General features: G+C 66.8%; 115 protein-coding genes (2 of these 115 cut by a window edge). 44 read left to right on the top strand and 71 right to left on the bottom strand.

Annotated features, from left to right (window positions below; translation table 11 throughout):
* Nucleotides 1-75 carry the 5' portion of a hypothetical protein gene (locus AX767_RS20075; protein WP_068632942.1) on the bottom strand. Its footprint begins 753 nt before the window's first position, so the window shows 75 of its 828 coding nt (coding positions 1-75); the start codon lies at nt 73-75; the stop codon falls past the left edge of the window.
* Nucleotides 76-111: 36 nt separating this feature from the next.
* Between AX767_RS20075 and AX767_RS20070 the strand changes: the two genes are divergently transcribed.
* The 5 genes from AX767_RS20070 (at nt 112) to AX767_RS20050 (ending at nt 4,711) form a co-directional block, all read left to right on the top strand.
* Nucleotides 112-1,752 carry an isovaleryl-CoA dehydrogenase gene (locus AX767_RS20070; protein WP_068632940.1) on the top strand — a complete coding sequence of 547 codons (1,641 nt, stop codon included), beginning with the start codon at nt 112-114 and terminating at the stop codon, nt 1,750-1,752.
* Nucleotides 1,753-1,790: 38 nt separating this feature from the next.
* The gene (locus tag AX767_RS20065; protein ID WP_068632938.1) at nt 1,791-2,732 is read left to right on the top strand and encodes a glutathione S-transferase family protein; all 942 of its coding nucleotides are present in this window, start codon (nt 1,791-1,793) and stop codon (nt 2,730-2,732) included.
* A gap of 67 nt (nt 2,733-2,799) precedes the next feature.
* Nucleotides 2,800-3,711, top strand: coding sequence for an SDR family oxidoreductase (locus AX767_RS20060; RefSeq protein ID WP_068632936.1), 912 nt, complete (start codon nt 2,800-2,802; stop codon nt 3,709-3,711).
* A gap of 23 nt (nt 3,712-3,734) precedes the next feature.
* Nucleotides 3,735-4,367 carry an ABC transporter ATP-binding protein gene (locus tag AX767_RS20055; RefSeq protein WP_068632934.1) on the top strand — a complete coding sequence of 211 codons (633 nt, stop codon included), beginning with the start codon at nt 3,735-3,737 and terminating at the stop codon, nt 4,365-4,367.
* A gap of 71 nt (nt 4,368-4,438) precedes the next feature.
* Nucleotides 4,439-4,711 carry a hypothetical protein gene (locus AX767_RS20050; protein WP_237288506.1) on the top strand — a complete coding sequence of 91 codons (273 nt, stop codon included), beginning with the start codon at nt 4,439-4,441 and terminating at the stop codon, nt 4,709-4,711.
* 13 nt (nt 4,712-4,724) lie between these two features.
* Here AX767_RS20050 and AX767_RS20045 read toward each other — a convergent pair whose 3' ends face one another.
* The 6 genes from AX767_RS20045 to AX767_RS20025 all read right to left on the bottom strand — a co-directional run bounded on the left by AX767_RS20045 (nt 4,725) and on the right by AX767_RS20025 (nt 10,460).
* On the bottom strand, nt 4,725-5,102 hold the full coding sequence (locus AX767_RS20045; RefSeq protein WP_068632931.1) for a hypothetical protein: 378 nt from the start codon (nt 5,100-5,102) through the stop codon (nt 4,725-4,727).
* Nucleotides 5,103-5,163: 61 nt separating this feature from the next.
* Nucleotides 5,164-5,295 (bottom strand): hypothetical protein, encoded by a 132-nt coding sequence (locus AX767_RS22085; protein WP_257721702.1) that lies wholly within the window; start codon nt 5,293-5,295, stop codon nt 5,164-5,166.
* Nucleotides 5,296-5,476: 181 nt separating this feature from the next.
* On the bottom strand, nt 5,477-7,132 hold the full coding sequence (locus AX767_RS20040) for a long-chain-fatty-acid--CoA ligase (RefSeq protein ID WP_068633950.1): 1,656 nt from the start codon (nt 7,130-7,132) through the stop codon (nt 5,477-5,479).
* A gap of 4 nt (nt 7,133-7,136) precedes the next feature.
* The gene (locus AX767_RS20035; protein WP_068632929.1) at nt 7,137-8,366 is read right to left on the bottom strand and encodes a branched-chain amino acid ABC transporter substrate-binding protein; all 1,230 of its coding nucleotides are present in this window, start codon (nt 8,364-8,366) and stop codon (nt 7,137-7,139) included.
* Between the two features lie 70 nt (nt 8,367-8,436).
* Nucleotides 8,437-10,011: an MFS transporter gene (locus AX767_RS20030; RefSeq protein ID WP_068632928.1), complete on the bottom strand. Its 1,575-nt coding sequence runs from the start codon at nt 10,009-10,011 to the stop codon at nt 8,437-8,439.
* Nucleotides 10,012-10,019: 8 nt separating this feature from the next.
* Nucleotides 10,020-10,460 (bottom strand): carboxymuconolactone decarboxylase family protein, encoded by a 441-nt coding sequence (locus tag AX767_RS20025; RefSeq protein WP_068632926.1) that lies wholly within the window; start codon nt 10,458-10,460, stop codon nt 10,020-10,022.
* A gap of 101 nt (nt 10,461-10,561) precedes the next feature.
* On the opposite strand from AX767_RS20025, the gene pdxR reads away from it, so the two are divergent.
* On the top strand, nt 10,562-11,995 hold the full coding sequence (pdxR, locus tag AX767_RS20020) for a MocR-like pyridoxine biosynthesis transcription factor PdxR (protein ID WP_068632924.1): 1,434 nt from the start codon (nt 10,562-10,564) through the stop codon (nt 11,993-11,995).
* 18 nt (nt 11,996-12,013) lie between these two features.
* On the opposite strand, the gene AX767_RS20015 is transcribed toward pdxR, so the two are convergent.
* Together AX767_RS20015 and AX767_RS20010 are read right to left on the bottom strand one after the other, a co-directional pair.
* Nucleotides 12,014-14,383, bottom strand: a complete 2,370-nt coding sequence (locus tag AX767_RS20015) for a phosphoketolase family protein (protein ID WP_068632921.1) — start codon at nt 14,381-14,383, stop codon at nt 12,014-12,016.
* On the bottom strand, nt 14,380-15,486 hold the full coding sequence (locus tag AX767_RS20010; RefSeq protein WP_068633949.1) for an acetate kinase: 1,107 nt from the start codon (nt 15,484-15,486) through the stop codon (nt 14,380-14,382). Before AX767_RS20010 ends, AX767_RS20015 begins: the two co-directional genes overlap by 4 nt.
* A 153-nt stretch (nt 15,487-15,639) precedes the next feature.
* Between AX767_RS20010 and AX767_RS20005 the strand changes: the two genes are divergently transcribed.
* The 7 genes from AX767_RS20005 to AX767_RS19975 all read left to right on the top strand — a co-directional run bounded on the left by AX767_RS20005 (nt 15,640) and on the right by AX767_RS19975 (nt 22,346).
* Nucleotides 15,640-16,056: an SRPBCC family protein gene (locus AX767_RS20005; protein ID WP_068632919.1), complete on the top strand. Its 417-nt coding sequence runs from the start codon at nt 15,640-15,642 to the stop codon at nt 16,054-16,056.
* 115 nt (nt 16,057-16,171) lie between these two features.
* Nucleotides 16,172-17,359 carry a multidrug effflux MFS transporter gene (locus AX767_RS20000; RefSeq protein ID WP_068633947.1) on the top strand — a complete coding sequence of 396 codons (1,188 nt, stop codon included), beginning with the start codon at nt 16,172-16,174 and terminating at the stop codon, nt 17,357-17,359.
* 12 nt (nt 17,360-17,371) lie between these two features.
* Nucleotides 17,372-18,811 (top strand): MFS transporter, encoded by a 1,440-nt coding sequence (locus tag AX767_RS19995; protein ID WP_068632918.1) that lies wholly within the window; start codon nt 17,372-17,374, stop codon nt 18,809-18,811.
* Between the two features lies 1 nt (nt 18,812).
* Nucleotides 18,813-19,436 carry a paraquat-inducible protein A gene (locus AX767_RS19990; protein ID WP_068632916.1) on the top strand — a complete coding sequence of 208 codons (624 nt, stop codon included), beginning with the start codon at nt 18,813-18,815 and terminating at the stop codon, nt 19,434-19,436.
* Complete coding sequence (locus tag AX767_RS19985) at nt 19,433-20,083, top strand: paraquat-inducible protein A (protein WP_068632914.1); 651 nt, start codon at nt 19,433-19,435, stop codon at nt 20,081-20,083. The genes AX767_RS19990 and AX767_RS19985 overlap by 4 nt, the downstream gene beginning before the upstream one ends.
* Nucleotides 20,080-21,732, top strand: coding sequence for a PqiB family protein (locus tag AX767_RS19980; RefSeq protein ID WP_068632913.1), 1,653 nt, complete (start codon nt 20,080-20,082; stop codon nt 21,730-21,732). The genes AX767_RS19985 and AX767_RS19980 overlap by 4 nt, the downstream gene beginning before the upstream one ends.
* Nucleotides 21,729-22,346, top strand: a complete 618-nt coding sequence (locus AX767_RS19975) for a PqiC family protein (protein ID WP_068632911.1) — start codon at nt 21,729-21,731, stop codon at nt 22,344-22,346. Before AX767_RS19980 ends, AX767_RS19975 begins: the two co-directional genes overlap by 4 nt.
* Nucleotides 22,347-22,350: 4 nt before the next feature.
* Here AX767_RS19975 and AX767_RS19970 read toward each other — a convergent pair whose 3' ends face one another.
* A complete protein-coding gene (locus tag AX767_RS19970; protein WP_068632910.1) occupies nt 22,351-23,733 on the bottom strand; it encodes an MATE family efflux transporter in 1,383 nt (460 codons plus the stop codon).
* 37 nt (nt 23,734-23,770) lie between these two features.
* A complete protein-coding gene (locus tag AX767_RS19965; RefSeq protein ID WP_068632909.1) occupies nt 23,771-24,289 on the bottom strand; it encodes a hypothetical protein in 519 nt (172 codons plus the stop codon).
* Between the two features lie 105 nt (nt 24,290-24,394).
* Here AX767_RS19965 and AX767_RS19960 point away from each other — a divergent pair, with 105 nt between their 5' ends.
* The 4 genes from AX767_RS19960 to AX767_RS19945 all read left to right on the top strand — a co-directional run bounded on the left by AX767_RS19960 (nt 24,395) and on the right by AX767_RS19945 (nt 31,217).
* The gene (locus AX767_RS19960) at nt 24,395-26,221 is read left to right on the top strand and encodes a galactose oxidase early set domain-containing protein (RefSeq protein WP_082755097.1); all 1,827 of its coding nucleotides are present in this window, start codon (nt 24,395-24,397) and stop codon (nt 26,219-26,221) included.
* Between the two features lie 72 nt (nt 26,222-26,293).
* Nucleotides 26,294-28,669, top strand: coding sequence for a Tex family protein (locus tag AX767_RS19955; protein ID WP_068632907.1), 2,376 nt, complete (start codon nt 26,294-26,296; stop codon nt 28,667-28,669).
* Between the two features lie 98 nt (nt 28,670-28,767).
* The gene (gene yjjJ / locus AX767_RS19950) at nt 28,768-30,147 is read left to right on the top strand and encodes a type II toxin-antitoxin system HipA family toxin YjjJ (protein WP_068632906.1); all 1,380 of its coding nucleotides are present in this window, start codon (nt 28,768-28,770) and stop codon (nt 30,145-30,147) included.
* Entirely contained in the window at nt 30,144-31,217 is a 1,074-nt protein-coding gene (locus tag AX767_RS19945) for a patatin-like phospholipase family protein (RefSeq protein ID WP_068632905.1), read from the top strand. Before yjjJ ends, AX767_RS19945 begins: the two co-directional genes overlap by 4 nt.
* Here the strand turns inward: AX767_RS19945 and AX767_RS19940 are convergent.
* The 12 genes from AX767_RS19940 to AX767_RS19885 all read right to left on the bottom strand — a co-directional run bounded on the left by AX767_RS19940 (nt 31,181) and on the right by AX767_RS19885 (nt 43,693).
* Nucleotides 31,181-32,149, bottom strand: coding sequence for an alpha/beta hydrolase (locus AX767_RS19940; protein WP_168164844.1), 969 nt, complete (start codon nt 32,147-32,149; stop codon nt 31,181-31,183). The two genes, AX767_RS19945 and AX767_RS19940, sit on opposite strands and share 37 nt — an antisense overlap.
* A gap of 22 nt (nt 32,150-32,171) precedes the next feature.
* Nucleotides 32,172-33,116, bottom strand: a complete 945-nt coding sequence (locus AX767_RS19935) for a Bug family tripartite tricarboxylate transporter substrate binding protein (protein WP_237288504.1) — start codon at nt 33,114-33,116, stop codon at nt 32,172-32,174.
* Nucleotides 33,117-33,136: 20 nt separating this feature from the next.
* Entirely contained in the window at nt 33,137-34,081 is a 945-nt protein-coding gene (locus tag AX767_RS19930) for an EamA family transporter (protein WP_068633945.1), read from the bottom strand.
* Between the two features lie 20 nt (nt 34,082-34,101).
* Complete coding sequence (locus AX767_RS19925; protein WP_068632902.1) at nt 34,102-35,031, bottom strand: alpha/beta hydrolase; 930 nt, start codon at nt 35,029-35,031, stop codon at nt 34,102-34,104.
* A complete protein-coding gene (locus AX767_RS19920; RefSeq protein WP_068632901.1) occupies nt 35,028-36,107 on the bottom strand; it encodes a LacI family DNA-binding transcriptional regulator in 1,080 nt (359 codons plus the stop codon). Before AX767_RS19920 ends, AX767_RS19925 begins: the two co-directional genes overlap by 4 nt.
* Nucleotides 36,108-36,121: 14 nt before the next feature.
* Nucleotides 36,122-36,511 (bottom strand): nuclear transport factor 2 family protein, encoded by a 390-nt coding sequence (locus AX767_RS19915; protein ID WP_082755094.1) that lies wholly within the window; start codon nt 36,509-36,511, stop codon nt 36,122-36,124.
* Nucleotides 36,493-37,548 carry an ABC transporter ATP-binding protein gene (locus tag AX767_RS19910; protein WP_068632900.1) on the bottom strand — a complete coding sequence of 352 codons (1,056 nt, stop codon included), beginning with the start codon at nt 37,546-37,548 and terminating at the stop codon, nt 36,493-36,495. The genes AX767_RS19915 and AX767_RS19910 overlap by 19 nt, the downstream gene beginning before the upstream one ends.
* Nucleotides 37,545-38,540 (bottom strand): ABC transporter ATP-binding protein, encoded by a 996-nt coding sequence (locus AX767_RS19905; protein WP_068632899.1) that lies wholly within the window; start codon nt 38,538-38,540, stop codon nt 37,545-37,547. Before AX767_RS19905 ends, AX767_RS19910 begins: the two co-directional genes overlap by 4 nt.
* Nucleotides 38,537-39,454 carry an ABC transporter permease gene (locus AX767_RS19900; RefSeq protein ID WP_237288503.1) on the bottom strand — a complete coding sequence of 306 codons (918 nt, stop codon included), beginning with the start codon at nt 39,452-39,454 and terminating at the stop codon, nt 38,537-38,539. Before AX767_RS19900 ends, AX767_RS19905 begins: the two co-directional genes overlap by 4 nt.
* Nucleotides 39,451-40,440, bottom strand: a complete 990-nt coding sequence (locus AX767_RS19895) for an ABC transporter permease (protein WP_068633940.1) — start codon at nt 40,438-40,440, stop codon at nt 39,451-39,453. Before AX767_RS19895 ends, AX767_RS19900 begins: the two co-directional genes overlap by 4 nt.
* 11 nt (nt 40,441-40,451) lie before the next feature.
* A complete protein-coding gene (locus AX767_RS19890; RefSeq protein ID WP_068632898.1) occupies nt 40,452-42,029 on the bottom strand; it encodes an ABC transporter substrate-binding protein in 1,578 nt (525 codons plus the stop codon).
* A 140-nt stretch (nt 42,030-42,169) separates the two neighbouring features.
* On the bottom strand, nt 42,170-43,693 hold the full coding sequence (locus tag AX767_RS19885; protein WP_068632897.1) for an FAD-dependent monooxygenase: 1,524 nt from the start codon (nt 43,691-43,693) through the stop codon (nt 42,170-42,172).
* Between the two features lie 56 nt (nt 43,694-43,749).
* On the opposite strand from AX767_RS19885, the gene AX767_RS19880 reads away from it, so the two are divergent.
* The gene (locus AX767_RS19880; protein WP_068633938.1) at nt 43,750-44,085 is read left to right on the top strand and encodes a YnfA family protein; all 336 of its coding nucleotides are present in this window, start codon (nt 43,750-43,752) and stop codon (nt 44,083-44,085) included.
* A 12-nt stretch (nt 44,086-44,097) separates the two neighbouring features.
* Here AX767_RS19880 and AX767_RS19875 read toward each other — a convergent pair whose 3' ends face one another.
* Nucleotides 44,098-45,234: an iron-containing alcohol dehydrogenase gene (locus AX767_RS19875; protein WP_068632896.1), complete on the bottom strand. Its 1,137-nt coding sequence runs from the start codon at nt 45,232-45,234 to the stop codon at nt 44,098-44,100.
* A 140-nt stretch (nt 45,235-45,374) separates the two neighbouring features.
* On the opposite strand from AX767_RS19875, the gene AX767_RS19870 reads away from it, so the two are divergent.
* Nucleotides 45,375-46,310: an alpha/beta hydrolase gene (locus AX767_RS19870; RefSeq protein ID WP_068632895.1), complete on the top strand. Its 936-nt coding sequence runs from the start codon at nt 45,375-45,377 to the stop codon at nt 46,308-46,310.
* Nucleotides 46,307-47,209: a YbgC/FadM family acyl-CoA thioesterase gene (locus AX767_RS19865; RefSeq protein ID WP_068632894.1), complete on the top strand. Its 903-nt coding sequence runs from the start codon at nt 46,307-46,309 to the stop codon at nt 47,207-47,209. Before AX767_RS19870 ends, AX767_RS19865 begins: the two co-directional genes overlap by 4 nt.
* On the opposite strand, the gene ygfZ is transcribed toward AX767_RS19865, so the two are convergent.
* Nucleotides 47,185-48,108, bottom strand: a complete 924-nt coding sequence (ygfZ, locus tag AX767_RS19860) for a CAF17-like 4Fe-4S cluster assembly/insertion protein YgfZ (RefSeq protein ID WP_210392522.1) — start codon at nt 48,106-48,108, stop codon at nt 47,185-47,187. The two genes, AX767_RS19865 and ygfZ, sit on opposite strands and share 25 nt — an antisense overlap.
* 62 nt (nt 48,109-48,170) lie before the next feature.
* Between ygfZ and mltG the strand changes: the two genes are divergently transcribed.
* Genes mltG through AX767_RS19830 form a run of 6 tightly spaced genes read left to right on the top strand, consistent with a single transcriptional unit; the run spans nt 48,171 to nt 52,773 of the window.
* On the top strand, nt 48,171-49,169 hold the full coding sequence (gene mltG, locus AX767_RS19855; RefSeq protein WP_068632893.1) for an endolytic transglycosylase MltG: 999 nt from the start codon (nt 48,171-48,173) through the stop codon (nt 49,167-49,169).
* Entirely contained in the window at nt 49,166-49,810 is a 645-nt protein-coding gene (gene tmk / locus AX767_RS19850; RefSeq protein WP_082755092.1) for a dTMP kinase, read from the top strand. Before mltG ends, tmk begins: the two co-directional genes overlap by 4 nt.
* Nucleotides 49,807-50,820 (top strand): DNA polymerase III subunit delta', encoded by a 1,014-nt coding sequence (locus tag AX767_RS19845; RefSeq protein WP_068632891.1) that lies wholly within the window; start codon nt 49,807-49,809, stop codon nt 50,818-50,820. The genes tmk and AX767_RS19845 overlap by 4 nt, the downstream gene beginning before the upstream one ends.
* Nucleotides 50,817-51,203, top strand: a complete 387-nt coding sequence (locus tag AX767_RS19840) for a PilZ domain-containing protein (RefSeq protein ID WP_068632890.1) — start codon at nt 50,817-50,819, stop codon at nt 51,201-51,203. Before AX767_RS19845 ends, AX767_RS19840 begins: the two co-directional genes overlap by 4 nt.
* Nucleotides 51,204-51,238: 35 nt before the next feature.
* Nucleotides 51,239-52,045, top strand: coding sequence for a TatD family hydrolase (locus AX767_RS19835; RefSeq protein WP_068632889.1), 807 nt, complete (start codon nt 51,239-51,241; stop codon nt 52,043-52,045).
* Nucleotides 52,042-52,773, top strand: a complete 732-nt coding sequence (locus tag AX767_RS19830) for an ankyrin repeat domain-containing protein (protein ID WP_082755091.1) — start codon at nt 52,042-52,044, stop codon at nt 52,771-52,773. The genes AX767_RS19835 and AX767_RS19830 overlap by 4 nt, the downstream gene beginning before the upstream one ends.
* Before the next feature lie 10 nt (nt 52,774-52,783).
* Here the strand turns inward: AX767_RS19830 and AX767_RS19825 are convergent, their stop codons facing one another.
* From AX767_RS19825 to AX767_RS19820, 3 genes are all read right to left on the bottom strand, one after another.
* Nucleotides 52,784-53,002 carry a hypothetical protein gene (locus tag AX767_RS19825; protein WP_068632888.1) on the bottom strand — a complete coding sequence of 73 codons (219 nt, stop codon included), beginning with the start codon at nt 53,000-53,002 and terminating at the stop codon, nt 52,784-52,786.
* A gap of 381 nt (nt 53,003-53,383) precedes the next feature.
* Nucleotides 53,384-53,563 carry a hypothetical protein gene (locus tag AX767_RS21460; protein ID WP_156481093.1) on the bottom strand — a complete coding sequence of 60 codons (180 nt, stop codon included), beginning with the start codon at nt 53,561-53,563 and terminating at the stop codon, nt 53,384-53,386.
* Nucleotides 53,564-53,584: 21 nt separating this feature from the next.
* Nucleotides 53,585-53,797 carry a YegP family protein gene (locus tag AX767_RS19820; RefSeq protein ID WP_068632887.1) on the bottom strand — a complete coding sequence of 71 codons (213 nt, stop codon included), beginning with the start codon at nt 53,795-53,797 and terminating at the stop codon, nt 53,585-53,587.
* Nucleotides 53,798-54,312: 515 nt separating this feature from the next.
* Between AX767_RS19820 and AX767_RS19815 the strand changes: the two genes are divergently transcribed.
* Entirely contained in the window at nt 54,313-54,858 is a 546-nt protein-coding gene (locus AX767_RS19815; RefSeq protein ID WP_068633933.1) for an ankyrin repeat domain-containing protein, read from the top strand.
* Between the two features lie 122 nt (nt 54,859-54,980).
* Here AX767_RS19815 and AX767_RS19810 read toward each other — a convergent pair whose 3' ends face one another.
* Together AX767_RS19810 and AX767_RS19805 are read right to left on the bottom strand one after the other, a co-directional pair.
* On the bottom strand, nt 54,981-55,679 hold the full coding sequence (locus AX767_RS19810) for a DUF3750 domain-containing protein (protein ID WP_068632886.1): 699 nt from the start codon (nt 55,677-55,679) through the stop codon (nt 54,981-54,983).
* Between the two features lie 104 nt (nt 55,680-55,783).
* Complete coding sequence (locus tag AX767_RS19805; protein WP_068632885.1) at nt 55,784-56,728, bottom strand: adenylate/guanylate cyclase domain-containing protein; 945 nt, start codon at nt 56,726-56,728, stop codon at nt 55,784-55,786.
* Between the two features lie 22 nt (nt 56,729-56,750).
* Here AX767_RS19805 and AX767_RS21455 point away from each other — a divergent pair, with 22 nt between their 5' ends.
* Together AX767_RS21455 and AX767_RS19800 are read left to right on the top strand one after the other, a co-directional pair.
* Nucleotides 56,751-56,951 (top strand): hypothetical protein, encoded by a 201-nt coding sequence (locus AX767_RS21455; RefSeq protein ID WP_156481091.1) that lies wholly within the window; start codon nt 56,751-56,753, stop codon nt 56,949-56,951.
* An 89-nt stretch (nt 56,952-57,040) separates the two neighbouring features.
* On the top strand, nt 57,041-57,373 hold the full coding sequence (locus AX767_RS19800; RefSeq protein WP_068632884.1) for a hypothetical protein: 333 nt from the start codon (nt 57,041-57,043) through the stop codon (nt 57,371-57,373).
* Nucleotides 57,374-57,401: 28 nt separating this feature from the next.
* Here AX767_RS19800 and AX767_RS19795 read toward each other — a convergent pair whose 3' ends face one another.
* The 8 genes from AX767_RS19795 to AX767_RS19760 form a co-directional block, all read right to left on the bottom strand.
* Nucleotides 57,402-58,364: an LD-carboxypeptidase gene (locus AX767_RS19795; protein ID WP_068632883.1), complete on the bottom strand. Its 963-nt coding sequence runs from the start codon at nt 58,362-58,364 to the stop codon at nt 57,402-57,404.
* Nucleotides 58,361-59,437 (bottom strand): tRNA adenosine(34) deaminase TadA, encoded by a 1,077-nt coding sequence (tadA, locus tag AX767_RS19790; protein WP_068632882.1) that lies wholly within the window; start codon nt 59,435-59,437, stop codon nt 58,361-58,363. The genes AX767_RS19795 and tadA overlap by 4 nt, the downstream gene beginning before the upstream one ends.
* Entirely contained in the window at nt 59,434-59,655 is a 222-nt protein-coding gene (locus AX767_RS19785) for a hypothetical protein (RefSeq protein ID WP_068632881.1), read from the bottom strand. The genes tadA and AX767_RS19785 overlap by 4 nt, the downstream gene beginning before the upstream one ends.
* 1 nt (nt 59,656) lies before the next feature.
* Entirely contained in the window at nt 59,657-60,298 is a 642-nt protein-coding gene (locus AX767_RS19780) for an FMN-binding negative transcriptional regulator (protein ID WP_068632880.1), read from the bottom strand.
* Nucleotides 60,299-60,342: 44 nt separating this feature from the next.
* Nucleotides 60,343-61,041, bottom strand: a complete 699-nt coding sequence (locus tag AX767_RS19775; protein ID WP_068632879.1) for an ankyrin repeat domain-containing protein — start codon at nt 61,039-61,041, stop codon at nt 60,343-60,345.
* Entirely contained in the window at nt 61,038-61,541 is a 504-nt protein-coding gene (locus AX767_RS19770; RefSeq protein ID WP_068632878.1) for a GlcG/HbpS family heme-binding protein, read from the bottom strand. The genes AX767_RS19775 and AX767_RS19770 overlap by 4 nt, the downstream gene beginning before the upstream one ends.
* A gap of 114 nt (nt 61,542-61,655) precedes the next feature.
* Nucleotides 61,656-62,294 (bottom strand): response regulator transcription factor, encoded by a 639-nt coding sequence (locus AX767_RS19765; protein WP_068632877.1) that lies wholly within the window; start codon nt 62,292-62,294, stop codon nt 61,656-61,658.
* Nucleotides 62,291-63,781, bottom strand: coding sequence for a sensor histidine kinase (locus AX767_RS19760; RefSeq protein WP_068632876.1), 1,491 nt, complete (start codon nt 63,779-63,781; stop codon nt 62,291-62,293). Before AX767_RS19760 ends, AX767_RS19765 begins: the two co-directional genes overlap by 4 nt.
* Before the next feature lie 50 nt (nt 63,782-63,831).
* Between AX767_RS19760 and AX767_RS19755 the strand changes: the two genes are divergently transcribed.
* Nucleotides 63,832-64,896, top strand: a complete 1,065-nt coding sequence (locus AX767_RS19755; RefSeq protein ID WP_068632875.1) for a DUF72 domain-containing protein — start codon at nt 63,832-63,834, stop codon at nt 64,894-64,896.
* A gap of 14 nt (nt 64,897-64,910) precedes the next feature.
* Here the strand turns inward: AX767_RS19755 and AX767_RS19750 are convergent, their stop codons facing one another.
* From AX767_RS19750 to AX767_RS19735, 4 genes are read right to left on the bottom strand one after another with little or no spacing between them, the layout of a single operon-like run.
* Nucleotides 64,911-65,987, bottom strand: coding sequence for a hypothetical protein (locus tag AX767_RS19750; RefSeq protein WP_068632874.1), 1,077 nt, complete (start codon nt 65,985-65,987; stop codon nt 64,911-64,913).
* The gene (locus AX767_RS19745) at nt 65,984-66,634 is read right to left on the bottom strand and encodes an ATP-binding cassette domain-containing protein (protein WP_068632873.1); all 651 of its coding nucleotides are present in this window, start codon (nt 66,632-66,634) and stop codon (nt 65,984-65,986) included. Before AX767_RS19745 ends, AX767_RS19750 begins: the two co-directional genes overlap by 4 nt.
* Entirely contained in the window at nt 66,631-68,403 is a 1,773-nt protein-coding gene (locus AX767_RS19740; RefSeq protein ID WP_082755090.1) for an ABC transporter permease, read from the bottom strand. Before AX767_RS19740 ends, AX767_RS19745 begins: the two co-directional genes overlap by 4 nt.
* Nucleotides 68,379-69,593 (bottom strand): ABC transporter substrate-binding protein, encoded by a 1,215-nt coding sequence (locus AX767_RS19735; protein ID WP_068632872.1) that lies wholly within the window; start codon nt 69,591-69,593, stop codon nt 68,379-68,381. Before AX767_RS19735 ends, AX767_RS19740 begins: the two co-directional genes overlap by 25 nt.
* 256 nt (nt 69,594-69,849) lie before the next feature.
* Between AX767_RS19735 and AX767_RS19730 the strand changes: the two genes are divergently transcribed.
* From AX767_RS19730 to AX767_RS19705, 6 genes are read left to right on the top strand one after another with little or no spacing between them, the layout of a single operon-like run.
* The gene (locus tag AX767_RS19730; protein WP_443082757.1) at nt 69,850-72,003 is read left to right on the top strand and encodes an FAD-dependent oxidoreductase; all 2,154 of its coding nucleotides are present in this window, start codon (nt 69,850-69,852) and stop codon (nt 72,001-72,003) included.
* Complete coding sequence (locus AX767_RS19725; RefSeq protein ID WP_068633929.1) at nt 72,000-72,695, top strand: TIGR04283 family arsenosugar biosynthesis glycosyltransferase; 696 nt, start codon at nt 72,000-72,002, stop codon at nt 72,693-72,695. The genes AX767_RS19730 and AX767_RS19725 overlap by 4 nt, the downstream gene beginning before the upstream one ends.
* A gap of 4 nt (nt 72,696-72,699) precedes the next feature.
* Nucleotides 72,700-73,350, top strand: a complete 651-nt coding sequence (locus AX767_RS19720) for a TIGR04282 family arsenosugar biosynthesis glycosyltransferase (RefSeq protein ID WP_068632871.1) — start codon at nt 72,700-72,702, stop codon at nt 73,348-73,350.
* The gene (locus AX767_RS19715) at nt 73,343-74,077 is read left to right on the top strand and encodes a DUF3047 domain-containing protein (RefSeq protein WP_068632870.1); all 735 of its coding nucleotides are present in this window, start codon (nt 73,343-73,345) and stop codon (nt 74,075-74,077) included. The genes AX767_RS19720 and AX767_RS19715 overlap by 8 nt, the downstream gene beginning before the upstream one ends.
* Nucleotides 74,074-75,201 (top strand): FAD-dependent oxidoreductase, encoded by a 1,128-nt coding sequence (locus tag AX767_RS19710; RefSeq protein ID WP_068632869.1) that lies wholly within the window; start codon nt 74,074-74,076, stop codon nt 75,199-75,201. The genes AX767_RS19715 and AX767_RS19710 overlap by 4 nt, the downstream gene beginning before the upstream one ends.
* Before the next feature lie 12 nt (nt 75,202-75,213).
* A complete protein-coding gene (locus AX767_RS19705) occupies nt 75,214-76,224 on the top strand; it encodes a nucleoside hydrolase (RefSeq protein WP_068632868.1) in 1,011 nt (336 codons plus the stop codon).
* On the opposite strand, the gene AX767_RS19700 is transcribed toward AX767_RS19705, so the two are convergent.
* The 4 genes from AX767_RS19700 to AX767_RS19685 are packed head-to-tail and all read right to left on the bottom strand — an operon-like array spanning nt 76,197 to nt 78,958.
* Complete coding sequence (locus AX767_RS19700; protein ID WP_068632867.1) at nt 76,197-76,802, bottom strand: CDP-alcohol phosphatidyltransferase family protein; 606 nt, start codon at nt 76,800-76,802, stop codon at nt 76,197-76,199. The two genes, AX767_RS19705 and AX767_RS19700, sit on opposite strands and share 28 nt — an antisense overlap.
* Complete coding sequence (locus AX767_RS19695; RefSeq protein WP_237288502.1) at nt 76,795-78,021, bottom strand: hypothetical protein; 1,227 nt, start codon at nt 78,019-78,021, stop codon at nt 76,795-76,797. Before AX767_RS19695 ends, AX767_RS19700 begins: the two co-directional genes overlap by 8 nt.
* Nucleotides 78,018-78,230, bottom strand: a complete 213-nt coding sequence (locus AX767_RS19690) for a zf-HC2 domain-containing protein (protein ID WP_068632865.1) — start codon at nt 78,228-78,230, stop codon at nt 78,018-78,020. The genes AX767_RS19695 and AX767_RS19690 overlap by 4 nt, the downstream gene beginning before the upstream one ends.
* Entirely contained in the window at nt 78,224-78,958 is a 735-nt protein-coding gene (locus tag AX767_RS19685; RefSeq protein ID WP_237288501.1) for a sigma-70 family RNA polymerase sigma factor, read from the bottom strand. Before AX767_RS19685 ends, AX767_RS19690 begins: the two co-directional genes overlap by 7 nt.
* A 133-nt stretch (nt 78,959-79,091) precedes the next feature.
* Here AX767_RS19685 and AX767_RS19680 point away from each other — a divergent pair, with 133 nt between their 5' ends.
* Together AX767_RS19680 and AX767_RS19675 are read left to right on the top strand one after the other, a co-directional pair.
* Nucleotides 79,092-79,544 carry a DUF302 domain-containing protein gene (locus AX767_RS19680; protein ID WP_068632863.1) on the top strand — a complete coding sequence of 151 codons (453 nt, stop codon included), beginning with the start codon at nt 79,092-79,094 and terminating at the stop codon, nt 79,542-79,544.
* Nucleotides 79,541-79,948 (top strand): rhodanese-like domain-containing protein, encoded by a 408-nt coding sequence (locus tag AX767_RS19675; protein ID WP_068632862.1) that lies wholly within the window; start codon nt 79,541-79,543, stop codon nt 79,946-79,948. Before AX767_RS19680 ends, AX767_RS19675 begins: the two co-directional genes overlap by 4 nt.
* A 58-nt stretch (nt 79,949-80,006) precedes the next feature.
* On the opposite strand, the gene AX767_RS19670 is transcribed toward AX767_RS19675, so the two are convergent.
* From AX767_RS19670 to AX767_RS19625, 10 genes are all read right to left on the bottom strand, one after another.
* The gene (locus AX767_RS19670; protein ID WP_082755089.1) at nt 80,007-80,450 is read right to left on the bottom strand and encodes a DUF1499 domain-containing protein; all 444 of its coding nucleotides are present in this window, start codon (nt 80,448-80,450) and stop codon (nt 80,007-80,009) included.
* Between the two features lie 77 nt (nt 80,451-80,527).
* Complete coding sequence (locus AX767_RS19665; RefSeq protein WP_068632860.1) at nt 80,528-81,769, bottom strand: cation:proton antiporter; 1,242 nt, start codon at nt 81,767-81,769, stop codon at nt 80,528-80,530.
* A 19-nt stretch (nt 81,770-81,788) separates the two neighbouring features.
* On the bottom strand, nt 81,789-83,108 hold the full coding sequence (locus AX767_RS19660) for a DUF2254 domain-containing protein (RefSeq protein WP_068632859.1): 1,320 nt from the start codon (nt 83,106-83,108) through the stop codon (nt 81,789-81,791).
* A complete protein-coding gene (locus AX767_RS19655; RefSeq protein ID WP_082755088.1) occupies nt 83,068-83,502 on the bottom strand; it encodes a DUF1850 domain-containing protein in 435 nt (144 codons plus the stop codon). The genes AX767_RS19660 and AX767_RS19655 overlap by 41 nt, the downstream gene beginning before the upstream one ends.
* 3 nt (nt 83,503-83,505) lie before the next feature.
* On the bottom strand, nt 83,506-85,563 hold the full coding sequence (locus AX767_RS19650) for a TRAP transporter permease (protein WP_210392520.1): 2,058 nt from the start codon (nt 85,561-85,563) through the stop codon (nt 83,506-83,508).
* On the bottom strand, nt 85,560-86,537 hold the full coding sequence (locus tag AX767_RS19645) for a TAXI family TRAP transporter solute-binding subunit (protein ID WP_068632858.1): 978 nt from the start codon (nt 86,535-86,537) through the stop codon (nt 85,560-85,562). The genes AX767_RS19650 and AX767_RS19645 overlap by 4 nt, the downstream gene beginning before the upstream one ends.
* 34 nt (nt 86,538-86,571) lie before the next feature.
* Nucleotides 86,572-87,498: a mechanosensitive ion channel family protein gene (locus AX767_RS19640; protein ID WP_068632857.1), complete on the bottom strand. Its 927-nt coding sequence runs from the start codon at nt 87,496-87,498 to the stop codon at nt 86,572-86,574.
* Between the two features lie 2 nt (nt 87,499-87,500).
* A complete protein-coding gene (locus AX767_RS19635; protein ID WP_068632856.1) occupies nt 87,501-87,956 on the bottom strand; it encodes an SH3 domain-containing protein in 456 nt (151 codons plus the stop codon).
* A gap of 40 nt (nt 87,957-87,996) precedes the next feature.
* Nucleotides 87,997-88,293, bottom strand: a complete 297-nt coding sequence (locus tag AX767_RS21995) for a murein hydrolase activator EnvC family protein (protein WP_237288500.1) — start codon at nt 88,291-88,293, stop codon at nt 87,997-87,999.
* Between the two features lie 286 nt (nt 88,294-88,579).
* Entirely contained in the window at nt 88,580-88,804 is a 225-nt protein-coding gene (locus tag AX767_RS19625) for a hypothetical protein (protein WP_068632854.1), read from the bottom strand.
* A 228-nt stretch (nt 88,805-89,032) separates the two neighbouring features.
* On the opposite strand from AX767_RS19625, the gene AX767_RS19620 reads away from it, so the two are divergent.
* A complete protein-coding gene (locus AX767_RS19620) occupies nt 89,033-89,512 on the top strand; it encodes a MarR family winged helix-turn-helix transcriptional regulator (RefSeq protein WP_068633923.1) in 480 nt (159 codons plus the stop codon).
* Here the strand turns inward: AX767_RS19620 and AX767_RS19615 are convergent.
* From AX767_RS19615 to AX767_RS19595, 5 genes are read right to left on the bottom strand one after another with little or no spacing between them, the layout of a single operon-like run.
* Nucleotides 89,484-89,804, bottom strand: coding sequence for a cytochrome o ubiquinol oxidase subunit IV (locus AX767_RS19615; protein WP_210392518.1), 321 nt, complete (start codon nt 89,802-89,804; stop codon nt 89,484-89,486). The two genes, AX767_RS19620 and AX767_RS19615, sit on opposite strands and share 29 nt — an antisense overlap.
* Nucleotides 89,805-89,830: 26 nt before the next feature.
* A complete protein-coding gene (locus tag AX767_RS19610) occupies nt 89,831-90,466 on the bottom strand; it encodes a cytochrome c oxidase subunit 3 (protein WP_068632852.1) in 636 nt (211 codons plus the stop codon).
* Nucleotides 90,463-92,454: a cytochrome o ubiquinol oxidase subunit I gene (cyoB, locus tag AX767_RS19605; protein ID WP_068632851.1), complete on the bottom strand. Its 1,992-nt coding sequence runs from the start codon at nt 92,452-92,454 to the stop codon at nt 90,463-90,465. Before cyoB ends, AX767_RS19610 begins: the two co-directional genes overlap by 4 nt.
* Before the next feature lie 10 nt (nt 92,455-92,464).
* Nucleotides 92,465-93,265 (bottom strand): ubiquinol oxidase subunit II, encoded by an 801-nt coding sequence (gene cyoA / locus AX767_RS19600; protein ID WP_068632850.1) that lies wholly within the window; start codon nt 93,263-93,265, stop codon nt 92,465-92,467.
* On the bottom strand, nt 93,262-95,691 hold the full coding sequence (locus AX767_RS19595) for a membrane-bound PQQ-dependent dehydrogenase, glucose/quinate/shikimate family (RefSeq protein WP_068632849.1): 2,430 nt from the start codon (nt 95,689-95,691) through the stop codon (nt 93,262-93,264). The genes cyoA and AX767_RS19595 overlap by 4 nt, the downstream gene beginning before the upstream one ends.
* 185 nt (nt 95,692-95,876) lie before the next feature.
* Here AX767_RS19595 and AX767_RS19590 point away from each other — a divergent pair, with 185 nt between their 5' ends.
* Both AX767_RS19590 and AX767_RS19585 read left to right on the top strand, forming a co-directional pair.
* Nucleotides 95,877-96,488, top strand: coding sequence for a type IV toxin-antitoxin system AbiEi family antitoxin domain-containing protein (locus AX767_RS19590; RefSeq protein ID WP_068632848.1), 612 nt, complete (start codon nt 95,877-95,879; stop codon nt 96,486-96,488).
* Nucleotides 96,485-97,063 (top strand): nucleotidyl transferase AbiEii/AbiGii toxin family protein, encoded by a 579-nt coding sequence (locus AX767_RS19585; protein WP_237288499.1) that lies wholly within the window; start codon nt 96,485-96,487, stop codon nt 97,061-97,063. Before AX767_RS19590 ends, AX767_RS19585 begins: the two co-directional genes overlap by 4 nt.
* Before the next feature lie 156 nt (nt 97,064-97,219).
* Here the strand turns inward: AX767_RS19585 and guaA are convergent, their stop codons facing one another.
* Both guaA and guaB read right to left on the bottom strand, forming a co-directional pair.
* Complete coding sequence (gene guaA / locus AX767_RS19580) at nt 97,220-98,833, bottom strand: glutamine-hydrolyzing GMP synthase (RefSeq protein ID WP_068633920.1); 1,614 nt, start codon at nt 98,831-98,833, stop codon at nt 97,220-97,222.
* Between the two features lie 154 nt (nt 98,834-98,987).
* On the bottom strand, nt 98,988-100,457 hold the full coding sequence (gene guaB / locus AX767_RS19575) for an IMP dehydrogenase (RefSeq protein ID WP_068632847.1): 1,470 nt from the start codon (nt 100,455-100,457) through the stop codon (nt 98,988-98,990).
* A gap of 139 nt (nt 100,458-100,596) precedes the next feature.
* Between guaB and AX767_RS19570 the strand changes: the two genes are divergently transcribed.
* Nucleotides 100,597-101,130: a DUF4124 domain-containing protein gene (locus tag AX767_RS19570; protein WP_068632846.1), complete on the top strand. Its 534-nt coding sequence runs from the start codon at nt 100,597-100,599 to the stop codon at nt 101,128-101,130.
* A gap of 15 nt (nt 101,131-101,145) precedes the next feature.
* Here AX767_RS19570 and AX767_RS19565 read toward each other — a convergent pair whose 3' ends face one another.
* Complete coding sequence (locus AX767_RS19565; protein WP_082755087.1) at nt 101,146-101,475, bottom strand: RnfH family protein; 330 nt, start codon at nt 101,473-101,475, stop codon at nt 101,146-101,148.
* A gap of 8 nt (nt 101,476-101,483) precedes the next feature.
* Nucleotides 101,484-101,936, bottom strand: coding sequence for a type II toxin-antitoxin system RatA family toxin (locus AX767_RS19560; RefSeq protein WP_068632845.1), 453 nt, complete (start codon nt 101,934-101,936; stop codon nt 101,484-101,486).
* A 62-nt stretch (nt 101,937-101,998) separates the two neighbouring features.
* Between AX767_RS19560 and smpB the strand changes: the two genes are divergently transcribed.
* Nucleotides 101,999-102,478, top strand: coding sequence for an SsrA-binding protein SmpB (gene smpB, locus AX767_RS19555; RefSeq protein ID WP_068632844.1), 480 nt, complete (start codon nt 101,999-102,001; stop codon nt 102,476-102,478).
* A gap of 92 nt (nt 102,479-102,570) precedes the next feature.
* A complete protein-coding gene (locus AX767_RS19550) occupies nt 102,571-102,960 on the top strand; it encodes a COG4315 family predicted lipoprotein (protein WP_068632843.1) in 390 nt (129 codons plus the stop codon).
* Between the two features lie 54 nt (nt 102,961-103,014).
* Here AX767_RS19550 and AX767_RS19545 read toward each other — a convergent pair whose 3' ends face one another.
* The 6 genes in view from AX767_RS19545 to infB are tightly spaced (at most 57 nt apart) and all read right to left on the bottom strand, a layout consistent with a single transcriptional unit that may run on beyond the window.
* Nucleotides 103,015-103,923: a DMT family transporter gene (locus tag AX767_RS19545; RefSeq protein ID WP_068632842.1), complete on the bottom strand. Its 909-nt coding sequence runs from the start codon at nt 103,921-103,923 to the stop codon at nt 103,015-103,017.
* Nucleotides 103,920-104,702: a hypothetical protein gene (locus AX767_RS19540; RefSeq protein ID WP_068632841.1), complete on the bottom strand. Its 783-nt coding sequence runs from the start codon at nt 104,700-104,702 to the stop codon at nt 103,920-103,922. Before AX767_RS19540 ends, AX767_RS19545 begins: the two co-directional genes overlap by 4 nt.
* A gap of 57 nt (nt 104,703-104,759) precedes the next feature.
* Nucleotides 104,760-106,598 (bottom strand): translational GTPase TypA, encoded by a 1,839-nt coding sequence (typA, locus tag AX767_RS19535; RefSeq protein ID WP_068632840.1) that lies wholly within the window; start codon nt 106,596-106,598, stop codon nt 104,760-104,762.
* Nucleotides 106,595-107,575, bottom strand: a complete 981-nt coding sequence (truB, locus tag AX767_RS19530) for a tRNA pseudouridine(55) synthase TruB (protein WP_068632839.1) — start codon at nt 107,573-107,575, stop codon at nt 106,595-106,597. The genes typA and truB overlap by 4 nt, the downstream gene beginning before the upstream one ends.
* A 2-nt stretch (nt 107,576-107,577) precedes the next feature.
* Nucleotides 107,578-107,949, bottom strand: coding sequence for a 30S ribosome-binding factor RbfA (gene rbfA / locus AX767_RS19525; protein WP_068632838.1), 372 nt, complete (start codon nt 107,947-107,949; stop codon nt 107,578-107,580).
* A 21-nt stretch (nt 107,950-107,970) separates the two neighbouring features.
* A protein-coding gene (gene infB / locus AX767_RS19520) for a translation initiation factor IF-2 (RefSeq protein ID WP_068632837.1) crosses the window boundary here: on the bottom strand, nt 107,971-110,038 show its 3' portion. 857 nt of this gene lie beyond the right edge of the window; 2,068 of the gene's 2,925 nt are visible here — the last part of the coding sequence; its start codon lies off the right edge, out of view — the gene reads right to left on this strand; the stop codon is at nt 107,971-107,973.

Genomic DNA, 110,038 nt, shown 5'->3' with positions numbered 1-110,038 from the left:
GCAGGGGTCCGACGGTGCGGCAGCGGCGACCGTGGCGATCGACCAGGAAACCAGGAATAAAGCGAGGCAATGCATGCAGACATCATCGCCGCATTGAGGCATTCTTGCCCCATGAACCCGACCCACGAAGTCTGCAATCAACCCGCGCCGCTCGTCGACTACAACCTGTTCGACACCCATCGCCCGTTGCAGGACGCGCTGCGCTTCAATGCACCGCATCTGGAGACGAGCGCTCTGCGCCAACTCGGTGAAACGATCGGCAGCGTCGAGATGCAGCAACACGCCCGGCTGGCCAATGTGCATCCGCCGCAACTGCACACGCACGATCGCTTCGGCCGGCGGATCGACGAGGTGGAATTTCATCCCAGCTATCACGCGCTGATGAAAGCTGCCGTCGGTGCCGGCCTGCATGGCACGCCGTGGACGAGAACGTCCGCCTCGCCGCATGTGCTGCGCGCCGCGGGCTTCATGTTGTTCACCGAGCTCGAGCCTTCGATGCTGTGCCCGATTTCGATGAGCTATGCGGTCACGCCGGCGCTGCGCAGCAATGCCGGCGTGCATGCCGACTGGGGCCCGAAGCTGGCCAGTCTCGGCTACGACCCGGCGCTCAAGCCCTTTGCGGAAAAGCCCGGTGTGACCATGGGCATGGGCATGACCGAGAAGCAGGGCGGTTCGGATGTGCGCGCGAACACCACGCGTGCCTTGCGCGTTGGCATCGATGGATGGGGCGAGCGCTATGAGATCACCGGCCACAAGTGGTTCTTTTCGGCGCCCATGAGCGACGCATTCCTCGTGCTCGCGCAGGCGCCCGCCGGATTGAGCTGCTTTTTCTTGCCGCGCGTGCTGCCCGACGGCAGCCGCAACGCCATCCACATCCAGCGTCTGAAAGACAAGCTCGGCAACAAGGCCAACGCGAGTTCCGAGGTCGAATTCCACAGCGCCAACGCGTGGCTGATCGGCGAAGAGGGGCGGGGTATTCCGCAGATCCTGGAGATGGGCACGATGACGCGACTCGACTGCGCCCTCGGCACCAGCGGGCTGATGCGCCAGGCGCTCGCGCTCGCGTTGAACCACACGGCGCAGCGCAGTGCGTTCGGCAAGCCACTGATCGAACAGCCGCTCATGAAGAATGTGCTGGCTGACATGGCGCTCGAAAGCGAAGCCGCCACCGCGCTCGCGATCCGCCTCGCGCGCGCGTTCGACAAGCCGGACGATGCGCACGAGCGGCTGATGGCGCGCCTCCTCACGCCGGTCGCCAAGTTCTGGATCTGCAAGCGCGGCAGCCATTTCGCGCAAGAGGCGATGGAATGCCTCGGCGGCAACGGCTACGTGGAGGAGGGCGGCGAGGGCGTGATGGCGCGCATCTACCGCGAGATGCCGCTCAACTCGATCTGGGAAGGTGCCGGCAACATCATGGCGCTCGACCTGCTGCGCGGCCTGCGAAAAGGCGACGCCGTCGCGGCACTGGCACAAGAACTCGCTCCCGCTCGCGGGCAGCACGCGGCGTTCGACCGGATGGCCGACGCGCTGCCTGCGCGCATCGATGCCATGGCCACCGAATCCGAAGCGCGCCGGCTCGCCCAAGACGTGGCGCTGGCCGTTCAGGCTGCGCTGCTCGTACAGACCGCGCCGGCTGCCGTGCACGATGCCTTTTGCGCCTCACGGCTCGGCGGCGATTGGGGGCATGCGTTCGGGACGCTCGGTACGGGCGCCGATTTCGATGCCATCATCGAACGCGCAATGCCCCGTTGACACCTCGCCCGGACCCCTTCCCACGAAAGACAAAACCCATGGCCGACCTCATCCTCCACCATTACGTCACTTCTCCTTTCTCCGAAAAAGTCCGCCTCATCCTCGGCGTGAAGAAGCTGCCCTGGAAGTCTGTCTTCATCCCGGCGATCATGCCCAAGCCCGACGTGCTGGAACTCACCGGCGGCTACCGCAAGACGCCGTTCCTGCAGATCGGCGCCGACATGTATTGCGACAGCGCACTCATCGCCGACGTGCTCGAGCATTTGCAACCTGAATCGACGCTGTATCCCGAGCCCGAAAAAGGCATGTCGCGCATCCTGGCGCAATGGGCCGACACCACGCTCTTCTGGGCCGCGATGGCCTGGAACCTGCAGCCCCGGGGCGCGGCCGAAGTCTTCGCCACGGCGCCGCCCGAAGCAGCCCGAGCCTTTGGCGAAGACCGCGGCAAGATGACCACGGGCAACATGACGCGGCTGCGCCCGGGCGACGCCACCAGCGCCTACAAGTCGTACCTGCGGCGCCTTTCCGACATGCTCGACGACAAGCCCTACCTGCTTGGCGAAGTGCCGTGCATCGCCGATTTCTCGGCTTACCACCCGCTCTGGTACACGCGACGCATCGAGGCGGTGAAGGGCATCCTCGACCTGACCCCCGCGGTGCTTGACTGGATGGACCGCATCGCCGCCATCGGCCACGGCACGCCCGACAGGTTCAGCGCCGATGACGCCATCGCCGCCGCCCAAGCGGCCACGCCAGCTTCCTTGCTCAGCGACAGCACCTTCCAGGACGACCATGGCATTCCGCTCGGCAGCGCCGTCAGCCTCCGCGCCGAGAGCTTCGGGCTCGAAGAAACCGCCGGCACGCTCATCGCGGCCTCGCGCATGCACTACACGCTGGAGCGCACCACGGATCGCGTCGGCACCGTGCACGTTCATTTCCCGCGCATCGGCTACGTGCTGAAGCTGCGGGAACCTTCGTGACTGCATCGCGCGCGTTTCCGGCATTCAATAGCGGCTCTATCCCAGAAAGAGACAAGGACACCGGCAAATGATTCAGGATTTCAAGGGCAAGACCGCCGTTCTCACCGGCGCAGGTTCGGGCTTCGGCCTCGAATGCGCGCGCATCGGCGCCGCTCGCGGCATGAACCTCGTGCTGGTCGACGTGCAGCAGGACGCGCTCGACAAGGCCCGGGCCGAAATCGAAGCGGCTGGTGTGCAGGTGCTCGCCCGCAAGGTCGATGTGTCGAGCGCCGCGCAAATGGAGCAGCTCGCAGCCGACGTCAAGGACCGCTTCGGCGCGCCGCACTTCGTCTTCAACAACGCCGGCGTCGGCGCCGGTGGCTTGGTGTGGGAAAACACCGTGGCCGACTGGGACTGGGTGTTCGGCGTCGACGTCATGGGCGTGGTGCACGGCGTGCGCCTCTTCACGCCGATGATGCTCGAGGCCGCCGCCAAAGACCCGGCCTACCGGGGCCACATCACCAACACGGCCAGTATGGCGGGCCTGCTGACCGCGCCGAACATGGGCGTGTACAACGCCGCCAAAGCGGCGGTCGTGAGCCTGACCGAAACGATGTACCAGGACCTTGCGCTGGTCACCGACCAGGTGGGCTGCAGCGTGCTTTGTCCGTACTTCGTGCCGACCGCGATCACAAGCAGCGAGCGCAACCGGCCCAACGCACCCAAAGACAGCGAGCTCACCAAGAGCCAGCTCATCGGCCAGGCCATGAGCAACAAGGCTGTGAGCAGCGGCAAGGTCAGCGCCGGCGAAGTGGCACACAAGGTCTTCAAGGCCATCAGCGACAACCAGTTCTATGTGTTCAGCCACCAGGGCCCGAGGGCGCTGGGCAACATCACGAGCCGCATGGAAAACATCGTGGCCATGAAGAATCCGGCCGATCCGTTCCTGGAGACGCCTGACATCGGCGCCAAGCTGCGCGAGCAGTTGCGCAGCGCCTGACGGCCTTGCGGTACGGTGGGGGCATGAACTTGCCGACCCGCGCCACCGTCCTCGACATCCACGACCTGCGCTTTGCCTATGCGCCAGACCCCCCGCTGGTGGCGAACTGGTCGCACGCCATCGGCCCAGGGGTCACGCTGCTGTATGGCGAGACAGGCAGCGGCAAGTCGACGCTGCTTCGCGTGCTGTCGGGGAACCTGGCGGCGCAGGGGCGGTTGGCGCTGGCCGGTACCGACGCCAGGACCGACCCGGCAGGGTACCGTCGCCACGTTTTCTTCGTCGACCCGACCACCGATGTTTTCGACCAGGTCACCGGCCTTGCCTGCACTGCCACGCTGCGCGAGGGCGATGCGGCGTTCGACGAATCGCGCTGGCAATCGCTGGTCGATGGGTTCGGCCTGCTGCCCCACATCGAAAAGCCGATGTACATGCTTTCCACGGGCTCGAAGCGCAAGGTGTGGCTGGCGGCGGCACTGGGGTCGAGCCGCCCGCTCCTCCTGTTCGACGAGCCGACGAGCGCGCTGGATGCCGGCTCTGTGCGGAGACTTTGGGAAGCGATTGCCCAGGTGGCGGCGCAGCCCGGCCGTGCCGTCTTGATCGGCAGCTACGAGCGCATTGACCGGGTGCCGCTCGCCGCTACCATCGAGCTGCCATGAGTGCAATCCTTCGATCCCCCCTCATCCTCCTTTCGCTCCTTGCCTGCCACGCTGCAGCATTCGCGGAGGAGGTGAAACTGCCCGTCCAGAGCAGCGACACCGGCACTGTTTACGTGGCGCCGAACGTCAATTCGACAGAAGACTCCGCCACCACGACCGGCGCGACCGTGGGGATGCAGCGGCCCGACGGCAGCGGCCTCAATGCCGGCGTCGACAAGGCGGGAGAGCGGCCGACGTATTCGGTGGGTGCCAGCACCGGCGGCAACACCTCGTTTTCGGCCGGCGCGCATTCCGATGGCAAGGCCAACACCGGCGTGAAGGCCGGCATCACGATCAAGTACTGAACGCGCCGCGCGGTCAGCGCTGCCGGTCGTCCGGGTGCTCCTTGGCGAAGCGCTTTTCGGCTCCCACGAGATGGCTCACGAGGATGTGCGAAATCAGGTTCACGCCGATGCCTCCGAACATCAGCGGGAACAGGTACAGCGCAAAGGAGATTTCGGAGACGAAGAGCGCGTCATCGGCCAGCGAAGGCGTTTCTTTCGCCACCGCAGCGATGTGGCGAAGGAAGTACACATCGAAACCGGCGATCGCCACCATCACGAAACCGAGGATCAGCACCGTGACGCGCGAAACCGACCGCGTGGCGAGGAGGGCGGCATAGATCGCGAACGGCAAGACGGCCGAGACCGCCACCATGACCCAGAAGTCGAGCTGGGCAAAAACGGAATTGCTCATCGCCGGATTGTCCTGCGATCCGGCGGCGTGACGGTGCTTCGCCGGTACACCCGGCGGCGGATCAGCCGAATTGCGTGTCCGACGCCGGCGGCGCGGGGCGGTCGGCGAACAGTTCGTCCATCTTGCGGGAGAAGGTGTAGCCGCTGAAAGCGACGACGGCGACGAGGCCAAGAGACATCACGAGGGTAAACATGGAGCGACTCCGGTGGATTGGAATCGCGAGTCTAGGGTAAACCCTAGTACATCGTTCGGGGAATGGTTATCCCGCCGCGAGCGGGCCACCCTGCAGCCCGGCCCGCAGATCGACGACGCGGCCGGACCGGAGGCGAGCGCGCTGCATGTGCAGGCGGCGCATGCAGGCGTCCGCTTCTGAATCAGCGGCCCGCTTCTTCGGCGTAGAGGTCCTTCTTCGACAACTTGCCGACGGCCGTCTTCGGCAGCTCGGAGCGCGTCTCCAGCGCATGGAGCATCTCGTGCTTGCCGAGATACTCGACCAGGAACGTGCGCAGTTCCTCGAGCGAGAGCGGCGTGGCGCCATCGCGGTATTTGATGAAGGCTTTCGGCGACTGGCCGCGGTAGGCGTCGGGCACGCCGATCACGATGACTTCCTCGACCGCCGGATGGCGGTAGATCGCCTCTTCGATGTTGCGCGGGTACACGTTGAAGCCGCCGCAAATCATCATGTCCTTGGTCCGGTCCACGATGTAGACGAAGCCGGCATCGGTCATGTAGCCGACATCGCCGGTGCGCAGGTACCCGCCGGCGGTCATCGATTCGGCCGTCGCTTCGGGCTTGTTCCAGTAGCCCTTCATGACGTTCGGCCCGCGGATGCAGAGTTCGCCGCGTTCGCCGAGCGGTACCTCGGTGGCGTGGTCGACCAGGTCGATCACCTTCACCTCGACGCCGGGCACCGGGATGCCACAGGAGCCCGCGACATGCGCCCCGACGCCGGGCGAGGATGTCGCCATGGTGCAGGTTTCCGTCATGCCCCAGCCTTCCTGCAGCCGGCACTGCGCCATGCGCACGAAGTTCGCGTAGACCTCCGCCGCGATCGGCGCGCCGCCCGAGTTGCAGAACTTGAGCGACGACAGGTCGGTGCGCGCGATGTCGGGATGGCCGGTGAAGGCGACGAACATCGTCGGCACGCCGAGGAACACGCTGACCTTGCGCTTCACGATCTCGTCCAGCGCGGCCTGCAGCTCGAAGCGCTGCTGCAGGATCACCTCGGCGCCGATCGAGAGGCCGAACAGCATGTTCACCACCAGCGAATAGATGTGGAACAGCGGCAGCACGGCCAGAAAGCGCTCTTCGCCTTCGGTCAGCGTGCCGGCGCCGACCATCGTGTGCCAGACCTGCGAAACGGCCGAACTCAGGTTGGCGTGCGTGAGCATCGCGCCCTTGGGATGCCCGGTGGTGCCGCCGGTGTACTGCAGCACCGCGACGTCGCCGAGCTCGGTCACGGTGTGCGGTACGAAGGCAGCGTCGCCCGCCACCAGGAGGTCGGCGAAGCGAACGCGCTGCGCGTCCCATGCGACGGTGCTGACCGGCTGCGCGCCAGCATTGAATTCGCCGGCAGAGCCGACCACCAGCGTCTTCAGGCGCGTGTTGCCGAGAAACCCGTCCATCTTCGAGAAGAGGCCCGGTGCGTCGAGCGTGATGATGAGGTCGGTGTGGCTGTCCTCGATCTTGTGCTTGAGCACCGCGCCCGCATCGAGCGGCGAGTAATTGACGACCGTCGCACCCGCCTTCAACACCGCGAAGAAGCTGATGAAGTAGTGCGGCGTGTTGGGCAGGTAGAGCCCGACGTGCATGCCGGGCCGCACGCCGAGGCGTTGCAGCCCTTGCGCCATGCGGTCCGACAGCGTGGCCAGTTCACCGTAGCTGAAGTCGCGCCCTTCGTAGTTCAGCGCGATGTTCGCAGGCCACCGCGCGACGGCGTTGCCCAGCAGTTGCGTCAGCGGCATTTGCCTGAGCGGCGCGTGCCAGCTCGTGCCGGCAGGATAAGTCTTGATCCAGGGGCGTGTTGACATCAACTCAGGCACCCGGACGTTTCATGGTGCATTCGTTGGGCAGCGTGAGCTCCTGCGCCGTCGATTGCGATTCCTTCACGAAGCCGTAGTCGGTGCCGTCGAAGCCCTTCTTCACCAGCTTGCCGTCGACCGGATGGCTGGTGTAGATGATCTGCGGCGACAGGAACTGATGGTCGTCCTTGCGCATGCGCACGTCGCCCACCACCGACTTGTAGCTCAAGTCTTCCAGCGCGAGCGCGATCTTGAGCGGGTCGGTCGACTTGGCCTTCTCGATGCCCTTGACCAGCAGCTCGGTGCCCACCGACAGGCGTGCGAGATAGAAGGGCTCCTTGTACTTGGCCTCGAACGCATCGGCCTGCGCCGCGAGCGCGGCGTTGTCGGCGCCCGGGAACCAGTCGCCGACCATGCTGAGCCGCACGGTCTTGGCAGCGGAGAGCGCGATCATGGTCGACTTGTTGGCGCTCGAATGCGTCAGGATGCGCAGCTTGTAGCCCGAGTCGCCGGCGGCGCGAATCGTCAGCGCCATGTCGTTGCCCCAGTTGCCCGAGACGACGGTGTCGGCACCGGCGGCCTTCATCTTGGCGATATAGGGCGAGAAGTCCTTGACCGAGCCGGTCGGGAAGAAATCTTCGCCGACGAACTGCACGTCGGGACGCGCGGCGCCGATCAGTTGCTTGCCATAGGCGGTCCACTGGCGGCCGAAGCTGTAGTCGGGGTTGAGGAAGTAGACCTTCTTGATGTCCGGCGTCTTCTTCACGAAATCGGCCATCGCCTTCATGCGCATCGCGACCTGTGCATCGGTCAGGAAGTGCCAGAACGAGCACTGCTTGCCGACCAGGTCCGGGTCGTAGCCGCCATAGTTGAAGACCAGCACCTGCTTGTCGGGATTGCGCTCGTTGTTGCGGTTGGCCGCAGTGATCACGGCCGCCGCCGCCGCCGAGCCGCCACCGACGAACACCGCCTTGACGCCGGCGCCCGCTGCGGTCTGCAGTGCGGCCTGGCTCTCGGCGGTCGAGAGCTTGTTGTCGTACGAGATGACTTCGAACTTCACCCCGTTCACGCCGCCCTTGGCATTGATCTGGTCCACCGCGAAGCGCAGGTGGTTGTCGAAGATCTTGCCCACGTCGGCCATCGGGCCGCTGAGCGGATCGATCAGGCCGATCTTGAAGGTTTCCTGGGCTTGCGCGACCGAGCAAGCGGCCACGAGCGACAACGCGTAGAGCGCTTTTTTCATTGGGTATCTCCGGGGAAAGTGAACTGAGGTTCTCGGGCGGGAGTGGAGCACCCTGATCTTTTTCACGCAGTCATGCGTGCGACTTCCACTGCCATGTTGTCGCGACGGCGACCAGCGTGAGGCAGGCCAGCGCGAGTACGGTGATCACAGAAAAGTAGTCGAGCACAGCCATCAACGTTGCTTCCTGCGACACCATTTGCGCCAATTGGGCCAGCGCCATGCGCGGCGCGGCGACAGGGTCGGCCGTAGCGGCGAAGTGTCGGGTCAGGCGATCCAGCATTTCCTGAAACGCTGTGTTCGAGGGCGACAGACTCTCGCTCAGATGGGTGAAGCGCACACTGCTGCGCCATTGCATGCACAAGGTGGCGAGCGCCATGCCGGCGGCAACTCCGAACTGCGCGAGCATGTTCTTCACCTGGTTGGCGTGAGAGAAGACGCGCTCGTCCTGCTGGACAGTCTGAAAGGTTTGCATCGCGGTCGTCGCGAGCGCGAGGATGATGAAGGCGCCGTTGCACATCAGCGCTGGCAAGGCGCTCTCGAACGGATTGGCACCTTCGCTCAAATGCGACAGCTGCCAGCCGCATGCTGCCAATGCCCCGAAACCTGCGAGGTAGTAGCGCGCCGGCGCTGGATGCCGGGGAAGGAGACGCGAGAGCACGATCCAGCTCGCCACACCCGCCAGGGCGCCCATGCCGAGGTAGCGGCCGGCGATTTCTAATGGCAGTCCGAGTGCGCGCTGTAACAGCACGGGGAGCATGAGGTTGTTGGCTCCCAGGACCAGGTAGCACACGGTGAACACCCCCAGTCCGACGAGATAGCGCCACTGCGTCAACGGCCGGAAGCCGATGAGCGCTGTGGCAGCGCGGCTGCCGGACGCGACGAAGAGTCCCAGTACTGCCGCACCCATCGCCAAGCCGCCCCAAAGTGCGGCCGGATGGTCGAAGTGATCGAAGCCCGACTGGGCAAGCGCGTGCAGGAGCACGAAGCTGCCGCCCATGAGGGAGAGCAGCGCGATCGGAAGACCTGGCGTGCGTGCCGTGCTCGCCAGGCGCACCGGCCGCCCGTCGTCCAGCACGAGGGCCGCCAGCAATGCGACCAACAGGGCTGGCAGCACCAGCGCCGCGAAGCCGGCACGCCAGGTGCGGGCGGCCAGCGCGGTCGATGCCAGCACGGGGCCGGCAACCGCACCCCAGGCGAGGCCGGCGGCAAAGAACTTGATGCCGGTGAAGCGGCGCGGGGAAGGCGGAATGTGATTGACCAGGACGCGTCCGGCCGTCATGAACGACCCGCATCCCAGCGCCATCAAAACGCGGCCCAGCGCGAAGGCGCCCAGCGTGCCGCTGGCGGCGCACAGCAGCGATCCGAGGCCGAACAGCGCGCTGGACCCCAGCAGTACCCTGCGCCAGCCGAGGCGCTCCACGAGCTCGCGGTGGCCGGCGATGACGCCGATCGCGACCACGGCATAGAGCGTGGCAATGATGCTGTACTCCTCCGGACTGGCGCCGAGGTCGCCCATCACCGGGGCCGCATTGAACGCGACGATGCCAGTCTGCAGGAAGTCGCTGAAAGGCAGGCTCGCGATCAGCACATAGAAGCCGAGGCGGGCGCCGCTGCCCGGGAACCCGGATGTCGGAAGCGTGGCCACGGCGGTCCTCAAGCCGTCAACGTTTTGCGAAAGCCGATCGACAGGCGGTTCCAGCTGTTGATGGCGCTGATCGCCAGCGTGAGGTCCACCTGCTCGGCTTCGCTGAACTGCGCGCGCAGTCCTTCGTACGCCCCGTCAGGCGCGTGGGTCCGGGCGATTTGCGTCACGGCTTCGGTCCAGGCCAGTGCAGCCTGCTCCCGCTCGGTGAAGAAAGGCGTTTCGTGCCAGACGCTGACAGTTGCAATACGGCGGTCGGTCTCGCCGGCCTTGCGCAGGTCGGCGGTGTGTAGGTCGATGCAATAGGCGCAACCGTTGATCTGCGAGGCGCGCAGTCGGACCAGGTCGAGCAGCCGGGGCTCCAGTCCGAGTTTGCCGATCGCGACTTCCAATGCGACGAGGGCCTTGATCGCGTTCGGCGAAGCCTTGTAGAAGTCCAGACGTTGTTCCATGGTGATGTTCCTTCGGAGTGGTGGTTGAATGTGGCTCCATGCTAGGAACGCCGGAGCGCCTGGCCGGCGGCCAATCCGCACGAATTTGAGGAGACCAATCGATGGAGTTGCACGTCGTCATCGAGGGGGGCAAGGACCTGACCGGGCAGCTGGTGCGGCAACTCGGCGATGCGATCCGCGCCGGCCGCCTGGCCACTGGCGAGAAGCTGCCGCCTTCGCGCCTGCTGGCCGAGCAGTTGGGGCTCTCGCGTAAGACCGTGTCGGAGGCCTATGCCCGGCTCACCTGGGACAAGCTCCTGACCGGCAAGGTCGGCAGCGGGACGTTCGTGGCCGATGGCGTGCAGCGCGCGCAGGCAGTGCCGGCCGGGCGGGCGCTCGCCGGCGCCGCCGTGGCGGCACGTTGGCGCGACATGCCCACGCCCTTGCGCCATCCCGCGCCCGCAGGCAGTGCGCGCTACGAGTACATCGGCGGGGCGCCCGACCGACAGCTCTACCCGCACGCCGACTGGCGTCGTTGCGTCACGCAGGCGCTGCGCCAGGGTGCGCGTTCGCGCGGGCTCTACGGGGACGCCGAAGGCTTGCGTGAGTTGCGCGACGCGATCGCGCGGCATGCTGCGTTCGCTCGCGGGGTGCGTTGCAGCGCACTCGACGTCGTGGTGACCAACGGCGCGCAGCAGGCGCTCGACCTTGTGGCGCGCGTGCTGGTCGAGCCAGGCTGCACCGTCGCCGTCGAGGAGCCGGGCTACCCGCCGGCCCGACATCTGTTCAGCGCACAGGGCGCACGCGTGGTCGGCGTGCCGGTCGACTCGGAGGGCATCGTCGTGGACGACATTCCCGACGGCACACGGCTCATCTACGTGACCCCGGCGCACCAGTTCCCGCTCGGCATGCCGATGAGCGTGGCGCGCCGAGAAGCGCTGTTGGCGCGCGCTCAGGCACTGGGCGCGATCGTCATCGAGGACGACTACGACAGTGAATTCCGGTACGAGGGGCGCCCCACCGATTCGCTGCAGAGCATGGACCGGCATGGCAACGTCGCCTTCGTCGGCACTTTCTCCAAGACCTTGTCGCCCGAGCTTCGCATGGGATACCTGATTGCGGCACCCGCCGTGCGCGAAGCAGTTGCCACCGCGAAGCACCTCACCGATTGGCACAGCCCTGTGCCTGCGCAATGGGCGCTGGCGAAATTCATTGAAGAGGGTGGCCTGCAAAAGCACATCCGCCGGTGCCATGCGCGGTATGCAGAGCGTCGCGCGCGCCTGATGCAGCGCTTTGCCAACGACCTTGCGCCCTGGTTCGAACTCGTTCCCGCCGCAGCCGGCTTCCACATGGCGGCGTTGTGCCGACGGCCGATCGACTTGGGCGTGCTCATCACACTGGCGCGGCGTGTGGACGTTGGGCTCTATCGGCTTGATGGCTTCTATGCGTCATCACCACCGCAGGCCGGCCTCCTGATGGGCTATGGCGCCATCGACGCGGCTGACATCGACCCCTCGCTCGACCGAGTCCGCGATGTGTTGATACAGATGCGCTAGAAGCTGCCCGCATTGCCCTCAGGCAGTCCAGCGCCACCTCGAAATCTCCGGCATGTCCTCGCCATGCGTGATCACGTACGCGCGGTGCGCCAGCAGGCGGTCGCGCAGATGCTGCTGCACATGCCCTGCGCTGTCGGTGAAGCGTGGCACGCGATCGATCGCATCGGCCGCGAGGTGGAAGCGGTCGAGCTGGTTCAGCACCGTCATGTCGAAGGGCGTGGTGGTCGTTCCTTCTTCCTGGTAGCCGTGCACATGGAAGCCGCGGTGGTTGGTGCGCTTGTAGGTCAGGCGATGGATCAGCGCCGGGTAGCCGTGGAAAGCGAAGATCACCGGCTTGTCGGTCGTGAAGATCGAGTCGAACACCGCGTCCGACAACCCGTGCGGATGGGCCGATGGCGACTCGAGCGCCATCAGGTCGACCACGTTCACCACGCGCACCTTGAGCTCGGGCAGCAGCGAGCGCAACAAGTCGACTGCGGCCATGGTTTCCAGCGTCGGCACGTCGCCCGCGCACGCCATCACCACGTCGGGCGCGCCGCCGGCATCGTTGCTCGCCCAGTCCCAGATGCCGAGGCCGACGCTGCAGTGCCGCACCGCCGCATCGATGTCGAGCCACTGTGGCGCGGGCGCCTTGCCGGCCACGATCACGTTCACGTAGTTGCGGCTGCGCAGGCAATGGTCGGCCACCGACAGGAGGGTGTTCGCGTCGGGCGGCAAATACACGCGCACCACCTCGGCCTTCTTGTTCACCACATGGTCGATGAAGCCCGGGTCCTGGTGGCTGAAGCCGTTGTGGTCCTGCTGCCAGACGTGGCTGGTGAGCAAATAGTTGAGCGAGGCGATGGGCCGGCGCCAGGCGATCTTGCGCGTCACCTTCAGCCACTTGGCATGCTGGTTGAACATCGAATCGATGATGTGGATGAAGGCCTCGTAGCACGAGAAGAAGCCGTGGCGCCCGGTCAGCAGGTAGCCCTCGAGCCAGCCCTGGCAGAGGTGTTCGCTGAGAACCTCCATCACCCGGCCATCGGGCGCGACGTGGTCGTCGGTCGCATCGATGCGCGCGGTGGAGGTGCGCGTCGTCACCTCGAACAATGCGCCGAGGCGGTTCGACACGGTCTCGTCCGGGCCCATCACGCGGAAGTTCTGCTGCGCGTCGTTGAGCCACATCACATCGCGCAGGAAACCGCCGAGCACGCGCGTCGCCTCGCCTTGTGAAGCACCCGGCGCGCAGACCGACACGGCATGGTCGCGAAAGTCCGGCAGCTTGAGGTCGCTGAGCAGCAGGCCGCCGTTCGCGTGCGGATTCGCGCTCATGCGGCGAACCCCGCGCGGCGCGAAGGCGGCGATGTGGGCCTGCAGCGCACCGTGGGCGTCGAAGAGTTCTTCGGGTCGGTAGCTGCGCATCCAGTCTTCGAGCAGGCCGATGTGTTCCGGCTGTTTGGCGAAGCCTGTGAGCGGCACCTGGTGCGCGCGCTGCGTGCCTTCGATCGGCACGCCGTCCACCACTTTCGGGCCAGTCCAGCCCTTGGGCGAACGCAGCACGATCATTGGCCAGCGGTGCCGCCGGGTGAAGCCGTCTTCGCGCGCCTCGACCTGGATCGCACGGATCACGTCGAGCGCGGCGTCGAGCGCCAGTGCCATCGCGCGGTGCATCGTTTCCGGGTCGTCGCCCGAAACGAAGTGCGGCTCGTGGCCGTAGCCGCGCATCAGCTGCGTGAGCTCCTCGTCGCCGATGCGCGCCAGCACGGTCGGGCCGGCGATCTTGAAGCCGTTAAGGTGCAGGATTGGCAGCACCGCGCCGTCGCGCGCGGGGTTGAGGAACTTGTTCGAATGCCAGCTTGCCGCCAGAGCGCCGGTCTCGGCTTCGCCGTCGCCGATCACGCAGCACGCGAGGAGGCCGGGGTTGTCGAACACCGCCCCGTACGCGTGCAGCAGCGAGTAGCCCAGCTCGCCGCCTTCGTGAATGGAGCCCGGCGTTTCGGGTGCGACATGACTCGGGATGCCGCCGGGAAACGAGAACTGGGTGAAGAGCCGCTTCATGCCCGCCGCGTTCGGGCCGACGTCCGGATACACCTCGCTGTAGGTGCCTTCGAGCCAGGTGTTGGCGACCACGCCGGGCCCGCCGTGGCCCGGGCCGGCGACGAAGAGCGCATCGAGATCGCGCGCGACGATCGCGCGGTTCATGTGCGCGTAGACGAAGTTCAGCCCCGGCGTCGTGCCCCAGTGGCCGAGCAGGCGCGGCTTGATGTGCGCAAGCTCCAGCTTCTTGTGCAGCAGCGGGTTGTCCATCAGGTAGATCTGCCCGACCGACAGGTAATTGGCCGCGCGCCACCAGGCGTCGAGCACGGCAAAGTCTTCGGGCGGGGCGCGTTCGGTGGCGAGTGTCATGGGGAGCTTCCGTTGGATGTCGAGTGGGAAATGAGGGCGCAGGCCTCTTCGGCGATCACCTGCTCCTCGTCGGTGTGCATGACCAGCACGGCGACCTTGCCGGCTGCGGGCTCGGGCGCCACGCCGAGCCATGCGAGGTGGCGGCACACGGCCTCGCGCACGGTCGACCGGTTTTCTCCGATGCCGGCGGTGAAGACGAGCGCGTCGAGGCCGCCGAGCGTCGTAGCGATGGCCGCGACTTCGCGCGCGATGCGGAGCGTGAAGTGCGCGAGCGCCTCCCGGGCTTCCGGCGCGTCGCTCGCTGCCAGTGCGCGCGCGTCGCCCGAAATGCCCGACAGCCCGAGCAGTCCCGCCTGGTGATAGAGCATGTCTTCGACGCTCTCGATCGACTGGCCCGGTTGCCTCAACAGATAGAGGAGCACGCCCGGGTCGAGCGCGCCGCAGCGAGTGGCCATCGGAACGCCGTCGAGCGTGGAGAAGCCCATGCTGGTGTCGCGACTGGCGCCGGCCAGCAAGCCGCACAGGCTGGCCCCGCTGCCGAGGTGCGCCACCACCACGCGGCCCGCCGCGATGGCGGGATGCAGCCGGCGCAGCTGCGACGCGATGAACTTGTACGACAGCCCATGAAAGCCATAGTGCTTGATGCCCTGGTCGAACAGCGCGCGCGGCAGCGCATAGCGGCGTGCTGCGGCGCACTGGCTGCTGTGGAACGCGGTGTCGAACGAGGCCGTCTGCGCGAGTGCCGGCGCCGCCTTTTGCACGGCGCGGATCAGGCGCAGGCTCTGCGGCTGGTGCAGCGGCGCCAGCGGTGCCAGCGCCTCGATGGCGGCGAGCGTGTCGTCGTCGATCGCCGCCGCCCCGGTGAACCGGTCGCCGCCGTGCACGACGCGGTGGCCGGCCGCCACCAGCCGTGCGCCTGGCGCTTCGTCGCGCGCCCACTGCAATGCGTCTTCTGCGATGCGGTGCACCGCATCGGGCGCCGCATCGACCGTGCGGCGGGCGAGGGCGCGCGGGGCCAGCGGTGTCACGGCATCGATGGCAAAAAGCCCGAGCTTGACCGTCGAAGACCCGGGATTGAAGGTGAGCAGCACGTCGAGTGGCATGCGGACCATCATGCGCGCCCACGGCGGCGCCGTGGCGACGGCCATTGGAAAACAAGGTGACCGAGCCGCACTACAGCGTTGTCGCGCGGGATCCACTCGCTTTTCATCGCCCGCTGCGGTTGAATACCAGCTCGAAAAAGGGAGTCCAGAAAAATGTCATCGATCTACAAGCAAATCGATATCGAGGCGCCGGCCCAGCATGTTTGGGAGGCCGTTCGCGACTGGGGGGCGCTGGCGACCCGGCTCGTGCCCGGTTTCGTCACCCATGTCGTCGTCGAGCCGCAGGCTCGCGTCGTCACCTTCGCGAACGGGATGACGGTGCGCGAGCTCATCCTGTCGGTCGACGACGCCGCGCACCGGCTGGCCTATTCGGCCGTCGGCGGGCGCGCCGCGCACCACAACGCGTCGGTCCAGGTGTTTCGGGTCGACGACGGCCGCTGCCAGCTGGTGTGGATCACCGATTTGCTGCCCGACACGCTCACCTCCGGCGTCAACGCCATGGTCGAGGAAGCGTCTGGCGTCATGAAGCAGACCCTGGAGCGCGCGGGCTTCGACGCGCTTTCGTTCTAGCGCTGCGCCTCCTGCGGGCACGGCAGACCGGCGCTAGCACAGCGCCCGGGCCGGCGCTTCCGGGGGCCATTGCCGCGTTCGCGACAATCGGGGCATGACGTCCCGCTTTTTTCGCATGGCCTTGCTGCTCGGCCTGCTCTCGGCCATCGGCCCATTCGCCATCGACATGTACCTCCCGGCGCTGCCGGCCATCGGCAAGAGCCTGGGCGCCGACATCGGCGCCGTGCAGATGAGCCTCACCGCCTTTTTCCTCTCGCTCGGGGTGGGCCAGCTGCTGTACGGGCCGGTCTCGGACATGGTCGGGCGCAAGCCGCCGCTGTATGCCGGGCTGGCGCTTTTTGCCGTGGCCAGTGTGGGCTGCGCGCTCGCGACCGACATCCAGACGCTGATCGTGTTGCGCTTCGTCCAGGGCCTGGGGGCGGCGGCCGGCATGGCGATTCCGCGCGCGGTGGTGCGCGACCTGCACACCGGCACCGACGCCGCGCGCCTCATGTCGCTGCTGATGCTGGTGTTCAGCGTCTCGCCGATCCTGGCGCCGCTGGCCGGCAGCGCGGTGATCGCGCTGACCGGCTGGCGGGGCGTGTTCTGGGCCGTGACGATCGCGGCCGCGGCCGGCCTGGCGCTGATCTTTGCGCAGCTCGAGGAAACGCGACCGCGGTCAGAACGCGTCGAAAGCAGCGTCCGCAGTGCGCTCTCCGCCTACTGGCTTTTGTTGCGCGACAGGCACTATCTTGGCCTTGTCTTCATCGGCAGCTTCGCGCTTGCTGGCTTTTTCACCTACCTTGCCAACTCTTCCTTCGTGATGATCGACCACTACGGGCTGTCGCCGACGATGTACAGCGTGGCCTTCGGCGTCAACGCGGCGGCGTTCATTGCCGCGTCGCAGTTCACCGGCGCGCTCGGCGAGCGCTTTGGGCTGGCACGCGTGGTCAAGTGCGCGGTCGCGGCCAGCGCCATCGTGATGCTTTCGATGTTCGGCTACTTCGCCGCGGGCGGGGAGCGGCTGTCGGTGCTCATCGTTCTGTATTTCATCGCCAGCGGCTTCATGGGCCTCGTGATTCCGACCACCAGCGTGCTCGCGCTCGAAGCCCACGGCGCCATCGCCGGCACCGCATCGGCGCTGCTCGGCACGCTGCAGATGCTGACCGGTGCGCTCATGATGGCGCTGGTCGGGCTCTTCACCGACGGGCGTCCGCTGCCGATGGTGGCGGGCATGGCGGCCGGCGCGCTGATCGCGCTGTTGCTCACCTGGATGACGCTCGGCGGCTTGCGCTTGGCGCCGACCCTCGCGTCGTTCAACTGAGCCGCACGCCCCATGGCGCAACCGCTCCAGCCACCGACACCGATCGACGGGCTGCCCACGCCCGAGCGGTGGCACGCGATGGCCGTGATCATCATGGGCATCGCGGTGGCGGTGCTCGACGGCACCATCGTGAACCTCGCGCTGCCGGGCATCGCGCAGGAACTGAACGCGAGCGCGTCGGAGGCGATCTGGGTCGTCAACGCGTACCAGATCGCCGTGCTGGTCGTCATGCTGCCGCTGGCGTCGCTGGGCGATCTGGTGGGCTACCGGCGCGTCTATCTGGTGGGGATGGCCGTCTTCACGCTGTCGTCGCTGGCGGCCACGTTCGCGAACTCGCTCGGCACGCTGATCGCGGCGCGCGCGCTACAGGGCCTGGGCGCCGCCGGCATCATGAGCGTGAACGCGGCGCTGGTGCGGCTGACCTATCCGTCGGCCCAGCTGGGGCGCGGCATGGCGATCAACTCGATGGTGGTGGCGACCTCGTCGGTCGCCGGGCCGTCGGTGGCGGCAGCCATCCTGTCGGTGGCGTCGTGGCCCTGGCTCTTCGCGCTCAATGTGCCGCTCGGCATCCTCGTGCTGGTGCTGGGCTACCGATCGCTGCCGTTCAACCGGGTGGCGGCGGCGGCCGGCCATCGGCTCTCGGTGGTCGACGTGGTGCTCAACGTGCTGATGTTCTCGCTCATCTTCCTCGGCGCCGACCGGCTCGGCGTGCGCGACCCGACGGGGCAGGGCGGCCAGTCCGGCGCCTGGGCGATCCTGCTGGCCGGGCTGGCGGTCGGCTTCGTCTATGTGCGCCGGCAGCGCACGCAAGCGGTGCCGCTGTTCCCGATCGACCTGCTGCGCATCCCGGTGTTCGCGCTGTCGATGGGCACGTCGGTGGCGGCTTTTGCGGCGCAGATGCTGGCGTACATCGCGCTGCCGTTCCTGTTGCTCGGCGCCTATGGCCGCAGCCACATCGAGGCCGGGCTGCTGATCACGGCATGGCCGCTCGCGATCGTCGTGATGGCGCCGATCGCAGGGCGGCTCATCGGTAAGTACCCGGACGGCCTGCTCGGCGGCATCGGTCTCGCGATGATGGCCGCCGGCCTCGCGCTGCTCGCGGCCTTGCCTTCAAACCCGGCCAATGCCGACATCGTCTGGCGCATGGCACTGTGCGGACTCGGTTTCGGCCTGTTCCAGTCGCCCAACAACCACACCATCGTGACCTCGCCGCCGGCGCACCGCAGCGGCGCGGCCAGCGGCATGCTCGGCACCGCGCGGCTCACCGGACAGACCCTCGGCGCCGTGATGCTGGCGGCCATCTTCAGCGTGTGGAGCGCGCACGGCGATGGCCGCGGCCCGACCCTGGCGCTGGTGCTGGCCGCCTGCTGCGCCGGCCTGGCCGGCGTGTGCAGCCTGCTTCGCCTGAAGACCCCAGCGCCCGGCCACGCGACCCACGGCGCGGGCGGCTGACATGGTCGAGGTGCCCGACACCATTGCTTGCGAAGGCTGCGACGCGGTCTACGACAAACCCGAACTGCAGCCACGTGACGTCGCCAGGTGCCCGCGCTGCGGCGCCGAGCTCGACCGCCACAGCGGTGACCTGCGCCGCCGCATCCTTCCGCTCACCGTGGCCAGCCTGATCATGTTCGCCATCGCCAACCTGTTCCCGATCGTCGAGATCGAGCTGCAGGGCAAGAGCAGCCAGACCACGCTGGCCGGCGCGGTGCAGGTGCTGGCCCAAGAAGGGATGTCGCTGGTGGCGCTTCTGGTGCTCGCGACCACGCTGCTCTTTCCGCTGTTGCAACTCTGCATCCTGGCGTGGCTGCTGGTGCCGCTGCGCAATGCGAAGCGGGCGCCCGGCTTCGCGATGCTGGTGCGCGCCATGCAGGCGCTGCGACCGTGGGGAATGATCGAAGTTTTTCTGCTCGGCGTGCTGGTGGCCATCATCAAGCTGTCGAGCATGGCGACGGTGGTGCCGGGGCCGGCGCTCTGGGCGTTCATGGTGCTCACCGTGCTGCTCACCGCCGTGCTGTCGTTCGACCCGCGCGGCTTCTGGCAGGTCGAGTTCGATCCCGACGGGGAGCAGGCCGCATGAAAACGGCGATCTCTTCCGGCCTGATGACCTGCCCGAACTGCGCCGCGGTGTGGCGCGACGCGGCCGACGGCGAGCCCTGCGGCCGCTGCGGCACGCGGCTGCACAGCCGCAAGCGCGAGAGCCTCGCCCGCACCTGGGCGCTGCTCATCGCGGCCTGCATCATGTACGTACCGGCCAACCTGCTGCCGGTGATGATCACCAAGAGCTTCTTCGGCACGCAATACGACACCATCCTCAGCGGCGTCATCTACTTCTGGGTGTCCGGCGCCTGGGGCCTCGCAGCCATCGTGTTCATCGCGAGTTTCCTGGTGCCGCTGTTCAAGCTGGCGGTGCTGTTCTTGCTTGTGTTCCTGGCGCAGCGCCGCAGCGACTGGCGCCAGCCCGAGCGCGCGAGGCTCTATCACATCATCGAAGTGATCGGCCGCTGGTCGATGCTCGATGTGTTCGTCGTGTCGCTGCTGACCGGGCTGGTGCAAATCCAGGGCTTCGCGCAGATCACCGCCGGCGTCGGCATTGCGGCATTCGGCTCGGTGGTGGTACTGACGATGCTCGCCTCCCGCAGCTTCGACCCCCGGCTGACCTGGGACAGCCACGAAACCGCAACGACACCCCTGGGACATGAAAAAATCAGTGAACCGCAAGCATGAGTGATCAACCTTCCATTCCGCCCGCCGCCAGCCCGGCGCCGCCCCCGCCGGTCCAGTCCCCGACCATCGTGAAACGGCGCGACTGGGTGCCGTCGCTGATCTGGCTGATTCCGATCGTCGCGGCGCTCGTCGGTATCACGCTGGTGGCCAAGTTGCTCTGGGACCGCGGTCCCGAGATCGTGCTGACCTTCAACACGGCCGAAGGCCTGGAGGCCAACAAGACGGCCGTGAAATACAAGGATGTGCAGATCGGCGTGGTCCAGACCATCCGTCTCGCGCGCGACCGCTCTCAGGTGCGGGTGCTGGTGCAGCTCAACAAGGAAGCCTCGGGCTTCACTGCGTCGGACACGCGTTTCTGGGTGGTGCGACCCCGCCTCGATACCTCGGGCATCTCGGGCCTCGGCACCTTGCTGTCGGGAGCCTACATCGGAGCCGATGCCGGCGTTTCCGAGGAGACGAGCGGGGAATTCACCGGCCTCGAGGTACCGCCCATCGTCACCCGTGACGCCAGCGGCCGGCAATTCCAGTTGAGGGCGCGCGACATCGGCTCGCTCGACATCGGTTCGCCCGTGTACTTCCGGCGCATCAAGGTCGGGCAGATCGCCTCGTACGAACTCGACGGCGACGGCCGCGGCGTGACGCTGCGCGTGTTCGTCAACGCGCCCTACGACAAGTTCGTTGGCGTCAACACGCGCTTCTGGCAGGCCAGCGGCATCGATGCGCAACTGAGCGCGAGCGGCTTCACGCTGCGCACGCAGTCGCTCGCCACCTTGCTGCTCGGCGGCATCGCGTTCCAGGCGCCCGAAGACGCCATGGGGCCGCTCGCGACCGAGAACGCCGCCTTCGCGCTGGCGCAGGACGAAATGAGCGCGATGAAGGAGCCCGACGGCCCCTCGCAAACCATGTTGATGTACTTCAACCAGTCGGTGCGCGGCCTGTCGCCTGGTGCGGCGGTCGACTTTCGCGGCATCGTGATCGGCGAGGTCAAGTCCATCGGCGTGCAGTTCGACCGCGCCGAGCGGCAACTGCTGATGCCGGTGCTCGTCACGGTGTACCCCGACCGCATGCGTCGCCTGGACGGGGCGCGCGACCTGCCGCAGTCGGAGGTCGAGCGGCAGCAGCGCCTGACCCAGATGGTGGCCCGCGGCCTGCGCGCCCAGCTGCGCACCGGCAACTTGCTGACGGGCCAGATCTACGTCGCACTCGACTTTTTCCCTAAAGAGAAAAAGGTCGTCGTCGACGTGACGCAAAACCCGATCGTGGTGCCGACCGTGCAGAACAGCCTCGACGAGATCCAGACCCAGGTCCAGGAAATCGCGACCAAGCTCAACAAGATTCCGTACGAGGAACTGGCCGGCGATGTCCGCAAGACCCTCGGCACCTTGAACAAGACGCTGACCGCGGCGGAGGCCACCGTCACCCGCATCAACAACGACGTGACCCCCGAGCTCGCTGCCGCCATGAAGGATGTGCGCAAGACGATGAACAGCGCCGAACGCACGATCGCCGAGGATTCGCCTTTGCAGCAGGACGTGCGCCAGACCTTGCAGGAACTCACACGCGCCGCCGGCTCGGTGCGCGTCCTGACCGACTACCTCGAACGCCATCCCGAGTCGCTGTTGCGCGGCAAACCGGACGACAAGAAATGAAGACCTTCGCCCTGGCCACGGCCGTTGCCATCGCTGCTGTGCTCGCTGGGTGCGCCAGCAAGCCGACGCTCTACTACACGCTGGCGGAGGCCGCCCCGGCAATGGCCGCTGCCCCGACCCCGCTCGGCGCACCGCTCTACATCGAGATGCTGCCGCTCGCCATGCCGGAGCGCCTCGCGCGGCCGCAGCTTGTCGTGAAGCAGCCCGGCGACGCCAACGCCCAGGTCGAGGTGCTCGAACAGCACCGCTGGGCGTCGTCGTTCGAAAACGAACTGCGCGACGCGCTGGCCAGCGGCGTGGCCGCGCGCCTCGGTGCCTTCGACGCGACCAAGGGCGGCCGCCAGAACGCGCAGCCGGCCTGGCGCATCGCCGTGCAGGTTCGGCAGTTCGACGCCATCGAAGGCGCGCGCGTCGAGGCCGGCTTCGGCTGGACGCTCCGCCGTTCAGATGCCGCCCTCACGACCGCCTGCCAGCTGAGCCTGAGCGAACCGGTGGGCAGCGGCATCGATGCGGTCGCGCAGGGCGCGCGTCGCCTCACCGCCAACGCCGCCGCGGCGATCGCGCGCAGCGTGGCGGCGGCACAGGCGAATCCGTCGGCGCCCTGCGCGACGTAGGAATTCACACGAGCCTGCGGATGGCCTTCTTGCGCCAGACCAGCCGGTAGTACGCGGTCTGCAGCGCGAGCATCGAGAGGAAGGCTGCGGGGTACGCGACCCACACGCCGTTCAGGCCGATGCGATGGCTCATCACCCAGGCCACCGGCACTTCGACACCGATGATGCAGACGATGGAAATGAGCGTCGGCACCAGCACCGAGCCGCTCGCCCGCATGATCCCCGAGAGCGAGGCGGCCATGCCGAAGAGGACCAGGCTCCACAGCATGATGTGCAGCAGCGATTGCGCGATCTCGATCACCGGCGCGCTGGTGATGAAGAGACCCATCAGTGGCCGGGAGAACAGGTAGCCGAGCAGCACGAGGCCGCCGGTGAGGCACAGGTTCATGAGGAGCGCGGTCCGCGCGATGGCGCCCAGGCGGTCGGAATGCCCTGCGCCGATGGCCTGCGCGCCGAGGATCGATGCGCTGATCGCGATCGAGATCGCCGGGAACTGCACATACGCCACGACCTGGTTCACCGCGCCGTAGGCTGCCGTGGCGTCCGAGCCGTAGCCGTTGACCAGCGAGAGCAGGGCGATTTCGGCGAGCGCGATCACGATGGTCTGCACGCCGGTCGGAACGCCGATCTTCAGCACGGCTTTGAGGATCTTCGGGTCGATGCGCATGTGCCGGAAAAAGTCGGCATCGGGCGCGAGCGGGCTGCCGCGCTGCCGCAGCCGCCAGCCCAGCCACAGCGTCGCGATGACGAACGCCACCGTGGTGGCCCACGCGCCGCTCGCCACGCCAAGCTGCGGCAAGCCGCCCCAGCCGCGAATCAGCGCGGGCGTGACGACGAGGCCGATGGCGGTGGAAATGATCAGCGTCATGAGCGGCGTGACGGTATCGCCCACGCCGCGCAGCATCGCCGTGGACAACACAAAGACGAACAGCCCCGGCATCGCGATGAGCATGATGCGGGCGTAGCTTGTCGAGTCGGCCAGCACGTCGGGCGGCGTGCCGAGCAGGGCCAGCATCGGCCGCGTGAACGTGCCGCCGAACAGGGCCACCAGCAGCCCGAGCAGGATGCCGACGCTGAGCGTGGTGCCCGCGACCGCCTTCACCTTGCCGGTGTCGCGGGCGCCCCAGGCCTGCCCGATCAGCACCGACGCGCCGGCGCCCAGGCCAATCACGAAGGCGATGAAGAAGAACATCACCGGAAAGAAACTCGATACCGCCGCCAGCGCCTTCACGCCCAGCATCTGCCCCACGTAGATGTTGTTGAGCGTGCCCGACAGCGACTGCAGGATGTTGCTGAGCAACATCGGGGCGAGGAAGAAAAGGAAGGTCTTCCAGAGCGGGCGGCTCTCGGTGGCCGTCAAGGGAGAGGAAGCGCGGTCGATGGGCATGGCGGCGAATCCTACCCGCGCGAAAACGGGACTGGCGTCAGGCGCTGCGCCGTTTGCGCCACCAGAGGCGCACGCCTTCCTTCACCGCACGCACGCTGCGCCAGGGCGCGCTTTCGCGCACGGTGTTGAGCACCGAGTTCTTCCAGTTTTTCCAGCGCGGATACCAGCGCGCGAACAGGGGAATGCGCATGAGCGTGGTCTCGACCAGCTGGAAGATGCGCGCGACGATCGCGGTGCCGATGAGCTTGGCGACGACGAGCACCGTGACGCCCGTGGCCGCGTGGCCTTCACTGAAGAGATACAGCGCGAGGATCTTGACTGGCAACAGAACCAGCACCGGCAGCAGGAAGGCGAGCAGTGCAGCCCAAGGCGGCAGGTCGCGCATCCAGCCCTCCGCGCGCGCCCAGAACGGCAGGCGAGAAAGTCGGGCCACCAGGGCGGCCAGCGGTGCCCACCCCCACTCTTCGAACAGCAGCACCGGGACGAGCAACGCCGTCGCGATGCCGCGCAACAGGGCGGCCACGCGGCTGCGAAAAGGGCGAATTTGTGCACGCATCGCTGCAGCTTAAGCGCAGCGCGCCGGCGGTGGCATCGATCATGGGCTAATTAAAAAGTACTATCCGCGCACACACGGCGCCAGCCGGACTTCAGGGAGTTCTTCATGTTTCAAGCACACGTTTCGTGGGCGCGCCTCGCGCGTCGACACGTTTCCACTGTCTCTCTCTCGGCCTCGGCCGTGCTGCTCGCCGCCTGCGGCGGTGGCGGCGGCTCCGGCGGCGGAGCGGTCGGCTTGCCGACGAGCGGCGCCGACGCCGGCGCCACCGTCACTGCGCAATCCGCCGCCGGCAATGCTGCCGCGACACCCGCCGCGCAGAGCGCGCCGGGCGTTCAGGCCCAACTCACCCTGACGCCCGAAGAAGTCAAGGAGCGGCTGCGCGACGCGGAATCCGCGCGCATACGCGACATGGAAACCGACACGCCCGGCGTCCCGAAGCGGTATGCAGAAGTCGCCGAAGTGGCCGACATCGCCAAGTCCGAGGCGCTGGTCGCCAAGGCCGCAGCCCTGCCGCCGGATGCCGGCACGCGAGGCTCCTGGTCGGCGCCGATCGCCTGGCCGATCATCGCGATCCACGCGGTGCTCGCACCCAACGGCAAGGTCATGACCTATGGCACCAATCAAGCCGGCGCACAGACCGCACAGCTGGTGTACGACGTGTGGGACCCGGTCACCAAGATCCATACGCTGCTGCCCAACACCACCGGCTCCGACATCTTCTGCAATTCGCAGCTGGTGCTGCCGGTGTCGGGCCAGGTGCTGCTGGCGGGCGGCGACATCCGCGGGCAGAAGGTGCCCAACGGCAGCGGCGGCATTCTGGTGAACCGCGGCATCCGGGACGTCAATTTGTTCGATGCAACGACGCAGACCATGGTCGCGGCGGGCATGCCCATGAACTACGCGCGCTGGTACGACACTCTCACCACGCTGCCCGACGGCCGCGTGATGGTGATGGGTGGCTACGACGCCGACGGCCGAAGCGTGCCTCAAACGGAGGTCTACAACGGCGTGGGCCCCGGCTGGGTGGAGATGACCAACGCCCGGTACCCGAATGGCGCGGCGTACCCGCGCAGCTATGTCGCTCCGAGCGGCAAGGTGATCGCGTTCAGCAGCGCGCAGCTCCATGAGCTGGACCCTAACGGTGCCGGCGCCCTGCGGGTCTTGCCCCAAACGCTGCCCGTGGCCACCGACTGGACCTTGCCCCACGCGATGTACGACCGCGGCAAGGTGCTCGTCGGCGGCGCCGACGGCACGGCGGCCGTGCTCGACATCAACGGCGCCGCCCCGGTGTCGAGAGTGGTCGATGGCATCGGTCCGACCCATCAAATCTGGGCGACGATGACCGTGCTGGCCGACGGGCAGGTGCTCAACACCGGCGGCTCGCCGTCCGCCAATGCCGCGCCCAACGCGGGCTACACCGCCGACATCTGGAATCCGCGCACCGAAAAATGGACCATCGGCGCCTCGGCCGTGAACTACCGGCTTTACCACTCGACCGCCTTGCTGTTGCCCGACGCCACCGTGCTGGTGGCCGGTGGCGGCGCGCCCGGACCGGCGATCCAGCTGAACGCCGAGATCTTTTCGCCGCCCTATCTCTTCGCCAAGGACGGCAGCGGTCAGCGCCTGCCGCGCCCGTCGATCCTGAGCGCTCCCAAAGACCTGGCGCTCGGCACGCCCTACCGCATGAGCGTGGTCAGCCAGAAACCCATCCAGCGCGTGAACCTGGTGCGCACCGGCTCGGTCACGCATTCGATCAATTTCGACCAGCGCTTCCTGAACGTGCCCTTCACGCAGAGTGGCAGCAGCGTCACGCTGAATGTGGACGAAACCAACAACGTGCTGCCGCCCGGCCACTACATGGTGTTTGCGATCGACAGCGACGGCGTTCCGTCGATCGCCAAAATCGTGCGGATCGGTGTGCGCGCCGCCTGACGTGTGTCGTGAAAGCGGGGCGGCGCCCCTATGGCAAACTCCCGCGCTTCGACACAGGGACGCGCTCCAGACATGCAGAAAATCATTCGCCAGCTCGCGGCCGAGATCAAGGTCGGCGAGCACCAGGTGAAGGCGGCCATCGAGCTGCTCGACGGGGGCGCCACGGTGCCCTTCATCGCCCGCTACCGCAAGGAGGCCACCGACGGCCTCGACGACATCCAGCTGCGCGAACTCGAAGCGCGCCTTTCGTATCTGCGTGAGCTCGAAGACCGCCGCGCCGCGGTGCTCAAAGCCATCGACGAGCAGGGCAAGCTCACGCCGGAGCTGCGCGCCGCCATCGAATTCGCGCCGACCAAGCAGGAGCTGGAAGACCTCTACCTGCCGTTCAAGCAGAAGCGCCGCACCAAGGGCCAGATCGCACGCGAGTTCGGCATCGAGCCGCTCGCCGACAAGTTGCTGGCCGACCCGACGCTCGATCCCGCCATCGAAGCGCAGGCGTTCTTGAAGCCCGCCACGACGCTCGACGACGGCAAGCCGGGCCCCGACTTCTCGACGGTGCCGGCAGTGCTGGACGGCGTGCGCGACATCCTCTCGGAGCGCTGGGCCGAAGACGCTGCGCTGGTGCAGTCGATGCGCCAGTGGCTCTGGGCCGAAGGGCTCTTCAAGTCGACGCTGATGGCCGGCAAGGATGAGAACAACGTCGACGTTTCCAAGTTTCGCGACTACTTCGACTACGACGAGCCGATCGGCCGCGTGCCGTCGCACCGTGCGCTGGCCGTGTTCCGCGGTCGCACGCTGGACATGCTCGATGCCAAGCTGGTGCTGCCGGTCGAACCCGAGCCCGGCAAGCCGTCGGTGGCCGAAGGGCGCATTGCGCTGCACCTCGGCTGGAGCCATTCGGGCCGCAAGGCCGACGACCTGATCCGCAAATGCGTGGCCTGGACCTGGCGCGTGAAGCTGAGTCTCTCGACCGAGCGCGATCTCTTCACGCGGCTGCGCGAAGACGCCGAAAAGGTCGCCATCAAGGTCTTCGCCGACAACCTGCGCGATTTGCTCTTGGCCGCACCGGCCGGCCCGCGCGTGGTGCTCGGGCTGGACCCCGGCATCCGCACCGGCGTGAAGGTGGCCGTGGTGGATGCGACCGGCAAGCTGGTCGAGACCGCCACCGTGTTCCCGCATGAACCGCGCAAGGACTGGGAAGGCTCGCTGCACACGCTCGGCAAGCTGTGCGCCAAGCACGGCGTGAACCTCATCGCCATCGGCAACGGCACGGCCAGCCGCGAGACCGACAAGCTGGCGGCCGACCTCATCAAGCTGCTCGGCAAGATGGCCGAGCAGGCCGGTGCGCCGCCGATGGCCATCGACAAGGTGGTGGTGAGCGAAGCCGGTGCCTCGGTCTATTCGGCCAGCGAACTCGCCTCGCAGGAAATGCCCGATGTCGACGTGAGCCTTCGCGGTGCCGCGAGCATCGCGCGCCGCCTCCAAGACCCGTTGGCCGAACTCGTGAAGATCGATCCCAAGGCGATCGGTGTCGGCCAGTACCAGCACGACGTGAACCAGAGCGAGCTCGCGCGCACCCTGCACGCGGTGGTCGAAGATTGCGTGAACTCGGTCGGCGTCGACCTCAACACGGCCAGCGTGCCGCTGCTGAGCCGCGTGTCGGGCCTGTCGGGCAGCGTCGCCAAGGCGGTGGTGCGCTGGCGCGAAGCCAACGGCGCGTTCGCGACGAGGAAGCAATTGCTCGGCGTGACCGGTTTCGGCCCCAAGGCCTTCGAGCAGAGCGCGGGTTTCCTGCGCATTCGCGGCGGCACCGATCCGCTCGACGTGACCGGCGTGCACCCCGAAACCTATCCGCTGATCGAGCAGATCATCGTCAAGACCGGGAAGCCCATCGCCGAGCTCATGGGCCGCGCCGACATGCTCAAGACGCTCAAGCCCGAGCTGTTTGCCAACGAGAAGTTCGGCGTCATCACGGTGAAAGACATCCTCGGCGAACTCGAAAAGCCCGGCCGCGATCCGCGCCCCGACTTCAAGGTGGCGCGCTTCAACGACGGCGTGGAAGACATCAAGGATTTGGTCGAGGGAATGATCCTCGAAGGCACGGTGAGCAACGTCGCGCAGTTCGGCGCGTTCATCGACCTGGGCGTGCACCAGGACGGCCTGGTGCACGTGAGCCAGCTCGCCAACAAGTTCGTGGAAGACGCGCGCGAGATCGTCAAGACCGGCGACATCGTCCGCGTCAAGGTGATGGAAGTCGACGTGGCGCGCAAGCGCATCGGCCTGTCGATGAAGCTCGACGCTGCGCCGGCCCGCCGCGACGGCCCGCGCGACAACCGCTTCGAAGGCGCCGGCCGCGGCCAGCAACAGGGTGCGCGGCGCGACAACTCGCCGCAGCCTGCGGGGCAGATGGCGAGTGCGTTCGCGAAGCTGCAGAGTCTGAAAAAGTAATCGAGAATCTTCTCTCTTGGTGGTCCAAGACGTATAGAAGTTGTTGATTTGAAAGAGATTAAGTAAAATTAATCTTTTCAAGAATCTTCTCACTTCAGATGCCAGCTGTTGCCGCCGCCAATCCCGATCAGCTCCAGGCGGCGTTGGCGCGCGGCCCGGCCAGCGCGGGTGAACTGGCGGCGGTGCTCCAGGTCAGCGTGCCGACACTGCATCGCTTGCTGCAGCGGCTTCCTTCTCCTGTGGTGCGCGCCGGCGCTGCGCGACGCACGCGCTATGCGCTGCCGCGTGCGGTGCGCGGTGCCGCCATGTCATGGCCGCTCTACGCCGTCGACGCGAGCGGGCAGGTGAGCACACTCTCGCAGCTGTCGCCCGTGCGCCCGGAAGGAAGCTGGATGGCGCTGACCGACAGCGCCTGGCCGGTGCCGGAGGAGGCACGAGACGGTTGGTGGGACGGCCTGCCGTACCCGCTGCACCAGATGCGGCCGCAGGGCTACATGGGCCGTCAATTCGCGCAGGTCCAGGCGCAGACGCTCGGTGTGCCCGCCAACCCGCTGGCGTGGAGCGACGAAGATGTGTTGGTGGCGCTGAGCCAGCGCGGCACCGACCTCAGCGGCAATCTCATCCTCGGAGACGTCGCCTGTGAGCAATGGCTGGCGACGCGAGCGAATCCTCTGGCGCCGCTGGCGCCGCGTGGGCTGGGCGCGCGCTACCTCCAACTCGCCGAGCAGGCCGTGGCGGCGGGCGTGGTCGGGTCCAGCGCCGGCGGGGAGTTCCCCAAGTTCACCGCGCAGCGTGCATTGGCCGACAGCGCCACGCCGCACGTGCTGGTCAAGTTCTCGGGCGCCGACGATTCGGCAGCCGTGCGTCGCTGGTCCGATCTGCTCGTGTGCGAGCACCTCGCCGCCGCGCATGCCGAAGCGATGCCCGGCATCGTCAGCGCGCGCACCCGCATCGTGATGCATGGCGGGCGCACCTTTCTCGAGGTCGAGCGCTTCGACCGCCACGGCGATGCCGGCCGCAGCCCCTTGTGCGCGCTCGACATCCTCAACGCCACTTTTCTTGGCGACAGTCCGATGGACTGGCCGCACCTCGCCAGCCGACTGGCTGCGCTCAAGCTCGTGAACGACGACGATCTGCTGCGCGTGCAGCGCCTCTGGTGGTTCGGCAGACTCATCGCCAACACCGACATGCATGCCGGCAATCTGAGTTTTCGCCCGGAAGCGGGGCGGCTGGCGCTCGCGCCGATGTACGACATGCTCCCCATGCGGTACGCGCCGTTGGGTGGCGGCGAAGTGCCGCGGCACAGCTTCGAGCCCACGCTGCCCTTGCCGTCTCAACGCGCCGTTTGGCACGAGGCATGCGATGCAGCATCCGCTTTCTGGCTCGCGGTGGGCGGGGACCGCCGCATCGGCGACGGCTTCCGGGCAACCGCCGCGGCCAACGCCATCGCGCTGGGACGGCTTCGAGACAAGGCATGAAAGCGCTCCGCATCTACGCCGGCCCCGCGGCACGCAAACACATTGCCGCGCACGGCCTGCAGCCCAAGGACGTGCGCACCATCCCCGGCGCGGCGGGCGGGCCGAAGGGCCTCATCCTCGGTCCCATCGATCGCTTCCTGTTCGGCGACTGGCTGCCGCGCTCGAGCCAGCCGGTCGATCTGGTGGGCGCCTCCATCGGCGCCTGGCGGCTCGCCACGGCCTGCCTCGACGACCCGGTGGCGGCGTTCCAGCGCCTCGAACACGACTACGTCCGGCAGCGCTACGACCTGCCGGCGGGGCAAAAGCGGCTCACCGCGCGGCAAGTCAGCCAGAGCTTCGCGGCCAACCTGGCGTCGTTCTACCGCGGGCGCGTCGGCGAAGTGCTCAACCATCCGCGTTACCGGCTGCACGTGGTCACCTCGCGTGGCCGGCACATCCTGGGGCGCGAGGGCAGGGCGCGCACGCCGGTCGGCTACCTCGGCGCTTTCGCGACCAACAGCGTGCACCGCAAGAGCCTCGGCGCATGGCTGGAACGCTGCGTATTTTCCACGCCCGGCGCTGCGCTGCCGTTCGACACGCGCGATTTCCGCACGCGCCAGTTCGACCTGAGTGACGCGAACTTCAACCTCGCGCTGCAGGCCTCATGCGCGATCCCTTTCTTGCTCGAAGCGGTTCACGACATTCCCGGCGGCCCGCGCGGCGCTTACTGGGACGGCGGCATCACCGACTACCACCTGCACCTGGACTACACGCCGCGCGACGCGGGCCTGGTGCTGTATCCGCATTTCCAGCAGGCGGTGGTGCCGGGCTGGCTCGACAAGGGATTGAAGTGGCGGCATCGCGCCACCGGCTTTCTCGATCGCATGGTGGTGCTGGCGCCCGACCCGGAATGGATCCGCACGCTGCCCCATGCCAAGCTGCCCGACCGCAAGGACTTCATCCACTACGCGAACGATCCCGAGGCGCGCATCACCGCGTGGGACCGCGCGGCGCGCGAGGCGGAGCGGCTGGCGGACGAACTGGCGGAGCGCCTTCAGGGCGACGACATCGGCGACGTGCTGCCGCTCTGAGCGGCTTGCGGTGCGCCGGGGCCGATGTGCCGTGCGAGGAAATCCTCGAAGGTCTGCTGCACCGTTCGACGGCTTGCCGGACCCGCGTCGCCAACCGCGCGCACTGCCGCCTCGGCCCGATAGAAATGCCCCGATCCGCCGACGCACGCGACCTCGCACAACCGGCCTGCGTCGCACATCGCCCGGGCCATCTGCGGCGTGCCCTTGCGCACGTATTCGAGGTCTTCGTCGCCGTACACCAGCAACACGGCCGGGCCGTTGGGCGCCGTCTGCAGATGCCGCGCCATGTCGTCGGGGCTGACGTAACCCGACAGCGACACGACCGCGGCGACGCGTGCGTTTTCGCCGAGGGCCGCGTTGAGCGCGGTGCGCGCGCCCGCCGAGAAACCCCCGATCGCGATCCGCGCCGGATCGACGTTCCATGACGTTGCGTTGTCGTGCACGAACTGCACCGCGCTCGCCATGTCGTCGCTCGCCGCTTCGATGCCGCGCCAGAGCATGTCGGGCGTGGCAGGGTCGAGCGCCATCAACCGGCGCACCACGTCGATGCGCGAGGTGGGGATCTGGTCGGGCGAGCCGATGACCGGTGTCGCCCCGGGTGCCGGGTCTTCGGGGACGAGGCGGTAGTCGATCGAGAAAGCGACGTAGCCCTGCAGCGCGAACCGCAGGCAGTACTCCGCCACCGAGGTGTTGCCGGCTTCCGCGCCGAAGCTGTCGTTTTCCTTCGAGCCGCGGTGGAAGGCGCCGCCGAACGCCATCACGAGCGCAGGTCGTGCGACGTCGTCATGCCTTGCGGGCAGGTAGACGTCCATCGCGAGCGGGCGCGTGGTCGGGCCGCCTGTCGCGCTCCAGCCGACCTGGCCATCGCCATAGACGATGTCGCGCTGCACCGTGCCGCCACCGGCCACGAGTCGGGCCTCCAGGGGGTTCATCGATTCGGTCATCGGGTGCCCGTCAGTCCATCGTGATGTTGCTGGTGCGGGCGACTTCGCCCCACACCTTCACGTTGTCGGCGAAGGCGGCGCGCCACTCGGCGGCCGAGGGTGCCGGCGCGACGGGGATGGCGCCGCCATCGATCAGCAGACGCTGCATGTCCGGCTGCGCCATCGCCTTGTTGATCGACGCGTTGAGCCGCGCCGCCGTGGCGGGGCTCAGCCTGGCCGGCGCGAAGACCGCGTACCAGCCGACCGTGTCGAACGGGATGCCGGCTTGCGTCAGCGTCGGCACGTCGGGCAGCGCCGGCGAGCGGCTCGATCCGGTGATGGCCAGCGCACGCAGGCGACCGGCCTTGATGAGCGGCGTCATCGAGACGACATCCATGATCGCCACGTCGACCAGCCCCGAAAGAATGTCCGGAAGCGCGGCTTGGCCGCCCTTGTACGGAACGTGGGTGAGCTTGAAGCCGCCGAGGGCCTGGATGCGTTCGCCGACGAGGTGCGGCGGCGCGCCGTTGCCGAAGGTCGCGTAGCTGAGCGGCGCCGACGACTTCTTCGCAGTCGCGATCAGGTCGGCCACCGAACGAATGGGCGAGTCGGCCCGCGTCACCAGCAGCAGGGGAACGATCGCGATCTGCGCCACCGGCTCGAAGTCTTTCACCGGGTCGAACGACAGGCCCTTGAACACCGCCGGCGCGATGGCAAAGGGTGCTGCAGTCAGCATCAGCGTGTAGCCGTCTGGCGACGACCGGGCAACGCTGTCGGCGCCAATGTTGCCGCTGGCACCGGGCTTGTTGTCGACGACGATCGGCTGGCCGAGGTCTTGCCGAAGATGCTCGCCGAGCTTGCGCGCGACGATGTCGGTGCCGCCGCCCGCCGGGAACGGCACCACCAGCTTGATCGGCTTGTCGGGAAACGCCTGCGCCTGGACCGCGCCTGCCGACAGCACCAGCCCAAGGGCCATACAAAGACTTCTTGCAACGTTCACATCGATCTCCGGATAAAGAAATTCGTGTTGGAAAGGCGGCCGCCGAACATCACCGCGGCCAGCGCGGCGACCACGAAGGCGATGCCGGCCCACTGCCACGCGGTGATGGTTTCGCCCAGCAGGCCCATGCCGGCCGCGAGGCCGACCACCGGCACGCCCAGGCTGAAGGGCGCGACGCGATTTGCCGGGTGGCGCTTGAAAAGTCCGGTCCACATCGCGTAGGCGAGGATCGTGGCGACCCAGCCCAGATACGCCGCGCCCAGCCACGCGCCGACGCTCGCGTGCAGCCACTGCCAGCGCACCGCGACCGGATCGAACAGCAGGCTCATCGCCACGAAGGGCAGGATGGGCACCAGGCTGCTCCACACCACGAAGCCGAGCGCGTCGTAGTGCGGGTGCGACTGTTGCGCCTTGCGCGTGATGATGTTCGAGACACCCCACATCGCGGCAGCGCACAGATTCAGCAGCAGGCCGAGCAGGGTGGTGCCACCGGCCGCGCCACCACCGACGAAGTTGAGCGCGAAGCAGCCCAATCCGATGGCGGCCAGCGCCAGTCCGATGCGCAGCGGCCCGCCGATGCGCTCGTGCAGCAGCACCACGCCGAGCAGCGTGGTGAAGAACAGCTGCGTCTGCATCACGACCGACGCCAGCGCGGCCGTCATGCCGGCCTGCAGCGCCACGAACAGCAGGCCGAACTGACCCACGCCTTGCGCCAACCCGTAGTAGACGAGCCAGCGCATCGGCAACTGGGGGCGCTTGACCAGCAGCACCAGCGGCAACGCCGCGAAGACGTAGCGCGCGGCGCCCAGCTGGAACGGCGTGAAGTCGCGCAGCGAGAACTTCATTGCCACGAAGTTGAGGCCCCAGATGACGACCACGCCCAGCGCAGCGACGAGGTCGCGGCTGCCGAAAGCGAGCGGGCCCGCGCCTGCGGTCGGCACTTGCTGCGTCGCCCTCGTCGTCACGCAGCGATTCCTGGAGCCGCGACCATGCGCGTGGCGAGGAAGCGCGCGATCGCATCCTCGACGCTCGCATGGTGCGTGCCTGCGACGGGAGTGATCGATGCGCAGGCCGGATAGAAGTGAGAGCCGTCGTCGACGATGTAGCTCTCGTGGTCGACGCCGAGGGTCTGCATGTGCAGATGCAGCGCGTCGTTGATCGGGCCCATGCCGGGCAAATCGTTCGCGCCGCGGAACAGGATGGCCGGCGGCGCGTCCGCGGCGACGATGTACTTGTGCATCTCGGCGATGCCCATCGCACCCGACAGCGCGACCACGGCCGCCGCTGGGCTCTTCTGGCCGTAGGCGGCTGCGAGCGCCATCATGGCGCCGGCCGAGAAGCCGCCCGCGGCGATGCGGTCCGGCGCCACGCCCAATGCCTGCGCGTTGGCGTGCACCCAGTCGATGGCCGTCCCCATGTCGTCGATGGCCGCTTCGATCGCGTTGGCGATCATCACGGGCGTCGAGGGCGGCAAGCCCATGATTCGGCGCACGAAATCGATCCGGTCGCGGCTGATGCCCATCGGGTTCAGCAAGAGCGGCGTGGTGCCGGGTTGCGGGTCTTCAGGCGTGAGTCGGTAGTCGATGGAAAAGCACACATAGCCACGTCGCGCGAACTCGTGGCAGTAACCCGAGATCGGCGTGTTCTCGTGACCGTCTTCCTGAACGATGTCGGTCTGCCGCGAGCCGCGGTGGAACGCACCGCCAAACGCCAGCACGAGCGCGGGCCTGGCCACGTCCGGTGCACCGACGGGACGGTAGATGTCGAGCAGCAGTGGCCGCGTGCGCGGTGTCGTGCCAAAGTCCACGACCGCTTCGCCGTAGCGCACGTCGCTTTCGATTGCCACGTCGTAACGCGGGGTGATGAAGTCTTCGGTGTCGATTGAATTCATGGTGTGCCTGTTCGTGCAGTTGATGCGGCGGGCCCGGTGCTGCCGCGGATGATGAGTTGGGTCTCGAGTTCGCAGCGTTCCATCACGGTCTCGCCCGCGAGCTTGCGGGCCAGCCATTCGGCCGCCAGGAGGCCGAGCTTTTCGGACGGCGTGCTCACCGTGGTGATGCCCGGGTCCATCGCTGCCGCGACTTCGAGGTCGCTGTAGCCGGTGATGGACATTCGCTCGGGCACCGCGATGCCCTGCGTGCGGCATTCCATGAGTGCGCCGGCTGCAAGCAAGTCGTTGGCGCAGATCACGGCGGTCGTGTCGGGATGCTGCTGCAGCACGGCACGCATGGCATTGCGGCCATCCTGCAGGCCGCTGCCGCCCGCGAACACGATGCGATCGGCAGGCAGCGGCAGGCCTCGTGCTGCGAGCGCGCCCTCGATGCCGGCGAGGCGGTCGCGCTCGCGGTCGCTGACGCGCAAGAAGGCCATGATCACCGCGAAGCGCTCGTGCCGCAGGTCCAGCAGATGCCGCGTCGCGTTGTCCATCGCCTTCTGGTGGTCGAAGCCGATGCAGGCGACGTCGGGGCTGTACGACCAGGTCACGATGCAGGGCAGGCCGCTCTGTTCGAGCAACACCGCCAGCTCGGGGTCGCGCTGCACGCCGACCAGCACCAGCCCGTCGACGCCTTGCCGGACCATGGCGTGCACCGCGTCGAGCTCTTTCTTCTCGTCGTAGTCCGACGTGGCGATCAGCAGCGAATAGCCGGCATTGCGGCAGCCCACCTGCAAGCCTTCCACCATGCTGCCGAAGTAGCCGTGCCGGAACGACGGGATGACCGCGCCGATGGCCATGCTCCGGCTGCGTCGCAACGAGCGCGCCACGCCGTTCGGCTGGTAGCGCAGCGCCTGCGCGGCGGCGGTCACGCGCTTGAGCGTGTCCTGGTTCAGCTGGTGCGGCGAATTGAACGCGCGCGATACCGTCGCCGGCGACACCCCCGCCTGGCGCGCGACTTCCTGCACCGAGGCCACTGCGGCGGGGCGGCGACTGGCGTTGCGCGTTGTTGGAGCGGGGGTCTTCTTGTTCATGCCGTGTTCGCTTCCTAAGGTTGTTTCCGGACGATTTTCCAGTACGAGTCCTTGCGGACGACCCGTGCATCGGCATCGAAAAAGTAGAAGTCGCATCCGTTGGCAGCGATGCGTTCGCCCTCGGGCGTGGTGCCCGAGATGGTCCAGCGCGAGATGCCTTGCTGGCCGACCACGCAATGCGTGGCGTCGTCGTAGCGCACATCGGGCAAGCCCTCGAAGCGCGACGCCACGCCGGCGCGCACGGCGGCCTTGCCTTCGAAACGGCTTCCGCAGATCTCGGGCCCTTGCGGCAGTTCCATGACGCAATCGTCCGCAAAGAAAGTCAGCACGGCGTCGACGTCGTGCCCGTTGAAAGCATCGGCCAGGCCTTCCAGCTTGTTCAGGATCAGTTCTTCGGTCGGCAAGGCAAAGGCTCCGGGGCGTTAAAAAAGAGATGCTGCGGGCCGATGCCATCGGCGTCGACCCGATGGCATGCCACCAGGCGATCGCCCGGCATGCTGCGCAGCTGCGGCTCGGACGCGAGGCATTGCGTCTCGGCAAACTGGCAGCGCGCTGCGAAGCGACAGCCTGTGGGCAGTTCGGTCGGGCTCGGCGGATCGCCGCGCAAGGTCACGCGTGCGCGGCCACCGGCCTGTTGTGCGTTGCCTGGAATCGCCGAGACGAGTGCCCAGGTGTAGGGGTGCAGCGGCGCTTCGAAGATCGCGTCGGCGCGCGTCTGCTCGACGATGCGCCCGAGGTACATGACGGCGATGTCGTCGCACAGGTAACGCACCACGTGCAGGTCGTGCGAAATGAAAAGATAGGTGAGCGCCAGTTCGTCCTCCAAGCGCGCGAGCAGGTTGAGGATTTGCGCCTGGATCGCCACATCGAGTGCGGACACCGGCTCGTCGCACACCACCAGTTTCGGGTTCGATGCGAGCGCACGCGCGATGCTGATGCGCTGGCGCTGGCCACCGGAAAACTGGTGCGGGAAGAGCGCGTGCTGGTCGGCGCGCAGGCCGACCGCGTCGAGCATGGCGGCGACGCGCTCCTTGCGCTCGCCCGCGGCGCCGACGTCCATCAGGTCGAGCGGCTCGCGCACCAGTTGGTCGACGCGCAGACGCGGGTTCAGCGACGAAAACGGGTCCTGGAAAATCATCTGGTAGCCGCGCCGGTGCAGCCGCTGCGCCGCCGGCGCCAGGCCGTCGCGCGCGGTGCCTTCGAAGTGCACCGTGCCACGCGTCTTGCCGACCAGGCCCATCACGGCCTGGGCCGTGGTCGTCTTGCCCGAGCCGCTTTCGCCGACGATGCCGAAAGTGCGGCCGCGTCGCACCTTGAAGCTCACTCCGTCGACGGCGCGCACCGTGGCGACCGGCCCGAAGGGGCGCGAACGCGGCAGCGGGAAGTGCACCGCGAGGTCGGTGACCTCGAGCAGCGTGTCGTCAGTGGCCGTCGTCGTCACAGCGTTCCTTCGTGTTGTCGCCAGCAGGCGGTGGTGTGGTCGGGTTGCAGGCGGTGCATCGGCGGCACGCCGCGCGCGCAATCCGGTTCGGCTTGCGGGCAGCGCGGCGCGAACGCGCAGCCGGGCGGCAGCGCCGCGGTGGAGGGCACCACGCCGGGAATCTCCGGCAGCGGAATCCGCCGACCGGCCGGTGCCGCGTGCTGGCGCGGCATGCACGACACCAGCGCCCGCGTGTAGGGATGCGCGCGTGGCGAGAGCACGTCGCGCAACGGACCGTCTTCGACCTTGCGCCCGGCATACATCACGTTGACGCGATCGGCCACGTCGGCCACCACGCCCATGTCGTGCGTGATCAGGATCATGGCGGTGCCGAGGCGCTGCTGCAGGTCTTTCAGCAGGTCGAGCACCTGGGCCTGCACCGTCACGTCGAGTGCGGTGGTCGGCTCGTCGGCAATCAGCAGTTGCGGCTCCGCGGCCAGGGCGATCGCGATCATGGCGCGTTGCCGCATGCCGCCCGACAGCTGGTGCGGATAGGCGTCGAGGCGCCGCGCCGGGTCGGCAATGCCGACGGAATGCAGCAGCGCCTCGGCGCGCTCGCGTTCCTCGGCGCGCGTCACGATGCTGTGCTGCCGCAGCGATTCGGTGATTTGCAGGCCGATCGTGAGCAGCGGGTTGAGCGCGCTCATCGGCTCCTGGAAAATCATCGCCATGCGACGCCCGCGCAGCGAACGCATGCGCTGGCCGTCAAGCCCGGCGATCTCCTCGCCTGCAAAACGGATGCTGCGCGCCGTGATGCGGGCGCCCGCGGGCGCCAGGCCGAGCAGGGCAAGGCCCGTCATGCTCTTGCCGCTACCGGACTCGCCGACCAGGCACAGCGTTTCACCGGCGCGCACTTCGAGGTTGATGTCGTAGAGGATCTGCTTGGCGCCGGCGGGCGTGTCGAGCACCAGGTTCAGGCCTTGCACCGACAACAGGGGTTCGTTCGCGTTCATCGTTGGCGCAGTCGGGGGTTGAGCACTTCGTTCAGGCCGTCGCCGACGAGGCTGATGGCGAGCACCGCGGTGAAGATGGCCATGCCGGGCAGGGTGGTCGCCCACCAGGCGTCGAGCATGTAGGGGCGATTGCCGCCGATCATCAAACCCCAGCTCATCACGTTCTGGTTGGAGAGGCCGAGAAAGCTCAGCCCGCTCTCGAACAAGATCGCGGCACCGATGGTCAGCGTGGCCGAGATCACCAGCGGCGGCAGCGCGGCCGGCAGGATCACGCGCCAGATCAGGTAGCCGTCGCTGGCGCCCATAGTGCGGGCCGCGGCCACGTAGTCGAGGTGGCGAATGCGCATGAACTCGCCGCGCGTGAGGCGGGCCGCGCTGGTCCAGCTCGCAGCGCCGATGGCCACCGCCTGCACCAGCAGGGTCGGCTTCAGCAACACGATCAGCACCATCGCCAGCAGCACTGGCGGCATCACCTGAAAGAACTCAGTGAGGCGCATCAGCATGCGGTCGACCCGGTTGCCGTAGTAGCCCGCCAGCGCGCCAACCACCACGCCGAGCAGCATGGCGATGAGCGTCGCAAACACGCCGACCAGCAGCGTGGCGCGCGCACCGTGGATCAGCCCGGCGAGCAGGTCGCGGCCGAGGTAGTCGGTGCCGAGCAACGGCGCGCCCTCTTCGCCAGGCGCGAGCAGCGGCGCTGCGACGGTTTCGAAGGGTTCGACTTGGTACACCGAAGGGCCGAAGACCGCGGCGCCCACGATGAACACGCACAGCACGAGCCCGACCAGTGCGGGAATGTTGCGGCAGAAAATGCGCAGGGCTTCGCGTGCACGCCGGCTCCGCGCAGCGGGCTGCGATGTGGACGTAGATGACGTCAAGGAAGGCGCGACGGTCGCGAGGGAGTCGGCGATCACGACGTCTTTCCTTTCATGCCGCTGCCCATGCGCGGGTCGATGAGCCGGTAGAGCACGTCGATCACCATGTTCGTCAGCACCACGATCACGGCCGAGAACAGCAGGATGCCGAGCAGCACCGGCGTGTCGCGCTGGAGGATCGCGTCGAACGCCAGCGTGCCGAGACCGGGCCAGTTGAAGACGGCTTCCACCAGCACCGCGCCGGCGAAAAGCTGCCCGACCTGCAGGCCGAGCACCGTCAGCACAGGGAGGATGGCGTTGCGCAAGCCGTGACGGAAAATCACCAGCCGCTCCGGCAGGCCCTTGGAGCGGGCCGTGCGGATGTAATCGGCGTTGAGTACCTCGAGCATGGTCGCCCGCGAGAGCCGGCTGTATTGCGCGAGGTAGAAAAAGGCGAGCGACACCGTGGGCAGCACCAGGTGGTGCAGCACGTCGAGCGCGCCCGACAGTGCGCTGGTCGGCGGGCGCGTCACGTCGCGCATGCCATTCACCGGGAACACCGGCCAGTGCGACGCGAAGATCTGCACCAGCACGATGCCGGTCCAGAACACCGGCGCCGCGAAGCCCACCACCGACAGCACCGTGATGCCCGCGTTAGTGAGCCCGCGCGGCCGGCAGGCGGCGGCCACTCCGAGGCTGGTGCCGAGCAACACCGCGATGGTGATTGCCGAGCCGACGAGCAGCAGCGTGGCCGGCACGCGCTCCATCACCAGCTGCGCGACCGGCGCATTGAAGAAGTACGACTGACCCAGGTCGCCATGCGCAACGCGCCAAAGGTAAGTCGTCATCTGTTGCAGCAACGGCTGGTCAAAGCCGTAGAGGCGCCGCACTTCCTGCAGCGTCGTCGCGTCGGCCGACTCGCCGGCGATGACCAGCGCCGGATCGCCCGGCGCCAGATGCATCAGCAGGAAGCTGAACAGCAGCACTGCGACGATCAAGCTCAGCGCGTTTGCCAGCCGGCCGGCAATGAAGGAGATGGCGCTCATGCCGTGGGCAATCAGTTGGCGGCGTTCGCCGTCCACCGCACGTCGTTAAACGGCGCTGCAGTGCCCCAGAACCCGGCGGGCAGGTCGACCAGACCCTTCCGCATAACGGTCTGGTACTTGAGCACCGTCAACGGCAGAATCGGCAGCTCGTCCATCGCGATCTTCTGGAACTGCGCATAGATGCGTTCTCGCTTCAGCGGATCGATTTCCACTGAGCCCGCATCGAGCAGGTCGTCCACCACCGGGTTGCGGTAGTTAGCGTTGTTGGCGTAGGGCAGCGGCTGGATGTTGGTGGACGAGTACTGCGGCGCCACGCCGAAGGCCGGGTCGCCGAAGTTAAAGAGCGACACCATCGTCATGTCGAAGTCGCCGCTGCCGGTGGCCTTCAGCCAGCTCACGAAATCGGTGGCGCGCACATCGACGTCGATGCCGACCTTGCGCAGCTGCGCGCGGATGTATTCGGCACCGTTTTTGTGATAGTCGACGTTGCCCGGCGGGTAGTGCATCGTCAGCTTGAGCCGCATGCCGTCGGCGCCCGGCTTCAGGCCCGCTTCATCGAGCAGCGCGGCGGCTTTCTTCAGATCGGTCGGGTAGCTCTCGACCTTGTCTGTGTAGAACGGCGTGGTCGGCGCCAGCGGGCTCAGGGCCACGGTGGTCACGCCGCCGAGCAGCGCCTTTGCGATGAAAGGCCGGTCGATCGCATAGGCGATGGCCTTGCGCACCCGCACGTCGTCGAGCGGCTTGTGGCGCAGGTTGAACATCAGGTTGTTCAGCGGGCCGATGCCGCCGTAGCCTTCGGACGTCATCGTGAAGCGCTTGTCCGCCGACAGCCGCTTGATGAGGCGCCAGTCGTACATGTACGGGATCATGTCGATCTCGCCACGCTCGAGGCCGAGCACCAGCGTCTGCAGGTCGGAGCCCGCCTTGAAGACGATGCGCTGCAGCTTCGGCTGGCCCAGAAAGAACTTGTCGAAGCGTTCCAGCGCGACGTATTGGCCGGCCTTGAATTCGGCCAGCTTATACGGGCCCGAACCCACCGCGCCCGTTGTGTTGGCGGGGTTCATGCGGATGTTGCCCTGCCCGTAGACGTGCTCCGGCAGGATCGGCAGGAACGGGCTCGACATCGCCAGCACGATGGAAGGCGCCGGGCGGTCCAGCTGCACCACCACGGTGAAGGCGTCGGGCGTGCGCACCTCGGTGATCGAATTGAACTTCGAGGTCTTGCCCGAGAGGCCCTTGACCGTCATCAGCGAGAACTTCACGTCTTTCGACGTCAGCGGCTTGCCGTCGTGAAAGAGCGCGTTGTCGACCAGCTTCAGCGTGAGGGTGCGCTGGTCGGCTGACCAGCTCCATGACTTCGCCAGGTATGGCTGCGGCTTGCCCTGCGCGTCGAAGCGCAGCAGGCTCGCGAACACCTGCGAGCCGGTCACCGTGCTGGTGTAGTCGGGGTTCAGCGCCTGGTTGAGCGACAGGGTCGGGCGGTACATGCCGACGACCAGCGTGTTCGGGTCGGCGGCCGAAGCAGCCGATGCCGCCACGGCGGCAAGCACCAGGAGTGCACGTCGTGCAACGAATGAAATCAATTTCATAAATGCTCCAAAAAAGGGCATACAAGATGCCAACGCCTTTATTTACGCAAGAGGCGTACCCGCGAAAATCGGCGACGATGCAGAAGATGAAAACAATGCCAATCTCTCATGTACTGGCATTGGTGTCTATCGCCGATGCGTCAGGAGCGTCGATTTCCCCGCGCCCAGCGGTCGAGCGCTTCCACCAGGCTGCCCGCGTCTTCGGGCCGCGTGCTCATCGCCACGTAGCCGTCGGGCCGCACAAGATAGACATGATCCGCCTCGTAGCCGTCTGCACTGCTTGCATGCGCTGCGAGCGCGATGTTCTTCAACGCCTCCGGAACTGCAACCGCGTCGGCCCCGACGGAGAACAGCGCGAACCGGCCGGTGGCGAGGATGTCGTGCAGGCGCGCCACGCCGGGCGCATCGCACGCGAGCGCGACATCGGGTGCGCGGTCGCCGCCGGCCGGGTGGCGCGAGGCACCGCGTGGCGCCGAGGTCAGCGGGCTGTCGGGGTAGTGCAGGTCGAGCTCGGTCAGCTGGTCGACCAGCCGTTGCCTGAGCGCCGGCACCTGGCCCAGCGTGCCGGCCGCGAGATCGCGCAGGCCCTGGAGCACCGGGTTGCGAATCATGGCGACGGCCGTCATATTGCCGGCGTTGCGCAGCACCTGGTCGCCGATCGCGCTGCGCTCCACCGAATAGCTGTCGAGCAGCGTCGGCGCCATGCGGCCGTGCCACACCATCGCCAGCTTCCACGCGAGGTTGATCGCGTCCTGCATGCCGGTGTTCATGCCCTGGCCGCCCGCCGGGCTGTGGATGTGGGCCGCGTCGCCGGCGAGGAACACGTGGCCGTGGCGGTAGTCCTTCACCTTGCGCTCGTTGATGGTGAAGTGCGCGAGCCACACCGCAACGTGCGCGCGCAGGCCCGGCGGGCCGCGGCTGTCGAGCAGCGCCTGCACGTCGGGCAGCGTGACCGTGTCGAGCACGATGTCGCCGATCACGCGAAAGCGGTTGCCGCGGATCGGAAAAACAGCGAGCACGCCGTCGGGCGTCCAGCAGATCGTGATCTCGTCCCGCGGCACGTCGCCGTCGAGCTGCACGTCGGCCAGCAGCCAGCCCGACGGCAGCGTGTGGCCTGCAAAGGGCACGCCGAGCTGGTGCCGCACGGTGCTGTGCGCGCCGTCGCAGCCGGCCAGCCAGGCGGCCTCCGCCGTGTCGGTGCGCCCGTCGTCGTGTCGCAGCACCGCGGAAATGCCCTCGCCATCGTCCACGAACGACACGAACTCGACTCGCCGCTCCACCGTCACACCGAGCCGTGCGAGCTGCGCTTCGAGCAGGCGCTCGGTGTCGCTCTGCGGAATCATCAGCGCGTAGCGATAGGGCGTGCGCGCCGTGGCGAGGCTGGCATGCACCAGCACCTTGCCATCGGCCAGGATGCGGGCGCCCACGGCCGGTACACCGGCATCGAGAAAGGGTTGCACGCAGCGCTGCACATCGAGCATTTCGAGCGTGCGCGGCCACAGCACCAGTGCCTTCGACTTGTCGGTGCGCTCCGCGGCCTTCTCGACGATGCGCACGGCAACGCCCTGGCGCGCGAGCGCCATCGCGAGCGTCAGGCCGACGGGTCCCGCGCCGGCGATGAGCACGGGCTTGCGGCGGAAAGCAGCTTCCGACAGGGTGGTCATGCGAGGTCCTTCGGGTACGGATGATGGGGCGCACTGCGCTCGAACACAATCCGCCCATGGACGTATTCAAGACCCTGGCCCTCTTCATCCTCACGGCGCTCGCCGAAATCGTGGGCTGCTACCTGCCGTACCTCTGGCTCAAACAGGACCGATCGGCCTGGCTGTTGTTGCCGGCGGGCCTCAGCCTCGCGCTCTTTGCGTGGTTGCTCACCTTGCACCCCGCGGCGGCGGGCCGGGTGTACGCGGCCTACGGCGGGGTCTATGTGGCGGTGGCCATCGTCTGGCTCTGGTCGGTCGACGGCATCCGGCCGACGCTCACCGACGCGGTGGGCGCTGGCGTCACCTTGCTCGGCATGGCGATCATCCTGTTCGGGCCGCGGCCGGCGGGCTGATCGGCGCCGCTTTCACATCGCCGATTCGAGCATCTCGCGGTAGTCGTCGCGCGTTGCGAGGCGCGGATTGGTCTTGTGGCAATGGTCGGCCATGGCACCGTCGATCACCTTCTCGAACAGGTCGCGCGTGACGCCGACTTCGGCCAGCCCCTTGGGCAAGCCGAGTCGCGCGCTCATGTCGCGGATCGCATCGCCGAGATCGCCCGCGCCGTCGAGGTGCATGGCCTGCGCCATGCGTTGAAGACGCCGGTCTTTCTGGACCGATTCGGCACCCGCGTTGAAGCGGATCACGGCGGGCAGGAAGAGGGCGTTCAGGGTGCCGTGGTGCAGGCGCGGATCGACGCCGCCCAGGCTGTGGCTCAGGCTGTGCACGCAGCCGAGGCCCTTCTGAAACGCCATCGCGCCCTGCATCGATGCACTCATGAGGTTGAGCCGCGCCTCGCGGTCCTGGCCGTTTTTGGTCGCGCGTTCGATGTGCAACCAGGCGCGCTCGAGCCCGTCGAGTGCGATGCCGTCCGCAGGCGGATTGAAGGCGGCCGACATGAAGGTTTCCATGCAGTGCGCGATCGCGTCCATGCCGGTCGCGGCGGTCAATTTCGGCGGCAGGCCGAGCGTGAGTTCAGGGTCGCAGATCGCGGCCTTGGGCATCAGGAACCAGCTGTGGAAACCGAGCTTGCGGTGGTCGTCGACGATGACGATCGCGCCGCGCGCCACTTCGCTGCCGGTGCCGCTGGTGGTGGGCACGGCGATGAGCGGAACGACCGCGTCGGTGATCTTCGGCGATCCGCCTTCGATGGTCGCGTAGGTCTTGAGCGGGCCCTCGTGCGTGGCCGCGATGGCGACGCCCTTGGCGCAGTCGATCGCGGAGCCACCGCCGACGGCGATGAGGCCGTCGCAGCGGTTCGCGCGGTAGACCTCGACGGCCGCCCGCACCGACGCCTCGGTCGGATTGGACGGGGTCTGGTCGAACACGGCGACGTCCAGATCGCCGAGCGCATCGAGCGCCTTCTGAAGCACGCCCGCAGCGCGCACGCCGGCGTCGGTGACGATCAACGGGCGATGGATGCCGATGCGCGCGCACTCGGCGGACAGCAGCTTGATGGCGCCGAATTCGAACTGGATCTGGGTGAGGTACTGGATGAGGGCCATGGAGCAGTGCGCGCGTGTGGGCGGTAGGATTCGAATCGCCCAATCTAACAAGAGGAGACTGTCTTGCCCATGAAAAAAACCCTCATCGCTGTCGCCCTTGGCACAGCCCTGGCGCAGGTGCGCGTCCCGGCCGCCGCTGCATGCCGCCGCTGACCGCGAAGATGGCTGGCGTGGTCGAGCGCATGGGACGCGCCGGCCATCCACCGCTCAACGCGGTGACGCCGGCAGAGGCCAAGGCCGCTTACGAAAAGGGGGCCGGCGTGCTCGAGGTGGCGACGCCTGCCATCGCTCGCCTGGAGGATTTCGCCATCGACGCGCGCGACGGCCATGCCATCCCGGCGCGGCTCTACGCGCCGTCGGCCGCCGAATTGCCCGTGTTGGTCTATTTCCACGGCGGCGGTTTCACCGTGGGCAGCATCCGGACCCACGACACGCTGTGCCGCTCGCTGAGTTTGAAGAGCGGCTGCGCAGTGGTCTCGGTCGACTACCGGCTCGCCCCAGAGAACAAATTTCCCACCGCGTCCGATGATGCGTGGGACGCGGTGCAGTTCGTCGCGAAGCAGGGCGCATCGCTCGGCCTGGATGGGGCGCGGCTGGCGCTCGGCGGCGACAGCGCGGGCGGCACGCTGGCCGCGAGCAGCGCGATCATGGCGCGCGATGCGGACATCGCCATCGCCTTGCAACTGCTGTTCTATCCCGGCATGGCAGCGCATCAGGACACCGCGTCGCATCGCATCTTCGCCGACGGCCCGTTGCTGACCGAAGCGCTGATCAGTTACTTTTTCGACGGCTACGTTCGCACACCCGCCGACCGCGACGACTGGCGCTTCGCGCCTTTGCTGGCCGACGATGTGGAGGGCATCGCTCCCGCGTGGATCGGCCTGGCCGAGTGCGATCCGCTGGTCGACGAAGGCATCGCCTGGGCCGACAAGCTGCGCGCATCCGGCGTGGCGGTCGACCTTGAAATCTACCGTGGCGTGATCCACGAATTCGTCAAAATGGGTCGGGCCATTCCCGAAGCCCTGACGGCCCAGGCGCACGCCGCCGCCGCACTCACCGAGGCCCTGAAACCATGAGCGACACCCCCCCTGAAAAACGAAACGACTTCCGGTTTTTTCATCGCCTGCGCGTGCGCTGGGCCGAAGTCGACATGCAGAAGATCGTCTTCAACGCCCACTACCTGATGTACTTCGACACCGCCATCGCCGATTACTGGCGTGCGTTGGCGCTGCCGTACGAAGAAGCGATGCTCGCGCTCGGAGGCGACCTCTATGTGCGCAAGGCGACGGTGGAATTCAATGCATCGGCGCGCGTAGACGACGTGCTGGACGTCGGCATGAAATGCGTGCGCGTCGGCAACTCGTCCATCGTGTTCCACGGCGGTTTGTTCCGCGGCGACGGGCTGCTCGTGACCTGCGAACTGGTCTACGTTTTCGCCGATCCGGCCACGCAGACGCCGCGGCCCGTGCCGCAGGCGCTGCGCGACATGTTCACCGACTACGAAGTGGGCCAGACGCTGTGCGAGGTGCGCACCGGCGACTGGGCGACGCTCGGCGATTCCGCCGGTGCCTTGCGGCGCGCCGTGTTCATCGAGGAGCAGCGCATCCCGAAAGAGCTGGAGTGGGACGAGCACGACGCGGTGTCGTTGCACGCGGTGGCGCGCAACCGGCTGGGCCAGGTCATCGGCACCGGGCGGCTGCTGCCCGCGGAAGACGGTGTCGCGCACATCGGTCGCATGGCCGTTCATCGCCTGCTGCGGGGCAGCGGCCATGGCGCCGCCGTGCTGCATGCGCTCGAAGATGCTGCACGGGCGCGCGGCGACCGGCTCGTGGCGTTGAACGCGCAGCGCATCGCGGAGTCGTTCTACCGCCGCCTCGGCTACACCGTGGTCGGCGAGCCCTTCGAGGAAGCCGGCATTCCGCACATCGAGATGCAGCGGTCGCTCGTCGGTCAGATGTCTTCGAGCAACGGGTAGGGCAAGGGCTCGACGCTGAGCATCGCGTCACCTGCGTGAAGACCGCCGGCGTCCAGTGCGGCGATCTGCATCGAGACGAGCGCCGACCATTGGCCGTCGGGCGCTGCAGCCGACTGCGCCACAGTGCCGACCGGCTCGTCCGACCCCGCGCCGGATACCTCTTGCCCGACGGTGACGGGCGCGCTCGCTTTCATCAGGAACGCACGCCGCTTGAGCGTGCCGCGGAACTGGCTGCGCGCCACGATTTCCTGGCCGGGATAGCAACCTTTCTTGAAGCTCACGCCGCCGACCGATTCGTAGTTGAGCATCTGCGGCACGAAGGCTTCGATCACCGGCGTGGTCAAGGTGACGATGCCGCTGCGGACGTCGCTCCATCGCCACGTTGCCACATCGAGCGTGTCGCCCGTCGGCGCGGCGCTGCCCGCGGGGGCGATCCAGAGCGCACGCGGAACGCCATCGGCCGGGTAGAGCGACACCACGCTGGCGTCGCCCACGGCCGTGCGCAGGCCCGGAAGCGCCGCTGCGTCGATGCCGTTGTCGGCCAACGCGGTACCGACCACGCCATACAGCGCGAACGCTTCGCTGGCGTCGGTGAGCTTGACCTTGGCGCGCATCACGTACATCGACAGGCGTTTGAGCGTCGCGGCGAGGATGTCCTGGCTGCACACCAGCAGGATCTGTTCGGTTTCGGGGCGGATGCCGATGAAGCTGGCGATCATCCGGCCCTTGGCGGTGCAAAGCGCCGCGAGCCGCGCTTCGCCGGCGCCGAGCAGGGCGAAATCCTGGGTGAGCTGGCCATGCAGGAAGCTGGCGGCATCGGGGCCGACGGCCTGGATCACGCCGAGGTGGGAAAGGGGGGCAACCCCGTGGAAGGGCAGGGAAGAGATCGCAGCGGTCATCGCTGAATTATCATGGCCGGCCCCGTCCCTTTCGGTCTGCAGGGCCTCCCCGCTTTTCACACGTGCGCCGCTTCTCCCTCACCCTCTTTCTGCTCGCCGCGCTGGTCGTCCTCGGCGGCGGGGCGGCTGCGCTCTGGTGGGTCAACCAGCCACTGAAACTGCCCGCGCCGTCGGTCGACCTGTCGGTCGAGCCCGGCACCACGCCGCGCGGCATCGCGCAGGCTGTGGCCGACACCGGCACCGCCGTGCAGCCCCAGTTGCTCTACTGGTGGTTTCGGTTCTCGGGGCAAGACCGCCAGATCCGTGCCGGCAGCTACGAGCTTGAGCGCGGCCTCACGCCGCGTACGCTGCTGGCGGTGCTGGTGCGCGGCGAAGAGGCGACACGCAGCCTGGTGCTGGTGGAGGGCTGGAACTTCCGGCAAGTGCGCGCGGCCCTCGCCAAGGCGGAGCAGCTCAAGCCCGAGACCGTCGGCATGACCGACGAAGCGCTCATGGCACAGCTCGGCAAGCCGGGCCTGCATCCGGAGGGCCGCTTTTTCCCCGACACCTACACGTACTCCAAGGGCTCGACCGATACAGCGGTGCTGCAGCGGGCGATGCGGGCCATGGACAGGAAGCTCGAGGCGGCCTGGGCGGCGCGCGCGTCCGACCTGCCGCTCAAATCGGCCGACGACGCGCTGATCCTGGCCAGCATCGTCGAGAAGGAAACCGGCAAGGCGAACGACCGCGCGGAAATCGCTTCGGTCTTCGCGAACCGGCTGCGCGTCGGCATGCCGCTGCAGACCGATCCGACCGTGATCTACGGACTCGGCGCGGCCTTCGACGGCAACCTGCGCAAGCGCGACCTGCAGACCGACACGCCCTGGAACACCTACACGCGCCCCGGCCTGCCGCCCACGCCGATCGCGATGCCCGGCAAGGCCGCGCTGCTGGCCGCCGTGCAGCCGGCGCGCAGCCGCTCACTCTATTTCGTGGCCCGTGGCGATGGCACCAGCCAGTTCAGCGAGTCGCTCGATGCGCACAACCGCGCGGTCAACAAATACCAGCGGGGCGGCCAGTGACGGCAGGGCTCTTCCTGACGCTCGAAGGCATCGACGGGGCCGGCAAGTCGAGTCACCTCGACGCGCTCGAAGCACTGTTCCGGGCGCAGGGTCGGGAAGTCACGCGCACGCGCGAGCCGGGCGGCACGCCGCTCGCCGAAACTTTGCGCGGCCTCATCCTCGAACAGCCGATGGACGCGCTGACCGAATCGCTGCTGGTCTTCGCGGCACGCCGCGATCACATCGTGCAGGTGATCGAGCCCGCACTGGCGCGCGGCGACGTGGTGCTGTGCGATCGCTTCACCGACGCGACCTTCGCCTACCAGGGCGGCGGGCGCGGGTTCGACGCCGACGTGCTGTCGACCCTGGAGCGCTGGGTGCAGGGCGGCCGCCCGGCCGACCCCGATGCCTTGCTCCAGCCCGACATCACGATCTGGTTCGACCTCGCGCCCGAAATCGCGGCCGAGCGCCTGGCCGGGGCCCGCGTGCCGGACAAGTTCGAGTCGCAACCGGTCGAATTTTTTCGCAACGTGGCCGCGGGGTATGCGGCCCGTGCCGCCGATGCACCGCGCTTCGTTCGCATCGATGCGAGCCAGGCGCGCGACCAGGTCTGGCACCAGATCGAAGCTGCCTTGCGCCAGCGCGGCGCGGTGACGCAATGAGCGCGCCGCCGCTGTCGCCCTGGCTGCACGCGCCGCTGGCCGACCTGCTGCGCCAGCGCGGTCACGCGTGGCTGCTGCAGGGACCGTCGGGCCTGGGCCAGTACGAACTCGCGTTGGCACTGGCGTCTGCATGGCTGTGCGAGGAGCCGACCGCCGGCCACACGGCGTGTGGCCATTGCGCCAGCTGCCATGCGATCGCCGTGCGCACGCATGCCGACCTGTGCGTGCTGATGCCCGAGGTCGCGATGATCGATCTCGGCTGGCCACTCGACGAGAAGTCGCAGGCCGACATCGACGACAAGAAGCGCAAGGCAAGTCGCGAGATCCGCGTCGAGGCGATGCGCGAGGCGGTCGGGTTTGCGCAGCGCACCAGCGCGCGCGGGCGCGGCAAGGTGGTGCTGGTCTATCCGGCCGAGCGCATGAACACGATCACGGCCAACGCCTTGCTGAAAACGCTGGAAGAGCCGGTGGGCGACGTGCGTTTCGTGCTGGCGAGCGAAGCCGCCTGGCAATTGCTCCCGACGATCCGCAGTCGTTGTCTCGGTTTCACGATGCCCTGGCCGGAACCTGCGGTGGCACAAGCCTGGTTGGTGGCACACGGCGTGCCGGACGCGGACGCCGTCGCGTTGCTGCGCGCGGCAGGCGGCCGTCCGACCGATGCGCTGCGTCTGGCACAGAGCGGGCGCTCGCCCAAGGCCTGGGCGTTGCTGCCCAAGGCGATGCAGCGTGGCGACGTCGGGGCGCTGGCCGATCACGCGCCGACGCAGGCGATCGATGCGTTGCAGAAGGTCTGTCACGACCTCATGGCGGTCGGCCAGGGCGCTGCGCCACGCTTTTTCGCCGAGGCCGATCTGCCCGCGGCACCGTCGAATCTGGCGCTTGCGCGCTGGTCGAAATCGCTGGCGAATGCGGCAAAAACCGCAGATCACCCTTTCAACGCCGGCCTGATGCTCGAGGCGCTTGTGAGCGAGGCGCGAACCACCCTAAACTCGGCCGCACACCGCCCATGAATACACCTGTCGTCCCTGGTTCCCCTGCCGCTGCTCCCGTGCCTGCGCGCCCGAGCGTCATCCAGCTGGCCATCAAGGAAAAGGGCGCGCTGTATGCGGCCTACATCCCTCTGTTCGCCGAAGGCGGCATCTTCATCCCGACGTCGCGCGAATACCGGCTCGGCGACGACGTCTATGTGCTGCTGACGCTGCCGGATGACCCGCAGCGCTATCCGGTCGCCGGCAAGGTCGCCTGGATCACGCCGGCGCGTGCCGCCGGGAACCGATCGCCCGGCGTCGGTATCCGATTTCCTGCAGACGAAAAATCGCGCCAGCTCAAGGCGCGCATCGAAGAAGCGCTTGGCGGCACCCTGGCCTCCGACCGTCCGACCCAAACCATCTGAGCGGCCCCGCCTCGCGCGCGGCCTGCACGCGACGCATGTTCACAGACTCCCACTGCCACCTCACGTTTCCCGATTTCGCAGACCGGATGCTCGAAATCCGGGCCGCCATGGTCGAAGCCCGGGTCGATCGGGCGCTCTGCATCTGCACCAAGCTCGAAGAGTTCGACGAGGTGCAGGCGCTGGCCGCCCGGTATGACAACTTCTGGGCCAGCGTCGGCGTGCATCCCGACAATGAAGACATCGCCGAGCCCACTGTCGAAGGATTGGTGTCATTGGCTGCGCGCCCGAAAGTCGTCGCCATCGGTGAAACCGGCCTGGACTATTTCCAGATGGAAGAACGCAAGGGCGGTCGCAGCATCGCCGACATGGAATGGCAGCGCGACCGCTTCCGCGTGCACATCCGCGCCGCGCAGCAGACGGGCAAGCCGTTGGTGATCCACACCCGCGAAGCGTCGGCGGACACATTGGCCATCCTCAAGGAGGAGGGCGAAGACGGCAGGGCAGGCGCGGCGGGCGGCGTCTTTCACTGCTTCACCGAAACGGCCGAGGTGGCGCGCGCGGCGCTCGATCTTGGCTTCTACATTTCTTTTTCAGGCATCCTGACCTTCAAGAAAGCGCAGGATCTGCGGGACGTGGCGGCCTTTGTTCCACTCGATCGCATGTTGATCGAAACCGACAGTCCGTACCTGGCGCCGGTGCCTTACCGCGGCAAGACGAACAATCCCTCCTACGTTCCGTTCGTTGCGAAACAGATCGCCGAGCTCCGACAGATCCCTATCGAGGCCATCGCCAAGGTGACGAGCGACAATTTCGAGACCCTTTTTGCAGGGGTTCAATCATGACAAATTACTTCAAAAAATCGCTCTATCTTCTTGTCGTAGCGACCGTTATTTCAGCCAATGCAACGCCCACCGACGATTTTTTTCGGGCTGTTCGGAGCGACAACGCCAGCGGCGTGCGGGACCTCATCAATCGCGGGTTCGATCCCAACGTGAAGGATTCGAACGGTCAAACCGGTCTGCTGCTTGCGATGCGCGAGCCCTCGCCGCGGGTGATCCAGGTGCTCATCGAATCGCCCAAGACCAATGTCGAGGGGCGCAATCCGAAGGACGAAAGCCCGCTGATGATGGCCGCGCTCAAGGGCCAGAAAGACCTGGTCACCCAGCTGCTCAAGCGCGATGCCGATATCAACAAGCCCGGATGGGCGCCGCTGCACTACGCGGCCACAGGCGGGCATACCGACATCATCAAGCAGCTGCTCGATGGCAACGCCTTCATCGACGCCCAGTCGCCCAACGGCACGACGCCTCTCATGATGGCGGCGATGTACGGCTCTGCTGCCAGTGTCAAGTTGCTGCTGGAGGAGGGCGCTGATGTGACGATGAAGAACGAGCAGGGGATGACGGCGCTGGATTTCGCCCAGCGCGGCAACCGGCCGGATGCGATCCAGATGCTGTCGACGGTGTCGCGCGTCGCGCCGGCGGCACGCCCGGCCAGTCCGGGCACTGCTTTCCCGACGGCGCCGCCTTCGGCGAACCCGCAGCCGGTGCCGCGCGACGGCAAATGGTGATGTCAGGCGCCTAACCGGCGCGCAACCGGAAGGTCCGCAGCATGCGGCGACCCAGTGAGGTGATTTCCAGCACGGAGGCGGCGCGCGGGCGGCTGCCATCGATGTCACGGATCAGCGGCGAAATTTCTGCTTTGACGTGACCCGCCATGACCAGAACCTGGACCGCGTCGATATCTTCCGGGCGATCGACAACGTGCGGAAGGCGCGCCGTCGCGAGTTGGTGAAGCAATTCAATAGACATCCTTGATAGACGCTGCGCACGTCCAATTAGATGCATCAGATTTCCGGAGGATCGTGACCTAGTACCGCATCCGCAAAGGCTTCAGGACCAGAAGCGCCAGAAGGATCGACGTGGCGCCGGACGCATGGGCTCAAGCAATCCGCATACCGTCGTTTGGCCGGAGAACCGTTTGCGCACTTCCGCTTCGTGCGCGTTGGCGTGGGTCCTCGCGCCGGCAGCGCCCTGCAAAGCGTGGCGACGCCATTTGTGTGCCCGTGAGAGCAGTTCGGTATCGGTCAGTTCGTCTGGAGCAGTCATGCGCCAATTGTCAGCAGCAAGCGTAAAAAGGCCGCGTGACTTCAAGCACGCCCAGACACATTTGTTTACTATCTACCAGCCGAGGATCGATTTGATCGCCCAAAGGAAGCCGAACATCAGCACGAGCAGCAGTCCGATCATCGGCCAGACAGACTTCTGGCGCTTGGGGCGCTGCGCATCGAGCGTTTGATAGGAGGTGGTCCGGTCTTCGCGTTCCGGCTTTCCGTGCCACATGTCTGGTTTGGTACTCATGTAACCCATTATAGTTACACATCACAATCCCCCGTGTTTCTTTTCGGCTTCGAGGTTCCCCAGCGGGTCGAAGATCAGGCATCGGGGGGCGCGTTCGCGGACGGCCCGAACATCGCTGATGGCGCCTTCGCGAGTGCTGAAACCCAGAGAGCATCGCGCAACCGGCGGGCCAGCGATCTGTCGCAACTCCCAGTACCAGCGCCCGTTTATGTCCTGAAGAACCACGAATTTCATGAGTCGGCCTCGAAGGAGCTGTCGTCCCGACCTGGACGCCGTCCCGGCGTCAATCCAAAAATTGTGAGGTATTCGACTGCGGCTAAGGCTTCTGGCATGGAGGTTAAGAGTCTCTTTTATCAAATGTAATGTAGTGTGTCTTTATCCTTCGCCCCCCTGTAAACAAGGAAGTTTTTCACATCGCATTGCCTTTGTTGATGCGCTTTAGTGCTGAAGTATTCACTGATTTCGCAGTTGGGCCCGCGGACCTCGAAGACCGTTGGCCTATCGGCACAGGGATGCGCTTGACGGGGGCAATCAATCAAGCGGCATGTTGCGCCAGCTCAGCGCCGGTGGCGGTCCAAGTCGGATCGTTTTGAAATAATACAATGTATATTATGTTAAATTATGACTGGCGAAGTTGGGGCCGTTTGCCTGCCAGTGCAATCGACCCACAATGACGAGGTGCGCCGCAACACTCCGCCGCTGCGCCACCAAGCAAACGATTACTGCGTGCTCACCGCCGCGAGACAATGATGGCCAACACGAGCAACAACCCTGCGCTGCCTGATCAAGAGTTCATCGAGTTCGCGCAGGAAGTTTTCCGGCTTGCGCGCACCGGCGAAGCGCAGACGCTTGCCGGCTTGCTCCAGAAGGGCTTACCGCCCAATATGAGCAACCACAAGGGCGACACCCTGCTGATGCTTGCGGCTTACCACGGCCATGCCGAGGCGACCAAGGTTCTATTGGAAGCTGGCGCCGAGCCGGACCGATACAACGACATGGCGCAGACGCCTCTGGGCGCCTCTGCTTACAAGGGCTCTCTGCAGATCGTCGAACTGTTGCTGTCACATGGCGCGCAAATGAATTTCGCGCCGCCGGGCGGCAAAACACCATTGATGTTTGCCGCCATGTTCAACCGGCTCGAGATCGTGAAGTGCCTGCTGGCGCGAGACGTCGACATCGACATCGACATCAAGAGCTCAGACGGGCTGACGGCTTTGGAATTGGCCCGGAGCATGGGTGCGGCTGATACCGCTGCGCACCTGGAAGCGCGGCGGACTGGTGACAACGCGAAGTAGATGTCCTTTGAGGGTGTGCTGACGTCTGGGCCCTCTTGCGCGGGAAAGCACCAAACCGCCGTGCCGCCCGATCGCCCTTCCCTTGCTTTCGAATGTCTGCCACCAGGCGCAAGCGCACGACATCACGGGAGCCGTCCAAAACCGGGCAACCTCAGAACCAGATCGTCGACGTCGATGCCGAAGCCGAGCCCCAACAAGTTCAATTCCAAGCCCTCATCGCGTGCCACCGTCACACCCGCCAGCCCCATCAGCGACAACTGCCAGCCTGTGCCGCTGGGCGCACGGTCGATGAAGGTGGTCGCACCCAGATAGTCTTTGCCGATCGCTGTGGGTGGCAGGTCCAATCGAAGGGCAGGCACCTGTCGCGCCACCCAGGCCACGAAGGTGTTGCTGTTGGGGCCGGGCCAAAGGCGGTACGACCCGCGCCAAGGGTAGCCCGCCACGGCCATTTCAATCTGCTCGATCATGGCTTCTGCCTGGGCGCCTCGGTGGTCGACAAGCAACTGCGGGTAGGCGCCGTACCAAAGCATGTCGGGTGCGGCCACTTCGCTGGTGACCATGGCATCACCGCCGCGACGGGCCCGCCAGCCGACGATGTGATAAACGGTGTAACGCTCCGCGCCGGCGCGTTTGACCGCGATCCAGGGATGAATGCCAAAAGCACCTCGCCATCGCACGATCCTGGCGCCATAGACCTGCACTACTGCACCGCGGTCGATTGAGGGGTCGGGCGCCTGCCCGGTGCTCTCGCGACTCGTCATGTGCCAGGGCGTATCCAGGTCCAGGTTGCCGGAGGCCAGCACGCCGATCGGTCCGAGCATTAGCAACGCAAGCAGGCACAAGAGCCCCAGTAGCCAGCGCGCCCACCGTGGCGCGCGCCTCCGTATCAGAGGCAAAGATGGTGCATCCACTGCAGGAAGTACGCTCAGCGAGCGTCGCGGCGCGACAGGAGCACGTTGCCACCGGTCGTGTTGAAAGCGATGGTCGGCGCGCTGAAATCGCTCAGCGGTGCGCCCAGGCCGATCTCACCGCTGCCATGAAGCACGCATTCCTCGCGTCGCAAGGCGATTTCGCCGCTGGCCCCCGCGCTCCCGTGGAAGCGGACCCAGGTGCCGTATGTGCTGACGTCAACCAGCACACAGCTGCCTTGTCGGACCTCGATTCGCGCATGCAGACGCGACACGCGGGGGTCGTTCACCACAAATTGGGCATCGTCGACACGGCCCAGGTGGATGGGCAATTCGGTCGCCCGAAACATCGAGCGGACATCAAGCCATGCGAGTTCGATCTGGCCGAATGAAGAATCCTGGGCTTTGGTGGGTGCGAGCTGTGCCGGCATGGTGAGAAATTCGGTAATTTCTTCCTGCCAGTCAATACGGTGGACCACGGCCACTTCGTTGCGGCCGCGGATATTGATCGGGCCGAGATTGCGGTGCCTCACCGTGCCTTCGCGGAATTGTTCGACGACCGAATCGGTCGCCCAAATCTGGCCCGGTCCGGCGAGATCGCTGAGGCGCGACGCCAGGTTGACCGCATCGCCGTAGCAGTCGCCGTCGACTTCCACGACCTCACCGCTCGCCACACCGATTTGCAGTGCCATCCGGAGCGGCGCGGGCCATACCTGCAAGCGCTTTTGGTGGTTGCGCTGCATCTCGAGCACCGCTCCGGTGGCGGTCGGACCGTCCGGGAATATCGCAAATACGCCATCACCCAACGATTTGACGACACGTCCACTGTGCGCTTCGCAGACGCCGCCAATCCACTGGATCAAACGCGTCACGGTTTCGGTCGCGCGGGCATTTCCCATCGCCTCGAAGACCCTGGTACTCCCGGTCAAATCGGCGAATACGACAGTGGATTGGGCGCGCATTTTGTGAAATATTTGTTAGGAAATGCTGATCGATTATGGCAAGCGCGGCTTCTGTGCGGTTGGCAACCGTTGTTTGCCCGTGAATGCGCCTGATTTTTCGACCGGCTTGAGGGTCTACGCGGGAATAGCCGATTCAGTTGCACTCCCCTACCCCAAAAGTAAAACTAATGTACCCAATGCTCGTGCGCTGCTGCAAGATATCCGTGAACATTGTTGTTTTTGAACAGGTTTAATTGTTTCCACACTTGTGGTTCGAATCCGCCGCCATTACCGTAGGTGCATCACAGGCTTCAGGCATTCGCCACGGCGTCCATGGTCTCAGCAAGCAGTTTCTTTCGGCTTCTTTCATTTCCCGGTGTCGACTGGGCAAAGTCGACCGACCGTCAGACAGCGCGAATTCGCGAGGCAATGTTGTCATTGCTGCAGGCCTACGGCGGCCATCCGGCGCAGCGTCTCGCTCAGCGCGTGCGCTTCGCCGATGATCTGGAAGCGCTCTGGTATCTGCGGCAGGATTTGTTGAGCGTGCTCAGTGAACTCGACGGCGAGCTCGCTGCTCGCCACCAGATGACGAGGATCAACGGGCTGTTCAAGGGCGGATTGCCTCACACAATGGGTCCGCGGGTCCACCAGCGATTCCCGGTCTGAGCACAAAAAGGAGCCTGGGGCTCCTTTTTCAATGTGCGTGCGGTGTGTGTGCGGCGTGCTGATGGCCCGACGCGTGGCGATGCCCCCAGACCATGAAAACATCACGACCGTCCACGGCCAGCTCGACTTTCGCGCCCACCGGCAGCAGCACCTTGGTCGGCACATGGCCGAACGGCAACCCCGCCAACACCGGCACCTTCAGCAACGACCGGAGCCGGTCGATCACCGTGGTCAGCCCGAAACCGCGGTCGTAGCCCGGCACCTTGCGAACGCCGGTGAACTGGCCGAACACGATCGCCCGCTGACGCCCTAACACACCGGCCAGCCGCAGCTGGTCGAGCATGCGCTCGACGCGATACGGGTGCTCGTTGACGTCCTCGATGAACAGCACGCCCTTGTCGACCGACGGAAAGTGAGGCGTGCCAAGCAGGCTGGCCAGCACACACAGATTGCCGCCCCACAACGTCGCGTCGTGGATGGCGCGCACCTTCAATTCGGCGTCGCGCATCGGCATGCGCCAGCCGGTGCCTTCGCCCTGCCCGCTCAGCAGATCGTCAAAGCAGGCTTCCATGATGTCGTCGGCGCCGGTTTCTGCGCCGAAGTCTTCCCCGACGGCTGGACCGGCCCAGGTCACGGCGCCGGTTTTGGCCAGCAACGCGTTCTGCAGCGCAGTGAAATCACTCAGCCCGACGAATTCGGTGCCGCGCTCGATGGCCTTCGTGAGGGCATTGTACGGCAGCGCATCGAGGATGCGCGTGAGGCCGTAGCCACCGCGCGAGATCAGCGCGACGTCGGCGTGGCTCGCCGCGGCACGCGCGATGGCCGCAAGGCGGGTGGTGTCGTCCCCGGCGAATCGTTGATGGACAGACAGAGCTGCTTCGTCGATCTCGACCTCATGCCCCAGCCCCTCGAGTCGGGCCACGCCGCGCCTGAATGCCGCCTTGTCGCGCACGGCGCTGGCGGGCGAGTAGATATAGATGTGTTTGGTCACGGGGCGAAGTATCCCATCGCGTTTCGAATCCGCTCCGCTGCCTGGTCGGGCGATGGGCCCGACACGTTGCGGGCGACCGTCCCGAGCGCCCGCAGTGCAGCCTCGTGTCCGCGATCGCCGAACGGCGCGCGCCACGCGTCGCCCCCGTCGCGGCCGCTGTCCGGTGAAGCGATCACGCCGACGAAGCGATGAGCCGCCGATGCCACGAGCAGCTCGGCGAGCGCCAACGCGCCCGTGCTGTGGATCAACACCATCGGCCCCGGCGTCAACCGGTCGAGCCACGCCAGCAGCACATCGCGGTGCCACGCGAGCCGATGCACATCCTCGCGCTTGGGTTTGTCGCTGCGGCCAAAGCCGATGAGATCGGGTGCGAGCAAGCGCACGCCCGGCGCGCCCATCAGGTGACGAAAGAAGTAGCTCCACTCGCCCGGCCCATGCAGACACAGAAGCGTCGGCACGTCGGGACCCGTGGCGCCGTGATCGAGGTAATGCAGGCGCCAGCCCTGCAAGACAGGAAGATCCTGCACATAGCGACCCTCAGCGGGTGCGTCGGCCAGCGCTTCGAATCGCGCGGCCGGCGTGCGCAATGCGTCTTCGCGCAGCGGCTCGGCGTTTTCGCGTTCGGCGTCGCGGCGCTGCCGGAAAAAGCCTTGCAGAATTTCGGCGCACGGGCCGGCGAGCACGCCGGGCTGCACGCGCGTGCGGTGATTCAGCCTGGGCTCGGCGAACAGATCGACCACGGACCCGACGGCGCCGGTGCGCGGATCGAATGCACCGAACACCACGCGGGCCAGGCGCGAATGCAGGATCGCGCCCGCACACATCGCGCAGGGCTCGAGCGTGACGAAGAGTTCGCAGCCGTCGAGCCGGTAGTTGCCCAGCGCGGCGGCACCCGCACGGAGCGCGACGATCTCCGCGTGCGCGCTCGGGTCGTGTTGCGCCACGGGCGCGTTGCGGCCGGTGGCGACAAGCGCGCCGTCTTTCACCATCACCGCGCCCACCGGCACCTCGCCCGCCGCGGCCGCACGCCGGGCTTCGTCGAGCGCGAGGCGCATCCAGTCGTCGTCGGTCATTCTTCGGGCAGCTTGCGCGGCTGCTGCATCGCGGCGTCGATGGCCTGCTTGTATTGCTGCTGGATTTGCTGGCTCTGGTCCTTGACGCTTCCGGCCGGCGACGGTGTGGTCGGACCGGGCGGCAGCGTCGGTGCGGCCACGCTGGTGAACTGCTTCTTGACCAGCAAGCCGACGATCAGCACCGCCACCAGCAAGCCGACCAGTCCGAATATCCGCATGTCAGCTCCCTCCGGCCGTTGCCGTGGCCGGCATGCCGAGGCGCTGCATCCACACCGCCAACGCGCGCTCGTCCGGCGTACCGGCACTGTATTGCGCGTGCATCGCGGCATGCGATTCGCGCCGGTGCTGGTTGAGCTTCACCTTGCATTGCAGATCGGTCACGCGCAGCGAGAAGCCCACGATGCCGGTCAGCATCTTTTGCTGGAACTCCTCGCCGAGGTCGCGCCACTGCTGCGCGTAGGCGGGCTCGTGTTCGCCGATCAGCTTTTTGAGCAGCACGTCCTTGGCCGTCGAGTCGGTGATCAGCGTCGCCTCGACCTTGCAATGCACCGCGAGGTAGTTCCAGGTCGGCACGCGCGCCAGGTCGGGGTACACCGTCGGCGAAAGATACGCGTGCGGCCCGAGGAAAACGACGACAGCCTGCGGACGCGCCTCAAGAGAGCGCCAGTGCGGATTCGGCTTGGCGCAATGGCCGAGGATGGTGATCTGTCCGTCGCTGCCCTGCTCTGCCACCAGCGGCAGCTGCGACACGAATGGCAAGCCGTCGTCGTCGGTCGAAATCACGCTGGCGAACGGATGGGCACGCATCAGCTCCAGCGCGATCGCGGGATCCTTGGCGTTGAACTGCGGCGGCATGTACATGGGGCGGCTCGGGAATGGTTTCGGCCGATTGTCCCTGAGCCCGCCTACTTCGCGCCGGCCGCTTTCAGCTGCTCGACCATGGCCGTGTAGCCGCGTGATTTCGCCAGCTGCAGGGGCGTGTTGCCCTGCCTGTCCGTCAGGACCGTGCTGGCGCCGGCCGACAGCAACGCCGCCAGCGTGCGCTGGTGGCGCGGGCCGCCAGCGCCCAGCACGATCGATTCGATCAGCGCGGTCCAGTGCAGGTTGTTGACGTGGTCGAGCGGTGCGTCCGCGGCGATGAGGCGGCGCACCACCTCGTCGTGGCCCAGGTGTGCCGCCGCGATCAAGGCGGTGCCGTCGTAGCGGCTGGTGGTCTGCCGGGCGCTGGCGCCGAGCGAGAGCAACACGCCCAGCGTCGGGACATCGTCCGCGACCGAGGCAATCGTCACGGCGTCGTAGCGATCGTCTTCCAGGCGATCGAGCGATGCGCCGGCCTTGGCCAGCACGCGCAACGCGTCGCCTTGGCGCGCGAACGTCGCGATGTGCACGGCGGTTCGGCCGTGTGCATCGCGCATTTCGAGATCGGCACCGGCTGCGATGAACGCCTTGAGCCGCGGCACATCGCCGCGCCACGCGGCCTGCTGCACGCCCTGGTATTGCGCGGTTTCGACCACCGTCGGCGCGACCTGCGCGACGGCGCCGGTGCCGACCCCGGCGAGCGAAAGCGCCAACGCGCACGCGAGGCGCCAGCCGACCGTGGTCACCCGAGGAGGCCCTTGACCTTGTCGATCGCAGTGTTCGCGCATTGCTCGTCGAGGTTTCCGCCCGGCGCACCGCCGACACCGACCGCGCCGATGACTTCGTTGCCCGACTTCACCGGCACGCCGCCGCCCAGCAGCAGCACGCCCGGAAGGTACACGAGGTTGGCCGCGCCGGCGTTCTTTTGCGAGCCTTCCATCATGGCTTGCGTCGGGCTTTTGGCCGATGCCGAGGTCCAGGCCTTGCGTTCGCTCGACGCCAGGGTGTGCGGTCCAGCGTTGTCGGCGCGCTGCACGGCGCGCACGGTGCCGGCGCGGTCGACCACGGTGGCGGCCACGTTGTAGCCGTTGGCAGCGCAGGCCGCGACCGCTTCGGCGGCGATCTGGTTGGCGAGCGCCAGCGACATGTTCTTTTCGGAGCGGACGGTCGGCGCAGGGGTTTGCGCGTGCACGGCAGAAGCGGCGATCAGGACGGCGAGGCCGCCGAGGCGAAAGGTCGAATGCATGAAGTCTCCAGGAGAGCGTTGAGGTGCGCCAGCGGGGTGCCGACGACTGCATGCACTGTAGAAATTGCTTCCGCGCGCCGCCATTCGTACGGCTACGCCCTGCCCTGCGTAGAACTACGGAAGGTCTCTGGAGCCGGCGCCGTCGACCAGCACCGCATAGCGCCGGATCAACTGCGCGAGCGACTCGCAGTCGAGCTTGGCGAAGAGGTTGGCGCGGTGCGTCTCGACGGTGCGCGGCGACAGGTCGAGCGCGCGCGCGATTTCCTTGTTGGTCAGCCCTTCGACGATGAAGCCGAGCACCTCGCGCTCGCGCTCCGACAGTTGCGCCACGCGTTCGCGCGCGCTCTGGTCGGCCTGCGAGCGTTCGCGCGTGCGCACATGCTGGCGCACCGCGTGCTGCAGGGCTTCGAGCAATTGCTCGTCGTCGACCGGCTTCTCGAGAAACTCGGCCGCGCCCGACTTGAAGGCGCGCCGGCACATCTCGACGGTGCCGTGCCCGGTCAGCATGATCACCGGCTGGTCGACGCCCTGCGCCATCAACCGGTCGAGCACGGTGAGCCCGCTGATGCCGGGCATGCGCACGTCGAGCACGATCGCGCCGACGCCCGTGCGGTCGAAGCCGTCCATGAACGCCTGCGGATCGGCCCAGTCCTGCACGCGCAGGCCGACCGTGCCGATCAACAAGGCAAGGCCCTCGCGCACGGCGCGATCGTCGTCGATCAGGTGGATGAGCGGCGACAGCGGCTGGTTCATGGTGCGTTCCCCGAGGCGGCGACCAGCGGCAGCAGCAAGGTGAAGCGTGCCCCGCGCGACGCGGAATTGGCCGCGCTCAGGCTGCCGCCCATGCCGCTCGCCAGCGTCTCGCTGAGGCTCAAGCCCAGGCCGAGCCCACCCTCGCGCGTGCTGAAGAAGGGCTCGAACAGGCGGGGCAACGCCTCCGGCGAAATGCCATTGCCGGTGTCGGTGACGGTCAGCACGCCCTCGGCGCCATTGCGCACGACGGACACCGCAAGCCGCCGCTCGGTAGCCGGCACCGCGTCGAGCGCCTGCAGCGCGTTCATGAGCAGGTTGTGCACGATCTGCTCCAGCGCGACCGCTTCGGCCTGCACCCGCACGGGCGCCTGCGCGCCGGCGTCGAACTGCGGCACGATGCCGCGCTGCGCGAACTCGGGCGCGAGCAGGTGCAGCGCGTCGCGCACGACGTCTTGCAACACCAGCGGGCGGGTGTCGCCGCCGGCATCGGGGCGCTCGATGACGCGGCGCAACCGGCCGATCACGTCGGCCGCGCGCCGGGCCTGCACGACGGCTTGCGTCATCGCGCCGCGCACGGTCGCCAGATCCAACGGTTCGTCTTCCAGCAATCGCCTTGCCGCCTGCGTGTTGGCGAGCACGGCGGTGAGCGGCTGGTTGAGCTCGTGCGCGAGCCCGGCCGACAGTTCGCCGAGCGAGTTGAGCCTCGCCACTTGCCCGAGGCGCAGCAGTTCTTCCGCGCGACGGCGTGCCACGCGCTGGCGTTGCAAGGCACTCGCGCCGAACAGCAGCACCGCCATCGCGAGCGCCCAACCGGCGATCCAGCGCCAGGGCAGTGCGCGCCAGCCGACATCGCGCGTCGCGACCACGTCGAAGGGCTGGCTGGCAGAGGCCAGAACTTTGTGGAACTCGAAATGCCAGCCACCGGCGGCCGGTCGGCCGGGCTGAACCCCCCATTGCTTGCCCGCGTGATCGATCCCGACGCGCACCGGGCTGCGCTGCGGGTCCATCGGCCAGTCGCGCCATGGCACGGTGCTGGCCAGATCGATCTGGAGCGCGTAGCTCGTCGGGCTGGCGCCAATCACGAGCCAATAACGGCCACCGGGCAGATCGGCCACTGCCAACTCGGCACGTTGGGCCTTGAGCGAAGCCGCTTCGGCCTGCGTGAAAGCCGTTGCGTCCGGCCCGTCGGCCCAGGCGCCGTCGCGCTCGCGGCGTTGCACGGCGAGGATGGATGGGTAGACCGACGAGAGGCGCTGCTCCGGCCGAGCGGCATCTGCGGTACCGGGCTGCAACAGCGCGAGCGTTGCCAGCACCGCGTCGTACTGCACGACCTGCTGGCTCATGAGCCGGTGCGCGATGCGCGCATCGGTTTCGAAATCCTCTTCCAACTGCGCAAGCTCCGTGCGCGCCAGCCACACGGCGCCGGCCACGGAAAGCGCCAGCCATCCCAGCCACCAACCGCCCTGCGTGCGCAACCACTGTTTCATGGGCGGGATTGTGCCTTCCGCCTTTGCTTGCAAGACAATGCGTGACCACCATGCAGGACTCCCTCTTCGACGATCTCGCCCCGGTGCCCGCAGCGGTCAAGCCCACTGCGAAGGTGGCTGCGGGGACCGCCGCGAAAAGCGGGACGGCGGGCGGCGCGAAGGTGCAGCCGGCGGCTCCTCGGGAGACGCAGCGCGCGTTGGCCGGCACGCTTCCGCCCTCGGTGCGGATGGGCACCTCGTCGTGGTTCTTCCCTGGCTGGAAAGGCCTGGTCTGGGACGGCGACTACGCGCAATCGGTGTTGTCCAAACATGGACTCGCGGCCTATGCGCAGCACCCGCTGCTGCGCACCGTCAGCCTCGATCGCACTTTTTATCGCCCGATTTCGGCGAGCCAGTTCGCCGCCTATGCCGCACAAGTCCCCGACGATTTCCGTTTCGTCGTGAAAGCGCCGAGCCTCGTTTCGGCCGCGATGGTGCGCGGCGAAGACGGGCGCGGGCAGCAGCCCAACCCGGCCTTTCTCGACCCCGTGCTGGCGGTCGAACAGTTCGTGCAACCCGCGCTCGATGGGCTCGGTCACAAACTCGGCGCATTGGTGTTTCAGCTGAGTCCGCTTCCGGGGCCGATGCTCGCGCGGCTGCCCGAGCTCCTCGAGCGACTGCGCACGATGCTGCGCGCCCTGCCTGTCTTGAAGCCACTCGCGCCGGACGGCGTGATCGCGGTCGAAGTGCGCAATCCGGAATTCCTCACGACCGCCTTTGCCGAGGTCCTGCGGGAATCGGGCGCCACGTATTGCCTCGGCTTGCACGCGAAGATGCCACCCGTCGGGGAACAGCTGCCGATGCTGCGCGCCCTGTGGCCAGGCCCGATGGTGTGCCGGTGGAGCCTCCACCGGCGCCACGGTGCCTACGGGTACGAGAACGCCAAGGCGAGCTACGCGCCCTTCGATCGCATCGTCGATGAAGATGCAGAGTCGCGGGAAGTGCTGGCCCGCGTGATCGTGGCCACTGCCGCAGCAGGCCACACGGTGTACCTCACTGTCAATAACAAGGCCGAAGGGTCGGCGCCGTTGTCGGTCGAAGCGCTGGCGCGCGCGGTGGCTGAAAAGCTCGGCTGATCGGCAGGCGCGTATCAGGCCCGAAACGCACGGTCGAGTGCACCGAGCTCATCGATCACGAAGGCCACCTGCTGCGTCGACAGGTAGTCATCGACCCGATCGCGCACATGGCGGAGGAGCTGCTGCTCGCTCATGCTGCCCGACCAGTCCTCGCCGTCGGCCGACGGTCGGCGGGGCTGCTGCGACAGGACACGCCACTTCGCGCACCACGTTACCGACCACAGCCACATGGCCGCGCGCGCCAGGACCCAATCACGCCCTCCTCCTGCGGCCTCCTCGCCAAGCGTCAGCGCCCAGTGACGGTAGGCGCCGATGACTTCGGCCGCGCTCAAAACGGTGCTGCTGTCCACGTCCCAGGTGGTGGATGTCACCAGCGTGGCGTGGGCCACGTCCAGCGCGCTCATGCCGTAGCGGGCCTTCTCCAGGTCCACGAGAAAAGCACCGCCGTTGTCGCGAACCAGGAAGTTTCCGGGATGCGCGTCGAACGCGATCAGTCGCTTGGGCATTGCGCGGGCGTTCGCAGTGCCGGCGCGAACGCGTTCGCGCACGGCGTCGATGCCGGCCCGGCTGGCAGGCGCGAGACCGGCCGCGTCGAGGTGCACGGCCTGGGCGTCGACTTCGCGGAGCAGCGCCTGCAGCGGATCGGCAGGGTCCAGCAGCGGATGGCGACCCTCTTTCGGTGGCAAGGGCAGCGCATGGATCGCCGCGAGCGCGTCCATGATGGCGGGCAGGTCCGCCGGCAGGCGCGCCGGTCGGCCGACGATCTCTTCCACCAGAAACGCACCGCGCGGCAGGTGTGCGGACGGCGGCAGCACGCCCAGCAGCTTCGGCGTGTGACCGCTCGGTGCGGCGCGCAGGAAGCAGGCGGACTGATACGCCAGGTTCTCGTCGGCCGACAGGTCCATCTGGCTCTGCTTGGGCACGCGCGCGAGCCAGCCGGTTCCCGGCAGCCGGAAGTGCCAGTGCGCGAGGCCCTTGTCGGCCATCGGCTCGGGCAGGCAGGCAGCCAGGTCAGCACGCTCGGCCTGCAGTGCGGCGCGCACCTGCTGCGCGCGTCGCGCGCCGTCGGGTGCCCCCGTCGATTCGCTCATTCGTCGCCCAGCGTGATCACCGGCCCGCCGGCCGCCTGCGCATCGGCGGCGTCGTGGGTGACGAGCACGGTGGGCAAACCGTGACGCCGGGCGTGGCCGAATACGAAGTCGCGCAAGTCGCTGCGCAACCGCGTGTCGAGCTTGTTGAAGGGCTCGTCGAGCAGCAGCACACGCGGCAACGCGAGCAGCGTGCGCATGAGTGCGACGCGCGCGCGCTGCCCGCCCGACAGCGTGGCCGGGTCGCGATGGGCCGTTCCCTCGAGCCCGCACTCCTGCAGCGCCGCGTCGATGCGGGCGCGGCGCTCTTTCGACGCGCGCACCGCGGCCGGCATGGCGAAGGCCAGGTTGCCGCCGACCGACAGATGGGGAAACAGCAGATCGTCCTGGAACAGGATGCCGACGCCACGTCGTTCGGGTGGCAACGGTGTGAGGTCGACCTCGCCCACGGCGACCCGGCCGATGGCTTCGAACACCGGCGGCAGCGTGCCCGCAAGGTAGTTGAGCAGCGTCGACTTGCCGCATCCGCTCGGGCCCATGAGCGTCAGGCATTCGCCCGGTGCGATGGTGGCGTCCAGCGGGGCTATCAGGGCGCGGCCGTTGAGGCGGATCGACACGGCCTCGAGCCGCAGCGCTTGCGGTGCGTTCATGCGAGTCCTTTTCGGTGCGCGTGCAGCAGGCGCGGCACCAGGGTCGCGAGCAGGTAAGCCAGCAACGGGAACAAGGCCTGCAAGCCGGCCCAGGTGCCGATGACCCGGCGGTCGGCACCGCCGGACAGCGTCACGGCTTCGGTGGTCAGCGTCGCGACGCGTCCGGCACCGGCGAACAGCGTGGGCAGGTACTGCCCCACGCTGACCGCGAAAGCCACCGCGCACGCGATCAGCAGCGGCTTCAGAAGGATCGGCAGCTTGACCCGCCAGAACACGCGCCAAGGTGAAGCGCCCAGGCTCGCCGCAGCGCGCGCATAGCGCGCGTCGAAAGCGCGCCACGGCTCTGCCAGCGACAAGAAGAGGTACGGCAGCACGAACACCAGGTGTGCCCAGACCACGGCGGACACGGTCGCATCGAGCCCCAGCCGGATCAACAGCACCTGCAGGCCGAACAGGAAGGCGATCTGCGGCACCAGCAGCGGCAGGTACAGCAACCAGACGCTGGCCGACACCGCGGACCTGGCCGAAACCGCAGGCGCCGTGCGGTCCACCGGCCGGGTCGAACGCGATTCGTTCTCCAGGCAGGCGAGCGTGAGCACCAGGGCGAGCACGGTGCTTGCCACGCCTACGAACAAGGTCGTCCATGCCGGGCCGGCGAGCTGACTTGATTGGCGCGTCCAGGTCTCCAGGGTCAGCCCCGGGGGAAACGCATCCGGAAAGCGCCACGGCCGGGCGACCGACCACAGCAGCATGCCGAGCATCGACAGCACGGCGAGCACAGCGAGAACAGCACCTGCAACGGTGACCACGCCTGACGCCGGCACCGACGCACCGCCCCGCGCGCCGCGCTCCAGCCAGCGGCGGAACAGTGGCCGCGCCAAGCGTTCGGCCAGCCACCACGCGCCGATGCTCGCCAGCACCACGCCCAGCAGCAGCGTGGCCGCGGCGGCGGCGGGAAAGTAGCGCGCGGTGTCGGGGTCGGAGAACCAGCGCACGGCCTGCACCGCCAGCGTCGGCGGGTTGCCAGGTCCGAGCACGATGGCCACGTCCACCACCGACAGCGAGAACGCGAGCACCGCGTAGATCGGCAGCCGGATCTGCGGATACACCTGCGGCAGCACGACCTTGAACCAGGCCAGCACGGGCCCGTAGCCCAGGGCCCGCGCCGCCGCGACCTGCGCCGGCGCGCGCACCTGGTTGAGCGCGCCCAGGATCATCAGCAGCAGGAACGGTGCCTCCTTCATAACCAGCGCCGCGATCAGCGGCCAGCCGGACGCAGCGCCCACGGTGCCCACATCGGGCGGAATCGTCCACCCGGTCAGGCCCGGCGAGACCCAGCGCACCACCCAGCCCGACGGCAGGATCAGGAACGCGAAGCCGATCGCGAGCGCGGAATGCGGCATCGCCAGCAACGGGGCCAGGACGGCTCCGAGCCGTTTCGCACCCGCGCGGTGGTGCAGGAAGCCGGCCGCGGCCAGCGCCAGCAGCACCGAGATCAGCGTCGAGGCCCAGCCGACGACCAGCGTCAGCTGCAGGCTGGTGAAGAAGCCCGGCGCATCGCGCAGCGCGCGCCACGGGTCCAGGCTCCAGTGGTCGCCACCGATCGCGGGCAGATAACCGAAGGCCGGCATCAGCGTGCCGACCAGGCCGCAGGCGATGGGCACCGCAAAGGCCGCGACCGTCAGCACCGGTGCGAGCCGCAGCAGATGGCGCGGCGCGCGTGCCTCCGGGCCGGCGGACGCCGTCAGCGCGTGTAGCGCTTCTGCCATTCGGCCTCGATGCGCGTCATCCAGGAAGCGTGCGGTTCCAGCAGCGGCGCACCGAGTTCGGCGGCCGAGGGCAGCGTGGCACTCGGCGTCAGGCGGTCGAAGCGCGCCCGATCCGAGGCCGGGAGCGTCGACAGGTCGAGCACGTTCAGGTTGCCCAGGTACTGGATGTCCTGCGCGCGCGCCTGGGCCTGCGGATCGATGAGGAAGTTGGCCACCACCAGCGCGCCCTCCTTGTGTGCCGCGTTGTACGGAATGGCGACGAAGCTGGTGTTGCCGATGGTGCCCTTGCGGAAGGTGAAGGAGCGCACCGTGGCCGGCAGCAGGCCCGCGCTGACCGAGGCCGCGGCCTCGGAGGGGTTGAACGAGATCGTGATGTCGATCTCGCCATCGTTGAGCAACTGCCGCTGCGCGGAGCCGTTGTCCGGAAACTGCTGGCCCTGGCGCCAGAGCGTGGGCTTGAGCGGGTCGTACCAGGCCCACAGGGGCGCGGTGACGGGCGCGAAGCTCGCGTCGGTGGCGGGCAGCTGGAGCACTGCCGGATCGGCGATCAGGTCGACCAGCGCCTGCTTCAAAAAGGTCGACCCGAGGAAGTTGCTGACCTTCGGATGCGTGAGTCGCCCGGGGTGGCGTCGCGCCCAGTCCAGCATGGCCGGCGCCGAGCGCGGCAGCTCTGAAGGATTGCGAAGGCGCGCCGAGTCGTACACGAAGACGATCTGCGCCAGGCTCCACGGCACCGCCAGGCCGTCGACCGGCGTGGTGAAGTCGATCAGGTTGGAGCGCTTCTGGGTCACGTCCACGTACTTGAAGTTCGGCAGCGACGGCGTGACCGGACCGTACAGCAGCCCCTGCTGCTTCATGGCGAGGAAGTTCGGCCCGTTGATCCAGATCAGGTCGACCGTGCCGCCTTCGTTGCGGCCCGCCGATTTCTCCGCGATCACGCGGGTCACGGCCTCGGAGGTGTCCTTGAGACGCGTGTGGACGAGGTTCACGCCATGGCGCGACTTGACCTGCTCGCCGACCCAGGCGATGAACGCGTTGGTCTTCTCGTCGCCCGCCCACGCATTCCAGTAGACGGTCTGGCCGCGTGCCTTGCCGAGGATCGACGCCCAGGCCGCGGGCGCCTGCGCCATGGCCCAGGGCGAGGTCAGGAGCGCGGTGGTGAGAAAGGTGAAGTCGCGGCGTTGAAGCATGGGTGCCAAGTCGGGTTGAAGGAGGTGTTGCTGGTTGGACGGCGCAAGCCCCCGATTCTTACAAGATGACCTTGCTGCTGTAAGAAGCAGGTTGATTTCACGTCTAAGCTGATAACCGGGGGCTGTCCTGCAACCGGCGTAAGCCATCTATTCAACACGCCATGAAACTTCGCGCCATTGCTTTCGACACCGGCGGCACCGTCCTCGACTGGCACAGCGGCGTGGTCGAGTCATGCCCATGCCCATGCCCATGCCCATGCCTATGCGCATAGACAAGCGCTGGTGGGCGGTGGCCGCCCTCGCCTTCGCCGTCGTCCTGTTCTTCGTGCTGGACCTCGGGCAGTACCTGCGGCTGTCGACCATCAAGAGCAGCCAAGCGCAGCTGGAGGCATGGCGTGCGGCACAGCCGTTGCAAACCGCGCTGATCTTCTTCGCCGTGTACGTGCTGGCGACCGCGCTGTCGCTGCCGGGCGCCGTGGTGCTGACTCTGGCCGGTGGTGCCATCTTCGGCCTGGGCTGGGGCACCCTGCTGATCTCGTTCGCGTCGAGCATCGGCGCCACGCTGGCGTTCCTGACTTCGCGCTGGCTGCTCGGCGACTGGGTGCAGGCGCGTTTCGGGGAACGCATGGCTGCGGTCAATGCCGGTATCGCAAAGGACGGCGCCTTCTATCTCTTCACCCTGCGGCTGGTGCCGGTCGTTCCCTTCTTTGTCATCAACCTGGCGATGGGGTTGACGCGCATCCGGACGCTGACCTTCTACGCGGTGAGCCAGCTCGGCATGCTGGCCGGCACGGTCGTGTACGTGAACGCGGGCACCCAGCTCGCGCGCATCGATTCGCTGTCCGGCATCGTCTCGCCAGGGGTGCTGGGGTCGCTGGTCGTGCTCGGCCTGTTCCCGCTGGTCGCACGCAAGGTGATCGACATCGTGCGGGCGCGCAAGGTGTACGCGAAGTGGCAGCGGCCCAGCCAATTCGATCGCAACCTGGTCGTCATCGGCGCCGGCTCGGCCGGGCTGGTGACGGCCTACATCGCTGGCGCTGTGAAGGCCAAGGTCACGCTGATCGAGAAGCATCAGATGGGGGGCGACTGCCTGCACACCGGTTGCGTGCCGTCGAAGGCGCTGATTCGCTCGGCGCGCTTCCTGTCGCACGTCGAGCGCTCGAAGGAATTCGGCATCCGGTCGGCCACGGCGGAGTTCGAGTTCACCGACGTGATGGCGCGCGTGCAGCGCGTGATTCGCGACATCGAGCCGCACGATTCGGTCGAGCGCTACAACGCGCTGGGCGTCGATGTCGTGCTCGGCCGGGCGCGAATCGTCTCGCCCTGGGAGGTCGAGGTCACGCAAGACGACGGAAGCAAACAAGTCTTGACCACGCGCAGCATCGTGATCGCGACCGGCGGTCGCCCGTTCGTGCCGCCCCTGCCCGGCCTCGACCAGATCGACTATTTCACCTCCGAGAACATCTGGTCGCTGCGCGAGCGCCCCGAGCGCATGGTGGTGCTGGGCGGCGGGCCGATCGGCTGCGAGCTGGCCCAGACCTTCGCGCGGCTCGGTTGCCGCGTCACGCAGATCGAAAAAGGCACGCGCCTCTTGCCGCGCGAGGACGAGGACGCCGCCGCGCTCGTCACCCGCCGCTTTCTCGCCGAAGGCATCGACCTCAGGCTCGCGCACGAGGCCAGCCGCATCGAGGTGGTCGACGGCGAGAAGATCCTCGTCGCACTGCACGATGGCCACGAGGTCCGCATCGGCTTCGACGCCTTGTTGATTGCCGTGGGGCGCCAGGCCAACCTGGACGGCTACGGCCTGCAGGAACTGGGCGTGACCACCGAACGCACGGTGCAGGTCAACGGCTACCTGCAGACCTCGCTGCCGAACATCTACGCGGCCGGCGATGTCGCCGGGCCGTACCAGTTCACGCACACGGCCGCGCACCAGGCCTGGTATGCGGCGGTGAATGCGCTGTTCGATCCGTTCAAGAAGTTCCGCGCGGACTACCGTGTGATTCCCTGGGCCACCTTCGTCGAACCCGAGGTGGCGCGGGTCGGCCTGAACGAGCAGGAGGCCCAGGAGAAAAAAATTCCGCACGAGGTCACGGTGTACGGCATCGACGACCTCGACCGCGCGATCGCCGACAGCGAAGCCCATGGCTTCGTCAAGGTGCTGACGGTGCCGGGCAAGGACCGCATCCTCGGCGTCACGATCGTCGGCGAGCACGCGGGCGACCTGATCGCCGAGTACGTGCTGGCCATGAAGCATGGTATCGGGCTGAACAAGATCCTCGGCACCATCCACATCTACCCCACCATGGCCGAGGCCAACAAGTACGTCGCGGGCAACTGGAAGCGCGCGCACGCGCCCGAGAAACTGCTGACGTGGGTGGCGCGCTTTCATGCGTGGCGGCGCGGATGAGCATGTCGCTGGCCATCGTCATGCCGGTGCTCGACGAAGCAGGCACGCTCATGCCGCGACTGCTTGCGCTGGCGCCGCTGCGCCGCCGTGGCGCCCGTGTGGTGGTGGTCGACGGTGGCAGCACCGATGACACGCTGGCGATCGCGCAGGCCCATGCCGATCTGGCGCTGGTCGCGCCGCGCGGACGAGGGTCGCAGATGAACGCCGGCGCCGCGGCATGCGAAGCCGACATCCTGGTGTTCCTGCACGCCGACACCGTGCTGCCGGCGCAGGCGGACAGGCTGGTGCAGGCAGCATTGCAAGACGCGGCTGCATGGGGACGCTTCGACGTGCGCATCGACCACCCGCGCACCGCCTTCCGCTGCATCGAGCGCCTGATGAACTGGCGCTCGCGCTGGAGCGGCATCGCCACCGGTGACCAGGCCGTCTTCGTGCGGCGCGAGGCGTTCGAGCGCGTGGGCGGCTTCCCCGACATTCCGCTGATGGAAGACATCGCCCTGTCGCGTGCGCTCCAGCGCATCGCGCCGCCCGCGTGCCTGCGGGCGTGCGTGACCACGTCCGCACGGCGCTGGGAACAGCACGGCGTCTGGCGCACCGTATGGCTCATGTGGCGCCTGCGGGCTGCGTACTTCTTCGGGGCCGACCCTCGGGCGCTGGCCGTGCAATACGGCTACCGGCCGCGTCCTTCCTGATCCCATGGCCTCACCCGTTCGCATCGCCATCCTTGCCAAGGCGCCGGTCGCCGGCCATGCCAAGACCCGGCTGATTCCGGCGCTCGGTGCGCAAGGCGCAGCCCGCTTGCAGCGCAGCTTCACGCGCGATGCGGTGCGCGTCGCCAGGGAGGCAGCGCTCGGCGAAGTGGTGCTCTGGTGCGCCCCGGACGCGAGACACCGTTATTTCCGCGCCTTGCAGCGCACCACCGGAATCCGCTGCAGCGACCAGCCCGAAGGCGACCTCGGAGCGCGCATGCTGCGTGCAGCCATGCCGACACCCGGCGCCGAAGAGACGCAGCCGGTGTTGATCATCGGCACGGACTGCCCCGCACTGGGCCCACATCACCTTCGAGCGGCCGCCGAGGCGCTCCAGGAGGTCGACGCGGTGTTCATTCCCGCCGAAGACGGCGGCTATGTGCTGGTCGGCTTGCAGCGTCCGCAGCCCGGGCTCTTCACCGAAATGACCTGGAGCACCGACCGCGTGATGGCCGAGACGCGCCAGCGCGCTGCGTCTTTGGCCCTGACCATTCGCGAACTGCCGACGCTGTGGGACGTGGACACGCCGGCAGACCTGCGGCGCCTTCAAGCGCTGAAACTTTCAACAAGCACGACAGGACAACCGACCCATGATTGACCGACGGCAATGCCTGGCCTTGATCGCCCTCGGCGCCACAAACGCCCATGCCGAGGCAGGCGACCCTTCGCAGGTACCGCTGCTTTCTTCGGCGCCGCTCGGCGAAGGCGTCGCACCCGGTTGGGTGCACCAGCGCCTGCCCAAGGTGGAGCGTGCCAACGACTACGCCATCGAGGCCGACGAGAAGCGGCGCGTGCTGCACGTGCGTTCTGCGTCCTCGGCCTCGTCGTGGGTGGCGCGGCTGGATGTCGACCCGGCGCGCACGCCGTGGCTGCAGTGGCAGTGGAAGGTGTCGCGCTCGCTCGCCGGCTCGGACCTGCGCGTCAAGCCCGGCGACGACTACGCCGCCCGGCTCTACGTATTCTTCGATTTGCCGCTCGAGCGACTCTCGTTGAAGGACCGGCTGAGCATCCGGGCGGCACGCGCGATCTCCGGCGCGGAGATCCCCGCGGCGGCCCTCTGCTACGTCTGGGGCAACGCGCAGCCAGCGGGCGCCACGGGCTGGAACCCCTACACCGACCGGGTGCGCATGGTCGTTCTCGACAGCCAGGACGGCGACGCCGGCAACTGGCGCCCGCATGCGCGCGACCTGCGACGCGACTGGGCCGAGGCGTTCGAGGGGCCGGTGCCGCACATCAGCGGCGTGGGCGTCGGCGCCGACACCGACAACACCTCCGACAAGGTCGATGCCTGGTTCAGCGACCTTCGCTTCGCCGCCAATCCATGAAACGCCTCGTGCTGCTCGGCGGCGGCCACGCGCACCTTGCCGTGCTGAAGTCGCTGGCCGAACGTCCGCTCGATGGCTGGCAGGTGCAACTGGTGACGCCGTTCCGGCGCCAGATCTATTCGGGCATGTTGCCGGGCTGGGTCGCGGGCCACTATGCGATCGACGAATGCGCGATCGCGCTCGATGCGCTGGCCGAACGCGGACGCGTCGCGCTCACCGTGACGGCGTGCACCGACCTGGACCTGTCCGCCAACACCATCGCCTGTGCCGATGGGTCGACGGTTCCGTTCGACTTGCTCTCCATCGACACCGGGCCCGAGCCCGCGCTGCACCACCTTCCCGGCGTCCTGGAACACGCGTTGCCCATCCGCCCCATCGAGGGTTTCGTGGCGGCGTGGCCGGGCCTGGTCGATCGCATCGCGAGGCAACGCCACCGCTTCGACCTGGTGGTGCTCGGCGCGGGCGCGGCCGGTGTCGAGCTGGCCCTGGCGATCCATCGCAGGGCGCTGACCGAAGGCTGGTCGCACCTGCGGACCACGCTGATCGGCTCGGCCGACCTGCCGCTCGAAGGCGTCGCCGGAAGAGCCCGGCACCACCTTGGGCAGTTGCTCGCGCAGCGGGAAATTCGCTGGATCGGCGAGCGCCGCGCGGTGCGCTTCGCACCGAACCGTATCGATTTCACGCAAGGCGCGTCGGTCGGCTTCGACGCGTGCCTCGCCGTCACCGGCGCGGCCGCGCCGGCCTGGCCCGCTGCCGCCGGATTGGCCACCGATCCGGCCGGCTTCATTCGCGTCGGGCGCACCTTGCAGGCAACGCGCCACCCGCATGTGCTCGCCGCAGGCGACGTGGCCGCGTACGAGGATGCCCGGCCGAAATCCGGCGTCTTCGCCGTGCGCGCAGGGCCGGTGCTGGCGCGCAACCTGCGCGCCTTGAGCCGAGGCGACGCGCCGGCCCCCTGGACGCCGCAACAGCGGGCGCTTTATCTCATCAGCACCGGTGACGAGCGCGCCGTGGCCGCGTGGGGCCGGTGGACCTGGCGCGGGGCCTGGGTCTGGCGCTGGAAGGACCGGATCGACCGGCAGTTCGTTGCACGCTTTGGCGCGGACACTGCGGCGGGCGGCTGAAAGACGGACCCGATGACCACCTTCCCGGCGCACTCCGACGCGTGGACCCGGCAGCGGCTCGAAGGGCCGCTGCCGGGCCGTCGCCCCCGCGTCGTCATCGACACCGACACGGCCAACGAGGTGGACGATCAGTTCGCGCTGGCCTGGGCCCTGCTCTCGCCCGACGCGCTGGACGTGGAGGCGATGTACGCCGCACCGTTTTCGTTCGCGCACCGGCGTGGGTTGTTGCCGAATGCGCCGTCGAATGCGGCGCCTTTCGGTCCACCGCACATCGGCATGGAGCGCAGCTACGACGAGATCGAGCGGGTGTACAGCCTGTTGTCGCTGCCGTCGTCGGGGCGGGTCTACCGCGGCAGCACCGGCTACCTGGAATCGCCTACCAAGGCGCGTCGCAGTGACGCATGCGACCACCTCATCGCACTGGCCCGGTCGGCGGACCCCGAGCACCCGTTGTATGTCGTCGCGCTGGGTTGCGTGACCAACATCGCCAGTGCGCTGTTACTCGCGCCGGACATCGTCGATCGCATCGTGGTGGTCTGGACGAGCGGCTACCCGTCATCGGCGCCGCATGTGAACGCGTCTTTCAACCTCGAGCAGGACCCGGCCGCAAGCCGGCTGCTGTTCGACAGCGGCGTTCCGCTGGTCTACCTGCCGGGCTACCACGTCGGCGCGCAGCTGCGGCTGTCCTCCATCGAAGTCGAGCACTACGTGAAGGGTTGCGGCGCGATCGGTGACGCCCTGCATCGGCTGTATTCGAACAACCCGCTCTGGTCGATCCTGGGGCACGACGCGAGCCAGCCGTATTCCTGGGTGATCTGGGACCTGATCTGCGTGGCCTGGATGATCCAACCTGACTGGGTGCCGAGCATGCTCGTGCGCACGCCGCGGCTCGATGCCGAATTGCGCTGGGTGCCGTCCCCCGGGCGTCCGTGGATGCGTGAAGGGCATGCGGTACAGCGCGATGCGATCTTCAACGACTTTTTCGCCAAGCTCGCTCAGTTGAAGGCCCGCCAGCCCCAGTAGATGCGCATCGCGATCGTCAGCACGCACAGCGCGCAGAAGCTCCAGGCCAGCCACGCGAAATGCTGCGGCCAGAGGCACATCGCGATGAAGAAGGCCAGCGTTTCGCCGGCTTCGGTCAAGCCGCCGAGGAAGTAGAACGACTTGTCGGGATAGGCCGTGCTCGTCATGCCGCGCTTGGCCGCGATCGAGGCGAACGCCAGGAAGCTGGAGCCGGTGCCCATGAAGGCTGCCAGCAGGGCAGCCGCCGCGAGTGCGTTGCGCGCCGGGTCGGCGACCGCGAACGCCAGTGGGATCGACGCGTAAAAGAGAAAGTCCAGCGTGATGTCGAGGAACCCCCCGCGATCGGTGGGGCTCGTGAGGCGCGCCACGGCGCCGTCGAGTCCATCGATCATTCGGGAAAGCAGGATCGCGACCAAGCCCCCTCCGAAGAAGCCACTGGCCACCAGCACCGCGGCCAGCATGCCGACAGCAAACCCCATGAAGCTCAGTGCATCGGCGCCCACACCGACGGCGTGAAGCCGGCGCGCGATCCGGTCGACCGCTGGCTTGATGCATTGCGTGGCCTGTCGGTCAAACATGCACGACCCCAACCGCGCCGCCCACCATCAAGACCGCCATCGCGCCCTCGTCGGGAAGGCGCACCGTCATGACGACTTGTGCCGGCAACGCAATCGACGCGCGTTCCTGCCAGCCGTCCGCCGCGCTCAGCACGCGCAGGCGCATGCCGTTCTGGCTGGGCAGCACCAGCATGCTGGCGACCCACGCGGCCATGTCGAGTTCGCGGGTGCCGATGCGGTGCGTGCTGACGTCGCCGCCGACACGGCGCCGAGTGAGCCGGTCGCTTTCCAGCGTGTAGGCGAACAGGTCGCCGCCAATGTGGGGGGTGTGGACGGCCATCAGGTGCTGGCCGTCGGTGGTGGGCGCCATCCATCGGCGCGGCCGGCCCAGGTCTTCTCCCAGTGCCCTGAGCTCGATGCGCGCGGGGTCGTTGCGATCGGATGCCAACAGGGCCAGCTGCGCGCCACCGGGTCCCGAGCGCACGGTGAGCAGACCGGTGCGGTTGTCGAAGCGTACGGGGCGCGGGGCGATGTCTTCGAAGACATAGGGCGCGGGCAAGACGTACTCGCGCAACACGCCGAGCCCATGGCGTTCGAGCCACAGCAGCCGGGTCGCTTCGATGCCGTCGCCGAGCACGCCGTGGCGATAGCGGCTGTCGTCAGGTCCGCCGAAGACAGCGAGATGGCCACCGTCGCCCCGGTCTTCGAGGTCCACCCGCAGCGGGCGCGCATCCGGCAACACGGCAGCTTCAGACCGGGTCGCCTCCTGCCAGCCACGCGCGCCGGACTCCATCCGCACCAGACGATGTGCCGGGCCGTCCTGCAGCACGCCGATCACCGCGAGCGGCAGGTTCAGCAAGCCCGCATGCGGCGCCAGCACGCCGGGAGCGGAGGTGGTCGCGTTGCCGTGGTCCAGCACCCACAGCGCGCCGTCGCGGGTGCGCGCCGCGATGCGCCCGTCGGCTGCCGCCACCGGCGTCTGCCCATCGAGCGAACCGGCCATGCGCAGCGGTGCACCGCCCGACACGCTCAACGCCCACAGCGCACCCGATGCATCGAGGCCCAGCAAGCCGGTCGGCCCGCCCGCATCGATGCGCTGGATGCCTTCCGCGCGCACAGGCGCAAATGAATCGCCCTGCGCGGCGATCACACGCAGGCCCCCGGAAGCGAAGAAACCCGCCAGCGTGCCCAGCGCGAGCGTGCTCCGGCGTGACCACAGCCGAGTGAGGACATGCCTCATCGGTCGCCGCCTGGCTCGTCGGAGGTCGAGACCGCGCCGCCGCTCGCATAGTGCTGCATGGCACTGCGCATCGTGTGCATCTGGCGCCGGAAGTTGCTGCAGCCACTGCACATCATCAGGTGCATGCGCAACGACATCCGCTCCTGCAACCGCAGGTCGCGCTCCATCTCTTGCGAGCACATCTCCGTCACTTCCTTGCAGTTCAGCATGCGCGGGCTCCCGGTGTGACCCAGCCGTTTTCGAGGCAGCCACGCAACTTGAGGCGCGACCGGTGAAGGATGACGTGCAGGTTGCTCGTGGTGAGGTCGAGCTGCAAACAGATCTCTTCGGATTCGAAGCCGAGAAACTCCCGCATCATGAAGATCTTTCCTGCTCTGGGCGCCAGCAGGTCAAGGCAGGTTTCGAACACGATCCAAAACTGTTTGGACTGCACCGCCTCGTCAGGGCTGGGCCATGCCACTGGACGCGGCCCGTCGCGCCAGCCACCGCGCTCATTGAACAACGCATCGACGTCGAGCTCGCCGTCTCCGTCTGCGTGGTTCGTCAAACTCGAAAAGTTGACGGTCCGCCTGGACTGACGCAGGTGATCGATGATCTTGTTCTTGAGGATCGCGAAGACCCAGGTCTTGAGCGACGACTGGCCCGTGAAGCCTTGCAGGTGCCGCAACGCCGCCTCCATCGCTTCCTGCACCATGTCCTCGGCGGCTTCCCGGTTGCCCAGTTGGAGCGCGGCGAATCGGAGCATGTCGCTGCGTATCGAAACCAGTTCGGCAGGGCTCGCACCGGCGCCCTTATTTTCCCGTTGCACTGACGGGACCGGAGAAGCTTTTGTCATGAAAGCAGTCTGTGTTTGCTGTTCGCTCACTGCCAAGGCGACACGCTGATCGAGTTGTTGGCGCAGGTTCGCGCTGGGCCAAGCGGATTGTTGCAAGGTCATTCGGGTTGGACGCCTGGCGGTAGGCATTGCTTACAGCCCGGGGGTGGCACAGTGTAAGAACCAGCAAGACATCGTCGTCCAAATCGGCACGGCTGAGTTTTCCAGTTCGTTTTCGCCATGAAAGATCTTCACCATGACATTCCTGAAATCGGCCACGGCCGCCCTGGTTCTGGGTTGCGCGCTCGCAGCGCATGCGGCCGATGGCCTGGTGGTGGTCAAAAGCCCGCATTCCACCGCCGACACAGCATCCCGCCTGGTGGCGGCCGTTCAGGCGCGCGGCCTGAAGCTCTTCGCGCGCATCGACCATGCCGCCGGTGCCGCGACCATCGGCACCACCTTGAGACCGACCGAGGTCTTCATCTTCGGCAATCCCCAAGGGGGCACGCCGCTGCTCGAATGCGCGCAGACGGCAGGCATCGACCTGCCACTCAAGGCCCTGGTCTGGCAAGACGACAAGGGCCAGGTCTGGTTCGGCTACAACGACCCGGCCTGGATGGCTGCACGCCACGGCGCATCGCGCTGCGCTGTCGTCCCGAATCTGGCGAAAGCGTTGGCAGGATTGGCAGCAGCGGCGACGGCGCCGTGAACCGGGGCGTCAAGGAGCTGCTCGCAGCCGCCGAGGCTGCAGTGCCCCGCATTTCGCCGGAGGCGGCGCGACGACAAGTCGCCGAGCACGATGCGCTCATCGTGGACGTTCGCGAAGCCGATGAGCTTGCGGAACGCGGCAAGGTCGAGGGTGCGGTGCACGTTCCACGCGGCCTGCTGGAGTTCAGGGCCGATCCGGACTCGCCGCTGCACGACCCCGAGTTTCGCCGCGACAGAACGGTCATCCTCTACTGCGCCGTCGGAGGGCGGTCGGCGCTGGCCGGCATGGCGCTCCAGGCGATGGGCTATTCGTCGGTCTTCAACCTGGGCTCGTTCCCGGACTGGGTCGATTCGGGTGGTACTACCGATCGCATAGCCCGCTTGCCGAGCGAGCACAAGCGCTGAAAGCGCTTCGCCTCGGAGCGTCACGCCGGAATCCCCTGCCGTCGCCCGGTCGTCGTCTTCAAACCGGCGACCGGAAGCGCTGGGCGAAGTCCTGCATGCGGGAGCGGTTCTTGCCGAAGTCGAACAGGCCGAACAGCGAACGCGACCGGAAATCGATGCTTTCGGCCGCGGGGTCAATCTGAAAGTCGACCTGGTCGCGGAAGCCCGCGGGCGTGGTGAAGATCACCTGCATCGCCAGCGTTTCCCGGTGCACGACCTGAGCTTCGGGAAACGTCTTCAGCGTCGCCTCGAGTCGCGCCTGCGCCTGCGCCGGCGTGCCGCGGTACTTGAGCGGCGAGAGGCCGCCCATCCCGAGAGAGTCGACACAGCTTCCCGGCAGTGTGCATGCCAGTGCCGTGCGGTCCCCGGCGGGCACCGGGCCTGGCGTGGAGCAGCTCGCCAGCATGAACGAGGCTGTGACAGCCACAATGACCAGGGCAAGACGTGACGAGGATGGTTTCATCGGCCGATTGTCGGCCGTCGAAGAGTTTTGTGCGGATGCCGCATCGTTCCACGCCCGCACGTGTGAATTTCGACCACTCAGCGCGAAGCGCCGACCGCGGCACGCACCACTCGCCCGATGGTCAGTCCTTGAACCAGGATCGAGAACACCACCACGCAGTACGTGAGCGCGAGAATGATCTCGCGTTCGCTACCCAGTGGCAGTGAGAGCGCCAGTGCCACCGAGATGCCGCCCCGCAACCCGCCCCATGCGAGCACGCGCGACGACCCTTTCGGCAGCTTGAACAGGTCGCTCGCCAACCGAACGGGAATCCCGACCGTGAGCCAGCGTGCCGCCAGCGTCACCAGGATGGCGACGCCACCCGCAAACAGAATCGGCACCGTGAACGCGATCAGCAGCACCTCCATGCCGATGAGCACGAAGAGCACGGCGTTCAGGATTTCATCGACCAGTTCCCAGAACATGTCGATGTAGCGACGCGTGTGATCGGACATCGCAAGCGCGCGCCCGCCGTTGCCGATCATGAGACCGCACACGACCATCGCCAGCGGACCCGAAACATGCAGGTGGCTGGCGAGTGCGTAGCCGCCCATCACGGTGGCGAGCGTGAGCAGGACCTCCACCTGGTATTGGTCGATGCTGCGCAACAGATGGAACGTGACAAAGCCCAGCACCAGGCCGAATGCGATGCCGCCGCCTGCCTCGCGCAACAAAATAGCGCCCGCCCCTTCGATCGTCGGCGTAGTGCCGCTTGCCAGCACGCCAAGCAGCAGCGCGAAGACCACCACGCCGACCCCGTCGTTGAACAGCGACTCGCCGGCAATGACGAGCTCGAGGTTCTTGGGCGCACCGGCGGAACTCAGGATCCCCATGACGGCGATCGGATCGGTCGGTGAGATGAGCGCCCCGAAGATCAGGCAGTGCAGCAGGGAAAGCTCCACATTCACCAGCGGAAGCACCAGCCACATGCCGACGCCGACGACCACGGTCGAGATCAGCGTGCCGACCAAGGCAAGCGTCGCGACCTGCCAGCGGTACTGCCGCAGCGCACGCAGGTCGACATGCAGCGCGCCTGCGAAAAGAAGAAAGGACAACATGCCCTGCATCAACACGTCGGTGAAGTCGATCGACCGCAGGAACGACTCTTCGTACTGCCGCAGCCCGTGGTCGAGGCCGATCGCATCGAGCCCGACCATGACGAGCGAAATGAACAGCGCGATGGCCATCACGCCGATGGTGGTGGGCAGCCGCACGAAACGGTGGTTGAGGTACGCCAGCAGTGCGGTGACGACGAGACAGATGGCGGCGATGTCGAGCATGAAAGGTCCTGACGGCGCGCTAGAGACTCCGGGCACCGATGGCGCCCAAGGCGCCGTGGGCAAGCGTACGGCGCAATGTGTCGTGCCTTCGGCCGACGTCGGCAAGATCGGAGCTGTTCGCGATGTTGCGCTGCGCGTCCAGCCAGACCATGTTGGCATGGTCCAGCAGCGCCGCGCGTCGATCCTTGTCGCTTTCGCAGGCCGCAACGGCCGTCAGCACGTCGAGCAGCCGGATCATCACGGCCGTGCTCCCGGCGGCGTTCTGGCGGATCATGTGGAACATGACGTTGACCAGGCTGCGATAGCTCACATTCGGCACGACCAGCGCGACCGCGTCATCGCGCATCGTCACGCCGCTCGGCAGATGGGTGCCGGCCAGATCGCACAGTGCGGCGCCGAGCCGGTCGAGCACGCTCATCGCCGTGTGCGGGTCGTTGATGCCCGGCGAGAGGGCGCGGACCGCCACTTCCACCAGTTGTCGCACCGCGTACTCGGCATCGCCGCCGCTGCCACGGGTGGCGCCCAGCGCGGTCGCGTTGCGAATCGCGTCCTCGGCCTCGGGAACCTGGACCGACAGGAGCGCGATCGGCGCGCCCGGAAAAACATAATCGCCGCGTCGCACCAGCAAACGAATGGCCGTGCCGTTTTTTGCGGCCCAGTTTGCCAATCCCGCTTCGTCGAGCTGCTGCAGGTAGCCGCGGCGGGTGTCGACGACTGGCACCGCGTCGGCCCAGAACATGGCGGGTGGTGGCGCCGGTTGCGCCTTGTCCGTCACCACGGCGTTCATGGCATGGCGGATGTCGTCGCTGACCAGTTCGACCACGGTGTCGACATTGATGCGGTTGGCCATGTGGGCCACGAAGTAAACGAGCGTCCCCACGCAGGCGAAGGCCAGCAGGATGCCCACCGTCAGCGCAAGGTGCGGGGTGAATGGCCCCTCCTCTTGCGTCCTGACGCTGCGAAGCACCATCAACGCATAGGAAAAGGTGCCGAGGTAGGCCCCGAGCGTGATCTGCACGCCGCGGTCGCGTGTGAAATTGCGCAGCAGGCGCGGTCCCATCTGCCCGGCCGCGAGCGACAGCGCGGCAATGGTGATGGAGAACACCGTACCGGCGACGCCGATCGTCGATGAGGCGATCGCACCGAGCAAGGTACGCGCGCCCGTCCCGCCGCCGTTGTACAACCAGTGACTGTCGGTCAACCAGGCGGGCAAGCGGCCGCTCTGGTCGATGCCGAGGAGCGCGAAGGCCAGCAAGATGCCACCGAGCACCATGCCGCCGGGCAACAGCCAGAAGGTTTCACCGAGCTGGTTGATGAGTTTGCGAAGTCTGGCGGTCATGGGTGTCGGGTCGCGTGTGCTGGCAAGCGCTGAGCACCGTCGTGCCGGCTGAAGTGGGAATCCATTGGCCCATGCTGCTGCATCGCCCGTCGAAACACAACGCGTAGTCACGCGAGTAGTCGGAGCGCGCCAGCACGAGTTCCTTACGCCACGGGTCGGCCAGGGTGTAGTGCCACACGCCGTGGTCCAGCCAGGCGTCGGGTGGCGGCTCCATGCCAGCGCCCGAGCCGCGGATGCGGGCGCCGCTCAGCATGAGCCAATTGCCTGCGACAACGTAGTCCTCGTCCCATTCGACCTTCTCGATCGAGTGTTGCCACCGCAACGTGAAGTGGTCGGCCGGGATGGCCACGTGAAGCGCGCCGGCCGCCAGGCAGACTGCGGCGAGGCCCACCATTGCTCAGACCGGCGCCGCACGGCTGCGGCGCAGCCGGATCACGTGCCACAACGCGAGCGCGCCGGCCATGCCAAGCCCGATCTCGTCGGTCGCCGGCAGTGCGGCGACCAGGAAGCCCGCGGCCACGAAGGCCCACAGCCGTTCGAACCAGCGCAGCGGGCCGATCCAGTAGCCGATGGCCGCGCCACCCCACAGAATGATCGCTGCGATCGCCTTCAACACCACGTACCCGGTGTCGAACCAGGTGCCGCCCTGCAGCATCAATGCCGGCGCGTAGACCGCCATGAACGGCACCACGAAGCCGGCGATGGCGATGCGCAAGGCCTGCATGCCGATCTTCAGTCCCGATTCCTTGGCGATCGGCGCCGCTGCGAACGCCGCCAGTGCCACCGGCGGCGTGAGGTCGGCCATGATGCCGAAATAGAACACGAACATGTGCGAGACGATAAGCGGCACGCCCAGTTGCAGCAGCGCTGGCGCGGCCAGCGAACTGGTGATGATGTAGTTCGGGATCGTCGGAATGCCCATGCCCAGCACAAGGCACACCAGCATCGTGAGCACCAGGCTCAGGAACAGGCTGTCCTTGCCGATCTGGATGATGTAACCCGCGAACAGCGTGGCCGCGCCTGTCAAGGTCAGGATGCCGATGATCACACCGACGAGCGCGCAGGCGATGCCGACCGGCAGCGCATGCTTGGCGCCCTCGGCCAGCGAATTCACCGCGGTGCGAAGCGTGGCACGACCGCCCTTCAGAAACCAGAGCACGGCCGCCATGACAAGGGCCAGCGCCATGATGGCGCCGATGCCGTAGGCGAAAAACGAGGATGCCGCCAGGCCGATCAGGATCCAGAAGATCATGCGCAAGGTGTTGCCACCGAAGCGCGTCGTGATCGCCGCGCCGAAGATCAGCACGACCGTGAGCGCCAGTCCCACCATCCCCGAGAACAGCGGCGTATAGCCCGAGAACAGCAACCAGACCAGCACCGCCAGCGGCAGGATGAGGTACCAGCGCAGCTTGATCGCAGCCCATGGATCGGGGCACTGGTCCTTCGGCATGCCGATCAGCCCACGGCGACCGGCCTCCAGATGAACCATGATGAACGCGGTCAGGAAATAGAGCATCGCCGGGATGGCCGCCGCCTTGCAGATCTCCACGTACGGCACGTCGATCGTCTCCGCCATGATGAACGCAACGGCGCCCATGACGGGCGGCATGATCTGCCCGCCCATGCTCGATGTGGCCTCGACGCCGCCGGCAAAAGCCGAGTTGTAGCCGAAACGCTTCATCAGCGGAATGGTGAACTGGCCGGTGGTCACGACGTTCGCGACCCCCGAGCCGCTGATGGTCCCCATCAGACCGGAGGACACCACCGCCACCTTGGCCGGGCCGCCCTTGGTGTGGCCGAACAGGCCCAGCGCAAAGTCGGTGAACAGCGTGATCATCCCGGCCTGCTCGAGAAACGCGCCGAACAGGATGAACAGGTAGATGTAGGAAGACGACACGTAGGTCGGCGTGCCATAGATGCCCTCGGTGCCGAAACCGAGCTGGCCGACGATCTGATCAATGCCGTAGCCGCGGTGCGCCAGCACGCCGGGCAGATACTGGCCGAACAGGCCATACGCCAGGAACATCGCGCAGATCAGCGGCAACGCGAACCCCATGATTCGACGTGCGCCTTCGAACACCAGCGCAATGACGAGCACGCCGACCACCATGTCGGCGGTGGTCAGGTCGCCCGCCCGCTGAATCAGATCGGCCTCGAATGCCCAGTGGTAGAGCCCGGTCCCGAATGCCACCACGCCGACGCCCCACCCCAGCCAGCGCTGACGCAGCGGCGGATACAGGACGAATGTGAGCAGCAGCAGGAATCCAACGTGGACCGCCCTGACCACGGAGCTCGACAGCGGGCTGAAGGCGGCCGTGATGACCTGGAAGACGGAGAACGCGACGGCCACCCAGAACAACGCCCCGACGAAGGGGGGTGTGCCCGGCTCGTCGGGTTTTTGGAGGGCCGCGTCGGCAGTGCCGACGGCGTCCATCGGCGCGGCCACCGGGTTCATTTCATCAACCCGACTTCACGGTAGTACTTTTCGGCACCGGGATGGAACGTCACCACGGTGCCGGTCGTCGCGGCTTCGCGCTTGATGCCCTTGGCCGCATTGTGCGCAGCGACCAGTGCGTCGAGGTTGTCGAACATGCTCTTGGTCATCGCATAAACCTCATCGGCCGGAACGCCTTCGTGGCTGACCAGGAAATTCTTGATGGCGGCCGTTGGCATGTCGGCAGTCTGTCCGTCGTAGGTGTTGGCCGGAATCGTGGCGGGCTGGTAGGCCGCATCGCCGACCTTGGCGACCATCTCGGCCGGAATCGGCACCACGACGATCTTCACGCTGGTTGCCAGATCGCGGATCGATGCGACGCCCAGACCCGCGGACTGGAGTGTCACGTCGAGCTGGCGGTTCTTCATCAATTCGACCGACTCGCCGAACGCGAGGTACTCCACCTTGGCGAAATCGGCATAGGTCAGACCGGCGGCCTTGAGGATCGCGCGCGCATTGAGTTCGGTGCCGGACTTGGGCGCGCCCACCGAGATCCGCTTGCCCTTGAGATCGGCCATCGTCTTGATGCCCGATTCGCCGCTCGCAACGATCTGGATGTAGTTCGAGTAGATGCCTGCCACGGCACGGAGCTTTTTCAGTGGCGCCGAAAAACCGGCGTCCTTGTTGCCCTTCCAGGCATCGGAGAGCGCGTCCGCCAGCGTGAAGGCGATCTCGCCACGGCCGGCCTGCAGCAGGTTGAGGTTTTCTGCCGACGCCTTGGTCGACTGCACCGTGACCTTTGCGCCGGGAATCGCCTTGCCGTAGATCTGCGACAGCGCCACCCCCATCGGGTAGTAGACGCCGCTCTGGCCGCCGGTCAGGACATTGATGAACTTTTGCTGGGCCAGCGCCTGCGACACCGCGCTGAGGCCAAGGCCTCCGACGGCTGCAAGGGTCAGGTTTCGCCGGGTAATGCGAATCGGATGGTCGGACATTCAGGTCTCCTGGTTGAATTTCGAATGTGGGGCTCTACGGCTGCGGGCGATCGTACTGCGCAAGCCCGTTCGCATCCGTCGGCAAGCTCAGCGGCAGCGCAGGGGCCGTGCCGTCCTTGCCGACGCCGGCGTACAGCGTCAGATGCGGGAAGGGGATCTCGATGCCCTTTTCGTCGAACGCCGCTTTCAGGCGACGCAGGAACTCGCGACGGACCGTCCATTGCTGCAACGGTGCCACCTTGAAGCGGCAGCGCAGTATCACGGCGCTGTCGTCGAGCCGCTCGACGCCGGCAATGTCCAGATCGGCGAGGATCCTCACCGCATGCGCCGGATCCGCCCGCAATTGCGCGCCGACCTCTGCCATGACCGCCATCACCTCGTCGACGTTCTCGCGATAGGACACGCCGATGTCGACCACCGCATGCGCGAACGAACGCGACATGTTGGTGACTGTCGTCACGAGGCCGTTCGGAATGAAATGCACATTGCCGTCGTAGTCGCGCAAGCGCACATGCCGCAGCGTGATGTCTTCGACGGAACCACCGATGCCCGCGATCTTCACGACGTCACCGGTGCGGATCTGGTCTTCGAACAGCAGGAAGAAACCGGTGAAGTAGTCCTTCACGAGGCTCTGCGCACCGAAACCGATCGCCAGCCCCACGACCCCTGCAGCGCCGAGGATGGGCGCCAGCGACACGCCCACTTCGGCCAGCACGAGCATCGTCGCGACGGCGCTGATCACCATGGCGACCAGATAGCGCACGACCCTCCCGAGCGTCTCGGCGCGCCGGGCGCCGTCGGTGCCTTCGAGGCGGCCTTCGACACGAAGGCGCACCATCCGCACGGCGCGCTGAAGCATGGTGATGGAAACCCATGCGACCACCACAATCAGGACAATTCGCAGGCCGGAAAGGGCAGGTGCGCTCCAGCGCGCCCAGTCGATGTTCTCGAGGTATTGCATGGTCACCAACCCCACGCCTGACTCTTCCGCATCCAGCCGGCGGGCCCGCGGTCGCGCCGCACCTGAATCCAGCTTCCGCGATGGCGTAGCGTGCGCAAAACGTCTCCGCGAACGGCACGGGCCACCACCGCACTTCGGAGGTTCGGTTGGGAGCGCAGATTGACAGTCGCAGGCCTCACCACACGGTGCGGCTTTTTGTTCGTCATCGGACCGTAGACCCAGCCGGTGTCGCGTTCGAAGTCGCTGACCTTGACCCACTTGCCCTTGCGACCGATCACCTTGAATGGATACCCCTTGTCGACGGTCCAGCGTGCCTGGTAGCCGGTGCCGGGTCCGGCACGCATGTGCAGCGTACCGACGGCTGCGCTCACCATTTCGGCTGCGAACGCGGCGGGAGCAGCAAGCCAGCAGAGTGCAAGCGACAGCAGGACGAAGAAATATTTTCTGAAAAGAATCATGCAGTGAATTGGGAGGAAATGAAGGTTTTCGGTGGTGAAGTCAGCGCGCGCGGCCGTTCAGGTAAGGCTCGGGATCGACGGCGACGCCCCTCTCCCGAATCTCGAAATGCAGCCTTGGGCGGCCGGGGCCGCCAGGCCCGATCTCGGCGATGGCCTGGCCTTGCCGCACCTCGTCGTTCTCATTCACCGCGACCTTGCCCAGGTGGGCATAGGCAGTGATGAAGGTGTCGTCGTGCTTGACCACCACCATGGTTCCGTAGTGAGGCAACGCGCTGCTCACGAGCACCACGCGCCCATCCCTCGACGCCAGCACCGGATCCCCGGGATTTCCGGCCATGTCCAGGCCAGGATTGGATTGCGCGTCGAATCGGGCGATCGTCGGCCCGGCTGCAGGGCGGGAGAAGTCCGCTCCAGGCACCGGTCGGGTCGACAGGGCACGCTGCACGAGCGGCGGTGGGATACCGAGAGGAGGCGCTGGCGTGGCCGCTTGCGGCGCGGCCTGCGCAGGTGGCCACGCAGAACGTGGGGAGTCCAGCGGAACGCTTGTGCCGCACGCGCACAGGGCTGCCAGCAGCGCGAGAGCCGCTCCCGCACGCCAGTGTTTCGGTAATTGATGCATGGGACTATTCCTCGACACAGGCTTCTTCCCGCTTGGCCTTCACGGCGGGCAACAGCACGATCATGAGCAGCAATACGGCACCGATGATCAGGATCAGGGGTTTCCACGCGATCGTGCCGACGGGATCGCCCGCTCCGACCCGATGCCCCCCGCGCGCCGTGGCGCCCGACATGACGACGCAGGTGAACATGACGCCGGCCAGGAAGTGCTTCTGGCTCTTTATTTTCATGGGTGGTGGAGGAAAGTCAGGGGTTGGGGATGCAGCGCTGGAACACGGGTTCCGGACGGGCAGCAATGTGCTTAACAGCGACAGGTGGGGCCGCGGCGACAGGATGCCGTCAGGCCTCGTTCAGTGATGTCATGTTAGGCGGCAATTTATATCATGTTGTGAGCAAATACCCTGTATTCCCGAATGACGGCGCTGCTACATTCGCGCATCCACCCCGTCAGATTCGAGATGCCCACCTTCCACGACACGACCGAGAAGCAGCGCTTCGAAGCACTTTCCGATTTCCGTTTCAGACTCAGGAGCTTTCTCCGCTTCAGCGAGGACGCTGCGCGGGACGAAGGCATCACGGTCCTCCAATACCAGTTGATGCTGCATACCCAGGGGTTCCCAGGTCGGCCATGGGCGACGATCGGCGAGATTGCCGAAAGGCTGCAGGCGCAGCCGCATGGCGTCGTCGCGCTTGCGTCGCGCTGTGAAGAGGCGGGATTGGTCAGGCGCAAGACGAGCGCCTCCGACCGGCGTCAGGTCGAAGTCCATCTCCTGGCTGCGGGTCGAAAGAAGCTGGCGCGCCTGGCCATCCAGCATGCAGACCAACTCTCCGAACTGGCGGAAGCCGTGCGCCTCGCCACTGAGATTCAAGAAGAGGGATCAAGCCTGCGCCCTGCTCTCAGCAGCAGCGTCACATGTTCGCGTCGAGGTTCGCCATGATGATGGTCGACCCGAAGACCACCAGTCCAACGACGAACACGCCGAACGCCAGCGCCAGAATGTTGTTGGTGCCCTCGGGACCGCTGGAAACATGCAGGAAGAAAACCAGATGAACACCCATTTGCCCGATCGCCAGCGCCGCCAGCAGAACCGGAATGCCTTGCGACCAAACGGCATCGGTGCCGGACACCCAGAACGACGCGAGCGTCAGCACCACTGAGAGCCCGAGGCCGGCCCCATATTTCCAGAGGCTGCTGCGCAGATCACCGGCATCGCCGGGTGCGTCGTCCACGGACGGTGACTTGTCGGTGACCTCAGTCATCTGAACGCTCCCAGGTAGACGATGGTGAACACGCCGATCCAGACGATGTCCAGTGTGTGCCAGAACAGACTGAAGCACAGCATGCGCCGCACCACCTCCGGCGAGAATCCCAATGTGGCGATCTGCGCGAGCATGACCAGCAGCCAGAAAACCCCGGCGCTGACATGCAGCCCGTGAAGCCCGACGAGTGCAAAGAAAGCCGACAGGAACGCGCTGCGGGACGGACCCGCGCCGTCCGCCAGCATGGTCCAGAGCTCCGAAGCCTCCAACGCGACGAATGCTGCGCCCAGCGCCAGGGTCGCCAGGCCACAAGCGAAGCTGGCGAGCTTGTGTTGGCGGTCGACGGACAGGGAAAGCAGCGCGCAAGAGAAGCTCGACAGCAGCAGGCACGCCGTTTCCACCAGCACCTTGTCGCGATGGAACAGCTCGCGCCCGGACGGGCCGCCCGCCGTGTGGCCATGCAGCACCGCATAGCTCGCGAAGAAGGCCGCGAACATCACGATGTCGCTCAGCAGAAAGAGCCAGAAGCCATAAGTGACGACGATGCGCGTCGACGCGGGCCCGCGCTCGGACGCCGGCACGCGGTCGTTGCCGCCCCGGTCCAGGTTTGAACTCGCAACTGCAGAGTTCATGCGCCGCCTGCTTTCAGCGCCCGCGCCGGCACGCGGATCTCGGCTGTCGGCCCCCAGGAATGCCACAGCGTCGCCGCCACGATGCAGACGGCGCCGGCCAGGCCCAACCACCAGATATGCCAGACCATTCCGAAGCCGAGACAGACGGCGAAGAAGGCGAGAACGACGCCGAGCGCACTGGGTGCAGGCAGGGTGATGTGGGTCGCGGCGTCCGTCAGCGGCGCCGGCGGTGCGGCCGGCTCCGATGAAGACGAGGCGTCCTGGACTTCGGGATTGCGCCCGTACTTCATGTCCCAAAACGCATCGCGACCCCGCACCTGCACGAGCGCGTTGAAATTCCAGGCCGGCGGCGGCGACGGCATCGACCATTCGAGGCTGCGCCCGTTCCAAGGATCGCCCGATGTGTCCCGGTGTTCGTTGCGACCCCGAATGCTCACCACCAGTTGAATCACAGTGCACACGATGCCCAACAGGATGACGAAGGCGCCAGCGAGCGCCACGAGCATCAGCGGTTGCCAGGTGGTGTCCGCGTAGTGCTGCATGCGCCGGGTCGCGCCCATCAGGCCGAGCAGGTAGAGCGGCATGAAGGCGAGATAGAACCCGACGAGCCAGCACCAGAAGGTCGCCCTGCCCCATCCCTCGTGCAACGTGAAGCCGAAGGCTTTCGGAAACCAGAAGTTGTAGCCCGCGAACGCGCCGAACAGCACGCCACCGATGATCACGTTGTGAAAGTGCGCCACCAGGAAAAGGCTGTTGTGCACCATGAAGTCGACAGGCGGGATCGCCAGCAGCACGCCGGTCATGCCGCCGATCACAAAGGTGCCCATGAATCCGAGTGCCCACAGCATCGGAACGCTGAAGCGAACCTCGCCCCCATAGAGCGTGAAAAGCCAGTTGAAGATCTTCACGCCGGTCGGCACGGCGATGATCATGGTCATCACACCGAAGAAGCCATTGACATCCGCACTGGCGCCCATCGTGAAGAAGTGATGCAGCCAGACCGTGAAGGACAGCATGCAGATCGCCATGGTGGCGATCGCCATGGAGCGGTAGCCGAATATCGGCTTGCCCGAGAAGGTGGAGATCACTTCCGAGAACACGCCGAACGCCGGCAGGATCAGGATGTACACCTCCGGATGGCCCCAGGCCCAGATGAGGTTGACATACATCATCGCGTTCCCGCCCATTTCGTTCGTGAAGAAATGAAAGCCGAGGTAGCGGTCCAGCAGGAGCATCGAGAAGGTGGCGGTCAATATGGGAAAGGCCGCGATGATGAGCAGGTTCGACGCGAGCGCGGTCCAGCAGAAGATCGGCATGCGCGAATAGCCCATGCCGCGTGTGCGCATCTTCAGAATGGTGGTCGTGAGGTTGATGCCCGACAGCAGCGTCCCGACCCCCGCGATCTGCAGGGCCCAGAGGTAGTAGTCCACACCCACCTGCGGCGAAAAGGCCAGCTCCGAGAGCGGCGGATACACGAGCCAGCCGGTGCGCGCGAACTCGCCCACCACGAGCGACAGGTTCATGAGCAGCACGCCGGCCGCGGTGAGCCAGAAGCTGACCGAGTTGAGCACCGGGAAAGCCACATCGCGGGCACCGATCTGCAGGGGCACGACGAAATTCATCAGCCCGACCATGAAGGTCATGGCGACGAAGAAGATCATGATCGTCCCGTGCGCCGAAAAGATCTGGTTGTAGTGCTCGGGCGGAAGAAAGCCCTGTGCGCCACCCGCCGCGAGCGCCAGCTGCGACCGCATCATCATCGCGTCGACGAACCCGCGCAGCAGCATCACCAGCGCGAGTAGGATGTACATCACGCCGATCCGCTTGTGGTCCACGCTGGTGATCCATTCGCGCCAGAGGAAGGGCCACCGTCGTTTCCAGGTGACGAGCGCCAACACCGAGGCGATCACCAGCGCGACCATCGCACCCGCAGCGAGTGCGATCGGCTGGCCCAGCGGCAACGCGGCCCAGCTCAGTTTGCCGAGCATGTCGTCTCTTTCATGGATGGTGCGACGGATCGGTGCCGTGCACGAGTGTTTCGAACAACTGCGGCAGCGCCACCCGGTACGTTGCGCGACGGGCCGTACCCGGCTGTTTCAACCCGTTCAATGCATCCTGGTCCAGCGCTTCCCCCGTGTTTCGAGCCTGTTCGACCCATTGAGAAAAAGCCGTCTCCGGCACAGCCTCGACCTCGAAGCGCATGTCCGAGAACCCGTCGCCGCTGAACTGCGCGGAAAGGCCGGGGTAGAGGCCGGGGCGGTCGGCCTGCAAATGCAGTTGTGTCGTCATGCCCGCCATCGTGTAGATCTGGCCAGCGAGCTGCGGCACCAGAAAACTGTTCATGACGGTGGTCGACGTGAGCTTCAGTCGCAGAGCGCGGCCGGCCGGCACGACCAGATGGTTCACGCTCGCCACGCCCGACTCCGGGTAGATGAACAGCCACTTCCAGTCGAGCGACACCACTTCGACGTCGAGCGGCTTGCCGGGCGTGTCGAGCGGCTTGCGCGGGTCGAGGTCATGGGCGCTGAGCCAGGCGATCCCGCCCAGGAACAGGATCACCAGCAGCGGGATGGACCACACCGTCACTTCGAGCGGACCGGAGTAGGACCAGTCGGGGCGTCGCCGCGCACGCCGATTGCCGGCGCGGAACCACCAGGCCACCGCGAGCGTCAACAGGATCACCGGCACGATCACGGCCAGCATGATCACGGTGGCGTTCAACAGGATCAGGCGCTCCGCAGCCGCAACCGGGCCTTGCGGATCGAGTGCGCCGGACTGGAACGCGAACGGTGTCGTCATTGGGGGAGCGCATACGCGATCACGTAGTCACCCGCCTTGGTGTGCGTGGAGCCGTGTCCTCCGGCCACCACGAGGAGGTATTGACGACCGTCGGTGCCGGTGTAGGTCATCGGCGTCGCCTGCCCTCCCGCCGGAAGCCGGCTCTCCCACAGCTGCTTTCCGCTGGTGACGTCGTAGCCGCGCACGTGGTCATCGAGCGTGCCCGACAGGAAAGCCACGCCGCCGGCAGTCGCGATGGGGCCGCCCAGGTTCGGCACGCCCATGCGGAAAGGCAGGGGCACCGGTGCAAGGTCGCGCACGGTTCCATTGCGATGTTTCCAGATGATTTTTCCAGTCGTCAGGTCGGCGCCCGCGACATAGCCCCACGGCGGCGCCGTGCACGGGAATCCGAGCGGCGACACAAAGGGGCCCAGCTTGGCCGCGAAAGGCGCGCCGAAGTTCTCGTTGAGCGCAGGCAAGGCGCCCTTGGGCGGGCCGTCCGACTGCACCATCAGTTGTGTGTCGTCGGGCCTGGGAACAAGTTTCGACACGAACGCGAGGTAGGTGGGTGTAGTGAAGGCAATCTGCCGCTGCGGGTCCACCGCCACGCTGCCCCAGTTGAAAACGCCGAAATTGCCTGGATAGATCAGCGAGCCCTGGGTCGATGGGGGCGTGAATCGGCCTTCGTAGCGCAGCCGATGGAACGCGATGCGGCAGGCGAGCTGGTCGAACAGGGTGGCGCCCCACATGTCACGGCCGGTGAGCTTCGGTGGGTCGAACGACAAGGCTGTCCGGGGTTGCGTCGGCGCTGAATGATCGCCCGCCGCAGCGCCCTGCGGCGCGGGAATCTCGTCCACCGTATTGATCGGCGTGCCCGTCCGGCGGTCCAGCACGAACAGTTCCCCCTGCTTGGTGGGCTGAACCAGTGCGGGCACCGTGGCGCCGTCGATGGTGAGGTCGACCAGGCTGGGCTGCGACGGCACGTCGTAATCCCAGAGGTCGTGATGCACCGTCTGGAACACCCATCGCACCTTGCCGGTGGCGAGGTCGAGCGCCACCACCGAAGACGAATACTTCTCCACCGCAGGGCTGCGCTTGCCGCCCCACTGATCGGGCGGCTGGTTGCCCATCGGCACATAGACCATGCCGAGCGTTTCGTCCACGCTGGAGATCGACCAGCTGTTCGGCGAATTCGCCGTGTAGCTCTGGCCTTCGGCAATGGGCGCGGTTTCATCCGGGTTGCCCGAATCCCAGTTCCAGACCAGCGCCCCGGTGTCGACGTCGAAGGCCCGGATCACGCCGGATTGCTCGTGCGTGGAGACGTTGTCCAGCACCGTACCGCCGACGATCACGAGCTTCTTCGTGACCACGACCGGCGAAGTCGAGTAATAGGAACCGGCGCGCGGGTTGGGCATGTGCGCCGACAGGTCGATCTGGCCCTTGCCGTTTCCGAACGCGCTGCAGGCTGCGCCGGTATCGGGATTCAGTGCGATCAGTCGTGCATCCGCTGTCGGCATGAACAGTTTGCCGTTGGCGCAGCTGTCTGGTTCGGTGCCGTTCGACGTTGCATCCGGCGGTTGGTAGGAGAGCCCTCGACACGTCAGATGTTGCAGCGCCAGAGCGCCCTCGATCTTCGGGTCGTAGCGCCACACTTCGGCGCCCGAGGTCGCATCGAGCGCGATCACGGACTGGTGCGGATTGCAGAGATACAGGCGGTCACCCACCTTGAGCGGCGTGACTTCGTAAGTGGTTTCGACCGGGTCGCCCGGCTGCCCGCGCATGTCGCCGGTCCGGAACTGCCAGGCCACTTGAAGCTGGCCCACATTGGCCGGCGTGATCTGTGTGAGCGGCGAATAGCGCTGGCCGAAGCCGGTACGGCCATAGGCGTGCCACTCTCCCTCCGGCACACCGTTGCTGCTCGTCCCCATCGCGGAGACCGGGCGCTGGGCGACCGGCAACATGCCCTCAACCTCGTGAACGTTCCGGGTCAGCGAGAAAAGCAGTGTCACCGTGCACACGACGAGGCTCAGGCTGAGTGCCAGGCCGCCGCCCCGGCGCCAGGATGCGCGCACTCGGCGATCGGCGTTCTCCACACCGTCGCGCTGGCCACCGCCCAGCGAGCGGGTCACCCACGGACAGACGACGAACAGCGCCACCAGGAACAGCACGCCGAGTCGCGCGGCGAGAGGCCACCAATCGAAGCCGACTTCCCACACCGACCATGCGAGCGTGGCAAAAAGCAGCAGCGCGAGAACACCCAGCGCGGTCGACGAGCGCCGGATCAGCATCGCGCCCGCCAAAAGCAGGGCGACGGCCGCGAGCAGGTAGTACCAGCTTCCGCCCAGCACGATCAGCCAGACGCCGGCAGCGCCGAGCGCCAGGCCGACAAGGGCCAGCAATCCACCCGCCACAAGGGGAACAGGGGACGAGGACGTAGGGTTTTTCATGAAAGTTCCGAGGTACGCGTCCAAACGGCCGCCAGACGGGCCGTGAGCGACGGTGCTACCCTCGAATGCGAATGGGTGTGGCGAACGGACGCCACACCGTGAAGGGAATGTCCGACAACGATGCCCGCATTGCGTTCGCTAGTCGTTTGCTCACAAATGACTAATTACTGCAACATGCTTCAGCAATGGGCTCGGACTCCACGCTCGAACAAGCCGTCCTCGCGCTCGCCAAGCGTCGGCCACTGCTGCGCGCGCGCGATCTGGCTGAGCAAGGCCTGTCGACCGTGGTGCTCAGCCGGCTGGTTGCAGCCGGCAAGCTTGAGCGCATCGCGTGCGGCGTCTACAGCCTGCCGGGGCGCGCTCTCAGCGAGCACCGGTCCCTGGCCGGGGCAGCCCTGCGCGTGCCGCGTGGCGTCGTGTGTCTGCTGTCGGCGCTGCGCGTCCATGGCATCGGCACGCAGGCACCCTTCGAGGTCTGGATGGCGATCCTCCATCACTCGGCCACCCCACGACTGGACCAGCCTGCTCTGTGCATGGTGCGCATGTCGGGCGCCGCTCTGACCGAGGGCATCGAGCCGGTCGAGATCGACGGCGTGAAGGTCCCGGTGTTCAACGCGGCCGAGACGGTGGTCGACTGTTTCAAGTACCACAACAAGATCGGTCTGGACGTGGCGCTGGAAGCGCTGCGAGATGGCTGGACGCAGCGCCAGCTGACCATGGATGCGCTCTGGCACTACGCCACGGTGGATCGCGTTGCCAATGTCATGCGGCCTTATCTGGAAAGCGCCACCGCATGAGCCGCAACCTGCCCGCTTCCATCCGCGCCCGCCTGAAGCAGCGCGCCGATGCCACGAAGCAGGACTTCAACCTGACGCTGACTCACTATGGGTTGGAGCGGCTCCTGTACGGGCTGTCGGTCTCGCCGCATGCCGCCGACTACTTGCTCAAGGGCGCACTCATGTTTTCGCTGTGCTACGACCAACCACATCGCCCGACGCGGGAGGCGGATCTGCTGGGCTTCGGTCCAGACGACATCGACACCGCCGTAGCCGCGTTCGGCGAGATCTGCCAGATCGAGGTGGAGGATGGCATCGCCTTCGATACTGCCTCGGTCAAAGGCTCGGTGATCCGCAAGGAGGCGGGCTACGGCGATGTGCGGAACGACCTGCGGGCGAAGGTGGATGGTGCGCGTATCGCGCTGCCGGTGGACATGGGTTTTGGCGACGCGGTCACGCCGGCGCCGGAGATGGTCAGCGACCCGGTGCTGCTCGAACACCTGTCCGCCCCGCAACTGCCCTCCTGTCCGAAATACACGGTGGTGCCGAGAAGTTTCATGCGGTGTGCCTGCTCGGCATGGCCCATACCCGCCTGAAGGACTGCTTCGATCTCTGGGTACCGCTTGCCGAGGAAGCGTTGGAAGCCGCCGAACTGCGCCGCGCAGCCGAGGCCACGTTTCCATTGATGTCGCGTTCACGGACATCATAAATCGATCTAAGTTATTGATTTATATGGATATTATCTACATCCCTCACTCCCACTCGATCGTCGCCGGCGGCTTGCTCGACACGTCATAGGTCACACGGTTGATCCCCCGCACCTCGTTGATGATGCGGCCCGACACCTTCTTGAGCAGCGCATACGGCAGCTCCGCCCAGTCGGCCGTCATGAAGTCGCTGGTCTGAACGGCGCGCAACGCCACCACGTATTCGTAGGTGCGGCCATCGCCCATCACGCCGACGCTTTTGACCGGCAGGAAGACCGTGAAGGCCTGGCTCGTGAGCTCGTACCAGCTCTTGCCGGTCGCCTCGTCCTTGAAGTTGTGAAGTTCCTGGATGAAGATGTCGTCGGCGCGGCGCAGCAGATCGGCGTATTCCTTCTTCACTTCCCCGAGGATGCGCACACCCAGACCCGGGCCGGGAAACGGATGGCGATACACCATGCCGTGCGGCAGGCCAAGCGCCACACCGAGTTCGCGCACTTCGTCCTTGAACAGGTCGCGTAAGGGCTCCAGCAGCTTCAGGCCGAGCTGCTCTGGCAAGCCACCCACGTTGTGGTGGCTCTTGATGGTGACGGCCTTCTTGCTCTTGGCGCCGCCCGACTCGATCACGTCGGGGTAGATGGTGCCCTGCGCCAGCCACTTCGCGCCCTTGGCACCCGCACTGGTGAGCTTGGCCGCCTCCTGCTTGAACACGGTGACGAATTCGCCGCCGATGATCTTGCGCTTGGCCTCGGGGTCGCTCACGCCGGCCAGCTTGCCGAGGAACAGGTCGCTGGCATCCACGCGAATCACCTTCGCGTTGAGCTTGCCCTCGAACATCTCCATGACGAGGTCGCCCTCGTTCAGGCGCAGCAGGCCGTGGTCGACGAAGACGCAGGTCAGCTGGTCGCCGATGGCCCGGTGAATCAACGCGGCAGCCACCGACGAATCGACGCCGCCCGACAGGCCGAGGATGACCTCTTCGTCGCCCACCTGTTCACGGATCTTCGCGACGGCGTCGGCCACGTGGTCGCGCATGACCCAGTCCGGCCTGGCCTTGCAGATGTCCAGCACGAAGCGATTCAGGATCGCTTGGCCTTGCAGCGTGTGGGTGACTTCCGGGTGGAATTGCACCGCGTAAAAGTCGCGCTCTTCGTCGGCCATGCCGGCGATCGGGCAGCTCTCGGTGCTGGCCATGAGCTTGAAGCCGGGCGGCAACTCGGTGACCTTGTCGCCGTGGCTCATCCATACGTGGAGCATGCCCTCGCCGTCCGACGTCGTGAAGTCGGCGATGTCCTGGAGCAAGCGCGTGTGCCCGCGTGCACGCACGTCGGCTGCGCCGAATTCGCGCGTGTGGCCGCCTTCGACCTTGCCGCCCAGCTGCTGCGCCATCGTCTGCATGCCGTAGCAGATGCCCAGCACCGGCACGCCGAGCTCGAATACCGCTGGCGGCGCCTTGTCGGTGGTGTCTTCGTACACGCTGGCGTGGCTTCCCGAAAGGATCACGCCCTTCAGATGGCCATCGGCGGCATACCCGCGAATCCACTCGTCGGTGACGTCGCAGGGGTGCACTTCGCTCAGCACATTCGCCTCGCGCACGCGGCGCGCGATGAGCTGCGTGACTTGCGAGCCGAAGTCGAGAATCAGAACCTTGTCGTGTTGCATGAGATAGCCCGAGAAAGCATTTCGCCGCACTGCCTTGTCGGCGCCGCGGCCCATTCCAGAAACACCGCGGAACCGGCTTCGCCGGGCCGCTGGTGTCGCCCCCGGAAGGGGGAAGGCATAGCGACACGAAGTGCGCGTAGCCTGGGGGTGAGCTTTATTCAGCCCGGTAGTTGGGCGCTTCTTTCGTGATCTGCACGTCGTGCACATGGCTCTCGCGGATACCAGCGGTCGTGATCTCGACGAACTCGGCCTTGTTCTGCATGTCGGCAATGGTCGCGCAACCGCAATAGCCCATGCTGGCGCGCACGCCGCCGGCCATCTGGTAGACGATCGACACGATCGAGCCCTTGTAAGGCACGCGGCCTTCGATGCCCTCGGGCACCAGCTTGTCGGTGTTCGGGTTGCCGGTGGTCGATTCCTGGAAGTAGCGGTCGGCACTGCCCTGCTGCATCGCGCCGATGGAGCCCATGCCGCGGTAGCTCTTGTAGCTGCGGCCCTGGTACAGCACGATCTCGCCCGGTGCCTCTTCGGTGCCGGCGAACATGCTGCCCATCATCACCGTGCTGGCGCCTGCGGCGATCGCCTTGGCGATGTCGCCGGAGTAGCGCACACCACCGTCGGAGATCAGCGGCACGCCGGTGCCTTGCAAGGCCGTTGCCACGCTGTCGACCGCCATGATTTGCGGCACGCCCACGCCCGCCACGATGCGGGTGGTGCAGATCGAGCCCGGGCCGATGCCGACCTTGACCGCATCCGCGCCAACGTCGGCCAGCGCACGCGCGGCGTCGCCGGTCGCGATGTTGCCGCCGATCACGTCGATCTGCGGATAGTTCTTCTTGACCCAGCGCACGCGCTCGATCACGCCCGCGCTGTGGCCGTGCGCGGTGTCGACCACGATGGCGTCGACGCCGGCGGCCACCAGCGCTTCAACGCGCTCCTCGGTGCCGTCGCCCACACCGACCGCTGCGCCCACGCGCAGCCGACCGCTGCCGTCGCGCGCCGCGTTCGGGAAGCTGGTCTGCTTGGTGATGTCCTTGACGGTGATGAGGCCCTTGAGCTCCCAGTCGCTGTTGATGACCAACAGGCGCTCGAGCTTGTACTTGTTGAGCAGCGCCTTGGCATCGGCCAGCGTGGTGCCGTCGGGCACGGTGATGAGCTTGTCGCGCTGCGTCATGATCTCGGTGACGGGCGCGTCGTAGCGCGTCTCGAAGCGCAGGTCGCGCCCGGTCACGATGCCGACCACCTTGCCGCCGTCGACCACCGGGAAACCCGAGATGCCCAACTGGTCGGACAGCGCCATGACCTGGCGCACCGAGTGCGTGGGCGTGATCACCACCGGGTCGCGCAGCACGCCCGACTCGTAGCGCTTCACGCGGGCCACCTCGGCGGCCTGCTGTTGCGCGGTGAGGTTCTTGTGCACGATGCCCATGCCGCCTTCCTGAGCGATCGCGATGGCGAGGCGGGCCTCGGTCACGGTGTCCATCGCCGCCGAAACCAGCGGGAGGTTCAGCGTGATGTTGCGGGAAAGTCGGGTGGCGAGGGAGGTGTCCTTGGGCAGGACCTGGGAGAACGCTGGCACCAACAACACATCGTCGAAGGTGAGCGCTTTGCCGAGAAGGCGCATGACTGAGGCTCCAAAAGGCGGATTGTAACGAGGCTCGGTAATTACCCGCGGCGACAGGCCGATGGCTTGGCCCTTGCGCTGTCGACGTGAAACGCTCTTTTACGGTTACAAACACTCACATGGCGCTAAACTGCCGCGCATGAAATTCATGCGCCTGCCCACCCTTGTCCTCGGTCTTGTCTGTGTGCTGCCGCTCGCGGCGCACGCCCAATGGCAGTGGGTCGACAACGCCGGCAAGAAGGTCTTCAGCGACCAGGCGCCGCCGCCCGACATTCCTGAAAAGAACATCGTGCGCCGCGCCGGGGGTGCTTCGTCGCGCCCTGCCCTCGCCCCGGTGACGCCACCCTCCGACGCTGTCGCCGGGACGCCCTTGGCGGCGCCGGCTCGCAGCGCCAGTGGTGCCGTCAGGCCGAGCGGCGTGGACAAGGAACTCGAAGAGAAAACGAAGCGCGCCGAAGACGCCGAAAAAGCACGGCAGGCCGCCGAGGCGCAGAAGCTTGCGCAGGCGAAGGCGGAAAACTGCAACCGCGCGCGCCAGAGCAAGGCGACCTACGATAGCGGCATCCGGGTGGCGCGCCTGAACGACAAGGGCGAACGGGAAATCATGGATGACAAGGCGCGCGCCGAAGAACAGCAGCGCCTGCAGACCGTCATCAGCGGCGACTGCAAATAGTCCTGCCGAGGAGGTTCAGTAGCCCGCTTTTCCACCCTCGCGGCGGTTGGCGAACAGGCCGGTGCCTTTCGCGCCCTGTTGCTGGAAGCGCTCGCGGCGCGCCACCTTGGGATCGACTTTCAGCGGGCGACACAGCTCGATGCGGTCCAGCGCTTGCAGCGGTTGTTCCCACGGCGCCGCGCGGCCTCCGATGCCCGGTGCGAGGCCCGCCCAGTCCAGCGCGGGAAAACGCGCCGACAAACTGCTGGCCTGCACCGCATCGCGCAGCGTGGCCCCATCGGTGATCGACAGCGTTTGTTCGAACACTTCGCGCGGCGCCGGCGAACAGACCACTGTGACCTGCATCGGTTCGCTCAGCCGCCCGAGGGGCCGTAGACCTGTTCGGCGCGCTTCACGAAGGCTTCGACCAGGCTGGAGGCGATCTTGTCGAACACCGGACCGACCAGGGCCTGCAAGGCGAAGTTGCTGAAGCCGTAGCTGAGGTTGAGATCCACGCGGCATGCGCGTTCGCCTTCGGCACCGACGGGCGTGAACTTCCAGACCCCATCCAGGTTGGAGAACGGGCCGCTCACCAGCTTGAGCTGCACTTCGCGCCCCGGCACGTGCGTGTTTCGCGTAGTGAAGCTCTGGCGGATACCGCCGAAACCGAGACCGACTTCCGCCGTCATGCCGGCGTCGTCCTGCTCGATCACACGGGCCTTGTCGCACCATGGGAGGAACTCGGGATATTTGGCGACATCGGTGACGAGCGCGTACATCTCTTCGGCGCTGTACCAGATCAGGACGGACTTGTTGACAGTTTTCATAGAATCGGCACGGCGTGCGCGACGGATTGTATTGAAGCCATGCTGCCCCAACTTTCGAAGCCATGGCCACCAAAAAGAAACAAGACCCCTCCACACGCATCGCCGACAACAAGAAAGCGGCCTACAACTATTTCTTCGAGGAGCGTTTCGAGGCCGGCATGGTGCTCGAAGGGTGGGAAGTCAAATCGCTGCGCGAAGGCAAGGTGCAACTGACCGACGGCTACGTGATCATCCGCGACGGCGAGCTCTACGTGATCGGCTGCCAGATCAATCCGCTCAACAGCGCGTCGACGCACATCAGCCCGGACTCGGTTCGCACCAAGAAGCTGCTGCTGCACAAGGAAGAGATTCGCCGCCTGATCGGCAAGGTCGAGCAGAAGGGCTACACGCTGGTGCCGCTCAACCTGCACTGGAAGGCGGGCAAGGTGAAATGCGAGATCGCGCTGGCCAAGGGCAAGGCCGAGCACGACAAGCGCGACACCATCAAGGACCGCGAAGGCAAGCGCGAAGTCGAGCGCGCCATGAAGAGCCGCAGCCGCTGAACCCTGACCTGCCGCGAGTTGTCGCAGTCGCGGCATAAACTGCCAACCTGTGCATCCGTGTTTTTGCGTTTTTTAACCGAAGGAGAAACTCCATGAAACTGTTCAGCGCTTCGATCCTCGCTGCTGCCTTGCTCGCCGGCTGCGGCAGCATGACCAAAACCGCCGAGGCGCCCGACGCGCCGACCCGCACCGCCGATGGCGTGCTCGTCGGCCCAAATGGCAAGACGCTCTACACCTTCACGCGCGACACCGTCGGCAGCGGCAAGTCGGTCTGCAATGCGCAATGCGCGGTGCTGTGGCCGGCACTCGGCGCCGGCGACATGGCCAAGCCGATGGGCGGCTACACCGTCATCGTGCGCGACGACGGCAAGAAGCAGTGGGCCTACAAGGGCGCGCCGCTGTACTACTACGCGAGCGACATGAAGGCCGGCGACCGCACGGGCGACAACTTCAATAACGTCTGGAAGATTGCGCGCCCGTAAGCAGCGTTATTCGTTTCGCAGGGCCTGCGAGGCCTATCCGCACTGCGCGACCCGCTATCGATTCGATGGCATCGCGCAGTGTTTCTTTTTGAGGGAGGCCCGCCCGCCGAGCCATTCGTTGACCACGAGCGCACCGATCACCAGTGCTCCCCCGGCCAGCACGCTCGGCGCCGGTTCTTCGCCGGCCCCGAGCCAGGCGAGCGCGATGCCGAAGATCACTTCGAGCAAGGCCAGCAACGACACCTCCGGCGCCTTGAGAACCCGTGCGCACATCACCGACAGCACGCAGGGAATCGCAAGTTGCACGAGGCCCAGGAAAGCCAGCAAGCCGAGGTCGTGCGGATTCGCGCTCAGCGGCCAGGCCAGCGGCAACGTGTAGAGCGCACACAGCGCAGCGCCGATGAGCACTGCCGGCACCAGGTCGACGTCGTGCCCTTTCGCGTGGGCGTGTTGCGTCACCGTCCAGTTGCCCGCCGCGGCGATTGGCACGCACAGCGCGACGAGCGTGCCGAGCCACTGCCCGCCGCCCGACAGCTGCGACCCGTACATCCAGCCGATGCCGAGACCGGCCACGACGATCGCGCCCCAGGTGCGGACCGCGAGCCGATGCCCGATGAACGCGCGCGCTGCCAACGCGGTGAACAACGGTCCGAGCGCCATCGTCACCAGCACGTTGGCCACGGTGGTGAGCGTGAGCGCGACCATGTAGGCGGTGAACATCACGCTCCAGCACACGCCGGAAAACCAGAGCGAGCGGTCGCCATGGCGGATCTTCGAGAAGACGGCCCGCCCCTGCCAGGTCGGCAGAATGACGAGCAGCGACAGCACCGTGAAGAAGGCGCGCCAGAACGTGACCTCGAAGCTGCGCGCATGCTCGAGCTGGCGCGTGACCACGCCGGCCGTCGCCCACATGAGCGTGGCAACGACCATGAGCCAGACGGCGCGCCGATGGGTCAGCGTCATGACGGTTGCAGCAGGCACAAGCCCGTGCAGCGCGGGCTACCCATCGCGTCGAGGATCTGCTGCAGCGACCGACGCTGCTCGCCTGCTGCCCGCGCCAGAAGCGGCGCGAGCAATCCCCGGACGGTCGCACGAGACGCCATCGGCAGGGCGCGCGCATGGACCGGCGCAAGACCGGCCATCACGTCGAGCACGCCGCAGTAGGAGGAGCTTTCCGGCGCCTCGATCGGGCAGTTGCCGGCTGCGACAACGTAGATCTGGAGCAACGCGAACTGACTGCGCTCGATCCCGCCCAGCCGGAGTCGCGACGCCTGCGCTTCGCCCATCTGCTTCACAAGCGTTTCGGCGAGCGGCACCTGAAGCGCGATGCAGCGTGCGGTGAAACCCTGCAGCAGCGCAATCTCGTCCTGCCACGCAAGCGCATTGCGCGCCATCACGTCGGGCACCAACTGCCCTTGCTGCATCGCCCCGAAAGCGATGTACGCAGTGGTGGCATTGCGCGTGCGGTCGCATAAATCCGACAACGCGCCGAGATCGGCCGGCGCGAAGCGATCGGCGGCCAGGAATCTCGGCGCGTCCGCCAGCGTTCTCAGCACCGCGCTGCTCTCGGCCTCCGCGAGGCGAGGCATGGTGTCCGGATGCGACGCGCGCAACGCATCGAATGCGCGACCCGCTTCGGCGTGCGTCAGCAGGGGCTGCGCGCCAGCGGCAAGCGGCGCGAGCAAACCCGCCAGCCAGACGCTGGCGACAACCAGACGCAAAAAGACCGCAGAAGCGGTCATTTCACACCTCGCTGTTGCAAGGCTCCCGGCGACCCGCAGGCAGCGGCTCGCGGACCATCAGGCTGCGACGGTGTCGCGGCCTGCGCGCTTGCGCTCATGTTCCTTCAGGTAGCGCTTGCGCAGGCGCACGCTCTTGGGTGTGATTTCGACCAGCTCGTCGTCCTCGATGAATTCGACGCCGTACTCCAGCGTGAGGTCGATCGGGGGCGTGATCTTGATCGCGTCTTCCTTGCCGGACACGCGGAAGTTGGTCAGCTGCTTGGTGCGCGTCGCGTTGACCACGAGGTCGTTGTCGCGGCTGTGGATGCCGACGATCATGCCTTCGTAAACCGGATCGTTCGCCTTGACGAACATGCGGCCGCGGTCGTCCAGCTTGCCGAGCGCGTAGGTGAAGATTTCGCCGTCGTCCATCGAAATCAGCACGCCCTGCTTGCGGCCGCCGATGTCGCCCTTGTGCGGTTCGTAGCTGTCGAAGATGTTGCTGATGAGGCCGGAGCCGCGCGTCAGATTCAGGAATTCGTTGGTGAAGCCGATCAGGCCGCGTGCCGGGATGCGGTATTCGAGGCGCGTACGGCCACGGCCATCCGGTTCCATGTTGACGAGGTCGCCCTTGCGCTCGCCCAGCGCCTGCATCACGCCGCCCTGGTGCTGCTCTTCGACGTCGACCGTCACGAGCTCGATGGGTTCGTGCTTTTCGCCGTCCACGGTCTTCATGACCACGCGTGGCTTCGACACGGCCAGCTCGTAGCCTTCGCGACGCATGTTTTCCAGCAGGATGGTCAGGTGCAGTTCGCCGCGGCCCATGACTTCGAAGATGCCTTCTTCGTCGGTTTCCTTGACGCGCAGGGCCACGTTGTGTTGCAGCTCCTTCTGCAGGCGGTCCCAGATCTGGCGGCTGGTGATGTACTTGCCTTCGCGGCCGGCCAGCGGGCTGGTGTTGACGCAGAAGTTCATCGTGAGCGTGGGCTCGTCGACCTTCAGCATCGGCAGCGGCGCCGGTGTGGTCGCATCGGTCACGGTCACGCCGATGCCGATGTCGGTCAGGCCGTTGATCAGCACGATTTCGCCCGGGCCGGCTTCCGTCGCCTGGACGCGTTCCAGACCCTGGAACGTCAGCACCTGGTTGACGCGACCCTTGACGGCCTTGCCGTCCGGACCTTCCATCACGACCACGTCCATCATGGGCTTGATCGTGCCCTGGCTGATGCGGCCGACGCCGATACGGCCGACGAAGGTCGAGAAGTCGAGTGCCGAAATCTGAAGCTGCAGCGGCGCTTCCGGATCACCCGTTTGCGCCGGCACGTGCTTCAGGATGGTGTTGAACAGGGCCGACATGTCGGGGCCCCACTGCTCGCCCTGAGCGCCCTCTTCCATCGACGACCAGCCGTTGATGCCCGAGGCATAGACCACCGGGAAATCGAGTTGTTCGTCGGTCGCGCCGAGCTTGTCGAACAGGTCGAACGCGGCATTCACCACGTAATCCGGACGGGCGCCCGGCTTGTCGACCTTGTTCACCACCAGGATCGGCTTCAGGCCCAGGGCCAGCGCCTTCTTGGTCACGAAGCGCGTCTGTGGCATCGGGCCTTCCTGCGCGTCGATCAGCAGCACAACCCCATCGACCATCGACAGTGCACGTTCCACTTCGCCGCCGAAGTCCGCGTGGCCCGGGGTGTCGACGATGTTGATGTGCGTGCCTTCCCAGGTCACGGCACAGTTCTTGGCCAGGATGGTGATGCCGCGTTCTTTTTCGATCGCGTTGTTGTCCATCACCGTGTCGACCACCTTCTCATGTTCGGCGAAGGTGCCGGACTGGCGAAGCAGTTGGTCGACCATCGTGGTCTTGCCATGGTCCACGTGGGCAATGATGGCGATGTTGCGGATTTGCTTGATGCTCATGATGTGGTTTCGCAGAGAAGAGGGAGAACAGGTGCGTTCAAAAGGATTTGCTGAATTTCGATGGGGTTCAGCAAGCGCCCCGGGATGAGTTCGTTGGCCGTCACGTGCGCAGTGCCGAGGAATGCCTCCGGCGCGCTGCCGAACACCGCCACGTCGGTGGCATTGGCCCAGTCGCCGCGCCGGCGCAGGCCGGACAGGAAACGGGCAGCATCTTCCGCGCCCAGCGTGACACGGCCATGGCCGGCGACCAGCGATTCTGCCGGCAGCAACTGCGCCAGGCGTTCGTCTTCGCTCATGGCTTCAAGTGCTTCGAGGGTGACGCACTGCGACACGTCGAAATCGCCGGTCGCCGTGCGGCGCAACGAGGTGAGATGCGCGCCGCAGCCCAGTGCTTCGCCGATGTCTTCCCCCAGCGTGCGGATGTAGGTGCCCTTGCTCACGGTCGCCGTCAGCCCGATGACAGTCCGTTCAGCCGTGCGGGTCGTCTCGGTCAACGTCAATTGGTAGACCGTGACATCGCGCGGTGCGCGTTCGATGTCGATGCCCTCGCGCGCGTACTCATACAGCGGCTTGCCGTCTTTCTTGAGCGCACTGTGCATCGGCGGCACCTGGCGGATCGGGCCGGTGAACTTCGCCTGGACGCGCGCCAGGTCGGCGGTCGTCACCTGCACGTCGCGCTCGGCGATCACTTCGCCCTCGGCGTCGCCGGTCGACGTCTTCACGCCAAGGCGGACCGTGGCCTCGTAGGTCTTGTCGGCGTCGAGATGCAGCTGGCTGAACTTGGTCGCCGCGCCGAAGCACAGCGGCAGCACGCCGGTTGCGAGCGGATCGAGCGTGCCGGTGTGGCCCGCTTTTTCGGCGCGCAACAACCACTTGGCTCTCTGCAACGCCTGGTTGCTAGAAAGGCCCAATGGTTTGTCGAGCAACAACACCCCATGCACGGGGCGCCGCTGCACCCGGGTGCGGGGCGCATTCATGCCTACTCGTCCTTCGAACGGGAAGCGACGGCTTGCGCGATGAGCGCGTTCATGTCGGCCGCACGCTCGGTGGTGCGGTCGAACAGGAAGTGCAGCGTGGGCACCGTGTGAATGTGGAGGCGCTTGAACAGGCCGTTGCGCAGGAAGCCCGCGGCCTGGTTCAGCGCTTCGGTCGTTTCGGCCTTGTCGCCCGTGAGCAGGCTGAAGTAGATCTTCGCGTGCGCATAGTCCGGGGTGACTTCGACGGCCTGAATCGTGACCATGCCCACGCGCGGGTCCTTCAACTCGCGCGCGATCAGCTCCGTCAGATCGCGCTGGATCTGGTCGGCAACCTTGAACGCGCGGTTGGGGGTGGCGGCTTTTCTTTTCGGCATGGTCTCTCTCGCATCGAACGCTTACAGCGTCCGGGCGATTTCCTTGATCTCGAAGAACTCCAGCTGATCACCTTCCTTGATGTCGTTGTAGTTCTTGAGCTTGATACCGCACTCGAAGCCTTCCTTGACCTCGCGCACATCGTCCTTCATGCGCTTGATCGAGTCGACTTCGCCGGTGTAGACCACCACGTTGTCGCGCAGCAGGCGGAAATGCGCGCTGCGGTTGACCGAACCCGAGGTGATGTACGAACCCGCGACCGTGCCGATCTTGGACGCCACGAACACCGTGCGAATCTCGGCCTGGCCGATGATTTCTTCGCGACGCTCGGGTGCCAGCATGCCGGACATGGCGACCTTGATCTCGTCCACAGCGTCATAAATGATGCTGTAGTAGTTCAGCTGAACGCCATTGCCTTCGGCCAGCTTGCGTGCACCGGAGTCGGCCCGCACGTTGAAGCCGATGACAACCGCCTTCGATGCGATGGCGAGGTTGATGTCGTTCTCGCTGATGCCGCCGACGCCGGCGTACACGATCTGCACCTTCACTTCTTCGGTCGCCAGCTTGAGCAGCGATTGCGCGAGGGCTTCCTGGGAACCCTGCACGTCGGCCTTGATGATCAGGCGCAGGGTCTGCACTTCGCCCGCCGACAGGTCGGTGAACATGTTCTGCAGGTTCGACGCCTGGAGCTTGGCCAGCTTCGTATTGCGGAACTTGCCCGCGCGGTAGGTGGCGATTTCGCGTGCACGGCGCTCGTCGGCCATCACCATGAACTCGTCGCCGGCTTGCGGCACTTCGGTCAGGCCCTGGATTTCGACCGGGATCGACGGACCCGCGGTCTTGATCGTCTTGCCGTCTTCGTCGAGCATGGCGCGCACGCGGCCATAGGTCGAGCCCGCCAGCACCACGTCGCCGGCCTTGAGCGTGCCGGACTGGACCAGCACGGTCGCCACCGGGCCGCGGCCCTTGTCAAGGCGCGCTTCGATGACCAGGCCCTTGGCGGCGGCATCGACCGGCGCGCGCAGTTCCAGCACTTCGGCTTGCAGCAGCACCTGTTCGAGCAGGTCGTCCACGCCCTGGCCGGTCTTGGCCGAGACGGACACGAACGGCACTTCGCCGCCGTACTCTTCGGGCACGACTTCTTCGGCCACCAGTTCCTGCTTCACACGGTCCAGGTTGGCGTCCTGCTTGTCGATCTTGTTGATCGCAACCACGATCGGCACACCGGCCGCTTTCGCGTGCTTGATGGCTTCCTTGGTCTGCGGCATGACGCCGTCGTCGGCCGCCACCACGAGGATGACGATGTCGGTGGCCTGCGCACCGCGGGCACGCATGGCGGTGAACGCCTCGTGACCCGGGGTGTCGAGGAACGACACCATGCCGCGAGCGGTTTCGACGTGGTAGGCACCGATGTGCTGCGTGATGCCGCCGGCTTCACCCGATGCGACCTTGGCGCGGCGGATGTAGTCGAGCAGCGAGGTCTTGCCGTGGTCGACGTGACCCATGACGGTGACGACGGGTGCGCGCGGCAACGACTCGGCCGTCAGACCGGCGACGTCGTCGTCGGTGAAGGCCTCCGGATCGTCCAGCGCCGCAACCATCGCGTTGTGACCCATGTCTTCGACGATCACCATGGCCGTGTCCTGGTCGAGCGACTGGTTCATCGTGGCCATGATGCCGGACTTCATCAGTTGCTTGATGACTTCCTGCGCCTTGACGGCCATCTTGTGGGCGAGCTCGGCCACCGTGATGGTTTCGGGCACATGCACGTCGAGCACACGTGCCTCGACCGGTGCGGCCTGCACGTGTTCGTCATGGCCGCCACGGTCGTTGCTGCCACGGCGCCCACGCGGGCCCCCGCGCCAGTTGCCGCGACCGACGCCACCCGAGGCGTCGCCGCGGGTCTTGATTTCCTTCTTCTTGGCCGGATCGCCAGCCCAGCTCGACGAGAGCTTGGCGGACTTGACGTCCTTGCTGGCGCCAGGTGCGGTGCTGCCCGGTGCGGCAGGCGCGCCGACGCGGGGTGCCGGCGTGGCCGGCTTGTGCAGCGTGCCCTTGACGGCCGGCTTCGGCACTTCCTTTTCAGGCGCC

Origin of the sequence: Variovorax sp. PAMC 28711 (assembly GCF_001577265.1) — a bacterium.
GTDB lineage: Bacteria > Pseudomonadota > Gammaproteobacteria > Burkholderiales > Burkholderiaceae_C > Variovorax.
This window is presented reverse-complemented; position numbering and strand designations above follow the sequence as displayed.

What these genes read in the sequence shown, in the direction of transcription:
- AX767_RS20070 (WP_068632940.1), top strand. Translation starts at nt 112, where the DNA reads ATGAACCCGACCCACGAAGTCTGCAATCAACCCGCGCCGCTCGTCGAC.
- AX767_RS20065 (WP_068632938.1), top strand. Translation starts at nt 1,791, where the DNA reads ATGGCCGACCTCATCCTCCACCATTACGTCACTTCTCCTTTCTCCGAA.
- AX767_RS20060 (WP_068632936.1), top strand. Translation starts at nt 2,800, where the DNA reads ATGATTCAGGATTTCAAGGGCAAGACCGCCGTTCTCACCGGCGCAGGT.
- AX767_RS20055 (WP_068632934.1), top strand. Translation starts at nt 3,735, where the DNA reads ATGAACTTGCCGACCCGCGCCACCGTCCTCGACATCCACGACCTGCGC.
- AX767_RS20045 (WP_068632931.1), bottom strand. Translation starts at nt 5,102, where the DNA reads ATGAGCAATTCCGTTTTTGCCCAGCTCGACTTCTGGGTCATGGTGGCG.
- AX767_RS22085 (WP_257721702.1), bottom strand. Translation starts at nt 5,295, where the DNA reads ATGTTTACCCTCGTGATGTCTCTTGGCCTCGTCGCCGTCGTCGCTTTC.
- AX767_RS20040 (WP_068633950.1), bottom strand. Translation starts at nt 7,132, where the DNA reads ATGTCAACACGCCCCTGGATCAAGACTTATCCTGCCGGCACGAGCTGG.
- AX767_RS20035 (WP_068632929.1), bottom strand. Translation starts at nt 8,366, where the DNA reads ATGAAAAAAGCGCTCTACGCGTTGTCGCTCGTGGCCGCTTGCTCGGTC.
- AX767_RS20025 (WP_068632926.1), bottom strand. Translation starts at nt 10,460, where the DNA reads ATGGAACAACGTCTGGACTTCTACAAGGCTTCGCCGAACGCGATCAAG.
- pdxR (WP_068632924.1), top strand. Translation starts at nt 10,562, where the DNA reads ATGGAGTTGCACGTCGTCATCGAGGGGGGCAAGGACCTGACCGGGCAG.
- AX767_RS20015 (WP_068632921.1), bottom strand. Translation starts at nt 14,383, where the DNA reads ATGACACTCGCCACCGAACGCGCCCCGCCCGAAGACTTTGCCGTGCTC.
- AX767_RS20010 (WP_068633949.1), bottom strand. Translation starts at nt 15,486, where the DNA reads ATGCCACTCGACGTGCTGCTCACCTTCAATCCCGGGTCTTCGACGGTC.
- AX767_RS20005 (WP_068632919.1), top strand. Translation starts at nt 15,640, where the DNA reads ATGTCATCGATCTACAAGCAAATCGATATCGAGGCGCCGGCCCAGCAT.
- AX767_RS20000 (WP_068633947.1), top strand. Translation starts at nt 16,172, where the DNA reads ATGGCCTTGCTGCTCGGCCTGCTCTCGGCCATCGGCCCATTCGCCATC.
- AX767_RS19995 (WP_068632918.1), top strand. Translation starts at nt 17,372, where the DNA reads ATGGCGCAACCGCTCCAGCCACCGACACCGATCGACGGGCTGCCCACG.
- AX767_RS19990 (WP_068632916.1), top strand. Translation starts at nt 18,813, where the DNA reads ATGGTCGAGGTGCCCGACACCATTGCTTGCGAAGGCTGCGACGCGGTC.
- AX767_RS19985 (WP_068632914.1), top strand. Translation starts at nt 19,433, where the DNA reads ATGAAAACGGCGATCTCTTCCGGCCTGATGACCTGCCCGAACTGCGCC.
- AX767_RS19980 (WP_068632913.1), top strand. Translation starts at nt 20,080, where the DNA reads ATGAGTGATCAACCTTCCATTCCGCCCGCCGCCAGCCCGGCGCCGCCC.
- AX767_RS19975 (WP_068632911.1), top strand. Translation starts at nt 21,729, where the DNA reads ATGAAGACCTTCGCCCTGGCCACGGCCGTTGCCATCGCTGCTGTGCTC.
- AX767_RS19970 (WP_068632910.1), bottom strand. Translation starts at nt 23,733, where the DNA reads ATGCCCATCGACCGCGCTTCCTCTCCCTTGACGGCCACCGAGAGCCGC.
- AX767_RS19965 (WP_068632909.1), bottom strand. Translation starts at nt 24,289, where the DNA reads ATGCGTGCACAAATTCGCCCTTTTCGCAGCCGCGTGGCCGCCCTGTTG.
- AX767_RS19960 (WP_082755097.1), top strand. Translation starts at nt 24,395, where the DNA reads ATGTTTCAAGCACACGTTTCGTGGGCGCGCCTCGCGCGTCGACACGTT.
- AX767_RS19955 (WP_068632907.1), top strand. Translation starts at nt 26,294, where the DNA reads ATGCAGAAAATCATTCGCCAGCTCGCGGCCGAGATCAAGGTCGGCGAG.
- yjjJ (WP_068632906.1), top strand. Translation starts at nt 28,768, where the DNA reads ATGCCAGCTGTTGCCGCCGCCAATCCCGATCAGCTCCAGGCGGCGTTG.
- AX767_RS19945 (WP_068632905.1), top strand. Translation starts at nt 30,144, where the DNA reads ATGAAAGCGCTCCGCATCTACGCCGGCCCCGCGGCACGCAAACACATT.
- AX767_RS19940 (WP_168164844.1), bottom strand. Translation starts at nt 32,149, where the DNA reads ATGAACCCCCTGGAGGCCCGACTCGTGGCCGGTGGCGGCACGGTGCAG.
- AX767_RS19935 (WP_237288504.1), bottom strand. Translation starts at nt 33,116, where the DNA reads ATGGCCCTTGGGCTGGTGCTGTCGGCAGGCGCGGTCCAGGCGCAGGCG.
- AX767_RS19925 (WP_068632902.1), bottom strand. Translation starts at nt 35,031, where the DNA reads ATGAATTCAATCGACACCGAAGACTTCATCACCCCGCGTTACGACGTG.
- AX767_RS19920 (WP_068632901.1), bottom strand. Translation starts at nt 36,107, where the DNA reads ATGAACAAGAAGACCCCCGCTCCAACAACGCGCAACGCCAGTCGCCGC.
- AX767_RS19905 (WP_068632899.1), bottom strand. Translation starts at nt 38,540, where the DNA reads ATGAACGCGAACGAACCCCTGTTGTCGGTGCAAGGCCTGAACCTGGTG.
- AX767_RS19895 (WP_068633940.1), bottom strand. Translation starts at nt 40,440, where the DNA reads ATGAGCGCCATCTCCTTCATTGCCGGCCGGCTGGCAAACGCGCTGAGC.
- AX767_RS19890 (WP_068632898.1), bottom strand. Translation starts at nt 42,029, where the DNA reads ATGAAATTGATTTCATTCGTTGCACGACGTGCACTCCTGGTGCTTGCC.
- AX767_RS19885 (WP_068632897.1), bottom strand. Translation starts at nt 43,693, where the DNA reads ATGACCACCCTGTCGGAAGCTGCTTTCCGCCGCAAGCCCGTGCTCATC.
- AX767_RS19880 (WP_068633938.1), top strand. Translation starts at nt 43,750, where the DNA reads ATGGACGTATTCAAGACCCTGGCCCTCTTCATCCTCACGGCGCTCGCC.
- AX767_RS19875 (WP_068632896.1), bottom strand. Translation starts at nt 45,234, where the DNA reads ATGGCCCTCATCCAGTACCTCACCCAGATCCAGTTCGAATTCGGCGCC.
- AX767_RS19870 (WP_068632895.1), top strand. Translation starts at nt 45,375, where the DNA reads ATGCCGCCGCTGACCGCGAAGATGGCTGGCGTGGTCGAGCGCATGGGA.
- AX767_RS19865 (WP_068632894.1), top strand. Translation starts at nt 46,307, where the DNA reads ATGAGCGACACCCCCCCTGAAAAACGAAACGACTTCCGGTTTTTTCAT.
- ygfZ (WP_210392522.1), bottom strand. Translation starts at nt 48,108, where the DNA reads ATGACCGCTGCGATCTCTTCCCTGCCCTTCCACGGGGTTGCCCCCCTT.
- AX767_RS19845 (WP_068632891.1), top strand. Translation starts at nt 49,807, where the DNA reads ATGAGCGCGCCGCCGCTGTCGCCCTGGCTGCACGCGCCGCTGGCCGAC.
- AX767_RS19840 (WP_068632890.1), top strand. Translation starts at nt 50,817, where the DNA reads ATGAATACACCTGTCGTCCCTGGTTCCCCTGCCGCTGCTCCCGTGCCT.
- AX767_RS19835 (WP_068632889.1), top strand. Translation starts at nt 51,239, where the DNA reads ATGTTCACAGACTCCCACTGCCACCTCACGTTTCCCGATTTCGCAGAC.
- AX767_RS19830 (WP_082755091.1), top strand. Translation starts at nt 52,042, where the DNA reads ATGACAAATTACTTCAAAAAATCGCTCTATCTTCTTGTCGTAGCGACC.
- AX767_RS21460 (WP_156481093.1), bottom strand. Translation starts at nt 53,563, where the DNA reads ATGAGTACCAAACCAGACATGTGGCACGGAAAGCCGGAACGCGAAGAC.
- AX767_RS19820 (WP_068632887.1), bottom strand. Translation starts at nt 53,797, where the DNA reads ATGAAATTCGTGGTTCTTCAGGACATAAACGGGCGCTGGTACTGGGAG.
- AX767_RS19815 (WP_068633933.1), top strand. Translation starts at nt 54,313, where the DNA reads ATGGCCAACACGAGCAACAACCCTGCGCTGCCTGATCAAGAGTTCATC.
- AX767_RS19810 (WP_068632886.1), bottom strand. Translation starts at nt 55,679, where the DNA reads ATGCTCGGACCGATCGGCGTGCTGGCCTCCGGCAACCTGGACCTGGAT.
- AX767_RS19805 (WP_068632885.1), bottom strand. Translation starts at nt 56,728, where the DNA reads ATGCGCGCCCAATCCACTGTCGTATTCGCCGATTTGACCGGGAGTACC.
- AX767_RS21455 (WP_156481091.1), top strand. Translation starts at nt 56,751, where the DNA reads ATGCTGATCGATTATGGCAAGCGCGGCTTCTGTGCGGTTGGCAACCGT.
- AX767_RS19800 (WP_068632884.1), top strand. Translation starts at nt 57,041, where the DNA reads ATGGTCTCAGCAAGCAGTTTCTTTCGGCTTCTTTCATTTCCCGGTGTC.
- tadA (WP_068632882.1), bottom strand. Translation starts at nt 59,437, where the DNA reads ATGACCGACGACGACTGGATGCGCCTCGCGCTCGACGAAGCCCGGCGT.
- AX767_RS19785 (WP_068632881.1), bottom strand. Translation starts at nt 59,655, where the DNA reads ATGCGGATATTCGGACTGGTCGGCTTGCTGGTGGCGGTGCTGATCGTC.
- AX767_RS19780 (WP_068632880.1), bottom strand. Translation starts at nt 60,298, where the DNA reads ATGTACATGCCGCCGCAGTTCAACGCCAAGGATCCCGCGATCGCGCTG.
- AX767_RS19770 (WP_068632878.1), bottom strand. Translation starts at nt 61,541, where the DNA reads ATGCATTCGACCTTTCGCCTCGGCGGCCTCGCCGTCCTGATCGCCGCT.
- AX767_RS19765 (WP_068632877.1), bottom strand. Translation starts at nt 62,294, where the DNA reads ATGAACCAGCCGCTGTCGCCGCTCATCCACCTGATCGACGACGATCGC.
- AX767_RS19760 (WP_068632876.1), bottom strand. Translation starts at nt 63,781, where the DNA reads ATGAAACAGTGGTTGCGCACGCAGGGCGGTTGGTGGCTGGGATGGCTG.
- AX767_RS19755 (WP_068632875.1), top strand. Translation starts at nt 63,832, where the DNA reads ATGCAGGACTCCCTCTTCGACGATCTCGCCCCGGTGCCCGCAGCGGTC.
- AX767_RS19750 (WP_068632874.1), bottom strand. Translation starts at nt 65,987, where the DNA reads ATGAGCGAATCGACGGGGGCACCCGACGGCGCGCGACGCGCGCAGCAG.
- AX767_RS19745 (WP_068632873.1), bottom strand. Translation starts at nt 66,634, where the DNA reads ATGAACGCACCGCAAGCGCTGCGGCTCGAGGCCGTGTCGATCCGCCTC.
- AX767_RS19740 (WP_082755090.1), bottom strand. Translation starts at nt 68,403, where the DNA reads ATGGCAGAAGCGCTACACGCGCTGACGGCGTCCGCCGGCCCGGAGGCA.
- AX767_RS19735 (WP_068632872.1), bottom strand. Translation starts at nt 69,593, where the DNA reads ATGCTTCAACGCCGCGACTTCACCTTTCTCACCACCGCGCTCCTGACC.
- AX767_RS19730 (WP_443082757.1), top strand. Translation starts at nt 69,850, where the DNA reads ATGCCTATGCGCATAGACAAGCGCTGGTGGGCGGTGGCCGCCCTCGCC.
- AX767_RS19725 (WP_068633929.1), top strand. Translation starts at nt 72,000, where the DNA reads ATGAGCATGTCGCTGGCCATCGTCATGCCGGTGCTCGACGAAGCAGGC.
- AX767_RS19720 (WP_068632871.1), top strand. Translation starts at nt 72,700, where the DNA reads ATGGCCTCACCCGTTCGCATCGCCATCCTTGCCAAGGCGCCGGTCGCC.
- AX767_RS19715 (WP_068632870.1), top strand. Translation starts at nt 73,343, where the DNA reads ATGATTGACCGACGGCAATGCCTGGCCTTGATCGCCCTCGGCGCCACA.
- AX767_RS19710 (WP_068632869.1), top strand. Translation starts at nt 74,074, where the DNA reads ATGAAACGCCTCGTGCTGCTCGGCGGCGGCCACGCGCACCTTGCCGTG.
- AX767_RS19705 (WP_068632868.1), top strand. Translation starts at nt 75,214, where the DNA reads ATGACCACCTTCCCGGCGCACTCCGACGCGTGGACCCGGCAGCGGCTC.
- AX767_RS19700 (WP_068632867.1), bottom strand. Translation starts at nt 76,802, where the DNA reads ATGTTTGACCGACAGGCCACGCAATGCATCAAGCCAGCGGTCGACCGG.
- AX767_RS19695 (WP_237288502.1), bottom strand. Translation starts at nt 78,021, where the DNA reads ATGAGGCATGTCCTCACTCGGCTGTGGTCACGCCGGAGCACGCTCGCG.
- AX767_RS19690 (WP_068632865.1), bottom strand. Translation starts at nt 78,230, where the DNA reads ATGCTGAACTGCAAGGAAGTGACGGAGATGTGCTCGCAAGAGATGGAG.
- AX767_RS19685 (WP_237288501.1), bottom strand. Translation starts at nt 78,958, where the DNA reads ATGACCTTGCAACAATCCGCTTGGCCCAGCGCGAACCTGCGCCAACAA.
- AX767_RS19680 (WP_068632863.1), top strand. Translation starts at nt 79,092, where the DNA reads ATGACATTCCTGAAATCGGCCACGGCCGCCCTGGTTCTGGGTTGCGCG.
- AX767_RS19670 (WP_082755089.1), bottom strand. Translation starts at nt 80,450, where the DNA reads ATGAAACCATCCTCGTCACGTCTTGCCCTGGTCATTGTGGCTGTCACA.
- AX767_RS19665 (WP_068632860.1), bottom strand. Translation starts at nt 81,769, where the DNA reads ATGCTCGACATCGCCGCCATCTGTCTCGTCGTCACCGCACTGCTGGCG.
- AX767_RS19660 (WP_068632859.1), bottom strand. Translation starts at nt 83,108, where the DNA reads ATGACCGCCAGACTTCGCAAACTCATCAACCAGCTCGGTGAAACCTTC.
- AX767_RS19655 (WP_082755088.1), bottom strand. Translation starts at nt 83,502, where the DNA reads ATGGTGGGCCTCGCCGCAGTCTGCCTGGCGGCCGGCGCGCTTCACGTG.
- AX767_RS19650 (WP_210392520.1), bottom strand. Translation starts at nt 85,563, where the DNA reads ATGAACCCGGTGGCCGCGCCGATGGACGCCGTCGGCACTGCCGACGCG.
- AX767_RS19645 (WP_068632858.1), bottom strand. Translation starts at nt 86,537, where the DNA reads ATGTCCGACCATCCGATTCGCATTACCCGGCGAAACCTGACCCTTGCA.
- AX767_RS19640 (WP_068632857.1), bottom strand. Translation starts at nt 87,498, where the DNA reads ATGCAATACCTCGAGAACATCGACTGGGCGCGCTGGAGCGCACCTGCC.
- AX767_RS19635 (WP_068632856.1), bottom strand. Translation starts at nt 87,956, where the DNA reads ATGATTCTTTTCAGAAAATATTTCTTCGTCCTGCTGTCGCTTGCACTC.
- AX767_RS21995 (WP_237288500.1), bottom strand. Translation starts at nt 88,293, where the DNA reads ATGGCCGGAAATCCCGGGGATCCGGTGCTGGCGTCGAGGGATGGGCGC.
- AX767_RS19625 (WP_068632854.1), bottom strand. Translation starts at nt 88,804, where the DNA reads ATGAAAATAAAGAGCCAGAAGCACTTCCTGGCCGGCGTCATGTTCACC.
- AX767_RS19620 (WP_068633923.1), top strand. Translation starts at nt 89,033, where the DNA reads ATGCCCACCTTCCACGACACGACCGAGAAGCAGCGCTTCGAAGCACTT.
- AX767_RS19610 (WP_068632852.1), bottom strand. Translation starts at nt 90,466, where the DNA reads ATGAACTCTGCAGTTGCGAGTTCAAACCTGGACCGGGGCGGCAACGAC.
- cyoB (WP_068632851.1), bottom strand. Translation starts at nt 92,454, where the DNA reads ATGCTCGGCAAACTGAGCTGGGCCGCGTTGCCGCTGGGCCAGCCGATC.
- cyoA (WP_068632850.1), bottom strand. Translation starts at nt 93,265, where the DNA reads ATGACGACACCGTTCGCGTTCCAGTCCGGCGCACTCGATCCGCAAGGC.
- AX767_RS19595 (WP_068632849.1), bottom strand. Translation starts at nt 95,691, where the DNA reads ATGAAAAACCCTACGTCCTCGTCCCCTGTTCCCCTTGTGGCGGGTGGA.
- AX767_RS19590 (WP_068632848.1), top strand. Translation starts at nt 95,877, where the DNA reads ATGGGCTCGGACTCCACGCTCGAACAAGCCGTCCTCGCGCTCGCCAAG.
- AX767_RS19585 (WP_237288499.1), top strand. Translation starts at nt 96,485, where the DNA reads ATGAGCCGCAACCTGCCCGCTTCCATCCGCGCCCGCCTGAAGCAGCGC.
- guaA (WP_068633920.1), bottom strand. Translation starts at nt 98,833, where the DNA reads ATGCAACACGACAAGGTTCTGATTCTCGACTTCGGCTCGCAAGTCACG.
- guaB (WP_068632847.1), bottom strand. Translation starts at nt 100,457, where the DNA reads ATGCGCCTTCTCGGCAAAGCGCTCACCTTCGACGATGTGTTGTTGGTG.
- AX767_RS19570 (WP_068632846.1), top strand. Translation starts at nt 100,597, where the DNA reads ATGAAATTCATGCGCCTGCCCACCCTTGTCCTCGGTCTTGTCTGTGTG.
- AX767_RS19565 (WP_082755087.1), bottom strand. Translation starts at nt 101,475, where the DNA reads ATGCAGGTCACAGTGGTCTGTTCGCCGGCGCCGCGCGAAGTGTTCGAA.
- AX767_RS19560 (WP_068632845.1), bottom strand. Translation starts at nt 101,936, where the DNA reads ATGAAAACTGTCAACAAGTCCGTCCTGATCTGGTACAGCGCCGAAGAG.
- smpB (WP_068632844.1), top strand. Translation starts at nt 101,999, where the DNA reads ATGGCCACCAAAAAGAAACAAGACCCCTCCACACGCATCGCCGACAAC.
- AX767_RS19550 (WP_068632843.1), top strand. Translation starts at nt 102,571, where the DNA reads ATGAAACTGTTCAGCGCTTCGATCCTCGCTGCTGCCTTGCTCGCCGGC.
- AX767_RS19545 (WP_068632842.1), bottom strand. Translation starts at nt 103,923, where the DNA reads ATGACGCTGACCCATCGGCGCGCCGTCTGGCTCATGGTCGTTGCCACG.
- AX767_RS19540 (WP_068632841.1), bottom strand. Translation starts at nt 104,702, where the DNA reads ATGACCGCTTCTGCGGTCTTTTTGCGTCTGGTTGTCGCCAGCGTCTGG.
- typA (WP_068632840.1), bottom strand. Translation starts at nt 106,598, where the DNA reads ATGAGCATCAAGCAAATCCGCAACATCGCCATCATTGCCCACGTGGAC.
- truB (WP_068632839.1), bottom strand. Translation starts at nt 107,575, where the DNA reads ATGAATGCGCCCCGCACCCGGGTGCAGCGGCGCCCCGTGCATGGGGTG.
- rbfA (WP_068632838.1), bottom strand. Translation starts at nt 107,949, where the DNA reads ATGCCGAAAAGAAAAGCCGCCACCCCCAACCGCGCGTTCAAGGTTGCC.